Origin of the sequence: Leptospira biflexa serovar Patoc strain 'Patoc 1 (Paris)', assembly GCF_000017685.1 — a bacterium.
GTDB lineage: Bacteria > Spirochaetota > Leptospiria > Leptospirales > Leptospiraceae > Leptospira_A > Leptospira_A biflexa.
Genome location: NC_010602.1, coordinates 1891886 through 2007228 on the forward strand (window position 1 = coordinate 1891886; position 115343 = coordinate 2007228).

The 115343-nt window shown below is 39.5% G+C and carries 105 protein-coding genes and 1 tRNA gene (2 of these 106 running past the window's edge); 56 read left to right on the forward strand and 50 right to left on the reverse strand.

Annotation, left to right across the window (positions count from 1 at the left end):
- On the reverse strand, positions 1-191 hold the 5' end (the start) of the coding sequence (locus tag LEPBI_RS08940) for a hypothetical protein (protein WP_012388793.1). Its footprint begins 385 nt before the window's first position; 191 of the gene's 576 nt are visible here — the first part of the coding sequence; its start codon is at positions 189-191; its stop codon lies off the left edge, out of view.
- A gap of 27 nt (positions 192-218) precedes the next feature.
- Here LEPBI_RS08940 and LEPBI_RS08945 point away from each other — a divergent pair, with 27 nt between their 5' ends.
- Entirely contained in the window at positions 219-710 is a 492-nt protein-coding gene (locus LEPBI_RS08945; protein WP_012476281.1) for an SRPBCC family protein, read from the forward strand.
- Here the strand turns inward: LEPBI_RS08945 and LEPBI_RS08950 are convergent.
- Positions 672-1127 carry a methylglyoxal synthase gene (locus LEPBI_RS08950; protein ID WP_012388795.1) on the reverse strand — a complete coding sequence of 152 codons (456 nt, stop codon included), beginning with the start codon at positions 1125-1127 and terminating at the stop codon, positions 672-674. The two genes, LEPBI_RS08945 and LEPBI_RS08950, sit on opposite strands and share 39 nt — an antisense overlap.
- Before the next feature lie 50 nt (positions 1128-1177).
- On the opposite strand from LEPBI_RS08950, the gene LEPBI_RS08955 reads away from it, so the two are divergent.
- Positions 1178-1978: an FcpA-related putative periplasmic flagellar protein gene (locus tag LEPBI_RS08955; protein ID WP_012388796.1), complete on the forward strand. Its 801-nt coding sequence runs from the start codon at positions 1178-1180 to the stop codon at positions 1976-1978.
- Positions 1979-1980: 2 nt separating this feature from the next.
- Here LEPBI_RS08955 and LEPBI_RS08960 read toward each other — a convergent pair whose 3' ends face one another.
- The 3 genes from LEPBI_RS08960 to miaB all read right to left on the reverse strand — a co-directional run bounded on the left by LEPBI_RS08960 (position 1981) and on the right by miaB (position 5843).
- Positions 1981-2811 carry a hypothetical protein gene (locus tag LEPBI_RS08960; RefSeq protein ID WP_012388797.1) on the reverse strand — a complete coding sequence of 277 codons (831 nt, stop codon included), beginning with the start codon at positions 2809-2811 and terminating at the stop codon, positions 1981-1983.
- A gap of 70 nt (positions 2812-2881) precedes the next feature.
- Positions 2882-4474, reverse strand: a complete 1593-nt coding sequence (locus LEPBI_RS08965) for an LptF/LptG family permease (protein ID WP_012388798.1) — start codon at positions 4472-4474, stop codon at positions 2882-2884.
- The gene (miaB, locus tag LEPBI_RS08970; RefSeq protein ID WP_012388799.1) at positions 4467-5843 is read right to left on the reverse strand and encodes a tRNA (N6-isopentenyl adenosine(37)-C2)-methylthiotransferase MiaB; all 1377 of its coding nucleotides are present in this window, start codon (positions 5841-5843) and stop codon (positions 4467-4469) included. The genes LEPBI_RS08965 and miaB overlap by 8 nt, the downstream gene beginning before the upstream one ends.
- Positions 5844-5905: 62 nt before the next feature.
- Here miaB and LEPBI_RS08975 point away from each other — a divergent pair, with 62 nt between their 5' ends.
- Positions 5906-6499 (forward strand): J domain-containing protein, encoded by a 594-nt coding sequence (locus tag LEPBI_RS08975; protein WP_012388800.1) that lies wholly within the window; start codon positions 5906-5908, stop codon positions 6497-6499.
- Here the strand turns inward: LEPBI_RS08975 and LEPBI_RS08980 are convergent.
- The 3 genes from LEPBI_RS08980 to LEPBI_RS08990 are packed head-to-tail and all read right to left on the reverse strand — an operon-like array spanning position 6496 to position 10259.
- Positions 6496-7626: a DUF1574 domain-containing protein gene (locus tag LEPBI_RS08980; protein ID WP_012388801.1), complete on the reverse strand. Its 1131-nt coding sequence runs from the start codon at positions 7624-7626 to the stop codon at positions 6496-6498. The two genes, LEPBI_RS08975 and LEPBI_RS08980, sit on opposite strands and share 4 nt — an antisense overlap.
- 1 nt (position 7627) lies before the next feature.
- Positions 7628-9052 carry an MBOAT family O-acyltransferase gene (locus LEPBI_RS08985; RefSeq protein ID WP_012388802.1) on the reverse strand — a complete coding sequence of 475 codons (1425 nt, stop codon included), beginning with the start codon at positions 9050-9052 and terminating at the stop codon, positions 7628-7630.
- A 25-nt stretch (positions 9053-9077) separates the two neighbouring features.
- Positions 9078-10259, reverse strand: coding sequence for a class I SAM-dependent rRNA methyltransferase (locus LEPBI_RS08990; protein ID WP_012388803.1), 1182 nt, complete (start codon positions 10257-10259; stop codon positions 9078-9080).
- A gap of 54 nt (positions 10260-10313) precedes the next feature.
- Between LEPBI_RS08990 and LEPBI_RS08995 the strand changes: the two genes are divergently transcribed.
- Entirely contained in the window at positions 10314-12842 is a 2529-nt protein-coding gene (locus LEPBI_RS08995; protein WP_012476282.1) for a SpoIIE family protein phosphatase, read from the forward strand.
- Here the strand turns inward: LEPBI_RS08995 and LEPBI_RS09000 are convergent.
- The 8 genes from LEPBI_RS09000 to LEPBI_RS09035 form a co-directional block, all read right to left on the reverse strand.
- Positions 12817-13656, reverse strand: a complete 840-nt coding sequence (locus LEPBI_RS09000) for an undecaprenyl-diphosphate phosphatase (RefSeq protein WP_012388805.1) — start codon at positions 13654-13656, stop codon at positions 12817-12819. The two genes, LEPBI_RS08995 and LEPBI_RS09000, sit on opposite strands and share 26 nt — an antisense overlap.
- A 6-nt stretch (positions 13657-13662) precedes the next feature.
- Entirely contained in the window at positions 13663-14340 is a 678-nt protein-coding gene (locus tag LEPBI_RS09005) for a lipoprotein LipL31 (protein WP_012388806.1), read from the reverse strand.
- Between the two features lie 100 nt (positions 14341-14440).
- Positions 14441-17863, reverse strand: coding sequence for a transcription-repair coupling factor (gene mfd / locus LEPBI_RS09010; protein ID WP_012388807.1), 3423 nt, complete (start codon positions 17861-17863; stop codon positions 14441-14443).
- A gap of 9 nt (positions 17864-17872) precedes the next feature.
- On the reverse strand, positions 17873-18724 hold the full coding sequence (gene panC, locus LEPBI_RS09015) for a pantoate--beta-alanine ligase (protein ID WP_012388808.1): 852 nt from the start codon (positions 18722-18724) through the stop codon (positions 17873-17875).
- The gene (hisD, locus tag LEPBI_RS09020) at positions 18721-20013 is read right to left on the reverse strand and encodes a histidinol dehydrogenase (RefSeq protein ID WP_012388809.1); all 1293 of its coding nucleotides are present in this window, start codon (positions 20011-20013) and stop codon (positions 18721-18723) included. Before hisD ends, panC begins: the two co-directional genes overlap by 4 nt.
- A 43-nt stretch (positions 20014-20056) precedes the next feature.
- Positions 20057-21238, reverse strand: coding sequence for an LIC11435 family protein (locus LEPBI_RS09025; protein ID WP_012476283.1), 1182 nt, complete (start codon positions 21236-21238; stop codon positions 20057-20059).
- Positions 21228-23351, reverse strand: a complete 2124-nt coding sequence (locus LEPBI_RS09030) for a FecR domain-containing protein (RefSeq protein ID WP_012388811.1) — start codon at positions 23349-23351, stop codon at positions 21228-21230. The genes LEPBI_RS09025 and LEPBI_RS09030 overlap by 11 nt, the downstream gene beginning before the upstream one ends.
- A gap of 7 nt (positions 23352-23358) precedes the next feature.
- On the reverse strand, positions 23359-26184 hold the full coding sequence (locus LEPBI_RS09035) for an adenylate/guanylate cyclase domain-containing protein (RefSeq protein WP_012388812.1): 2826 nt from the start codon (positions 26182-26184) through the stop codon (positions 23359-23361).
- A gap of 50 nt (positions 26185-26234) precedes the next feature.
- Here LEPBI_RS09035 and LEPBI_RS09040 point away from each other — a divergent pair, with 50 nt between their 5' ends.
- Both LEPBI_RS09040 and LEPBI_RS09045 read left to right on the forward strand, forming a co-directional pair.
- Positions 26235-27005, forward strand: coding sequence for an exodeoxyribonuclease III (locus LEPBI_RS09040; protein ID WP_012388813.1), 771 nt, complete (start codon positions 26235-26237; stop codon positions 27003-27005).
- Between the two features lie 33 nt (positions 27006-27038).
- On the forward strand, positions 27039-28010 hold the full coding sequence (locus tag LEPBI_RS09045; protein WP_012388814.1) for an LEA/WHy family protein: 972 nt from the start codon (positions 27039-27041) through the stop codon (positions 28008-28010).
- 54 nt (positions 28011-28064) lie between these two features.
- Here the strand turns inward: LEPBI_RS09045 and LEPBI_RS09050 are convergent, their stop codons facing one another.
- Positions 28065-28700 carry an LA_2219 family laminin/E-cadherin/plasminogen-binding protein gene (locus tag LEPBI_RS09050; RefSeq protein WP_012388815.1) on the reverse strand — a complete coding sequence of 212 codons (636 nt, stop codon included), beginning with the start codon at positions 28698-28700 and terminating at the stop codon, positions 28065-28067.
- Positions 28701-28763: 63 nt separating this feature from the next.
- Positions 28764-30167 carry a magnesium transporter gene (gene mgtE / locus LEPBI_RS09055; RefSeq protein ID WP_012388816.1) on the reverse strand — a complete coding sequence of 468 codons (1404 nt, stop codon included), beginning with the start codon at positions 30165-30167 and terminating at the stop codon, positions 28764-28766.
- Positions 30168-30352: 185 nt separating this feature from the next.
- Here mgtE and LEPBI_RS09060 point away from each other — a divergent pair, with 185 nt between their 5' ends.
- Genes LEPBI_RS09060 through LEPBI_RS09070 form a run of 3 tightly spaced genes read left to right on the forward strand, consistent with a single transcriptional unit; the run spans position 30353 to position 32949 of the window.
- A complete protein-coding gene (locus LEPBI_RS09060) occupies positions 30353-30925 on the forward strand; it encodes a hypothetical protein (protein ID WP_226992739.1) in 573 nt (190 codons plus the stop codon).
- The gene (locus LEPBI_RS09065) at positions 30912-31976 is read left to right on the forward strand and encodes an OmpA family protein (RefSeq protein ID WP_012388818.1); all 1065 of its coding nucleotides are present in this window, start codon (positions 30912-30914) and stop codon (positions 31974-31976) included. Before LEPBI_RS09060 ends, LEPBI_RS09065 begins: the two co-directional genes overlap by 14 nt.
- The gene (locus LEPBI_RS09070) at positions 31969-32949 is read left to right on the forward strand and encodes a cation diffusion facilitator family transporter (RefSeq protein ID WP_012388819.1); all 981 of its coding nucleotides are present in this window, start codon (positions 31969-31971) and stop codon (positions 32947-32949) included. Before LEPBI_RS09065 ends, LEPBI_RS09070 begins: the two co-directional genes overlap by 8 nt.
- Before the next feature lie 8 nt (positions 32950-32957).
- On the opposite strand, the gene LEPBI_RS09075 is transcribed toward LEPBI_RS09070, so the two are convergent.
- Both LEPBI_RS09075 and uvrA read right to left on the reverse strand, forming a co-directional pair.
- Positions 32958-34010, reverse strand: coding sequence for an acyl-CoA dehydrogenase family protein (locus LEPBI_RS09075; RefSeq protein ID WP_012388820.1), 1053 nt, complete (start codon positions 34008-34010; stop codon positions 32958-32960).
- Positions 34011-34015: 5 nt separating this feature from the next.
- Positions 34016-36907 carry an excinuclease ABC subunit UvrA gene (gene uvrA, locus LEPBI_RS09080; protein ID WP_041769828.1) on the reverse strand — a complete coding sequence of 964 codons (2892 nt, stop codon included), beginning with the start codon at positions 36905-36907 and terminating at the stop codon, positions 34016-34018.
- Between the two features lie 41 nt (positions 36908-36948).
- Here uvrA and LEPBI_RS09085 point away from each other — a divergent pair, with 41 nt between their 5' ends.
- Positions 36949-38583, forward strand: a complete 1635-nt coding sequence (locus LEPBI_RS09085) for a S49 family peptidase (RefSeq protein WP_012388822.1) — start codon at positions 36949-36951, stop codon at positions 38581-38583.
- 149 nt (positions 38584-38732) lie between these two features.
- Here the strand turns inward: LEPBI_RS09085 and LEPBI_RS09090 are convergent, their stop codons facing one another.
- Complete coding sequence (locus LEPBI_RS09090) at positions 38733-39749, reverse strand: L-threonylcarbamoyladenylate synthase (protein ID WP_012476284.1); 1017 nt, start codon at positions 39747-39749, stop codon at positions 38733-38735.
- Position 39750: 1 nt separating this feature from the next.
- A complete protein-coding gene (locus LEPBI_RS09095; protein ID WP_012388824.1) occupies positions 39751-41331 on the reverse strand; it encodes a glycosyl hydrolase family 18 protein in 1581 nt (526 codons plus the stop codon).
- 145 nt (positions 41332-41476) lie between these two features.
- Here LEPBI_RS09095 and LEPBI_RS09100 point away from each other — a divergent pair, with 145 nt between their 5' ends.
- Entirely contained in the window at positions 41477-42187 is a 711-nt protein-coding gene (locus LEPBI_RS09100; protein WP_012388825.1) for a queuosine precursor transporter, read from the forward strand.
- A 4-nt stretch (positions 42188-42191) separates the two neighbouring features.
- Positions 42192-42956, forward strand: a complete 765-nt coding sequence (locus tag LEPBI_RS09105; RefSeq protein WP_012388826.1) for a glycerophosphodiester phosphodiesterase — start codon at positions 42192-42194, stop codon at positions 42954-42956.
- Here LEPBI_RS09105 and LEPBI_RS09110 read toward each other — a convergent pair.
- Entirely contained in the window at positions 42941-43309 is a 369-nt protein-coding gene (locus LEPBI_RS09110) for a glyoxalase/bleomycin resistance/dioxygenase family protein (RefSeq protein ID WP_012476285.1), read from the reverse strand. The genes LEPBI_RS09105 and LEPBI_RS09110 overlap by 16 nt on opposite strands.
- Before the next feature lie 6 nt (positions 43310-43315).
- Here LEPBI_RS09110 and LEPBI_RS09115 point away from each other — a divergent pair, with 6 nt between their 5' ends.
- Genes LEPBI_RS09115 through hisC form a run of 3 tightly spaced genes read left to right on the forward strand, consistent with a single transcriptional unit; the run spans position 43316 to position 47340 of the window.
- On the forward strand, positions 43316-44707 hold the full coding sequence (locus tag LEPBI_RS09115) for a hypothetical protein (RefSeq protein ID WP_012388828.1): 1392 nt from the start codon (positions 43316-43318) through the stop codon (positions 44705-44707).
- Between the two features lie 17 nt (positions 44708-44724).
- On the forward strand, positions 44725-46242 hold the full coding sequence (locus tag LEPBI_RS09120; RefSeq protein ID WP_012476286.1) for a 2-isopropylmalate synthase: 1518 nt from the start codon (positions 44725-44727) through the stop codon (positions 46240-46242).
- 3 nt (positions 46243-46245) lie between these two features.
- A complete protein-coding gene (hisC, locus tag LEPBI_RS09125) occupies positions 46246-47340 on the forward strand; it encodes a histidinol-phosphate transaminase (RefSeq protein WP_012388830.1) in 1095 nt (364 codons plus the stop codon).
- Positions 47341-47446: 106 nt separating this feature from the next.
- Here the strand turns inward: hisC and LEPBI_RS09130 are convergent, their stop codons facing one another.
- Both LEPBI_RS09130 and LEPBI_RS09135 read right to left on the reverse strand, forming a co-directional pair.
- The gene (locus tag LEPBI_RS09130; RefSeq protein ID WP_041769831.1) at positions 47447-47848 is read right to left on the reverse strand and encodes an Hsp20/alpha crystallin family protein; all 402 of its coding nucleotides are present in this window, start codon (positions 47846-47848) and stop codon (positions 47447-47449) included.
- An 11-nt stretch (positions 47849-47859) separates the two neighbouring features.
- Entirely contained in the window at positions 47860-48303 is a 444-nt protein-coding gene (locus tag LEPBI_RS09135; protein ID WP_012388832.1) for an Hsp20/alpha crystallin family protein, read from the reverse strand.
- A gap of 153 nt (positions 48304-48456) precedes the next feature.
- Here LEPBI_RS09135 and LEPBI_RS09140 point away from each other — a divergent pair, with 153 nt between their 5' ends.
- Positions 48457-48915 carry a RidA family protein gene (locus tag LEPBI_RS09140; RefSeq protein WP_012476287.1) on the forward strand — a complete coding sequence of 153 codons (459 nt, stop codon included), beginning with the start codon at positions 48457-48459 and terminating at the stop codon, positions 48913-48915.
- Positions 48912-49463: a hypothetical protein gene (locus LEPBI_RS09145; protein ID WP_012388834.1), complete on the forward strand. Its 552-nt coding sequence runs from the start codon at positions 48912-48914 to the stop codon at positions 49461-49463. Before LEPBI_RS09140 ends, LEPBI_RS09145 begins: the two co-directional genes overlap by 4 nt.
- 54 nt (positions 49464-49517) lie before the next feature.
- On the opposite strand, the gene clpA is transcribed toward LEPBI_RS09145, so the two are convergent.
- From clpA to LEPBI_RS09170, 5 genes are read right to left on the reverse strand one after another with little or no spacing between them, the layout of a single operon-like run.
- Positions 49518-51788 (reverse strand): ATP-dependent Clp protease ATP-binding subunit ClpA, encoded by a 2271-nt coding sequence (clpA, locus tag LEPBI_RS09150; protein WP_012388835.1) that lies wholly within the window; start codon positions 51786-51788, stop codon positions 49518-49520.
- Positions 51785-52126, reverse strand: coding sequence for an ATP-dependent Clp protease adapter ClpS (gene clpS / locus LEPBI_RS09155; protein WP_012388836.1), 342 nt, complete (start codon positions 52124-52126; stop codon positions 51785-51787). The genes clpA and clpS overlap by 4 nt, the downstream gene beginning before the upstream one ends.
- Positions 52126-53289: a GNAT family N-acetyltransferase gene (locus LEPBI_RS09160; RefSeq protein WP_012388837.1), complete on the reverse strand. Its 1164-nt coding sequence runs from the start codon at positions 53287-53289 to the stop codon at positions 52126-52128. The genes clpS and LEPBI_RS09160 overlap by 1 nt, the downstream gene beginning before the upstream one ends.
- Positions 53290-53292: 3 nt before the next feature.
- Entirely contained in the window at positions 53293-56454 is a 3162-nt protein-coding gene (locus LEPBI_RS09165; RefSeq protein WP_012388838.1) for a SpoIIE family protein phosphatase, read from the reverse strand.
- Between the two features lie 27 nt (positions 56455-56481).
- Positions 56482-57096: a DedA family protein gene (locus tag LEPBI_RS09170; RefSeq protein ID WP_041770011.1), complete on the reverse strand. Its 615-nt coding sequence runs from the start codon at positions 57094-57096 to the stop codon at positions 56482-56484.
- Between the two features lie 118 nt (positions 57097-57214).
- Between LEPBI_RS09170 and LEPBI_RS09175 the strand changes: the two genes are divergently transcribed.
- The 5 genes from LEPBI_RS09175 to LEPBI_RS09195 are packed head-to-tail and all read left to right on the forward strand — an operon-like array spanning position 57215 to position 61630.
- Positions 57215-57643 carry a hypothetical protein gene (locus LEPBI_RS09175; protein ID WP_041769833.1) on the forward strand — a complete coding sequence of 143 codons (429 nt, stop codon included), beginning with the start codon at positions 57215-57217 and terminating at the stop codon, positions 57641-57643.
- Positions 57644-57645: 2 nt separating this feature from the next.
- Entirely contained in the window at positions 57646-58755 is a 1110-nt protein-coding gene (locus LEPBI_RS09180; RefSeq protein WP_012388841.1) for an AI-2E family transporter, read from the forward strand.
- Complete coding sequence (xseA, locus tag LEPBI_RS09185) at positions 58756-60051, forward strand: exodeoxyribonuclease VII large subunit (RefSeq protein WP_012388842.1); 1296 nt, start codon at positions 58756-58758, stop codon at positions 60049-60051.
- Entirely contained in the window at positions 60041-60316 is a 276-nt protein-coding gene (locus tag LEPBI_RS09190) for an exodeoxyribonuclease VII small subunit (protein WP_012388843.1), read from the forward strand. The genes xseA and LEPBI_RS09190 overlap by 11 nt, the downstream gene beginning before the upstream one ends.
- Positions 60317-60319: 3 nt before the next feature.
- On the forward strand, positions 60320-61630 hold the full coding sequence (locus LEPBI_RS09195) for a high affinity choline transporter 1 (protein ID WP_012388844.1): 1311 nt from the start codon (positions 60320-60322) through the stop codon (positions 61628-61630).
- Here LEPBI_RS09195 and LEPBI_RS09200 read toward each other — a convergent pair.
- The gene (locus LEPBI_RS09200; protein ID WP_012388845.1) at positions 61599-62648 is read right to left on the reverse strand and encodes a D-alanine--D-alanine ligase; all 1050 of its coding nucleotides are present in this window, start codon (positions 62646-62648) and stop codon (positions 61599-61601) included. The genes LEPBI_RS09195 and LEPBI_RS09200 overlap by 32 nt on opposite strands.
- Positions 62649-62695: 47 nt before the next feature.
- Between LEPBI_RS09200 and LEPBI_RS09205 the strand changes: the two genes are divergently transcribed.
- From LEPBI_RS09205 to ptsP, 6 genes are all read left to right on the forward strand, one after another.
- Positions 62696-64105, forward strand: a complete 1410-nt coding sequence (locus LEPBI_RS09205; protein ID WP_012388846.1) for a hypothetical protein — start codon at positions 62696-62698, stop codon at positions 64103-64105.
- Positions 64102-64878: an MlaE family ABC transporter permease gene (locus LEPBI_RS09210; protein WP_012388847.1), complete on the forward strand. Its 777-nt coding sequence runs from the start codon at positions 64102-64104 to the stop codon at positions 64876-64878. The genes LEPBI_RS09205 and LEPBI_RS09210 overlap by 4 nt, the downstream gene beginning before the upstream one ends.
- An 8-nt stretch (positions 64879-64886) precedes the next feature.
- Positions 64887-65675 (forward strand): ABC transporter ATP-binding protein, encoded by a 789-nt coding sequence (locus LEPBI_RS09215; protein ID WP_012388848.1) that lies wholly within the window; start codon positions 64887-64889, stop codon positions 65673-65675.
- 32 nt (positions 65676-65707) lie between these two features.
- Positions 65708-66481, forward strand: coding sequence for a mammalian cell entry protein Mce (gene mce, locus LEPBI_RS09220; RefSeq protein WP_012388849.1), 774 nt, complete (start codon positions 65708-65710; stop codon positions 66479-66481).
- Positions 66482-66659: 178 nt separating this feature from the next.
- Positions 66660-67568: a UDP-3-O-acyl-N-acetylglucosamine deacetylase gene (gene lpxC, locus LEPBI_RS09225; protein ID WP_012388850.1), complete on the forward strand. Its 909-nt coding sequence runs from the start codon at positions 66660-66662 to the stop codon at positions 67566-67568.
- A gap of 62 nt (positions 67569-67630) precedes the next feature.
- The gene (gene ptsP, locus LEPBI_RS09230) at positions 67631-69358 is read left to right on the forward strand and encodes a phosphoenolpyruvate--protein phosphotransferase (RefSeq protein WP_012388851.1); all 1728 of its coding nucleotides are present in this window, start codon (positions 67631-67633) and stop codon (positions 69356-69358) included.
- A gap of 21 nt (positions 69359-69379) precedes the next feature.
- Here ptsP and LEPBI_RS09235 read toward each other — a convergent pair whose 3' ends face one another.
- Together LEPBI_RS09235 and LEPBI_RS09240 are read right to left on the reverse strand one after the other, a co-directional pair.
- Positions 69380-70780 carry a peptide MFS transporter gene (locus LEPBI_RS09235; RefSeq protein ID WP_081431663.1) on the reverse strand — a complete coding sequence of 467 codons (1401 nt, stop codon included), beginning with the start codon at positions 70778-70780 and terminating at the stop codon, positions 69380-69382.
- Positions 70753-71325, reverse strand: a complete 573-nt coding sequence (locus LEPBI_RS09240) for a cob(I)yrinic acid a,c-diamide adenosyltransferase (RefSeq protein WP_012388853.1) — start codon at positions 71323-71325, stop codon at positions 70753-70755. Before LEPBI_RS09240 ends, LEPBI_RS09235 begins: the two co-directional genes overlap by 28 nt.
- Positions 71326-71527: 202 nt before the next feature.
- Between LEPBI_RS09240 and LEPBI_RS09245 the strand changes: the two genes are divergently transcribed.
- Together LEPBI_RS09245 and LEPBI_RS09250 are read left to right on the forward strand one after the other, a co-directional pair.
- Positions 71528-72376: a flagellin N-terminal helical domain-containing protein gene (locus LEPBI_RS09245; RefSeq protein ID WP_012476288.1), complete on the forward strand. Its 849-nt coding sequence runs from the start codon at positions 71528-71530 to the stop codon at positions 72374-72376.
- Positions 72377-72473: 97 nt separating this feature from the next.
- Complete coding sequence (locus tag LEPBI_RS09250; RefSeq protein WP_041770012.1) at positions 72474-73205, forward strand: OmpA family protein; 732 nt, start codon at positions 72474-72476, stop codon at positions 73203-73205.
- 105 nt (positions 73206-73310) lie between these two features.
- On the opposite strand, the gene LEPBI_RS09255 is transcribed toward LEPBI_RS09250, so the two are convergent.
- Positions 73311-73631: a YbaB/EbfC family nucleoid-associated protein gene (locus LEPBI_RS09255; RefSeq protein ID WP_012388856.1), complete on the reverse strand. Its 321-nt coding sequence runs from the start codon at positions 73629-73631 to the stop codon at positions 73311-73313.
- 80 nt (positions 73632-73711) lie between these two features.
- On the opposite strand from LEPBI_RS09255, the gene LEPBI_RS09260 reads away from it, so the two are divergent.
- Positions 73712-75073 (forward strand): cyclic nucleotide-binding domain-containing protein, encoded by a 1362-nt coding sequence (locus LEPBI_RS09260; protein WP_041769836.1) that lies wholly within the window; start codon positions 73712-73714, stop codon positions 75071-75073.
- A 17-nt stretch (positions 75074-75090) separates the two neighbouring features.
- Here the strand turns inward: LEPBI_RS09260 and LEPBI_RS09265 are convergent, their stop codons facing one another.
- A complete protein-coding gene (locus tag LEPBI_RS09265; protein WP_012388858.1) occupies positions 75091-75864 on the reverse strand; it encodes a ParA family protein in 774 nt (257 codons plus the stop codon).
- 95 nt (positions 75865-75959) lie between these two features.
- On the opposite strand from LEPBI_RS09265, the gene LEPBI_RS09270 reads away from it, so the two are divergent.
- From LEPBI_RS09270 to LEPBI_RS09280, 3 genes are read left to right on the forward strand one after another with little or no spacing between them, the layout of a single operon-like run.
- The gene (locus LEPBI_RS09270) at positions 75960-76340 is read left to right on the forward strand and encodes a YopX family protein (RefSeq protein WP_041769838.1); all 381 of its coding nucleotides are present in this window, start codon (positions 75960-75962) and stop codon (positions 76338-76340) included.
- A complete protein-coding gene (locus LEPBI_RS09275) occupies positions 76337-77818 on the forward strand; it encodes a hypothetical protein (RefSeq protein WP_012388860.1) in 1482 nt (493 codons plus the stop codon). The genes LEPBI_RS09270 and LEPBI_RS09275 overlap by 4 nt, the downstream gene beginning before the upstream one ends.
- A 32-nt stretch (positions 77819-77850) precedes the next feature.
- A complete protein-coding gene (locus LEPBI_RS09280; protein WP_012388861.1) occupies positions 77851-79725 on the forward strand; it encodes an AMP-dependent synthetase/ligase in 1875 nt (624 codons plus the stop codon).
- On the opposite strand, the gene pepN is transcribed toward LEPBI_RS09280, so the two are convergent.
- Both pepN and LEPBI_RS09290 read right to left on the reverse strand, forming a co-directional pair.
- On the reverse strand, positions 79722-82301 hold the full coding sequence (gene pepN / locus LEPBI_RS09285) for an aminopeptidase N (RefSeq protein ID WP_012388862.1): 2580 nt from the start codon (positions 82299-82301) through the stop codon (positions 79722-79724). The genes LEPBI_RS09280 and pepN overlap by 4 nt on opposite strands.
- Positions 82302-82342: 41 nt before the next feature.
- Positions 82343-82612: an RNA recognition motif domain-containing protein gene (locus tag LEPBI_RS09290; RefSeq protein WP_012388863.1), complete on the reverse strand. Its 270-nt coding sequence runs from the start codon at positions 82610-82612 to the stop codon at positions 82343-82345.
- Positions 82613-82756: 144 nt separating this feature from the next.
- On the opposite strand from LEPBI_RS09290, the gene LEPBI_RS09295 reads away from it, so the two are divergent.
- Positions 82757-84427 carry an EAL domain-containing response regulator gene (locus tag LEPBI_RS09295; RefSeq protein ID WP_012388864.1) on the forward strand — a complete coding sequence of 557 codons (1671 nt, stop codon included), beginning with the start codon at positions 82757-82759 and terminating at the stop codon, positions 84425-84427.
- Here the strand turns inward: LEPBI_RS09295 and LEPBI_RS09300 are convergent.
- The gene (locus LEPBI_RS09300; protein WP_012388865.1) at positions 84416-86887 is read right to left on the reverse strand and encodes a TonB-dependent receptor family protein; all 2472 of its coding nucleotides are present in this window, start codon (positions 86885-86887) and stop codon (positions 84416-84418) included. The two genes, LEPBI_RS09295 and LEPBI_RS09300, sit on opposite strands and share 12 nt — an antisense overlap.
- A 75-nt stretch (positions 86888-86962) precedes the next feature.
- Here LEPBI_RS09300 and LEPBI_RS09305 point away from each other — a divergent pair, with 75 nt between their 5' ends.
- Positions 86963-88060: a hypothetical protein gene (locus LEPBI_RS09305; protein ID WP_012388866.1), complete on the forward strand. Its 1098-nt coding sequence runs from the start codon at positions 86963-86965 to the stop codon at positions 88058-88060.
- Between the two features lie 64 nt (positions 88061-88124).
- Here LEPBI_RS09305 and LEPBI_RS09310 read toward each other — a convergent pair whose 3' ends face one another.
- Complete coding sequence (locus tag LEPBI_RS09310; RefSeq protein WP_012388867.1) at positions 88125-88379, reverse strand: hypothetical protein; 255 nt, start codon at positions 88377-88379, stop codon at positions 88125-88127.
- A 130-nt stretch (positions 88380-88509) separates the two neighbouring features.
- On the opposite strand from LEPBI_RS09310, the gene LEPBI_RS09315 reads away from it, so the two are divergent.
- Positions 88510-89961 carry an APC family permease gene (locus tag LEPBI_RS09315; RefSeq protein WP_012388868.1) on the forward strand — a complete coding sequence of 484 codons (1452 nt, stop codon included), beginning with the start codon at positions 88510-88512 and terminating at the stop codon, positions 89959-89961.
- A gap of 27 nt (positions 89962-89988) precedes the next feature.
- Here LEPBI_RS09315 and LEPBI_RS09320 read toward each other — a convergent pair whose 3' ends face one another.
- Positions 89989-90612 carry a hypothetical protein gene (locus LEPBI_RS09320; protein ID WP_012388869.1) on the reverse strand — a complete coding sequence of 208 codons (624 nt, stop codon included), beginning with the start codon at positions 90610-90612 and terminating at the stop codon, positions 89989-89991.
- Between the two features lie 11 nt (positions 90613-90623).
- Here LEPBI_RS09320 and LEPBI_RS09325 point away from each other — a divergent pair, with 11 nt between their 5' ends.
- On the forward strand, positions 90624-90863 hold the full coding sequence (locus LEPBI_RS09325) for a hypothetical protein (RefSeq protein WP_012388870.1): 240 nt from the start codon (positions 90624-90626) through the stop codon (positions 90861-90863).
- Between the two features lie 50 nt (positions 90864-90913).
- Positions 90914-91996 (forward strand): NAD(P)-binding protein, encoded by a 1083-nt coding sequence (locus LEPBI_RS09330; protein ID WP_012388871.1) that lies wholly within the window; start codon positions 90914-90916, stop codon positions 91994-91996.
- Here the strand turns inward: LEPBI_RS09330 and LEPBI_RS09335 are convergent.
- Entirely contained in the window at positions 91991-92428 is a 438-nt protein-coding gene (locus LEPBI_RS09335) for a DUF1499 domain-containing protein (RefSeq protein ID WP_012388872.1), read from the reverse strand. The genes LEPBI_RS09330 and LEPBI_RS09335 overlap by 6 nt on opposite strands.
- Before the next feature lie 69 nt (positions 92429-92497).
- Between LEPBI_RS09335 and LEPBI_RS09340 the strand changes: the two genes are divergently transcribed.
- Both LEPBI_RS09340 and LEPBI_RS09345 read left to right on the forward strand, forming a co-directional pair.
- Positions 92498-93382: an alpha/beta hydrolase gene (locus tag LEPBI_RS09340; protein ID WP_012388873.1), complete on the forward strand. Its 885-nt coding sequence runs from the start codon at positions 92498-92500 to the stop codon at positions 93380-93382.
- Positions 93383-93450: 68 nt separating this feature from the next.
- Complete coding sequence (locus tag LEPBI_RS09345) at positions 93451-93882, forward strand: hypothetical protein (RefSeq protein WP_012388874.1); 432 nt, start codon at positions 93451-93453, stop codon at positions 93880-93882.
- A 110-nt stretch (positions 93883-93992) separates the two neighbouring features.
- Here the strand turns inward: LEPBI_RS09345 and LEPBI_RS09350 are convergent, their stop codons facing one another.
- Together LEPBI_RS09350 and LEPBI_RS09355 are read right to left on the reverse strand one after the other, a co-directional pair.
- On the reverse strand, positions 93993-95012 hold the full coding sequence (locus tag LEPBI_RS09350; RefSeq protein ID WP_012388875.1) for a hypothetical protein: 1020 nt from the start codon (positions 95010-95012) through the stop codon (positions 93993-93995).
- A 1789-nt stretch (positions 95013-96801) separates the two neighbouring features.
- A tRNA-Leu gene (locus LEPBI_RS09355) sits at positions 96802-96883 on the reverse strand.
- Between the two features lie 106 nt (positions 96884-96989).
- Here LEPBI_RS09355 and LEPBI_RS09360 point away from each other — a divergent pair.
- Together LEPBI_RS09360 and lysS are read left to right on the forward strand one after the other, a co-directional pair.
- A complete protein-coding gene (locus LEPBI_RS09360) occupies positions 96990-97628 on the forward strand; it encodes a hypothetical protein (protein WP_012388877.1) in 639 nt (212 codons plus the stop codon).
- 10 nt (positions 97629-97638) lie between these two features.
- On the forward strand, positions 97639-99123 hold the full coding sequence (gene lysS, locus LEPBI_RS09365; protein ID WP_187148094.1) for a lysine--tRNA ligase: 1485 nt from the start codon (positions 97639-97641) through the stop codon (positions 99121-99123).
- A gap of 160 nt (positions 99124-99283) precedes the next feature.
- Here lysS and LEPBI_RS09370 read toward each other — a convergent pair whose 3' ends face one another.
- A complete protein-coding gene (locus LEPBI_RS09370; RefSeq protein ID WP_012388879.1) occupies positions 99284-99832 on the reverse strand; it encodes a hypothetical protein in 549 nt (182 codons plus the stop codon).
- 57 nt (positions 99833-99889) lie between these two features.
- On the opposite strand from LEPBI_RS09370, the gene serA reads away from it, so the two are divergent.
- From serA to LEPBI_RS09435, 13 genes are all read left to right on the forward strand, one after another.
- On the forward strand, positions 99890-101113 hold the full coding sequence (gene serA / locus LEPBI_RS09375; protein ID WP_012388880.1) for a phosphoglycerate dehydrogenase: 1224 nt from the start codon (positions 99890-99892) through the stop codon (positions 101111-101113).
- Positions 101114-101137: 24 nt separating this feature from the next.
- A complete protein-coding gene (locus tag LEPBI_RS09380) occupies positions 101138-101914 on the forward strand; it encodes an MBL fold metallo-hydrolase (RefSeq protein WP_012388881.1) in 777 nt (258 codons plus the stop codon).
- A gap of 45 nt (positions 101915-101959) precedes the next feature.
- The gene (locus LEPBI_RS09385; RefSeq protein ID WP_012388882.1) at positions 101960-102352 is read left to right on the forward strand and encodes an MAPEG family protein; all 393 of its coding nucleotides are present in this window, start codon (positions 101960-101962) and stop codon (positions 102350-102352) included.
- A gap of 8 nt (positions 102353-102360) precedes the next feature.
- The gene (locus LEPBI_RS09390) at positions 102361-103134 is read left to right on the forward strand and encodes an endonuclease (protein WP_012388883.1); all 774 of its coding nucleotides are present in this window, start codon (positions 102361-102363) and stop codon (positions 103132-103134) included.
- Between the two features lie 113 nt (positions 103135-103247).
- Positions 103248-104633 carry a dihydrolipoyl dehydrogenase gene (locus LEPBI_RS09395; RefSeq protein ID WP_012388884.1) on the forward strand — a complete coding sequence of 462 codons (1386 nt, stop codon included), beginning with the start codon at positions 103248-103250 and terminating at the stop codon, positions 104631-104633.
- Positions 104630-105661 carry an oxygen-dependent tRNA uridine(34) hydroxylase TrhO gene (gene trhO, locus LEPBI_RS09400; RefSeq protein ID WP_012388885.1) on the forward strand — a complete coding sequence of 344 codons (1032 nt, stop codon included), beginning with the start codon at positions 104630-104632 and terminating at the stop codon, positions 105659-105661. The genes LEPBI_RS09395 and trhO overlap by 4 nt, the downstream gene beginning before the upstream one ends.
- Positions 105662-106579 carry an ABC transporter ATP-binding protein gene (locus tag LEPBI_RS09405; RefSeq protein ID WP_012388886.1) on the forward strand — a complete coding sequence of 306 codons (918 nt, stop codon included), beginning with the start codon at positions 105662-105664 and terminating at the stop codon, positions 106577-106579.
- 2 nt (positions 106580-106581) lie between these two features.
- Positions 106582-107352, forward strand: a complete 771-nt coding sequence (locus tag LEPBI_RS09410; RefSeq protein WP_012388887.1) for an ABC transporter permease — start codon at positions 106582-106584, stop codon at positions 107350-107352.
- Positions 107353-107371: 19 nt separating this feature from the next.
- Positions 107372-107626, forward strand: a complete 255-nt coding sequence (locus LEPBI_RS09415; protein WP_012388888.1) for a BolA family protein — start codon at positions 107372-107374, stop codon at positions 107624-107626.
- Between the two features lie 5 nt (positions 107627-107631).
- The gene (locus LEPBI_RS09420) at positions 107632-108303 is read left to right on the forward strand and encodes a glutathione S-transferase family protein (RefSeq protein ID WP_012388889.1); all 672 of its coding nucleotides are present in this window, start codon (positions 107632-107634) and stop codon (positions 108301-108303) included.
- A 1-nt stretch (position 108304) separates the two neighbouring features.
- The gene (locus LEPBI_RS09425; protein ID WP_012388890.1) at positions 108305-108529 is read left to right on the forward strand and encodes a BolA/IbaG family iron-sulfur metabolism protein; all 225 of its coding nucleotides are present in this window, start codon (positions 108305-108307) and stop codon (positions 108527-108529) included.
- A 2-nt stretch (positions 108530-108531) separates the two neighbouring features.
- Entirely contained in the window at positions 108532-108840 is a 309-nt protein-coding gene (gene grxD, locus LEPBI_RS09430) for a Grx4 family monothiol glutaredoxin (RefSeq protein ID WP_012388891.1), read from the forward strand.
- 4 nt (positions 108841-108844) lie between these two features.
- Positions 108845-109087, forward strand: coding sequence for a glutathione S-transferase N-terminal domain-containing protein (locus LEPBI_RS09435; RefSeq protein ID WP_012388892.1), 243 nt, complete (start codon positions 108845-108847; stop codon positions 109085-109087).
- A gap of 160 nt (positions 109088-109247) precedes the next feature.
- Here the strand turns inward: LEPBI_RS09435 and gshAB are convergent, their stop codons facing one another.
- The 6 genes in view from gshAB to LEPBI_RS09465 are tightly spaced (at most 3 nt apart) and all read right to left on the reverse strand, a layout consistent with a single transcriptional unit that may run on beyond the window.
- Positions 109248-110255 carry a bifunctional glutamate--cysteine ligase GshA/glutathione synthetase GshB gene (gshAB, locus tag LEPBI_RS09440; protein WP_012388893.1) on the reverse strand — a complete coding sequence of 336 codons (1008 nt, stop codon included), beginning with the start codon at positions 110253-110255 and terminating at the stop codon, positions 109248-109250.
- A 1-nt stretch (position 110256) separates the two neighbouring features.
- Positions 110257-111858, reverse strand: coding sequence for a glutamate--cysteine ligase (gshA, locus tag LEPBI_RS09445; RefSeq protein ID WP_012388894.1), 1602 nt, complete (start codon positions 111856-111858; stop codon positions 110257-110259).
- Between the two features lie 3 nt (positions 111859-111861).
- Positions 111862-113634, reverse strand: a complete 1773-nt coding sequence (gene ggt, locus LEPBI_RS09450) for a gamma-glutamyltransferase (protein WP_012388895.1) — start codon at positions 113632-113634, stop codon at positions 111862-111864.
- Positions 113631-113954 (reverse strand): metal-sulfur cluster assembly factor, encoded by a 324-nt coding sequence (locus LEPBI_RS09455; RefSeq protein WP_012388896.1) that lies wholly within the window; start codon positions 113952-113954, stop codon positions 113631-113633. The genes ggt and LEPBI_RS09455 overlap by 4 nt, the downstream gene beginning before the upstream one ends.
- Complete coding sequence (locus LEPBI_RS09460; RefSeq protein WP_012476290.1) at positions 113951-114376, reverse strand: iron-sulfur cluster assembly scaffold protein; 426 nt, start codon at positions 114374-114376, stop codon at positions 113951-113953. Before LEPBI_RS09460 ends, LEPBI_RS09455 begins: the two co-directional genes overlap by 4 nt.
- Positions 114360-115343, reverse strand: the 3' portion of a protein-coding gene (locus LEPBI_RS09465) for a cysteine desulfurase (RefSeq protein WP_012388898.1). The gene runs 261 nt beyond the window's last position; only the last 984 of its 1245 coding nucleotides appear in the window; its start codon lies beyond the right edge, outside the window; it ends in the stop codon at positions 114360-114362. The genes LEPBI_RS09460 and LEPBI_RS09465 overlap by 17 nt, the downstream gene beginning before the upstream one ends.

The window sequence follows — 115343 nt, forward strand, 5'->3', positions numbered from 1 at the left end:
GACTCGGTATCAGATTGATTGCGGTCTAAAAAACTAACCTGAACTTCTCCGATACCATTCTGTTTCTCAACCATTCGAACAAAAAGAATCTGTTCTTTCCCTAGGACTTGAGATTCTTCCTGGATCCTTTGTAAGACTTCTTTTGAAAGACCGGGAGAAAGGTTCTTCTTTTTTTTGAAAAATAATGTCATTTTCTTACTTTCTCCCTTCTAAACATTATGGATACATTCATTTTCCAATCCCAATTTCCAGTCAAACGCGAGGATTTGTTTGCCTTTCATGAAAGACCGATTGGATTTGAAACTTTGATGCAAGCAAATAAAGGCATTCGTGTCTTACAAAAACCGAATTCCCTTGCCGTCGGTGAAACGGCAGTTTTAAAAGTTCCCATCCTACCTTTCCTTTCCACGATTTGGATCGCAAAACACACAAAATACGAAAAAAACAAACTATTCCAAGACAACCAAGAAAAAGGCCCTTTTCTCAAATTTTTACATACACACCGATTTTTGGATGTAGAAGGAAACACAAACCAATCCATTTTATCTGATGAAGTTCAAATCAATTTTTACGTATGGCCCATTTCTAAATACTTTCTTTATCCTATGTTATATTTGATGTTTCGAAAAAGGCATCAACTAACAGCTGATTTTTTATCTGTAAAACACAAATTAATTTTTAGCGGGTATACGAGATCCGTAATCAATTAACTGTCGATTGTATTCCTTATCCATTAGAGGAGAAGAAATCAAAAAATCAGCACTGGATCTATTGCATGCCATTGGAATATTATACAATACTGCGATTCGCAGGAGTGCTTTGACATCTGGGTCATGGGGTTGTGCTGATAGTGGATCCCAAAAGAATACCATAAAATCTATCGAATCTTCAACGATTTTCGAACCAATTTGTTGGTCACCACCTAAGGGACCAGAAATGAAACGAAATACGGGTAAACCAATTTGTTCATGGATCAATTTTCCTGTTGTCCCAGTCGCGGAAAGATGGTGTTTGCTTAAAGTTCCCTTATTGTATTTCACCCAATCCAATAGATCTTCTTTTCTGTTGTCATGTGCAATGAGAACGATCTTTTTAGTCGTCTCCATTTTTCTCTGAATTAATACCATAAATTGATAGTTCTTGCCAATATCCAGGATTCAAGGAAAGTTTCCCTGAAATGGTAAATCCACACCGATTTTTTTGGATCATGTTCGTCCTTTGTTTCCCTACCTTCGTCTTTGCGACTGACTCCATGAAAACGGGAGAACCGAGGGTAGAATCGATTTTACCCTCAAAACCCGAATCAGGTTCTCCTTGGGGGGATACGAGCCTGTCCGTGGATACCATACCAGTCCTTGATCTCGTGGATGAAAAAAATTCACAAAAACGCTGGCAGGATGCGAGTAAAGAATACTCTCTTGCTTTGGAAGGATTTGAGTCTGGGAAAAAAGGAATCGAAAAACGAAGAGAAGATTTCAAAAAAGATATATTTTACGAAGATCGTTATGAGTGGCAGAAAGTAAGTCGCAGGGAAAATAAAGAAAAAGAATTCCAAAAGCAACTTTATGATCTTAGATCGCAAACAACCCTACGATTGGTAAAAGCGATGAACGTTTTGGATAAAATTGAAAATCCAAAGGTAAAAGAAAGTGCATCCTATCTGGACCTAAAGTCTGGGATTTATCGTGAGTACATCAAACACCAGGAATTTTTTAAGAATTATTTACAAGTAATTGATTTTACCCATCGATACATTGAAATTTCGTCCAAAAATGAAATGGAAGCCGAACCCCATCGATTGCTTGCCCTTTCATATGAAAAAATGGAACAAACCGCCCAACGATCCAAAAACCAAGAACTCTATTATGAATTCAAAGAACTAAAGAAAAAACATCTATTACGTTTTGCGGAACTACATTATGGCCGCGAATCAAAAGAATACGCGGCAATTGAGGAAAAAGTGGCTAAGGATTTTTAAGTTTAAAGAAGGCCTAATTTCTTTTTTAATGCCCGATTTTCCTCTACCAATTCCTTAATTTCTTGTTCCGTATATTCAAAGAGTCGATCCTGCGCCCTTAGAATTTTATCCAAATTCATCTCTTCAATTCGGGAATAATTCAAAACTTCTTCCGTAGCTTTTTGTAATTCAAGAGCTTGTTTTAATTCTTTTTCCCTAAGTTCATCCAGCTGTTGGATTGCCTTGACTCTTTCATGAAGTTCAATGAGTTCTTGGTTCTTCATATCGTTTACTTTTTCCAATGCAGAATTGATACCCGCTTGGGAACGTTTTACCAATTCCTCATATTGGAGAATAGAACGTAAGGCTTCGTTTTCTTTTTTGGATTCTTCGTATTCTTGGTGGGCTAAGGAAAATACACCTTCAAAAAACCCCACATTTTCTAAACAGGAATTGCCGATATCCAATGCAGCTGCTTTATAAGACTCAGATTGGATGGTACGATCCAAAATCATTCTGAGTTCTCTCACATGGAGAGGATTTTCCAAAACAAGGTATTTCGGATGGGATTGTACTATCTCCTGGATTTGATTGGTACCATCCTCTGAGGATATGAGGATCAATGGAACAAAGGGACTGACTTCCCATTGGCTTTCAATTTTGGATTGGATTTCCTTCCATTCTTTGAATGTCACCTGGAGGAAAAGGATATGGATATCATTGGGTGTGATGGTGATCTGATCCAATTCTAACAAACCAATTTGATTGACTTGGATCTTGATTTTTGAATGTTTCCAAAGCTCCACGGGAAACGGACGGCCCTGGGAAAGATTCCAAATGTAAGAAGTTTTCAAACCCGATCTCCTAAATGACAACTACTCTCTATGGGACCGTAGACAGGGGAATTTTCTAGCAAATTTTGTATTATTTCTTCTTCGAAAAGCGATTTTTTACAATTTCCCATTTGTTCTCCCACCTGTCTCGTAATCGGAAATAAAATCCTAATTTGTTTCGGATGGATTCTGGTAATTTTGCATCCGTTCTTGAAATCATGATATAGATGGATAGAGTTGCGATGACAATATTGGCCGACCAAGGTCCCACCCAATCAGGAACATTCTCTTTATAAGAAATGCCTGAACCAAAGATAAAAAAAGTATAGTAGATGAGTAAAAATACCACTGCGAGCGTGAAACTCATCCCCTTCCCAGAACGTTTGACAACAAGCCCAAGGGGAAAGGATAAAAAGAAAAATATCTGACAGGAAAGTGGTGTTGCGAACCGTTTGTGGATTTCAACGTTAAAACCAGTTAATGTTTTTTTGGATTCATTTAGGAGTTCGGATAATTGAGTGAACAAAGCAAATTTTTGCGCCATTTCCTCTTGGTTTCCTGAATTGGCACCCATGATGATTTCATATTTAAATTGTTCCACCATTTGTTTTAAACCACCAACACCTTTGATCGACAGACCGTATTCCTTTAAGATCTCAAGGCCAGGTATCTTTTCTAATCCTTCCGATTCTATCGCATTTCGAATCTCGATTAACATAGGTAAGGAGAATGTATCAGGTTTTACATTGATGCTGAGTGTTTTACTTTCTTTTTTTGCTGGAGTGTTATAGTCCATTTCTCCATTCATAAAATTTGTGATTCCAATCGCATTGGTTTCCGGATCCCATTCAATCACGTAACCTTTTTTCAAACGGACAGATTTTTCGTATTCACCTGCGGCATTCTTTTTTTCTACAAGTAGACCTTCTTTGGCATTGATGACTTGTAACATTTTTGATCCACCCATGGGAACTGCTAAATTGTTCACCATAATGAAGTCAGTTCCAGCGGCAGATATGGCCCATTCTCTAATTTGTACGTTACTTAAATTTCCTTCTTCATCCACGCCACCCGAATACATGGTACGACCTTTTTCAGAAAAAAAATCCTGGGTTTTATCTCCAGAAAATTGACCTGGTTGGATGGCAAGGAGCGGGTTATAAGTAGCTATCCAATTATCAAAGTCTTTCATCTTACGAGTGTTTTCTGGTCCTAAATAAAAATTAAGGTATCCAACGATCAGAGTCATCAGAAAACCAAATACCAAAAAGTTGCTATAAATATAAGGAAATGATACACCGGAGGCACGCATGGCTGTGATTTCGGAATCGCCAGACAACCGTCCTGCTGCCATGATCCCAGACATAAGACAAGCCATAGGTATCGTCATCGGCAAGGTATTCCCAAAAACATATCCCATATAGTCCAATAAACGGAAGAAATCGACACCCTTTCCAACAAATAACCCAATCATTTTTTGGATCGCAACTGCCATATAAATCATGGTAAAAAACGATAACGCGACGAGAAAGGGGCTTAAAATCTCTTTTAAAATATAAATCCTAAGGATGGATGGTCTGAACCGTTTCCATTTTCCTAAACGATCAGTATCCACCATAAAACCTGGTGGCAAATCATCTTTGGAATGAACCCTAACGGTTCTTAGGTCAACTGGTTTAGACAATCAATTTCCCTTTGAGTGTAGCACTTGTGGCTTGTTCGATCAAAACATTTACTGTTTTCCCTATCCAATCGGATAAATCCTGGGACATTCCTTCTGGAATTGGAAAAACAACCATTCGACCGCAATGTGATCTACCACATAACTCTTGTTTTGATTTTTTGGAAGTATTTTCTATCAAAATGGAAAAGATCTTACCAATCTTAGAAGTATTTTTTTCTAAAGAGATTTTTGTTTGTAATTCAACAAGTTCGATAAGTCGGCGACTTTTTACTTCTTCTGGAACATCATCAATAAACTTCCGTTTTGCGATCGTTCCTTCTCTTTCTGAATATTTGAACATATAAGACATGTCAAATTTCACTTTTTTCACAACTTCCAAAGTTTCCAAAAATTCTTCTTCTGTTTCCCCTGGAAACCCAACGATGATATCAGATGTGATCCCGATGTCAGGAATCACAGATTGGATTTTCTTTACTAAATCCAAATACTCTTCCTTAGTATAACTACGTTTCATATCTCTAAGGACTTTCGAACTACCTGCTTGCAGTGGCATGTGAATTTGTGAAGAAAAACGATCCTCTTTTGCCATAAGAGAAATTAGATGGTCAGGAAAATCTTTGGGGTGTGGACTTGTGAATCTCACTCTTTCAATGGTGGTTTCTTTGAGAATTGATTCCACCAAGGCACAAAAGTCGTAGGACTCATAAGAGTAACTATTTACGTTTTGTCCAAGAAGGGTGACTTGTTTGACACCCATCTCTTGTAATTGTTTGATTTCGTGGATGATGGATTTTGGTTCTCGACTCCTCTCTCTCCCTCTCGTATAGGGAACCACACAAAACGTACAAAAATTATTACAACCGCGCATAATGGTAACGAAGGCTTGGATTCCATTGACTACCTTCGGTTCTAATTCATCATAGGTTTCTGATCTTGATAACCTTGTGAGTTGTACATCTTTTTCCCCATTTCGGATGTTTTGAATGAGCTCCGGTAGTGTTCGATAATTATCTGGGCCAACGATCAAATCCAAGGGTAACTCTTGGTGGAATAAATCTTCTCCCAAGTTTTGTGCCATACAACCAAGTACACCAATCACAAGGTTTGGATTTTTTTTCTTGAGATAACCTAAGGATTGTAATCTTCCGTAGATTTTTGCATGGGCATTTTCTCTGACAGCACAAGTATTTAAGAAAATAATATCACTTTCTTCGACTACATTTGTGGTTTCATAATGTTCCTTTCGAAAGAGTTCCTTAACAATGCCTGAGTCATATTCGTTCATTTGGCAGCCGTAGGTCTCCACATAGACCTTTCCCAATTGGATGGTGGGGGTAAGTGTTTGGCTTTCTGTCAAGGTAGGGTTCATAATGATATATTTTCCGGCGAAAATTCCTTGTAAAGCAAAGAAGGAAGGGGCGTAAAGGGTATATGCCGAGAACCAAAAGGGAAACCTATTACGAAATTCTAGGAATTTCCAGAAATGCAACCGCAGAAGCCACAACGGATTTGTACGTAAGCCAAATCTCCTTTTGGGAAAAACTCGCCGTGGCAGGAAGTTCAGAGGCCAAGGAAAAAATCCTAGAACTCACAAAGGCTTATTTGACCCTCTCCGACCCCAAAAAACGTGCTAGGTATGATGCCGAATTGGATTTTGATTTTGTATTACTCGATGGCAAAGCAAAAGACCCAGAAATGGAAGAAGCTTACGATCATTACCGTTTGGGTCACAAAAAATCCTACCAGGAGATACTAAGCGAATTCACCAAATTTCGTTTGGAAATGGGAGACACTCTTTGGGTCTTAAAAAAAACCACGGTTTATTTGGTGATCAATTTGTTAGTTTATGCAGGGATTGTTTTAATCCAATCTCTCTACCAAAATCAAAATAATGTTACAGAAAACGATTTCACATTCAATCTTTTCTCTCTATTGTTCTTAGGTATGAGTGTGCTTGGGTATTTGATGTTTCGATTTTATTTCCTACCGAAACAACTACAAAAAAGGAAAAACCAACGCACCTAACGAAGGTATTTTGGAAAAAGAATTGGTAAAAGGTTTGGAAAACAAGCACCACTCAAATGGAGAGAATCCACAAAATCTTTACATTTCCAATTAGGGTCAACATTTGGATCAATGACATAAAACTTAGAATTTGGTACTTTTGAGACCAACGAAACTTGGTTTCTAATTTCCAAATTGAAACGCTCTAATAATCCATCAGTTTGCATCTTACGACGTAAAGGCTCTGAAACAGCAGGAAAATAAATAATCACTGGAATTCCAGTCCCTTCGAGGAGATGTAACATTTTTTTGAAAAAGAAAATTTGCGTCGGTGATAAGGATGATCCGCGTAAGTATTGGTTGTACATCGCTTCGGCATCACGCTCTAAAAACAAATCCATATTCGCAAATTTTATTTCATTCGGTAGTGCCCCAAATTTGGCACGGTTGACCAATTTGATTTTGTCAATGTAACCACGTTTGTGTTCTTTACCAGTAATCCCAGAAGACAATCCTGGAAAAAAGCCAATCTCAATCTCTTTGTTGTTTGCTTTGATCGCAGAAGGATCCAATGGATATTTATAGAGAGCAAATAATTTTTTCAAAAAATAAACTTCAGCTTCATCCACTGAAAACCCAGTTGTTTTTGTAGACCAAGGATCGACAGTTTTGCTACGGAAAAAGTCAATATGATTCAGTATATATAAATTATCATAGGAACCATTTAAAGAATAATCGATGGACGATTTGGAAAACAATAATGGATCAACTTCAATGAGTACGTAACGGATTGGTAATTTAGTTTTTAGGACACGTTCCAACCAATAGGCTTGGAAACTAGGAGGTCCAAATGGAGCTGCAAAATTAAAGGAGTTCGTATTTGGGAAAAATTCTTCCACCATCTCGGAATCAAATTCACCAGAACGAGAACTACCTAATATAAGTCCGATCTGTTTGGAAGGATCTTTTTTGGATACATCCAACATAACTTCGAATAAGTCTTCCTTCAATTCATAGAATTTTCGTTCAATTTTTTTCCAACTATATGTATTTTCTACAATGATAGGTAGGAAAAATATTTTATCAAATAAAAATAAAACCAAAACAAGTAAGAATGGATACAATACGATTGGAAATTTGATTTTCATATTAAAATTGGAAGTAAATAAACTCCGTTCCTCCTGGCGCCAAATAACCTAACAGAACCGTAATGACAAATGAGAATAAAAACAAAAAAACCAAACTAAACTTGGTTGACCATGATTCTCTTGGGAAACTTGGTTTTGTTTGTAGATAATTTAAAACAAATGTGAGTAATAGTGAATATACAATTTTTTCAATTTGATTTGTCCTTTCACCAGTCGCATTGGTGAAAACTCGGTATAACATTGAAACTGCATTTTTGACACTCGGTGCATTAAAAAATGGAATCGTGATGACAAAAAACATAAAAGTATATATAATTCCTGCCATTTTTTTCCAAAGTAAAACTTTTCGCTCTTTGGGTTGATTCATTACAATTTCGATTTTTCGCTCTAAACTCAAAACGAATCCATGTAAAAAACCCCAAATGATAAAAGTAAAGTTTGCCCCATGCCAAAAACCTGCAAGGGTAAACGTTACCACTAAATTAAGATAACCTCTCCATTCCGAAACTCTTGATCCACCTAACGGAAAGTATATGTAATCTTTGATCCATGTGGCTAGAGTCATATGCCACCGAGTCCACAACTCCCGAACAGAAGCCGATAAATACGGCGCATGGAAGTTTTCTGGTAAATTGATACCGAGTAATTTACCAAGACCTCTGGCAAGATCAGTATAACCACTAAAATCACAAAAAACACGAGCAGCATATCCAAACATGGCCATTCCATTTGTGAGCCCATCATATCCATCTGGATTTTGAAACACAGGTTCGATGACAGAGGATAAATTATCAGCAATAACAACTTTTTTAAATAAACCAAGGAATACTAAATAATAACCTTCAAACAGTTGTTCCTTTTTTGCATTCCATACTTCCAGTTGGTAAAAAAATTCACCATGTCGAACTATGGGTCCTGCCACTAGTTGAGGAAAGAAAAAGATAAAAAGTCCAAATTGTAAAAAGTTTGGATTTTCATTTGCATTCCCACGTTTGACATCAATTGTATAGGCCACCATTTGGAATGTATAAAAACTAATTGCAAGAGGTAAGGTTATAGAATCAAATCCGAATTGAGAATTTAAAAAACTTTGGATGGATTCATTCGAAAACCAGACACTTCCTGTGAATTGAAAGAGGATGGACCATAAAAAGTAAAAATATTTAAAAAGAAATAAATTTCCAAAATTGATGCATAAGGAAACAGGATACCAATAACTGGATTTGTTTTTGAGAATCTGCCGATTCATCAAATGGTTGAGCAACACTAAAGCCAAAAAATGAAATGCAAAGGGAACTGACCAAGCGGCATAAAAAACAAAAGATGCTAAAAATAAAAATACCAAGCGGTATTTGCCACGGATCATCCAATGCAATCCATACACGACGAGAAAGAACAAAAGGAAACTGAGCGATGTAAATTTCATTCTAAGATTTCACCAGTATTTTCATTTATATTTGTCCATCAACCTGAATCACAAGTCCTTTTAAGTATTCTCCTTCCGGATGGAAAACAGAATAACTATGGTCAGGACTTTGTGTTAAATGGTGCAGAATTCGAACTTTTTTTTTCGCATCTTTTGCCGCACCAAAAACGATTTTTTTGAATAAATCAAAGGAAATATGTTGGGAACAGGAGAAGGTAAAGATAAGTCCACCATCTTGTATTTTGGAAATGGCTCTCATATTAATGTCTTTATACCCCCTACTTGCTTGTATGACCGTAGCAATATTTTTTGTAAAGGCAGGTGGATCAAGAATGATGCAGTCATAAATTCCAGAATCCATTTTTTTTAAATAATCAAAACAATCCATCACGAGAGATTTATGTTTTACCGCCAAAAGTTCCTGTGAGAAACCATTAAGTTCTAAATTTTTTTCACATAATTCCAATGCTTGTTTGGAAATATCTAAGCTATGAACCATCTTTGCGCCATTTAACAATGCATACACTGAAAATGCACCTGAGTAGGCAAATGTATTTAAAATGATTTTGTTTTTTGCGTATCTACCTAAGAGCGATCGATTTTCCCTTTGGTCCAAAAAAAATCCAGTTTTTTGTCCTTTCGTAGTATCAGATATAAATTGAATTCCATTTTCTTTAAAAACGGTCTCTGCTTTATCTCCTTTATAAAAGCTGATTTCATCTCCATGTTTCGAATCAGTTTTTTCTCTTTTTTCTAAAATGGTAACAAAACCAAATTTTTCCAAGAACGTAACTAAATTTTCTTTTAAGCGAATGGCGCCAGGTGTTTTTAATTGTAGAACGGCAGTATCATCGTAAACATCCACTACAATGCCTGGAACTCCATCCCCTTCCGAATGAAACAAACGGAATCCATTGGTATCGTTCGGTAATAGTGACCTTTTGGTATATAGAATCTTTTCCCATTTCGAGAACCAGAAATCGCGATTGATTCCATCTTGTTTTGGATCAAAAGAGAACAATCTGATTCGAATTTGGCTTCCGGAATCATAATGACCCCAAGCCAAAAATGTACCGTCATGACTGTGCACGGCAACGGTATCACCAGATTTGATTCCATTGTCGACGGATTCTATGGCACCGGAAAAGATCCAAGGATGAAAATTTAATACTGCTTTTTCTTTATTCTTCTTTAAACGAATGACCATTCTTCATCCAATTGCACTTACGAATTGTTTTGGGCAAACATAACCCACTGAAATATGATTAAAAACTTACTGATTTTTCTTGTCTTTTCTTTTTCCCAACTTGAATCCAGTCCTACGCTTGATTTTGCCACACAAATAGAACCCAGTTCCATCCTGACTCTTGATTCTAGTACCTCGGATCCAAAAACATATTGGTATCTTTTAAATAAAGATTTATCGGAAGTTCAGATTCAAACTCTCAATGAGGAGAATTTCCATACATTGGATTGGAGACGAATCAAAATCCCAGGGAATTTATTTCCATCTAAAGACAATGATCCCAAAACTCGGACCGTTATCCTTGCGAAATGGATTGAATTCAACGAAGATCCAAATCTTCAATACAGCTTTCGATTGGGGATCATCAATGATCGGGATAGAACATATCTGAATGGCCAACTCATCGGGAATACAGGTGAATGGGATTCCCAATTGCCACAAAACTATGATAAGGTGCGTATTTATCAAATCCCAAGTTTACTCATACGTAAAAGCGGCAAAAATCTTCTCCTGATTAAAATTCAAATGTATTTCAAAAACTCAGGTGGGATTGAGCAAGACCAAACCCTACTTGGACCAACAAAACAAATTCAATCCTCTTTTTTGAAGGATGAGTTTATCAAATTGATCTTTTTAACTGTTTATGCAACCGTTGGTGGCTATTTCCTTTTTTTATTCATTAGAAGGCGTAAAGATCGAGAGAATCTGTTTTTTTCCTTATTTTCTTATTCTTTCGTACTCTACAATTTTTTAAGAAACCAATTAAAATATGAATTAGGACTTCCATTTTTAGAGATGAAAAGAATGGAATATTTGATTATATTAACGCTTATACCTTTTATGTATCATTTTCTTCGGACTTTGTTCAAAGAACGATATGTGATTATAGGCAAAATGTTGGATCTCATCCAAACATGTATTTTTTGTTTTTTTGTTTTTTCTCCAAATATCGAACACATGAATTTTGTATTGAGTAATATTGTACAACCAACATGGCTCGTTTACGTTGTATTAATTTTTGTCATTTTGATCCAAAATTTGAAGAAAAAAGAAAAACGAGCCATTTATATCACCGTGGGAATTACTATCGTATTAATCGCGGCGATCATTGATACGGCTACCAATCGAAACTATTGGGTATTCCCTCGTATCATGGGATATGCATTTTTATTTTTTAATATCTCCCTTGCCATCATACTTGCAAATTCATTTGTCAAATTAAATGAACAAGTAGAAGACTTAAACAAAAACTTAGAACATAAAGTTGAAGAACGAACCGTTGCTCTAAATGAATCTTTAAATCAGCTACAAATCTTAAAAGAAAAACAAGATGGAGATTATTTTTTAACCTCCCTACTCATCCAACCTTTGGCAAGGATTGAAAATCGAATCCCAGAGATCAAAATTGAAACCTATGTGAACCAAAAGAAAAAATTCCAATTTCGAGGGAAAGATGGAGAAATCGGTGGGGATATTTGTATCGTAGGTTCGATCGAACTAGAATCTAAAGAATACACAGTATTTGCCAATGCAGATGCCATGGGAAAATCCATCCAAGGCGCGGGAGGGGCACTTGTACTCGGTGTTGTCTTCCAAGCAGTTTTATCACGGGCAAAAACAAGTGATACAAAGAAGAAACCTCCGGAAATCTGGCTCAAAGATTTATACGTCGAACTGCAATCTGTATTTGCGAGTTTTGATGGTTCTATGTTGTCAAGTGTGGTACTCGGAATGGTTGCAGAAAATGGATACGTATATTATATCAATGCGGAACACCCTTGGAACATTCTTTATCGAGATGGAGTGGCATCCTTTTTGGAAACAGAACTTTCCATGCGGAAACTTGGATTCCCTAAAAATAATACTCATTTTCAAATCAAAACCTTTGCACTTCTTGATGGAGATGTTTTATTAATAGGATCTGATGGACGAGATGATTTGAGTCTGACGAACGAATCCGGAGATCGTTACATCAATGAAGACGAAACATTGATTATACGTTTTGTCGAAAGAACAGATGGAAGTTTATTTCCACTAGTCAAGGAAATTGAACAAAATGGGGAAGTCACTGATGATATTTCTTTTCTCAGAATCCAATACCAGTCTGACAAACTTAAATATACGTTGCCCGAAGAGATCCGTTCCCAATTTACCAATATCCAAACCGAAGTGAAAAAAGGGAACCACGAGGCTGCTCTTAGGGATCTTTTGTCCTTAATCAAGAAGACATCACATCCAAGTTTCCATTCATTGGCAGGTAAAATCCTATTTCACCAAAAACGTTGGGAGGATGCTATCTTTCATTTAAAATTGGCATTTACCGCAAATCCTTCGAAGGAAAATTTACTCTATTTGGTAGCAAAAGCTGAGTATGAAATAAACAAGTTAGGTGAAGCGGTGATTTGGAGTGAACGATTGTTTCTTAGAAATAAATCCCATAAACAAAACAAAAAACTCTTTTTTAACATATTGAATCGATTAGAAAACTTTGATAAAAAGAGTTTTTATTTAGAATTTCTCAGTAACGAACAAAATAAAGTATAACAAGGAGACCTAAAAGGATTCGATAAACTCCAAAGGAAATAAAACTTCTCCTTCGAATAAACGCCATAAATAGTCGTATGATAAAATAACAGATGATAAATGAAATGATACTACCGAAAAGTAATAAACCAATTGTTTCTGAATTTAAAATTTGTCTATGTTTGTATAATTTATAAATGCCTGCGAGAGTTAACACTGGAATGGCAAGAAAAAAAGAGAACTCTGCACTATCTTTTTTCGAAACTCCCATAGTTCTTGCTGAAATGATGGTTGCCGCAGATCTTGAGACACCGGGGATCAGAGCAAAACATTGTAAAAAACCAACGATGATAGATTCCTTAAAACCGATTGTTTTTCCACTACTCTCATCCAAATGTCTTTTTTCAACAAAGACCATGATAATACCACCGACAAACCAAGACATACCTAAAATCAAAAGTAGATCGGATCGCATCTTGATTTGGTCTAATTGAGACTTCAGTAAAAAACCAAGAATCAGTATTGGTAAAATGCCAACAATTAAATTGAGATAAAATTGAAACCCACTGCGATCTGTTGACTTCCCCAATCCAAAACGAACTGCTTCGACCAAATGACTCCAAAGAGTTTTGTAATAGAGTACAACGACAGAAAGGATCGCGCCTGTTTGAATGAAAATATCAAATAGGTCCTCAAAAGCCTCATGAGGGACAGATAGATTTTGAAAAGGGAAAAAGTAACTGAATAAAAACAGATGGCCAGTGGATGAAACTGGCAAAAATTCCGTGGCAGCTTCGATGATGCCACGTAAAAAAGCGTTTAAAGTATTATCCATCTAAACTTAGTTATTTGGAGTAAGTGCGGGTGCTGGTTCTTCTACTTTTTTCTTTGGTGCAAGGTATGCATCTAAATCAAATTTTTCATTCCTTTTGATGCTAACTTCCTCTTTGATTCTTTCCACTACCAAAGGAAGGTATTCTCTCGTTTGCATTTGTTTTAATTGTGCTTTTGCAAACGTTTTGCATTTGTCAATTGTTAAGTTAAAATTACGATCTAACTTCCTCATTCTCTCACATTCAGCCAATGCTTGTTCTTCCGTAATTTGAATCTTTTTCTCCACTTGTTCCGAAACATACATTTGCGCAATGGTTTGCATTTCCACTTGTTTGATCACTTCGGCTACATCTGGTCTTGAAATGTATCCATTTTTCTCCGCAACAAGGCGAGTCATGATCATCTGGCGATATGTTTGGTAGAAATTTTTCTTTTGAAGTTGGTAATTGAGATCTTGGAAATTTGGTGGAACTTCGTTGATGTCTTTTTCAATGAATTCAAGAAGAGTTTTTTTCTCGATATTTTGTAAACGACTGATGGAATCTAGGGCTGTATCATAAGCAGCTTCGAAATCTTTTACAGTAATTTTATGGTTGTCTAAGGTTTCGATGACCGGTGAAGAGTCAGAACACTGTACTAGGGCAAAAGAAGCCAAAAACACAAACAAAGGAAGGATTTTTTTCATATTATTTTAGTGCCAAAATAGATTTGAGATGATGGTTTCTCCAATTCCCTCAATGTCTATCTTTTTTTGCCAACCAGGACTTGATTCCTTTGCTTAAATTTTAAGCGGCCAAAAACTCCAAAATCGCTAGCAGTTTTTTTATTTTTTTAAGATCATCTTTTTCTAGGTTCGTATAACGAAGGACAGATGGTTCTGAAGGAGATATCAATAGGCCTTTGAATTGAGCCATCGCCTGGATCACACGGTCCGGATTTCCTCGGAAGTATGTACCACACTTAAACAAAATTTCCTCTGGTTTTTCAGTCACAAATTCAAAACCTAAATTGGATGCAAGAGTCCGGATTTTTTCCAATTCTACAAAGGTATTGGCTATCTGTGGCAGTTCACCAAACCGATCTTCCATCTCAAGAGCCAGTTCTTCGATTTCGTCCAAATTAGCGGAACCTTCAAAACGTTTGTAAAATTCAATTTTTTGTTTGGTATCTGGGATGTAGTCATCAGGAAGATAAAAATTGGTTTTTAAATTCACGGCAGTTCGAACCTCGACTCGAACCTCCTCCCCTTTGATTCGAGAAATGGATTCTTCTAACATTTTAACATAAAGATCAAACCCCACTTCCATGATGTCTCCTGACTGCTCTTTACCCAGAAGATTTCCTGCACCCCGAATTTCCAAGTCACGCATCGCCACTTTAAATCCAGAACCTAATTCCTGATATTCGAAGATGGTATTCAAACGTTTTTCGGCAAGTTCGGTCATCAGCTTCTTAGATGGGTAAAACATATAAGCATATGCTTTTCGATCAGACCTTCCCACACGGCCCCGAATTTGGTACAATTGAGACAAACCAAACATATCTGCTTTTTTGACAATGAGGGTATTCACATTTGGCATATCAATCCCCGACTCAATGATGGTCGTAGTCACAAGGATATCGTATTTACGTTCATAAAATTCAACTAACGTTTCTTCAATTTCATCTTCTGTCAATTGCCCGTGGAGGATTCCAACAGAAACTTCCGGAACAAGAGATCGGACATAGGATGCCTCCTCTTCAATCGACTCTACACGGTTGTAAAGATAAAACACTTGGCCACCACGTTCTATTTCTTTACGGATTGCTTCTTGGATGAGTGTATCATCCTCTTCTAAAACATACGTTTCAACACTTTGTCTATTTTTAGGTGCAGTAGAAATAATTGATAACTCACGGATCCCTGTAAGTGCCATGTGTAAAGTTCTTGGGATGGGCGTTGCAGTAAGAGTTAAAACATCCACAAGATTTTTGAATTTTTTGATAGATTCTTTATGTGTAACACCAAACTTTTGTTCTTCGTCTATGATAAGGAGGCCTAAATTTTTTGGTTTTACTTTGGAAGACAAAATCGCATGCGTACCAATGAGCATGTCAATTTTACCTTCTGTAAAATTTTTTAAATCTTCGCGAATTTCTGCAGGTGATCGAAATCGAGATACAAAGGCAATTTTGATCGGATAATTTTCATATCTCTGTTTGAATGTATTAAAATGTTGGAGCGATAGGATGGTAGTTGGTGTGAGTAACATCACTTGTTTACCCGCCATGATTACCTTAAATGCTGCTCTGATGGCAACTTCTGTTTTTCCGTATCCCACATCCCCACAAACAAGACGATCCATTGGTCTGGAAGATTCTAAGTCTAGTTTGACTGCTTCAATGGCAGAGATTTGATCGGGAGTTTCTTCAAATTCAAATGCTGCTTCAAATTCTTCTTGCCAAATCGTATCTGGAGGAAAAGCAAAACCATTTAACTTCAAACGATTCGAATAGAGTAACACAAGTTCTTCGGCAAGTTTATCAACTGATTCTTGGACACGTTCTTTTGCCTTTTTCCAGGAATTTTTACCGAGTGTGTCTAATTTCGGTGAATCAGTTCCGCCGATGTATTTTTGAACAAGTGAAATTTGGTCTAAGGGAACAAATAAACTATCTCCCCCTGCATATTCTAATTTAAGAAAATCCCTTTCTTTTCCATCAGCTTTGGTTCGTTCAATTTTGACAAAACGACCCACACCATGATTGACATGTACAACATAATCTCCTTCTTTTAGATCGATGAAGGATTCGATCATCTGAGAGGATTGTTTTTTATAACGAGTTTTCCGTTTGTATTGACGTCCAAATAAATCATTATCCGTGAATACAAAAATCCCTTCATTTACTAAATGGAACCCACGTTTCAAATCAGAAAGAATCAAATGGATGCCTGGTTGAATGGATTCAAATGGAAAGCGGATTGGATCTTCTGAGTTTTCACCGATTGTATTCACTTCGGTTTCAGAAAACAATCCTTTGAGTCGCATCATCTGAGCCGAAAACGATGAAGTGATGAAGATGGAGTGACCGGGATTTAAGGCTAGTAACTCAAGAAAGTATTCCTTTGCTTCTCGGATTTTCCCGCGAAATCCTTTCACCTCCGTGATGGGATCAAAGGAAAAATTATTTAGGAGACTTGGCAGGAGGGAAAACTGAATGCCAGGTGTCTCCTCCGATGTCAAAGACTTCCATTCCATTCCGAACGATAACAATTCAGTTGGTGGTAAACAAAGTGACTCTTCTTTTTTCTTTTCAAAAAGAGTATTGTATTCCCTTTCCATTCCAAAGGAGCGTTCTTTAGTTTCTTGGAATTTGGGAAAAATAAGAACTGGAGGTTCGGGAAAAAAATCCAAAAAACCTTCTTGTTTACGAACGAGCGGAAGGTGTTCTTCGATGATTTCGATTTCAGAATCAATTGGAAGACGTTTCTCCGAATATTCATTGAGGAGATTATGGTAATGTTCTAATTCTGATTTTGTGACGATGGTTTCGTTTGCAGCGGTGATGAGGACTTCATCTATTTTTTGAATTGATTTTTGAGTGTTGGGATCAAAGGTTCTAATTTCATCAACGGTATCTCCAAAAAAATCAATACGAACAGGGTTTGTAAGATAAGGAGTATAAATATCTAAAATACCACCTTTTAAACTAAAATGACCAAATTGTTCGCAAACTTCTTCTCGGTGGTAGCCAAGTTGAATGAGTTCAACCAATAAAGCTTCTAAAGGAAAATCAACACCTAACTTTAGTGTAATGGATTTTCCTTTTAAACTTTCCTTCTCTGGCAACTTCCTTAAAAAAGCAGCGACAGAAGTCACAACTAAACTACGATTCCCAGCAAGGATTTGATTGATTGTTAGGATTCGATCTCGTTTCCACTCTACCTGCCATTTTGTATATTCATAAGGAATATTTTCTGGGCCTGGAAAAAAATAAATTTCTTCCTTGTTTAAAAAACTAAGAAGTTCACGACAAAAACTTTCTGCTTCTTGGTTCGTTGGGAGTACGACAACAAATGTTTTTTTTGTGAGTTTGTTTCCGTATAAAGTACTTGTCACAAAAGAATGTGCTGACTCTGGAATCCCACTAAGGTTTACGAGTGTTTCTTTAGCTTCTTTAAAAACGTCTTTTGCTTGGAAGGGTCTAATTTGAATGTCTTTTGTCATTGGATGGAATTAGGGAGAGACTAAAACTTCATTGTCAATGAGACGAACCTCACCAACAAATACGGCAGTAGCCAGTAAAAGTTCTCCATTTAAATTTGAGAGAGGTTGTAAAGTGATAGGATCGACAATTTCTAAATAATCAATTTTCACATTGGATCCAGTCAAAAGGAAGTCAGTTAGAATTTCTTTCCAAACAATCAGGTTCTTTTCCCCACCTAATAATGTTTTTTTGGCAAGTTGGAACATTCTTGGAATAAGAGATGCCGTTTCTCTATCTTTTGGTGAAAGCCTAAGATTTCTCGAACTCATCGCCAGTCCATCCGATTCCCTTTTTGTGGGAACTCCGAGAATTTTGATAGGAAAATTCAGTTCTTCTACCATGGCGGAAATGATTCGATACTGTTGGTAGTCTTTGAGTCCAAAAAATCCATAATTAGGTTCTGTTAGATGGAAAAGTTTTGAAACAATTTGTAATACACCTTCAAAGTGACCTGGCCTTGTTCGTCCACAGAGAGTTGTCTGTAAGCTGGGAATACTCATTTGGATGGGAGTTTGTGATTTTGGATAGATCACTTCCACACTTGGTAAAAAAACCAAATCCACTCCATGTTCTTCGCATAACTTTAAATCCGATTCTGTATTTTTGGGATACGCATCAAAGTCTTTTGGATCATTGAATTGTGTTGGATTGATAAAGATGGAGACAATTGTTTTAGTACATTGTCCTTTCGAAGTTTTAACCAAATCCATATGCCCGTCATGAAGGGTACCCATTGTCGGACAAAACCCAATGGTTTCCTGATTTTGTTTCCATTCGGAAATGATCGTTTTTAGATCTGCAATCTCTGATACAACGATCATTGGAATTGCCTCGTTCGGACTTTCACACTAGTTCCATGTTCTTCGTCAAGTCCTTCCAATTCAGACATGAGTTTGACAAATGGATACAAGTTCTCGAGGGATTCTTTTGTGACTTCTTGGAATGTGACACGTTTCAGAAATGTATCAACTCCTAAAGATGAATAAATACGACTGCCTCTTGCTGTTGGCAAAATATGATTGGTTCCTGAGATATAATCTCCCATCGCAACTGGTGAATAAGGACCGAGGAATACACTGCCAGCATGTTCGATTTTTGCAAACACCGATTCATAGTCCTTCGTTTGGATTTCTAAGTGTTCCGGGGCAAGTTCATTGGAAAACCAAATACAATCATCCAAGGTAGGAAAAACAAGGATACTTGAGTTTTCGTAAATTGCAGTCTGCTTCATCTGCAATCGTTTTGGCCTTTCTGAAAATGCAATTTCTAATTCTTCACTGACTCGTTTGGCAAGAGTTAAATCTGTTGTAAGAAGGATTGCTGAGGAATCTTCACCGTGCTCCGCTTGGGATAACATATCACAGGCGATCCATTTTGGGTTAGCATTTTCGTCGGCAATGATACAAACTTCACTGGGGCCAGCGGGGCTCTCGATCCCAATCAGACCTTGCCCACTTAAATACGATTTGGCGGCGGCTACATACGCATTCCCAGGACCTACAATGAACTCTGACTTGGGTACCGATTCGGTTCCGTAAGCAGCAGCGGCGATTCCTTGGGCACCTCCCACTGTGACAATCCGATCAATATCCATAATCTGAGCCAACCATACCAAAATTTCAGGGATGCCATCTTTTTGTGGAGGTGTGATGAGTTGTATGGAAGGAACTCCTGCAATTTTTGCTGGAATGATGCCCATAAGGACACTAGAAGGGTACAATGCTTTTCCACCAGGAGCATATACTGCCAGGGAAGGAATCGGTGTGTATTTGACACCCAATCGATTCCCATCAATGACCTTGGACCAAGACTCTCGTTTTTGTTCCATGTGGAAGGCTTCGATATTGGATTTGGCCCTGAGGAATGCTTCTTTTGTTTTCTCGTCAACATTCGTTTTAATTTTTTTAGGATCTATGGTAAGTTGTGAAAGTTTGATCCCATCAAACATTTCGGTGTAGGAAAAAAGTGCCTGATCCCCTTGGGTGCGAACTGATTCCAAAATGGGTAAAATGCGGTCTGTTGCCGTCGTTAAGTCTTCCCTTGCTCCCTGAAGAAACCGTGAGTACAATTCTTTGGAATTTCGATCACAATGTAAGATGGGAATTGGCATAAATTCAGCTTGGAAGGAAGTGCCTTCCTAAACAAGCTTTTTGTCAAAAACGAGAAGAGATTTCGATTTGGTAACGTGGGCCGAGTTCGAGTCCTGATTTTGTTTGTGAAAAACCAGATTCGGTTCCCATCGTAGCGTAGAACCTTTGGTTTTCATTCCCGATAGGAAACCCTGGTTCGTAGGAAGCAACATTTCGTTTGGCCGAAAAATAAGAATCGACCAAATTGTAAATTAAAAAGGCTCCCAAAATCCCAGCCCCAGCTTGGATCACACCTAACTCTGTTTTTGCGCGATTAAAACTAGCTTCTGCATTTGTCCGATTGAGTAACCATAATACTTGTGTATCGGCTCGCTCCGCAAGAACAACCCCAAGTAAGACCGCCGATTGGTAATCAGACCTCGCACTGATGAATCGATTGTAAGAATTGGCATAAACTGCCGCGGCGGAGAGAGCGATGGCAGGATAAACATAAAGTTTCCAATTTTTTCCATCGATGTATTTTTGCCCCCATCCAGGTATGACAGTAGAACGCCAAAGGGTGGAAAAATAAGGAGTCTCATAATAATCTTCAGGAATTTCTTTCGAAATGATTTTTTCTTGGCGTTTCGCAAAATTGGCGGCTTTTTCTTTGGTATCAGAAAATACAACGCGTTGTTTGACAGTCAACGTTTTGTTCCGCGGATTTTCTAAGACCAAATCATAGATGCCTGTGTCTGTATCTGGATCAACAACAAACGTTGCTTTGGCGACTCCATCTGACTCGATGACAACTTTTTTTGCAGGAATCCTTTTTCCACCTGTGACCATATACACTTTCATAGGATGGATGAAATCTTTCCCTTCTAATAAAAAAACTTTTTCCTTATCTTCCTTTGAAACGGAGTATACGGAATCCTTTGACAAAGTGGGAACTCTGGATACTACTACTTCGAACTTGACCCAATCGGAATAACTACCAACTTTTCCTAGTTTATTGATGACTGCCACTCTGTGTTCATATACACCGGAAGTATAATTCACTAAATCGTAACTTGTACCCTTTACTTTTTCTGAAAGCACTAAGTATCCACTGGAATTTTTAATCTCCAATACATAACCCGTTGCCCCATCCACTTCCATCCAACGTAACTGGTGTTGCGTGCCCTCTTCCCCATCAGGCTCCGAAAAAATCGGAACACTGAATAAAAAAATAAAAAGTATGATTAAAAATAATTTATTCCACATAGATGGTACCGGGTGTGAGGATTTTCGGAACTTTTAACTCAGGGACGGAAATGAAAAAATCCTGTTTGTTTGCAACGGATTCTTTTTCCGATCCATCGGTTGCCTTATATAAGGATGATACTTCCCAACGAAACCGACCCACATTTAATTTTTGGATCTCATTCATCTGATATTTATTTGTTGTGATCCTTTCCGTAAGGATCACCTTTTCACGGATTCCTGAAACATCGATGAGTCTCAGACGATAAGCTGAAACTTTTTCCACAGGTTTCCAGCTGAAACTGATAAAATTTTTTGTGAATAAATCGATCGTTTCATTTCGGTTGGGAGAGAGAAGATTTGGTGGTTCAATATCGGAAACCATTTGAAAATTTCTTGTCACACTGATATTGTTTTCACCTTCTAAGGACCGTACTCGCCAAAAAAACTTTCCATAATCTTTGGACCTAAATTCAAAATAATTTCCAACCACAGACTCTTTTACAAGGGTTGTCTGAAAATCCGATTGGCGAGAAATTTCGATTTCGTAATTGGATTTTCCCGTTAATTTTTTCCATTTGAGAACCACAAGGTTTCTATCATCCACTTCTACTTCAGCACCTTGGTTCGGATAAATCAGCTCCATTTCTTCTTTGGCAATGACAGTAATAGGAAAAGGTTTTGATTCAAAACTTGGTCCCCCATTGGTTAGCCCTTTCACTCGCCAAAAATAGGTCCCAACTTTTAATCCACTACTCAATTTGAAAAAATTATTTTTCAGTTTTTCGGACTGTAAAATAGAACCAAAATTGATATCTGTGCTGAGTTCCCATTGGTAGGAATCAAAATCCTTATCATCCTTCCATGAAAAAAATAATTGTGATTTTGTTTGTTCCTCGGCGATCACCTTCCCCTTGTTTGGTTCCAATAGTTCTGGTGGCGATGTATTTGTTTTTTTCTGAATTTGGAAGGAGATTACAGATGTGGATTTTTCCTGAATCCCTGGCAAATTGGATTTTGCCTTAATTTTTGCAAAATAAGTTCCTTCTTTTAATTGATCAAAGGCAAGAGATTGATTTTGAGTTTGTTTTAAGGTGACAATGTCTGTAAATCCATTATCGCGAGCTATTTGAACTGTGTAGGAAGAATATAAATCCAGTAAATTCCAAACAAAACGAATGACAGGTATCTCGTTCGAATAGGAAATCACATCCCCATTTTTCGGAGACAAAAGTTTCAAAGAAGGATCACTTAAGATTCGAAACTGATTCACTTCTGTGACAGCCTTTGATTTTGACAATGGGTCTGTGTAGGACACTCGCCAATAATAAGAACCAACTTCCAATTTTTTACTGACACTAGCGGATGTTAATTTTTCTCGCATGATGGATTTAGAAAAGTCAGGAAAGAGAGAAACTTCCAAAACAGGATTGAATCGTTTGGCAGAATCTGAATTCCAACCAGAGAGCGAAAAATTGATTCTTTCTTGTCCCGATTCGGAAAAGATATTTTTCCTATCTTCTGGGTTTACCAATCGAAACAATTGTTTGGCAACCTTCACACCAGAATCGGTAACGTTTGCAACCTGGTCCTTTCCGATCGTTTCTTCTTTCCCATTGGAAGTTAGTTTCGCTTCCCCTTGGTCTACTTTGATATTGAGTTCTGATTTGGTTTTATCTAATTTGATATCACCGTTTGCCACTTCGACGGTTTTATCCCCTGCCGTGATATTCATTTTCACATCACCAGAAGCAACTCCTTCCCGTGCCGCTTCAAAGGAACCGTAAGCAAAATTAATATTGATATTTTTATCTGAAATATCCAATAGGATCATTGAATTTTCTGATATATTGATTTTTGTCCCGTCATTTAAGGTTAAGATGGCATCGGACAATCCTTCTGTGCGGATCGTATCTCGATTTTTCACTTCAGTTTTGGATTCGATTAAATCCCAAACAACAGCATCATTGTACTTTCGAAGCACAGTTTTGTTCTTGAAAGTGATGACACCTATGGTTGGTTCTGTGGAATCATTGGCTCTAAAATTTAAATTACGATACAATAAAAATGAAAACAACAGGATGAGGAGGAGAAGTCCTGTTACTACAAATTTTGCATCATTTAACAAACGCATGATGAAGCTATTTATGAGTCCTCGTAAAAACTCCGTCCCAATCACTGCCAGGTGAATTGAGGTTATATTCTTCGCAACGTTCGATTAACATCCGACTGGATTTATCTTTCGAACCTTTACTTGTTTCTGATTCTTTGAAGAGTTGAATGGCTTTCATCCAATTTTGATTTAAATATTCCTTAAATCCTTCTTCATACAACCGGGCAGCATTGAGTGCATTGTCAGTGACGATTGACCGATACCCAATCAATTCATGAATTCGGACAGGTTCGTTTTTCCCTTTCACTCGTACTAAATCAACATAACGCGTGACCATCTCACCTTGGATTTTTTCTTGGATGGGATCGGTGATGAGAATATTCACTCCATAATCCTTCCCAGCTGCTTCAAGCCTTGCTGCAAGGTTTACAGTATCTCCCATCATAGTGTAGGAAGCGAGTGCATCCGTTCCCATAAATCCCACTTTTGCAGGACCTGAATTCAGACCAATACGTGCATCCATCACCTGGGCTTCCTTCGAATACAGATTGTTAGTTGTCCAATAATCCCTAAGTTCCTGCAGTTTCATCACCATATCGACGCTTGCCCTGGCAGCTTTTAGTTCATGGTCTAATACGGGCACAGGTGCGTTAAAAATTCCGACAATGGCATCCCCAATGTATTTATCCAATACTCCCTCGTGTTTTTTGAGAAGGAGGGTCATAGCCGAAAGATACTCATTCAAAAGGGCAGCAAGATCCGCACTTTTTAATTGTTCCGAAATGGTAGAAAAACTAGCTACATCAGAAAAGAAAGCGGTGATATGAGTTTCCGATCCTCGTTTTAAAGCGGCAAGGTCAACCATTGCTTCTTGTACCACAACAGGATCAATCATACTGCCGAGAATGTTTTTTACCTTTTCACGTTCTTCCAAACCCTGTCCCATATCGATGAAGTATTTAGTTAAAAGTCCGACTTCATCTTGTGTGGTCGGTTTGATCCCTATTTTAAAATTTCCTTTCGCAATTTCTAAAGTTGCAGTTAACAATTGCAATACGGGCTTAGTAATGGTTTTGGAAAAGAAAAATACAAAGATTAATGCAGAACATAAACCAATTCCAGCAATGTATAAATTCGTTCTTTGGCTTTTATAAACATCCCCGAAGGCTTTTTCTTCTGATACGATGGTGATCACACCTGCATCAGCAAATCCAATCTTTTGGAATGAGCCTAAATAAGAACTGCCCAGTTCTTCATCCAAATAACTCATTTGCCCTGTACTGGGTGCACTGGTAAGCATGGCCTTTACGATCGGCATATTGGTCAAATCTGTTGCGGCAAGTACCAAATCCTCTTTTGGATGGGCAAGCACGGTTCCTTGGCCATTCACCATAAACGTAGTTTCAATTCCTTTTTTTGAAAAGGCGCCAATGATCTTTTCTAATTTGACGATGATGACGAGTGCATTGTCCAACTCACCGTTTTCCGCTGTCGGAATGGCAATGGCAAACGAAGGTTCCACAAAACCTGGACTTGAATTGAGTAAAACAGTTTGTCCATTGAAAGCTTCCGCGAGTGCATCTCGGTTTCGATTCACAACTGCATGGAAATCATCCTCGGTCACAGCACTTTTTTTAAGTTCTTCTTCATTGAACACTTCTCGTTTCATCACAAGAGTGTTCTCCCTTCTTTCAAAAATTCCTAAGTAAATAAATTCTTTATCATTTTGAAAGAATGTTTTTAAGAGTAATTTTCTGTCTTCTTCAGGAAGACCTTGTGTTGTGAGAGTGATGGCAATTTGGCGGCCTTTTTCTACAACTCCTAAGATATCGGACCTTACTTTCGATCCGATGATTTCTGCAATACGAATGTTGTTATCACGTAACTGAAGTTCAATGGAACGTTTAAAGTAAAAGGAAGCAAAAATAATAATGGATGCAACTGACAAAACGAAGAGTAAACTGATCACTCCCATCATTTTTAATTGTAAAGAAAACTTAGTATTGACAGAAGGTTCAAGTGTTGGATCCGTTGCAACTTCGATAGGCAAAGATTCTTTTGTTTCTGAATCGTTTGGTTCTGGAACCTTCCCTATTGTATCAGCTGAAATGATTGCGGTTGTATGATTGGTTTTGCCATTTGTATCTTCCTCATCATTTGCTGCAAATGAAGATTCAATGAAATCATAGGGATGATTTGGATCTAAATCAGTTTCGATTCCTTCTCCATGGGCATCCGTAAGAACGGTTTCATTTGATGAGTTTGGATCCGGTGAGTGCGATTCGTTTGGAATATTTCTTTCTGAAATTCCAACAGCGGAAAATTCCAGTTGGCGCAGTTTGAGTTTCCCAGAAGATCCTACTAGTTCTAAGGGTGGAAAGGATAAACTTTTTGTTTCGATTTCTTTCGATTTTCCATTCGTCATTTCCGGCATCGAACTTGTTTTGCCTGTGAGTCCAAACTTATGGGTGATCCGATCTGGCGAAATTCGATCATCAAATAAATACTCTAGTCTTGCAAAAACGGAACGAACTTCCACCTCTAAAGGTTTGGGGAAGATGACATTCAGATTTTTTCCTTCACTGGCCGAAGCAAGTGCCTTCGCCAAATATTTATTAGATGAGATATTGTGTATGGATACATATGGGTATTCAAATCGATCGTTTGAAAAGGGAATCCCCCATGGAGGAGATCCAAAACGAAATTCTAATTCCTTTGCCCTTCGTGTTTGGAAGAAGATTGTGATTCCCTCTTCACCACTCCAAGTTTCTAAACTATCTGGAGTTTCATCCCAGACAAGAAACGTGAGTTTGGACGTTCGGAGGAACGGAATTTCGGCGGAAATTTCTAACATACTGTTTTTAGTATCGACTTAAATTGGCTTTGAATCGATCTCATTTCTAGATGAAAATCATCACGTTAAATTGCAACGGAATTCGTTCCAGTTTGAGTAAAGGTTTACTCGATTTTATACGTCACGAAAATCCTGACATTCTCTGTTTCCAAGAAACAAAGGCACCTGGGAAAGAAATTGACAGAGAGGAATTTCGTCACCTCGGATATGAAGTTTATTTTTCATTGGCCGAAAAACCTGGTTACAGTGGGACCGCTGTTCTCACGAAACAAAAACCAAAACAGGTCACAATTGGATTTGGGGATGGGATCTTTCGTTCGGAAGGAAGGTCTGTTTTTCTCGAATTCCAAGATTTTTACCTTTGGAACCTCTACTTTCCTTCGGGAACAAGCGGTGAAGAGCGCCAAAAGGTCAAATACCAGTTTTTAGATGAGTTTACAGAACTCACAAAACCTTTTTTGAAAAAGAAAAAACCACTCCTGATTTGCGGAGATGTGAATATCGCCCATACAGAAATGGACATCCACAATCCCAAGGGGAATCAAAATAATTCCGGATTTTTACCAGCAGAACGGAAGTGGTTCACGGACTTTTTAGAACTCGGATTTTTTGACTGCTTTCGAACCATCCATCCCGATGTTCTGGATGAATATTCCTGGTGGACCTACCGTTTCCAAGCAAGGAAAAACAATAAGGGTTGGAGGATTGATTATTTTTTTGTGACCAAATCCAAATCGGTTCGGCTCCAAACGGCAAAGATCGCAAAAGAACCAGTGATGTCAGACCATGCTCCTGTTGTTCTGGAAATCCAATTCTCTTGACAGAATGCTTTTTTTCGGATCAATTCTTTTCTCATGAAACGATTCCTTCCTTTGCTCTCTTTTGTTCTCACCATCCAATGTTCTGTCCTCGGTGTCCTCCAAGATAAAATTCCCGCTCCTGAATTTACATTTGAATCCCTCCACATCAAACAAATCACCTTTACCGACATCACTCTCGGTGTGGAAACATCTGTTTCCAATCCCTATCCAGTGTCTCTCCCGAGTTCTCTTTTGGATATGGATCTCAAAATTGAGGGAATGAAGTTATCCCATGTCAAAACGGATTTAGGTGCCATCGAAGCAAAAAAAACAAAATCTTTACCTTTGGAAGTTAAATTCACCTACAAAGATCTTTACGAACTCTATAAAAAATTCCCAAACAAACCCATGTTAGAAGTAAGTGCAGAAGGGAAAATGAAAGTACCCATTCCGAAACAATGGCAATTAATGGGAAAAGATTCCTTAGAATTTCCATTTGTACAAAAAAAAGAGATCCCTGCGGTTTTACCAGATGTGGAAATTCGAAATTTCAAAATCCTGATGCCCACTGAATCGGAAATACTAAGTGCATCCAATACAGATGCTCTTGCGAATACGGCCACCAGTTTTTTAAAGGGACTACTTGGTGGATCAAAATCTCCAACTACTTCTGCCGCCAAAGCAGGGTTATCTGGTCTAAACCTAAATTTAAAAACGGAATTTGATTTTGTATTTTCTAACAAAGCTGCATCTAGCTTCAACCTTACAGACCTTAAATACAACTTACAACTAGCAGGTGAAAATTTTTTGAATGGCACTCCAAAAGAAATTATCAGCTCTGGAAAAGAATCGACTGTAAAAGTATCCAATGAATTTCCGATCACTTCCATTGGAACTTCCCTCTACAAAACCATCCAATCCAAGGAAGCTTTGTACCAATTAAAAGGGGATTCAGGTTTCATTGTTCCGAATTTACGTGAAAACATCCCTTTTTCTTATGAAAAAAAGGGAAAGTTTCAATGGTAGGAATTGTCCATAAGGCTCTCAAGCGAGAGCCTATTCATGAGTTAGGGCTTAGGATTATTTTTTCTTCTGTAACATCTGTTTGATTTCATCCCGAGTTTTACCGGGATACAAACGGATTTGGTAGGTCACAAGAAACCTTGTGATGATGGGCGATCCATCCTTTGAGGAATGTTCGTAATTAAAACGAGACGCGTCGTTTTGGATGATTTTAGCAATGTCATTGATCCTTGGAACCCGGCGATCAAAGGCAATGGATTCCAATTTCCCTGTCACTGAGTTCAAACCAATCGAGATGATCCCATCATCCACAAAACTGAGTAGGTCAAACTTTTTCATTTCCTCTTTCGAAAGTTCGTCCCCACCAGGGTCTGGTTTCCTTCGGATTTTGTCTGAGTGGCGGATCTGTCTCACCATATAAGAATCAGAGGCAATGTAAACGCGGAAGGTTTCCTGTGGGAGGTCACTTTTCTTTTGGAAAAAAGGAATTTCGCCCGTATGGTTTTGGACCTCTTCTCCTTTTTCATTGAAGATGATTTCGCCTTCCCCACCAGGTGGAGGCAAAAGGTCTTTTATCACTCCCGTTTCTGTTTTTGTTTCTTCGGAAGTGGATGGCAAAGAATCTTTTGTGGTTTGGCAGGAAACAAAACTGAGAAGGAGGAAAAGAAGGACGGAGTGAAACGAAAATTTCATTTGGTCATCAGTATTTGGTGCTTTCCTCCACTGGCAAGAATTTTAAAGAAAATATGGGAATCCCTAAACCAAATATTTTGCAAAGACTGTGGCAAGTCCAAGGAAAAAGAAAAACCCACATACATCAGTTGTCGCTGTCACAAAGATAGAAGAGGCAATGGCAGGATCAATTTTCATTCCTTTTAGGACAATGGGGACAAGGGAACCCACAAGGGATGCCACAATCATATTCACAAACATAGCCGTGCCTACAACGAGACCTAAAGTTAAGTTTCCTTTCACAAGGTAAATCATGCTAAGAGTCACAGTCCCTAAAGCCAAACCATTCAAAACACCGATCGTAAACTCTTTTCGGACGGCTTCCCACCAATTGGAAAAAGACAAATCCCCTGTTGCAATGTTTCGGATGACAACTGTTACAGATTGTGTACCTGCATTGCCACCAAGCCCTGCCACAATTGGCATAAGCGTCGCAAGTACCACAATTTGGGAGATGGTATCTTCAAAAAAAGCGACGACGGAAGAACTCACAAAAGCAGTGAGTAAATTGACATTCAGCCAAATGATCCGCCGTTTGACCGATTGTAAAATGGGTGTGGACAAACGTTCATCTTCCGAAACCCCTGCCATGAGGAGGATATCTTCTGATGCTTCCTCTTCCACAATTTCTAAAACATCATCCACTGTGATGCGCCCAATGATCCGACCTAAATCATCTGTGACTGCCGCACTCACTAAATCATATTTTTTGAATGTATTGGCAACTTCCTCTTGGTCCACATCGTAATGAAAGGCAAAAACGGAAAAATTTGTGATCTTTGCGACCTTTGTATTGATGGGTGTGAGGAATAAGTCTTTTAAAGGGATAAATCCTTCTAAAACACCATCTTCGTCTGTTACATAAATTTGATAAATGTCTTCGATTTCTTTTGCTTTTTTCCGGACATTGATGATCCCCTTTCTCACGTTATCCGTGATGGTAACGGTGGCAAAGTCTTTCGACATGAGTCGTCCTGCCGAGTATTCGCGGAATCCAAGTTGAGATCGGATTTCAAAACTATCCGCCTTACTTAAGTTAGATAGAACTAATTCTCTTTTGGCACTAGGTAGATAGGAGAGTAAATAAGTAGTTTCATCGGTTTCAATATGACTTAGGGTTTTGGAAATTTCATCCACAGAGAGTTCTTCTAAAAAGGACTCGAGTGTTTCCTCTTCCATTTTGATGAGGGAGTATGCTTGGTCTTCGTTTGTGAGTAATCGAAAGAGGTAAAGTTCCTCTTCCCGTTCCAAGTCCTTAAAGAGTGTGACGACGTCCGCAGGGTGGGCTCCGTCGAGCATGGACTTAAGGCTTGCGTGGTCTTTTGCCTCAATGGAAAATTTGATTTGGTCGACAAACTCTTCATAAGAATCGCTGTCTCGGTCGATTTTGATTCGGAATTCTGACTCTTTCTTTCTTTCTTCTTCCATAAATCAGCGGATTTCCTGAATTTTCCAATTGACGGTTATGTCACGTGAACCATAGGCTATATCCTATGTCGGCACGAGTTCCATTTTTGAAAACGAATCTTTTTCTTCTCTTATTTTTTTCACAGTGTGTCCTGTTTGAACCCAAAATCAGTAAGGTGCCCGATGCCTATGTGCGGGAAGAGGTCATGAATTCGGAGCAAAAAAATGCAACGAAGATTCTCACAGATAAAATCATCAAATTAAATAACGAAGTCACAAACCAGCGAAAGGCAAATGCTCTCACATCCCAAGCCATCAAAATTTCTCAATCGAAAGTAACTAAACATGCCGCAGAAAGAGATTTAAAACGTGCCAAAGAATCTTACTTCACTCTCAAAGAAGATCAGGTTTCTGCCAAACGATACTTAGAAGAAAGCCAAGCAGTTGAATTAGAAAGAGCAAAAGAAGAAACCAGATACAAAACTTGGGTGCAAAAAGAAAAAGAAGACAAAGCATACTTAGAAATGAAGGAAGCGGCTCTCGGGGAACTCATCGCAGAACTCGAGTTAGTTCGGTCTGAAATTGCGGTGAAATTCCAAGAATCCCAAGGGAAAACACCCGCTGACCCAGAATACATCAAAAAAGAAATTTATGAAACCCAATATGCGGAAAAAAAATCAGATGCCCGCAGGCGGCTGTCCGATTGGGAACGAATCAAAACAGAAGCTCCCAGTCTCCCGAAAGTGAATTTAGAGGATAGTTTTGATGACTCCAAATAAAAAACTAAGTTTTGTTTTCCTTTCCATTGGTTTCCTATTCCTTGGAATTTTCAATCCTTCAGAACTGCAAGCGGATTGGGTTTACTTTCCCTATGAATACAACCAAATTTACAAAGAGAAATATGCTTTGGAATTGGAACTGGCTGATATCCGCAAACAACACCAAAATGAACTGAATCGTTTAGAAGAAGAAAAAAAAGACCTACAATCACAGATCCGCAATCTCACTGAAGACTTAGAACTGGAAAAACGAAATCGTGCCAAAGAACAGGATGAATATTCCGACAAACTAAGAGATTACGATATGCGCCTTCGTAGCATCGAAAAAAAAGGTACGGATAAAGAACGGACTCTAGCTGAAGAAAACAGAAAACGAGAAGAAAAAGACCGCGCCGAAATTGATTCCTTAAAACGTAAGTTAGAAGAAAAAGAAAGAGAGTGTTTGCAAAAAGAACAAAAACTCCGCGAATCTTATGAATCTAAAATGGATGAATTAAAAGAGAGGATTCGGAACCTTGAAGAGGAACTGGCGAGTTTACGAAAACTCACCAAAGAACAAAAACGAGAATTGGAACGACTCTCCGAACAAACAAAAGAATTTGAAGAAAAACTCGCAAAAGAAATCACATCAGGACAAATCCGACTCAAACGTTTCCATAACAAACTCATCATTAACATTGATGATAAAATTTCCTTCGACAGCGGGTCTTCTGAATTAAAACCAGCCATCCTTCCTGCGATCGAAAAAATACGTGATATTTTGGCCTCCTATCCTGAAAACTACATCGTTGTCGAAGGGCACACAGATAATGTTCCCATCAAAACAAAATTTCGTAACAATTGGCATTTGTCCAGTGAACGGGCGTTATCTGTTTTGGAATTCATTTTACAAAACAAAAACCTAAACCCTAAAAATTTCTCCAGTGCAGGATACGGAGAACACCAACCTATTGTTCCCAATAGCACCAAAGAAAATAAGGCATTGAACCGAAGGGTGGACATTGTAGTCATTCCACGTGGTGCAAGCTCACTCAACGGAAACCATGAGTAACAAACGACCCAAACGAAAAAAACTCATCTTCTACTTAAGTCTTTCAGGACTACTTTCGATTTTGATCTTTTGTATCGAATGGGTTGGATCCAAAGAAAGCGGAAGCCTTGCACTCTTTGCTGATGCAGGGCATATTTTTGCCGATATCTTTGCTCATCTCATCTCCCTTTTTGCCTTACTCATTGCTTCAAAAAAACCCAGCTCCAAATACCCGTTTGGTTTCCATCGTTTCGAAGTGATTGCCGCTTTTTTAAATGGTCTTTTACTCATTGGTATCTCCCTATTCATTTTGTATGAAAGTTACGAACGATATTATGGAAATGCAACTGTTGAAGCAGATACCATGCTTGTGTATTCCCTCATAGGTTTTGGAATCAATCTGATTTCAGCAGGTTTACTTGTTGGTGTGAGTAAAACAAGCCTCAACCTCAAGTCAGCCTACCTCCATGTTCTCAGTGATTTACTCGGAACTTTAGCTGTGATTTTTGGAGCCCTACTCATTCGATTCACAGGTGTGAAACAAGTGGATAGTATCTTAAGCATCCTACTTGGATTGTTCATCTTAAAAACTTCGTATGGCATTGTGAAAGAGTCGGTCCAAATTCTCATTGAGGCCGATACCAGTGAATTCGACAAAGTCCATTTATTAGAACACATCAATGCACTATCAGGAATCCATTCAGTTCCCAAAATCACTGTACGCAAACTGACTTCCGGTGTGTTTTCTGTGGAAATACAAGTGGCTACAAAGGATAACGCCAACCGTGACCAAATCACATTACAAATCCATCAAGTCTTGAAGGAAGAATTTGGGGTACCGTTTGTATCTGTCGAAGTCCTGACTTATCCAATGCTGCAAAAATTGGAATCCCTTACAGTTCGGGAATCAGAGCGAGAGTTTGGACACCATGGGCATGAACATGGTCATTCCCACGATCACAAACCAAACGAGAAACACAAACATTCACACTAAGCCATTCATTAAGTGGGTTTGTGTTTTTTCTTTTGGATTAAGTATTTGGTAAAGGAATCTTCCCAAACAAAAAGTTGGTAGTCAGGGTCAATGGACTTTAGTTCTTCCGGTGCTTTCAGGTTCCAATGTTCGGTGAGTGCCAAAACCAAAGTTTGGATCGGAAACGGAAATCCTTCGAGTAACGCGTCTTTTGTGGGGTTTCCCTTGAGATGACTCAAGTAAGTTTTCCACCATTCGATGAGTTTATTTCGTTCGAACGCGATTTTTGGATTTTCCAGGCTTACCTTTTTTGTTTTTCCAATGAGAAGGGAAACAAGGGAGAGTAGTTCTTTTAATCGTAGTTCCATACCCAATTGACCATAATCTTCCAATATCAAATCCTCTGGAGAAATGGGATACTCACCAAGCACCAAACGCAAATGGCTCACATGAGGGGTAAAGGGTGTGAAGAAAATTTCTTTTTGCAGGGAGACGGAAGAGTCTGCATCCAATTGGATTTTTCCATTTTGTAATGTTTCTGGTTTCAATCGCACGAGATAAACGGGATTTTTATCTTCTGACTTTGTGACCCAAAATACAAAATCAGCTTCTCCACCATTTGTGATAAATGATTTTACTCCTGTGAGTCGGCCGTTTTCTAGTTTGGAAGTTAGTTTTCTTAGTTTTCCATCAAAGCCAGGTTCACTCACACCCACTGACACAATAGGGAATGGCTCGATACCAGAAAAACTATCCCACAAAAAATGAGACTCAGGTTTGGAATAAGGAGATGCCAATAAAATTCCCCCTGCCACATTCACTTCTACCATACAAGAAAGGGCCAGTGATACACCTAACGGCTCTTCTGCGAGAATCGATAGTTTTTTCTGGAAACCCCAATAGGATTCTTTGCCGAGGATATAATCATAAAATCCGGCACGAAACAAGTATGGTTTCCAACTGCGATAAAACGACCTTTTCTCTTCCTCCCCCTGCTCCTGATCCAGTTTCGGGTAAACGAAATCTGTTCCTCCCCAGTTCGAAAACAGATGAAAAGGGGAAAAAAACTTTTCTTCAGTCACAAGTTCTATTTCCCTTTCTTTTTGGCCAATTTGGCATCCCACTCTTTTTCTTCTTGTAGGACTTTTTTTAAGTATTGGCCTGTAAAAGAAGCCTTCACCACGGCTACTTCTTCTGGGGTCCCCGTGGCGATCACTTGTCCTCCGCCATCTCCCCCTTCCGGTCCAATATCGATAAGATAATCCCCCGCTTTGATCACATCTAAATTGTGTTCGATGATGACCATGGAGTTACCCTTATCAACTAATACTTGCAATACGGAAAGTAACTTTTCAATATCTTCAAAGTGGAGACCTGTTGTCGGTTCATCTAAAATATACAAAGTTTTTCCTGTTGGTCGTTTGGAAAGTTCTGTGGAAAGTTTGATCCTTTGTGCTTCTCCACCAGAAAAAGTAGTAGCAGCCTGACCCAGTTGGATGTAACCAAGGCCCACATCCATCAGTGTGTCCAATTTTCGTTTGAGGTTCGGAATGTTTTCAAAAAACACAACCGCTTCTTCTACTGTCATTGCAAGCACATCGGAAATATTTTTTCCCTTATACTTTACTTCTAAGGTTTCACGATTGTATCTTTTTCCCTTACACACTTCACATTCCACATAAATATCGGGAAGGAAGTGCATCTCTATTTTTAAAATTCCATCGCCTTCACATTTTTCGCACCGACCACCAGCGACGTTGAAACTAAACCGTCCGGGCCCATAACCTCGCACTTTGGCTTCTTCCAGTCCGCTATAAAGTTCGCGAATGAAGGTAAAAAGCCCAGTATAAGTAGCAGGATTCGAACGAGGAGTGCGTCCGATGGCAGATTGGTCGATGTTAATGACCTTATCAATTTGTTCCTTTCCAAGGATTTTTTTATGTTTCCCGGGAACGAGTTTCATACCCATCACGGAACTTGCGAGTTCCTTATATAAGATTTCGTTGATTAAGGTAGATTTTCCAGAACCTGATACCCCAGTCACAACTGTCAAGGTTCCAAGTGGGATGGATACATCCACATTCTTTAGGTTGTTATGCGAAGCTCCAACGATTTTTAAAAACTTACCATTCCCTGGCCTTCTTGTCTCTGGTCGCGAGATTCTTTTTTCCCCAGACAAATACTTACCTGTTACGGAATGTTTGTCTTTTTTGATTTGTTCGGGGGTACCGAAGGCAACAATTTCCCCACCATGGACTCCGGCACCAGGGCCCATATCCACTATGAAATCGGCCTCTTCCATGGTTTCTTTGTCATGTTCCACAACGAGTACAGTATTACCTAAATTGCGTAGGCCTTTTAAGGTTTGGACCAGTTTCGTATTGTCCCTTTGGTGGAGGCCAATGGAAGGTTCATCCAAGATGTATAAAACACCCATGAGCCGAGATCCAATTTGGGTTGCCAGTCGGATCCTTTGCATCTCACCACCAGAAAGAGTCCCTGCCGACCGACTGAGATTGAGATACCCGACTCCCACATCATTTAAAAAATGTAACCGTTGTAAGATTTCCTTTAGGATGGGTTTGGAGATGGTGTCCTCAGCTCCCTGATAGGCAGATTGTTTTGTAAACTCCAATGCCTTTTCGATTGAAAATCCAGTGTAGGCATCAATTCCGATGCCCTGTACTTTGACTGCCAGGGCTTCTTTGCGAAGTCGTTTTCCATGACATTCATCACAATCATGATTTGTCATAAAAGATTCAAACCATTGCCTCATCGAATCTGACTTCGTTTCTTTATAACGGCGTTTTAAATTGGGAATGACACCTTCATAATTTTTGGAAAATTCGTAATGCGAATTGGCTCCGCGAAAATCATAATCGATATGGATGGAAGCATCACCATGTAAGATGGTATTCCGTATTTTTTCGGGTAAATCTTTCCAAGATGTATTCAAATTGAATTTTAATTTTTTGGATAAGGCTTGAATGGTGGCCATGTACCAATAGGAGTTGGACTTCGAACCACCCCAAGCTTCGATACAACCTTCCGCAAGAGAAGCTTCTCTATCAGTGACAAGAAGTGCTTCATCAAATTCAAGAAGGGCACCCAGTCCATCACAGTTGGAACAAGCACCAAAAGGGGAATTAAAGGAAAATAACCGTGGTGTGAGTTCAGGGATACTCACATCATCACATTTGGGACAAGATAGTTTTTGCGAAAAGAGATGGTCTTTTTCCCCATCTTCCACAACGACAATCCCATCTGCTGTTTTTAATGCTGTTTCCACAGAATCAGACAATCGAGATTGGATCCCAGGTTTCATCACAATCCGATCCACAACGATATCAATATCCGCTTTAAAATTCTTTTTGAGTGGGATTTCATCTTCCAAGGAATACACCTGCCCATTCACACGCACCCGATTGAAACCTTCCTTTTTGAACCTCTCCAATACTTCCTTATGTTCTCCTTTTTTCCCTTGGATGACGGGGGCTAGGATTTGGAGTTTTGTTCCTTCTTGGAAAATGTTGATTCGGTCCGTGATCTGGTCAACGGACAGACTGGAAATGGCAGTTCCACATTTGGGGCAATGGGGTTTACCCACTCGGGCATATAACAAACGTAAGTAGTCATAAATTTCTGTGACCGTTCCTACAGTGGAACGAGGGTTACGGTGTGTGGTTTTTTGTTCAATCGAGATGGCAGGACTAAGTCCCTCAATTTGGTCTACCTCGGGTTTTTCCATCTGGCCGAGGAACTGCCTGGCATAACTGGAAAGGGATTCCACATACCGCCTTTGCCCTTCTGCATAGATCGTATCAAAGGCAAGAGAGGATTTTCCAGATCCGGAAAGACCTGTGATCACGACAAGTTTGTCTCTTGGAATGTCGAGGTTTAAGTTCTTAAGGTTATGTTCACGAGCGCCACGAATGCGTATAAAGGAATCCACATCGGATAGCTTGTTTTCCTCTTTCATTCTGGAAAGAATTTTAAGGAATGGAAGGAAGAGGACTTATCGTGTTTCGAATTCTTTTTTTACTTCTTTTTTTGCCATTCCGAGTTTTGTACCTATTTTACCTACGTCTAAGCCTTCTTTTCCAACGGAACCGAGAGGTCTATGAATTGGAAATGCCCCCCCAGTTTGAGGACTCCTATAAATCATTTTTTGTGAAAAAATTCCAAGGAAAGGAAGAAACCATCACTCGATTGGAACTCCTTGTACTACTGCGAACCTTACAAAAAAATCCGAAAATCAAAACCCTCGATATCAGTTTACCTCCATTGGAATGGACTCTTTCGGAATTTTATGAAATCAGAAACGAACTCAAAGCCATCCGAGACAGTGGAAAAACCATCCGTATGTTTGCCAAAGAAGGTGGCATGGGGACATTACTCCTCCTAACAATCGCAAATGAAGCTTACCTGGCACCAGAATCCGAGTTTACAGTTTTATTACCAAGCGCCGAACCAATGTTCTTTGGTAAGTTTTTAAAAACCTGGGGGATCGAAGTCCAAGCTTTTGCTTCCGGTCCCTACAAGTCCTTTGCCGAAAGTTTCACTCGGGGAGAGTTCTCAAAAGAAGCACGAAAAAACTTAGAATCACTCATCTTAAACCTTCGCACTCTCCTATTAGAATCACTCACCAATGGAAAAAAATCGCTAGAACCATTCTTTTACAAACCGATGTTATCTGCGGATGACTTACTTACGGAAGGAGTGATCCATGGCATCAAAACCGAATCAGAGTTTTTTTCGGAAGATCGAAAGATTTTTTCGAGAGTGTATCCGATTGTCTACCAAACAGTAAAAGAATTTTCCTTATTTCCCAAAGCAAACAAGGAAGTGGTCATTCTTCCTTTAGAAGGAGGGATCACCGGTGGAGATTATTTACATAAAAATAGAGAAAATGGAAAAATAGAAGCATTTTCCTTAATCCCCACCTTAAAAGCATTAGGTGAAGATAAAAAAATCAAAGCTGTGATCTTAGAAATTTCCTCTCCCGGTGGGTCTGCTTTTTATTCGGAACAAATCCACCAAGAAATTTTGGAATTAAAGAAAACCAAACCGGTCACAGCCTATTTTAAAGACACAGTGGCAAGCGGTGGGTATTACATTGCAACTGCAGCCGATTACATCACAGCCTCTCCTGTTTGTATCACAGGGTCCATTGGAGCGGTGAGTATCCGTGCCAATTTACAGAAATTGTATAAAAAATTTCATTTGAATAAAGAAGCAGTTGGATTTTACCCTTTCCGGGACATCCATTCTGAGTTCCAACCTCTCTCCAAACAAAGTGTATTGTACTTAGAATCACAAATCAAAAAAATAGAAGGTTTGTTTTACAAACGTGTTTCCGAAGGAAGGGACATCCCCCTAAAAGAACTTCCGAACATTGGAATGGGAAGAGTTTATTTACCAACAACCGAAAACAAAATTGTTGATTCACTTGGTGGTTTACTCGATGCCATTGAATTCGTGAAGGAGAAGTTAGGTGGTAAAGGGATATACCTCACAGAAGAATTGCCTTCCTATAACTTAAAAAATAAAATCCCTCTCCTTGGAGGTCTACTCAGTGAATTGAAAATTCTGGAGTCACTTGGCGAAGTATCCTTACTTTCCCCGATCAAACTCCACTGGAAAAATCGTATCTGAGTGGAAACAGATTCGAATTGAGGTGATTCTAAACGTATCCAAACGGAAACTGGCAGACAAAAGTGATTGGTTTTGAAGGGATGGAAGTTAGATCGGACAGGGAAAATCAAATGGTTAGGGAGTTTGGTAATTTTATCCTATCCAATCTTTTACTCGAAACTCGTAGCAGCAGCCTTTTCCAATCGATTGAGAAGGCCTTCCCTTCCTTCTTCCTCTCGTGGCATTTCACAATAAATTCGATTGTAGCCTTCTAAATCACAGGATTCAAAAAACGCATAGAGTTTTGCCATATAGTCAATGTTATTTGCAACACACAAAACTCGATTTCCTCCTAACACTTCCGGCAAAGTTTTTGAACCAAAGGAAAACCCAATCCAAGCGAATTTAGGATCCATCCCTTGTTTTGAAAATGTTGATAAAAAAATCTCTGTCTCAAGTAAAACCACTTTTGCGTTGGGGGCATAGTGTTTGTATTTCATTCCTGGACTCAAAGGGACAAAGGATTGATTTGTTTTGGAATCCTCGGATTTGGAATCTTTGGATTTGATTTCGTTTGGAATCACTAAATTTGGCAAAAACCGTCTTAAGGCCTGTGATTCGATGGAACCTGGCCGAAGGAGAACGGGAACTTCGGTCGTGAGTCCAAGCACTGTGGATTCAATTCCTAAGTTTGGTTCTTCAGCGATCAAAATTCCATCCACAATTCCATCAAAGTAACGCACAACATCTGTCATGCGAGTAAGGGAAGGCCTTCCTGAAAGGTTGGCGGAAGGTGCGGAGATGGGTGACCCGCATGCTTCAATCCACTCGCGGATGACTGGGTTTTTCGGAATCCGAACGGCTAAGGTAGGTAACTGCTTTGGAAAGATCTTTGGATCAGTTTTTGGTAAAACCAAGGTAAATGGACCAGGGGAAAATTCGCATAATAACTGATTGGCGACCTCATTCACATAACAGACTTTTTTGATTGCATCGATGGAGGAAAAATGGGCGATAAGAGGATTATCACTTGGCCTTCCTTTGATTTGGTAAATCCGTAAACAGGCATCTTCGTTGTCACTTGCCGCACCAATTCCAAATACGGTTTCTGTGGGAAATACAACCACTCCTCCCTTTCGGATGAGGTCCGCAAGCAAACGAACATCCGAAGAGATAAGAGTTTTCATTTTAAAACTGTTTGGTTTTTGATTTGGATTTTGGTTTGGATTCGGAAACCTTTACCGTTTCTTTGGATTCGGTATTTTGGATTGTTGTTTCTTCTTTTGGTTCTTCTTCTTCCTTCGCTTTTTCGACTGGTGGCAATTGTCCTTGTACGAGTTTACTCAAATAAACATTGATCTCAGGGTCATTGTCAGTGACGAGTTGCCAAAAAGAAAATCCACCGAGGTCATACTTACGTAAAAGAGTCATCTTCTCTTCGAAGGCACGACGGTTCATATAAAACGCCACTCGATCACAACCGCCACTTGTATACCACAAGGAAGGGTCTTCATAGGCACGGTTTTTGTGGATGTCAGAAAACTTGGATAAGTTTCTCCAACTTGCTACTTTGTTTTCTTCATTTAAGATACGATTGATGTCCGTGGGTTGGCGGTTTTTATGTGTGCCTGCTTTGATCCTTTGTGCATCCGAATGGTAAATCGCCTTGGCAGAAGACTTACAATTGAGTGCCCAGTCATATCCATAAGTAGGGATTGCCATATAAAGTTTGTGAGTGGGTACCCTTTTTTTGGCATAGGTGATGATGTCTTTTAACCACACATTGGGAGCTTGTGGACCTGGACCTGGGTTATGATACTTCCTTGGGTGGAGTTCATAGGCCATGATCTTCACACGATCCGCATGTTTGGCAAGGAAGGCATAGTCATGAGTGGTAGGACCTCTCCAATTTTCGCGAAAATCCAATTGGATGGGTTTTGAAAGTCCACGGCATTGGAGTTCTTTCTTTTTGGATTTTTCTGCCGGCGTCTTTGGGTGGACGGCAACCGAAATCAATTTCCCTTTTTTATGAACTTCCTTGGCAAGAAGGGCAAAAAATTCTTCGAACTTTTCTTTTTTGTCGCAGGACATCCCTTCATAGTCGATGTCAATTCCATCATATCCATAGGTCATGATCTCGTTCACAATCACTTGGATGTGGTGGTCACGGATATCATTTCGTCCGCCCATTCCAATATTTTCTTGGATTTTTTCTTTTGGATTTTCCCAACGAAAGATGGTAGGGATGATTTTTACGTTTGGATTTAAGGCACGAAGTTCCTGGACTCGTTCTTTTCTGGAGCTGGTTGACCAAGTAGAGATAAGCTCCCCAGTATTGGAAAGCCCTCCTTTCATCGTATAAATGAAGGGATGGATTTCGTTATAAAGATGGACCGTTTTTTTCATCGCCGTCCAGTCCGTAGACCATGCAGAAGAACGAAAACTCACATTTTCATCTGGGAGAAAATTAGGAGTTTCCATCACCTCTTCTTCCACGGAGGTAGTTGGTTTGGAATCTGTCGGATTGGTTGTTTCCATTTCCGATGGTGTGCCGAGAGACGGTGTGGAAGCTTCCACAACACTTGGGTTCGTGTTTCCTGTTTTGGGTAGGTCCTTTAGGACCAAACTCGAACCAGAATTTTGCATGAGATTCATTCCCAAATAAAACGATATCGCGGATAAAAAGAACCAGGAGGCAAATAGTAAGGAATATTTCGCCACATTCGAAAGTGGGCGTTTAGGGGCATTTGGGGATTGTGATTCTGACATATACGTTTCTTCTAGATTGATTATCGAACTTGTGAGAAAAAAAGAGTAGAGAATAATCAAAACTCGCTCTATCTATCTGTAACCCATGATTTTTTAGGAAGGATTCTCTCCTAGTGAAAATTAGAATGGGGAGGAAAAGAAATCCATGCATGCCTTAAAACAAAAACCTGTGATCCTTTATACTGTCCTTCTCAGTTTTTTTCTGACCTTTTTACTGCTTGCAGAGCTCACTGGTAGTAAATTATTTTTTGCCTTCGGGTTCACCATGACCATGGGTGTGATTCCCTTTCCCGTCACCTTTATCATCACGGACTTACTCAACGAATACTTTGGAAGGAAAGTGGTGCGTGCCACAACCTTTCTCGGAATGGTGATGATTGGGTTTGCTTATCTTCTCATTGTCATCGACATCCAAATCCCCGCAAGCCCCGATTCACCAATTGATGATGCCTCCTTCGAACGCGTCTTTGCCAATTCAGGCCTTGTCATCCTTGGATCCATCATTGCGTATGTGATTGGTCAGATGATTGACTTACATACCTTCCATTTCCTTCGAAAAAAAACAAAGGGCAAACACATTTGGCTTCGGGCAACAGGTTCCACTGTCATCTCACAACTCATCGATTCTTTTGTTGTGATTTTCATAGCACTTGGGAAATACCACCCAGTCCCAAAACTTGTTTCCATTGCGAGTACCAATTTTTTGTACAAAATGGGAGTGGCCATTCTCATCACACCCATCCTCTATGCAATCCATATCTACATTGATCGTTACTTAGGGGAAAATTTAAAACAACAGATGTTCAAAGAAGCGATGGAAGAAGAAGGATACGAATCCACCATCCAACCAGGGTAAAACCATGTGGAAACCACGCACCGAAAGGTTACAAACAATTCTTGGGAAAGAACCTGCAAACATAGGCCATCGGGGTGCTCGGGGCCTTGCACCTGAAAATACCCTTGTCTCTTTCCTTGTAGGGTCAGAATTCACACATCTCTTCGAATTGGATACGATGTTATGCGGCTCGGGAGAACTTGTGGTGATCCATGATTTTACCGTAGACCGAACCACCGATGGTACAGGAAAAGTTTCGGAATTCAGCTATCGTAAGTTAGCGGAACTGGATGCCGGTGGATTCTTTGATGAAAGTTTTGAAGGAGAACAAATTCCGACTCTTTCCCAAGTGGTCCAAACCCTACCCGAAACGAGTGTATTTGATATTGAACTCAAAAGTGAAGGCAAAACAGAAGAGAGAGTGGCACTAGCCAAAGCCGTTGTCAAACTGATTCGGAAATATCAATTAATTGATCGTGTTTGGGTGAGTAGTTTTGATTGGGAACTTGTGGAGCTTGTTAGGCAAGAAGAAACTGAAGTGCTCCGAGGACTCCTAATCGAAAAAGGAGATTCGCTAAACTCTCGTTACATGGAATATGAACCTGACTTAATTTTACCCCATGTTTCTCACTGTACCAAGGAATTTGTAACCCAATGTCAATCAGAGTCCCTACTTGTCATCCCTTACACTCCGAATGAAGAAGGAGAGTGGAAAACCTTACTTGAGGTAGGAGTATCAGGGCTCATCACAGATTTTCCCGATTTACTCGCTGACTATTTAAAGAAGTAAACCCAAACCCAATTTCCCCATGGGTCTTCCCATAAATGGTAACCCTTTGTTTCTAAGGTTGTGACTGGTTTGAATCTTTGGAAGATCGGATCGTTTTCCTTTCCTTTTTCCCATTCCAAGGTGATGGTGCCTGGCCTCACAGGGCAATGTTCTGTTGGTTTGGAAAACACCAGTTTTAGGTTTCCTGAAAGGACAAGTTCCGCATGGCCAAAACTTTCTTTCACGACTTCCCCTCCTAAAATGGATTGGTAGAAGTGAAGTGGAAGAGAACAATTCTCTCCCCCCGCTAAATTGACAGAAAAAAAGGAAAGTGATTTGTCCCGAGGGGGACTTGGTTCCAACATAGGTTTCATTTCAAAATGTTTCAGAAATTTTTCCAATCAAAAATCCAAGTACAATTTCCTGGATGGGACAAATACCCCCACCTTCCCTTTGCCCTTTTTTTCACCATCTCCTTGATCATTAACTATTTGTTATGCGAAACTATCTATTTCCAATCCCTATATTCTGCCGACCAACTTTATAGTCCTTTGGTTCTTCTGGATTTGTTTTCAGGAAAAGGGATTTCTCATTGGTACCTCCCTCCTTCACCATATTTTTTTCCAGATTTAGTGCTCATGGCGGGTATGTATCTTGTTTTTCCATTTTTGTATCTGCCGACAATTTATGGAGTTTTCCAGATGGCACTCGTTTGGTTTGGTTTGTATTTCGGAATGTTAGGGGTCCGTTCCAAAAAAGAAACACTACTCTTCTTAGTGGCCTTTCAATCCTTTGTCACCATCTACTCCTTGTTTGGTTGGGTCACAAAAGACAACCCACTTCCATTTGTGTATTTTTTTTCCAATGCCCACCATAGTACGGGATTCTTTTTTAGTTTGTTACTTGTTTGTACATTCTATCAGTCAGTGCGAAAACAAGAGCATAGGAGGGAACAAACCAAACCCATTTTCAGTTTTGAGATCCTCCTCTATTGGATTGGATTTAGTTTTCTTTACCTTTCGGACCGGTATTCCTTTTCCATTGGTTGTATTGGTTTCGTCACGATTTATCTCTATGAAACCAAACATCAACAACCGATTGGATTTCTGAAAACACAGGGAATTCGTCTCATCTGGACGATTGTTTTTTTCCTTTTTTCAAATGAATTGTTTTTTTGGGGGATGAAACATCTTCTCCAAATTCCGAATAGTTTTGGAATTTTATGGGAATCACTATCTCAAAAACCAATCAAAACCATCTTCCATTTAGCCACAACCTACCTCTATGATTTCGGAAAACAAATCTACTACCAAAATCATTCCTTACTTGGATTACTCGGATTCACTGGTCTTATGTTCTTTCGGTTTCCCATGCGCATTCGGATTTTATTTCTAGTCCTATTGCCGGTGTTACTCATATTACTCATCCTTGTGGGTCGGTTTACCTACCTCCACCCGTATCCAATTCGTTACCTCTTCCCTCTTTGGTTCTTTAGTTTTTTCGGAATCTCATGGGCCATGGTTTCCATCCTAAAACGTTTGCCATATTCCTTTGTTTTGGCCACACTCATTGTCTGGGTTTGCCTCCTCTCATATTTTCCAAAACCAAGAGAAGACGTCGCCGGATTCCATCGAAACCAACCGAATCCAGAAGTTTCCTATGACTTGGAAAAACCGATTCGGTTTTGGTCGGAAGGCAAAATAGAACCCATTCCCATAGACAAATCAGGGGAACCATACCGCTGGATCACAGGTGCCTTCCATACTCCTTGACAGAGTTCGGGGAAACTATGATCTGGAAGGAGATGGAAGATTACGTACGGATATTTGATACAACTTTACGGGATGGAGAGCAGTGCCCTGGTGCTGCCATGAGTGAGGATGAAAAAGTAGAAATTGCCCAGCACCTCGCTCGGATGAAAGTAGACATCATTGAAGCTGGATTCCCCGTATCCTCTCCCGTTCAGTTCAAAGCGGTGGAAAGGATTGCCCGAGAGATTGAAGGTCCGACCATCTGTGGATTGGCTCGCGCCTTACGCCCAGATCTCGAAGCCGCTCGTGATGCCCTGAAACCCGCCAAATCCAAACGCATTCATACCTTTATCGCCTCCTCTCCCATCCATATGAAACACAAATTGGGTAAGTCCCCTACGGAAGTCCTCGAGATGGCACGGATAGCCGTGCGGATGGCAAAGGACTTTGTTTCCGATGTTGAGTTTTCACCGGAAGATGCCACACGTTCCGAATGGGAATTCTTACGCGAGTTAGTCGAGGCTGTGATCGAAGAAGGGGCAACCACCATCAATATCCCTGATACCGTTGGTTACACAACCCCACAAGAGTATATGGATCTCTTTCGTTTTTTAAAAGAAAAAGTAAAGGGTGCAGACAAAGTCATATTTTCTGCCCACTGCCATAATGACCTAGGACTTGCCGTTGCCAATTCCCTTGCCACAGTGCTTGCTGGTGGAAGACAAATTGAATGTACGATCAATGGAATCGGAGAACGTGCAGGCAATACAGCGATGGAAGAAGTGGTCATGGCACTAAAAACAAGAAAGGATACCTTTGGAGTCGAAACTAGAATTGATTCTACCCTCATCACACGTGGTTCCCATTTGGTAAAGACCATCACGGGAATGGTGGTCCAACCGAATAAGGCCATCGTCGGTGCCAATGCCTTCGCCCATGAGTCTGGGATCCACCAAGATGGGGTACTCAAAAATCGACAAACCTATGAAATCATGACCCCGGAATCTGTGGGATTAAAATCCAATCGAATGGTCCTTGGCCGCCATTCCGGAAGGGCTGGGTTCAAAGATCGGATTGTCCGAATGGGATTTGATCCAAAACCAGAAGAAATTGACAATGCCTACAATCGGTTTCTGGAAATTGCAGATCTTAAAAAAGAAGTTTTTGATGAGGACATCGCGGCTCTCTTCCAAGCAGAAATCAGTCGATCCCAAGTCGATGAAACCCACCGATTGCTCTCCTTTGAACAAAATACTGGTTCGGACAAGACTCCCTTTGCAAAAGTCACCTTACAAACGAATGGTGAAACCAAAGTGGGTGAAGCAAAAGGGGATGGTCCTGTCGACAGTATCTTTAAGGCGATCAATTCCGTAACGGGTCTATCTCCCCTTTTGTCTCGGCTTGTGATCTCTCCTGTCACGGAAGGCACAGATGCAATGGCAGAAGCTTCCGTCACTTTGGAGTCAGGCGAAAGGCGAGTCGTAGGAAAAGGAGATTCCACCGATATCATTGAAGCTTGTGCCAAAGCCTATATCAATGCATTGAACCGGTTGTAAATCATGGATTCTTCGAAACAAAACTTCAATCCAGAATCGTTCATTCGAAAAGAACTCATTTCGTTTTCTCCATATACACCAGGAGAACAACCAGCTCTTTCCACATCCACAATCAAACTCAATACAAACGAAAACCCCTATCCACCTTCACCTAAGATCCAGAAGGCGGTAGAAGAAGTCATTCAAAAGGGACTCCTACGCAAATACCCAAATTACCATTCCCGAACATTACAAGAACTCATTGCCAAAGATTATGATTTGGACCCAAACCAAATCCTTGTCACAAATGGTTCTGATGAAGCCTTACGCCTGTTATTCCAAACCTTCGTGGGACCAGGGGATGTTGTTGTGGCACCTGATCCCACCTATTCCTATTATCCCGTCCTCACCGAACAAATGATGGTGGGTGCAAAATACCAGCCCATCCCCCTTTTGGAAAATCTACACTTTGATTTTGAATCTCTGAAAAAGAGTAAAGGAAAACTGCTTTGTTTTGCACACCCAAATGCTCCGACGGGAATTGAAGAACCAAAAGAAACCTTACTCGAACTCGTACAAACCTTTCCAGGACTTGTGCTCTCTGATGAAGCTTACATTGATTTTACAAACGAAACCGCAAGTCTCATCCCCGATACGAAAGACCATCCCAATTTACTCGTTTCCCGAACGTTTTCGAAATCGTTTGCACTCGCAGGACTACGTGTAGGGTATCTCGTAGGGTCACTCCAAACAATTTCCTGGATACGCAAACTGAAAGACTCCTATAATGTGGGAATTCTCGACCAAGTGATTGCGGAAACTTCTTATGCAGATAAAGAATACTTCAAGGAAAAACGAAATTTGGTTCTCACGGAGCGTTCCCGTCTGAAATCCAATTTAGAATCTCTTGGGTTTTGGATCCCAGAATCTTCGACCAATTTTTTATTTTGTAAACCAAAACCTGGGGTCTCTCCCGAAGAGTTATATCTTTCCTTAAAAGAAAAAAATATCCTCATTCGGTATTTCTCGTATGGTGTTTCCAAAGATTACATCCGGATCACCATTGGGACAAAAGAAGAAAATGACACCCTTTTCCAAACAATTCAGACTCTATTATAAAAGAAACCCAACAAAACAACTGTTCTGTTGGGTGATTAATATTTCGTTCACTGATGTTTCCATTCAAAATTTCCGATTGTCACTTCAAAATCTTTAAAATCGAAGCTTAGGAATTTTGAATTTCAATTTTTGTTTTTTTCGGCTCAATTTTGGGTAGGGTCAATTCCAAGATTCCATTCTTCATTTTCGCAACCGCTTTTTCTGTATCCACCGCTTTGCCAATTGTGAATTTTCTGGAATAATTCCCTTCCTTGTATTCAGCCAATCGAACCTGACCTCGATCTATGCCTGGAATATGGAATTTTCCTTCTAAATGAAGTTGGTCTTTTTCAATTGAGATCTCCACCGATGTTTCATCCACACCTGGCATCTCCACTCGGAAGAATAGGGAAGTTTCGGATTCATAAACATCCACATTCGGTGAGTACACTCTCACTTGTGTTTTGGATTCTTTTACATCCGTTTTTTCATCTAATATTTGTTTGTTTTCTTTTGTTAATGTATTCATCACCTAACTCCTTATCCAACGCTGATAGAAACTTTTTTCGGTTTGTCTTCTTCTCTTCTTGGTAAGTGGATATTCAAAACTCCATTCACATATTTTGCAGAAACCTGGTCTTGGCTCACACGGAAGGGAAGCTCTAAGGTTCTGTGAAACTCACCTTGGAAAATTTCCCTACGGTGTACTTCTGTTCCTTCTGCGAGTTCCTCTGCTTTTTTCTTTCCATGAATGGACAACATATTGTCTTTTACGTTGATTTCAATTTGGTCAGTTTCCATCCCTGGCAAAAGACAGGTCACAAGGGCTTCGTCTTCTTTGGTATAAACATTGACGGGAGGAAAATGCGAAGAACTTCCGAATTGGTCATCCAATATGGAACGAGTCAACTCATCGTTCAAACGATCAAAGTCTCTCCAAAACTGGTTTGCTTTCGTTTGTGGGTCTAGAATTCGAAATAACATGCAAAATCTCCTTTTGGCACTCTTATCCGTAGCCTGCTATTTTCATTAGCACTCTTGATCTTTGACTGCCAATTGTCAAGAAAAAATCGGAATTTTTGCAATGGTGAAAAAAAATTTTGTCTCCTAGGGGTGGAAACCATAGTTTGGATGGCAATGGCAATCATAGACCAACTGAACACACTTGGGATCCAAATCCCTCCGGTTCCTCCCGCGCTCGCGGCCTACATTCCTTCTAAACGAACCGGGAATCTGATTTTTACCTCTGGCCAACTCCCTCTCGTCGGAGGAAAACTTCGTAAAACAGGAAAACTGGGAGCTCAAATCACGCTTGCGGAAGCAAAAGAAGAGGCAAAACAATGCCTACTCAATGCACTCTCCACTCTTCTCTTACACATAGATTCTCTCGACCAAATCAAATCTGTTGTAAAATTAGGAGTTTACGTAGCAGGTGCAGAGACATTCACGGAACAACACTTAGTTGCCAATGGTGCCTCAGAACTAGTTGCTGAAATTTTTGGGGAAAAAGGAAAACATGCTAGGTTTGCCATTGGAGTTTCTTCTTTACCTTTGGATGCATGTGTTGAATTGGAGATGACTGTCGAAGTAGAATGACAAATACAATCATTTCCCTTTTTACTGAAACCATATCCTTTTTGATTGAATCAATCAAACTAATACCAGAACTCATCAAAGTTTGGTGGTTTTTAGCAAAAAAAATTGTTCTCTCTTTGTATGCTTATTGGAAAACAAAACTTTTTTTTGATAAAATCTTTTTTATATGTTTATTCCTCCAATTATTGTTTTCCGTCTTACCATGGTTTCATTATGAAATTGTTTTTTTTGAAGGTAAGGAATCCGTTTCACTCAGCCCCAAACTCAATTCGATCTTCATTCTCATCAGTTTACTCAATTTTTTCTTTTTAGGTTTTTGGAAATCAACATGGACTCGGATTTGGTTTTTTGCCACAGAAATGATCTCTGTGATCATCATCCTCTGGGGTTATTTGGAACCGAAACGAACTTATTATGATTTCGTAAATCCAAACGAGGTGAGTACACAAATCCCATTTTATCTTTTTTTGGTTTCGTTATTCTTTGCCTTTGTGTTTGGATACTTGAGCTTTAAAAAAGAAGACGAAGTGTTTTCAAAATCCTTTTGAATTCCGCCACTAACTTGTGGATTGTTCCAAAATTTCCAAAACACTTTCTTATTTTTACATCACCGGAATGATGTCTAATTTGGATTTGCCCTGCTCTACCACTACGTCCACTAAGTATGAGGTCACTTTGTCCTTATGGAATAATATCTTTTTGGACAAAGGTTTTCCTATTTCGGTATTTAAGATCCTTTGGATGGGCCTTGCCCCCATCGCTTTATCATAGCCATTTTCTGCGAGGTAACGGACGCACCTTTCGGAAATCTCCAACTGAATTCCTTTGTCTTTGGCCTTGGACTGTAATGTTTTAAACATTCGTTTTACGACTAGTTCTACAATGGGAATCGAAAGTGGATTAAATTCAATGACAGCCGTTAGACGGTTACGAAATTCAGGTGTGAAAGTTCGTTCAATCGCTTTCATTGATCTGTCATCATATCGATCCGTATCAAAACCAAGCATTGGTTTTGCACTTTCCTGGGCACCTGTGTTTGTGGTGAGAATTAGAATGACATTTCGAAAATCCGCTTTTTTTCCAGTGCTATCGGTCAGAGTGGCATGATCCATCACTTGTAAAAGGATGTTATAAATATCCTCATGGGCCTTTTCAATTTCGTCAAAAAGTAATACACAGTGAGGGGTTTTGGCAATCGCATCTGTGAGTTGGCCACCTTGGTCATACCCCACATAACCTGGAGGGCTACCAATGAGCCGGGATACAGAATGTTTTTCCATATACTCACTCATGTCAAATCGTAGGAACTCAACTCCCATTTTCTCGGCTAACGTTTTGGCCACTTCCGTTTTCCCAACTCCAGTAGGTCCTACAAATAAAAAACTACCAATCGGTTTCCCTTCGTCCCCAAGGCCCGACCGAGAGTAATGGATGGCATCGACGATTTGTTCGATGGCATGGTCCTGGCCGAAGACAACGGTTTTGATTTCTAAATCAAGAGATTCTAATTTCTTTTTATCATCTGCCTTAACTGTTTTCTCTGGAATCTTCGCAATCTTTGCCACTAGACTTTCGATTTCAAAAATCCCCACCGTCTTTTTGGCTTTTTCTTTGTTTTCATCCCGGAGTTTGACAAAGGCACCCGCTTCATCTAGTAAGTCGATGGCTTTGTCTGGTAAAAAACGATCCCTTAGATGCAAAGTGGATAAATCAACGCATGCTTCGATTGCTTTAATGCTATAATGGACACCATGAAATGATTCGTATTTGGGCTTTAATCCATTTAATATCTGTATGGCGTCTTCCCTGGATGGTTCCGAAACTTCAATTTTTTGAAACCTTCTGGAAAGTGCATGGTCTTTTTCAAAGATTGATTTGTATTCTTTGTAAGTTGTGGTTCCAATGCATTTGAGTTCTCCATTGGCAAGTGCTGGTTTCATTAGGTTAGAGGCGTCTAAACTCCCTCCAGAAACGGCACCTGCACCTACGATGGTATGAATTTCATCAATAAAAATCACTTTTTCGGGTTTGCCAACTAATTCTTGCAAGATGGCCTTGAGTCTTTCCTCAAATTCTCCTCTAAATTTGGTTCCTGCCATCACTAGTCCCATATCGAGTGAGTAAATTTCTAGTCCAAGTAAACTTTTGGGAACTTTTCCATTGACTACCCGCAAGGCGATCCCCTCTACAATAGAGGTTTTGCCAACACCAGCTTCTCCTACAAATATTGGATTGTTTTTTCTACGCCTGGAAAGGATGTGAATTGTCCTTTGGATTTCCGTATCCCTTCCGATACATGGATCTAGTTTCCCAAGTTTTGCCCTTTCGGTAAGATTCACACAAAACTTTTCCAATGCAGATTGTTTTGATTTCCCTTCCGCTTCTTCCTCTAACTCTTCTTCCGATGGAGAAAAATTAGGGTCTATCGGGCTCGATTCTTTTTTCACTCCATGTGAAATAAATTTGATCACATCAAGCCGTTTGATATCTTGTTTGGCGAGTAAATAACAGGCCTGGCTATCCTCTTCTCGAAATAATGCGACAAGTACATTATTTCCATCCACCTCTTCTTTGCCTGAGTTTTGAACATGAAAGGCTGCAAACTGAATTACAAATTGTACACCTACAGTGTACTTCGGTTGGATTTTTAAATTGGGAACCGCGATGGAGGATAAGTCATCTTCAAAGTATTCTAATAATTCTTTGCGAAGTAAATCCAAATCACATCCAACGTTAACCAGCACTTCCTTTGTTTTTTCGTTAAACGTTAACCCATATAACAAATGTTCTAATGTGATAAACTCATGATGGTATTTGCTGGCCTCAATATGTGCCAATTCCAATGTTTTTTCTAAATCGGTCGAAAAGTTCATTCCTCTTCCTCCTTTGCCAACTGGCATTGTAAAGGGTGTCCCGCATCATCTGCTAATTTATGCACTTCAGCTACTTTTGTGCGTGCAATATCGAGTGAATACACTCCACATACAGCAGATCCTTCCGTATGTGCTCTCCACATGATTTGACGAGACTCATCCATTGATTTCCGAAATACAACTGCTAAAACATAGACAACAAATTCTTGTGGTGTATAGTCATCGTTAATTAAAATCACCTTATAACGATCTGGTTTTTTTAATTTTTTCTTTTGTTTTTCTTTTTCTAAAAGCTCAACATTAAAATCTGTATATGATTTTCGATTGGATTCAGACATCACGTTTCCCTCAGTGATTTAATGGGCGAATGTGCGTTGTAAGAAGCAATGTTTTCTCTCTCCATTTGAATCTCTTTTTCCAAATAGGCTTCTATGGCACTCCTACCATTTTCATTATAAATATGATGGCTACTGAACATGGGAACTGTTTCATACCCTCGAAGGAATTTGTGTTCTCCTTGGGCCCCAGCTTCTACCCTTTCCATTTTATGTTCTATCGCATAATCAATCAATCGGTAATAACAACATTCAAAATGTAAATTTGGGATATATTCGAATGCTCCCCAATACCTTCCAAATAAAAACCCTTCTCGGTATAAGTTCCAACTCCCTCCTACTGGATCTCCATTTGGTTTCGATGCCAGTACGAGAAGCAACCGATGCCGAAAACTTTCTACCATTTGCAAAAAAAACTTTCGATTGAGATAGGGTTGGCCCCATTTTTTACTATGAGTGTCTTTGTAAAATTCATAAAAGGTATCGGCATGTTCCTCCGTGATCAAGTTTCCTGTGAGAGTTTCAATTTTGAGTCCCAATTCCTGATTTTTTTTGCGTTCACTGCGGATGGATTTTCGTCTCTCCTTCACCAAAGTTCCTAAAAATTCTTCAAAATTACTAAAACCTTTATTGAACCAGTGGTATTGGTGGGAAAGTCTTGGTGCAAACCCATACTGTTCACCTAACTTTTGTTCCTCTTCCTTACAAAACAATATATGTATGGAAGAAACGTTTTCTTCTTTTCCAAATTGTTTTAAGGCAAGTAGGAGTCCTTCACCTATCTTTTGTTTCTCGACTAAGGTCAAATTGGGATCCAACAGGATCCGAGATCCAGTGACGGGAGTGAAAGGAACAGCCACCGTGAGTTTTGGATAATAGGGAATCCCAGCACGGTGGAAAGCATTCGCCCATTGGAAATCAAAGATATATTCCCCATAAGAATCCTTTCGTAAATACGATGGCAATACTCCGACAAGAACACCTTCATTACGGGCAGTAACAATGACGGGAAACCAATCAGATTTCCCGATACAAGCGGTTCCCTCTAAGCCAGATAAAAACTCTAATTCTTGGAACAAAGAATCAGAAGGAACCAAGCGATTCCATTCTTCCTTCGTAAACTCAAAAAAACTATGAAAAATCTCAAATCTTACTGAATCATCCACGTGTCAGTTTAGACTCTGTCTGGTTTCCTCTTGTTTCAATTGTTTCTTGTGAATGTGTTCGATGAGCCGGATCAAACTAGGATTTTCGGGATCCAGAGCCAAAGCGGAACCGAGGATATTCTCCGCGCGTGCATAATTTTTATCCGCTAAATAGGTTTGTCCCAAATTGATCAGGTTTTTGACATGGTTTGGATCGCGTAGGCGTACCCTTTCTCCAAAATCAATGGCAGTTTTGATATCGGCAACCTTCCTTGCGCAAAATGCGGTGATGTACATGATTTCTGTATCCATCGGGCGAAGTAGGCTATAATCCTTTGCCATCTTTTTTGCCTTCCCATAATCCTTAAGTTTCAGATACAACTGGATGAATTTCTTTTTGATCTCAGGGATGTTCTCTTCCAAAGAATGCGCTTTTTCCAAATAGGTCACCGCTTCTTGTAAATCAGAGGAATCACTCGCTTCCTTTGCCTTGGCTAAAAGAGATTGGATTTCTTTTAATTTTTCTTTTTCGATTTTATAACGTTCTTTTTCTTCAATGAACGAAACTCGAAGTAAGGAAAGATCATCTGTAAGGGCACCAAACTTTGCCATCTCATCATAAATTAAATCAAGTTCCCCTTTTCCTGCTTCCACCATTTTGAGGAACAATCTTTCATCTTCATTGATGATTCTTTTCCCATCGGCCGTATGGGAAATGAGGAGGTCATCACGACCGTCTGAACCTGCAATTAATATATCTCCTGCTTCCAATTGAAAGGTTTTGATGTATAAATTTCCTTGTACACCTGAGGTGCCTAATTTACGAAACATCAATTCATTTTCGATAAAACTTGCGATCCCATCTCTGTACAAAACGATCCAAGGGTGTTCCGCATTGATGAAATAAAGTAATCCTGTTTCGTTGTCAACAACACCTAACACAAGAGAGACAAGCATTGATCCGTCAAAACCTTCAAAAATTTTATGAAGCTCGAGAAATGTATTTTTGATCCATCGTTCCGGATAGGTATTCCTTGCTTCACTCAAAAGTTGGGTTCTTGTGATGATCGATTCAAACACAGAACCTAAGACAAGTGCCCCCCCTGCCCCTTGCATCGATTTCCCCATGGCATCGGCATTTAAAAATACAGTATATGACCGATTATTTAAAATGATTTGGTTTGCGATGTTCAAGTCACCACCAATTTCTTTCTCGTATTGTTTGAAGGTGAATTTCTTTTTTTGTTCTAATAAAAAATCCACCCGCACATTTTCATGCATCGCATGATTGACGTTAAATGGTTGTAATAAAAGAGAAGTGAGGAAATAATCTCCATCTTGTTGGTGTTTCAAAGATTGAACTTCTTTAAGAGTATTCTCCAACTCTTTTGTCCTTTCCTGCACTTTTACTTCCAATTGTTCTGCGTATTGTTGTAATTTTTTTCGAGCAGCTTGGATGGAACGAACCATTCGATTGAATGACCTTGCCATAAATCCAATATCATCTTCTACATGCACAGTCAGCCTGTATTCTAAATTACCAGAATTCACTTCTGTTAACCCTTCTATGATCTGTTCAATGGGTCGGATCAGGGCGATGAGAAAAAATAACCTGTATCCAAAAATCACAAGGATGGCAAGAGCAATTAAACCAATGATCCAAGGCAAAGTAACTTCATGTTGGAAACTACGATAATCGTTATATGGATAACCCACTTCGTGGACAATTGCATTTTTTTTATCGACGATGAGATAACTGACGTAAAATGAAAAATTTGGTTCCTTGGATTCAAACTTGACTTGGCCCCGGTAATTTCTTTCACCGTGGTTTGGCATCGGAGAAAACATCAGGTCGAGGGATTTATATTTTTTTTCCTCCGAAAGCGAAGAAAATAAAACCGATCTTGCTTCTGCATAAAATCCAGAAAGTGCACCCTCTTCTTTTTTTACTAAGTCATTGGCCTTTTCTGTAAAGCCTGCGATGGGTATCTCTTTCAATTTGTTGCGTGTGTAAAGGATCTTTCGCTTTTCTGATTCGATTTCGCCAATCAAATCTTTTGGACTTTTGATGGAATCATCTGAAAGCAAACGTGTGATTTCTTTCGAATACCCTCTGTTCATTTCCGGTAAATCCAAAATGAGTTCCTTTGTTTTTTCTTTCCAATCAGAGGATGATTCAAAGGAAAGGATCATCTCCAAAACCCAAACATTCCAAAACTCTGTCACATACTCCTTTGGTTCTAATTTGGTTTCTTCTAAACCTTTATGAGTGATAAATGTTTTGTTTTTAATATCATATGAATAGTGAAAACTCGGAACTTGGTCTGTTTCCAAACCAAAAATATAATTTTTAGCCCTAGCCGTATGCACCAAATCATAATTAGATTCCGTTTGTTGGATCACAGAATAAGCAACTAATTGTAAAATCAACAAAAAGGATGCGAGAGAGATTCCAATGATTCGGGAAATGATGGTGGTTTTATCTTTTGTATTGTTGATATACACCACATTTGCTACAAATAATCCAACAACCAAAACAAGATCAGTGATGGTTTGGTACAATCCACGCCCGATTGCCCCGTCTCTTGACAAAACATTCAAAAAACCAGGGATCATAGTGACCAAAACGAAGGAGATTAAAATACTAATCAAAGTAAATCGATTCTCTTTCGGCATCTTGAATAATTGGATCAAAGCAAGGACTGTAAAGGTGACAAAGAATACGAGGACAATGAGAGCGTAGGCTTTATAAAAAAGAGGAAGTGGAAAATCCCAATAATGACCACTGAAAAAAAACAGTCGACCTGCTTTGAAACTGACAAAGACAAAATAAGCTGTTACTAAAATAACAACTCCACTCAAGATTCGAAAGATCGATTTTTTGAGTCGTGGGTAATAAATTTCAGGATAACTTAAGAAAAACCCAGTTAAGTAGACAGAGCCCGCCATTGCTCCTGTGATCACAAACCATCTCATATAGGCAGAGGCAGGTCCCATAAAGGAAAAATTAATGAGATAACCAAAATGGAAAATTCCTAACCAAAGGGTTCCCATTCCTAAATTAAACGTTGCTTCCGATTTTTCCTTTACCGTTAAAAATAATTGTGCATTGTAAAAAGTAAAAATGACTCCAACAAGCGAACCAAACGTATAAAAATCAAAAGAAATCTTGCCCCATGAATCCATGGTTGGAAACCCTAACAGAATTTTAAATCATGTCAACTTCGTATTTCTTTTCTTCAACATTTGGTAAAGGAAGTATAAAATCAGAAAAAGTAGAATGAGACCAATCGTTTGATTGTAGTAAGATAGTATAACAATGATTTGGTTCCAGTTGGTCCCAAGGAAGGAACCGCCAAATAGAAGCATTCCACACCACATAGAAATGGCAATGGAATAAAGAACTACAAATTTAATGATGTTCATTTTGGACATCCCGGCCACAATCGAAACAAAAAATCGAATCCCAGCAGAAAACCGAGAGACCAAAACCACGACAATCTCATACTTTCGAAACCATACCAAGGTCTTCCGTAAGTTTTCTTCGTGGTAAAGAGACGAAAGAAAAGGAATTTTGGTTCGTTTCAAAAACAACAAAAACCGCTCCCCAAAATAATACATCACCAAGGCACCGAGAAGATTTCCAAAAAAAGTAGCGAGTACAACAGAAGAAAAAGAGATCGGTGCGTTTTGTGTGGAAGAGATAAAACCAGAAAAAACAGTGATGGTGTCCCCTGGCCAAGGTGGGAAAATATTCTCCAAAAAATTCGAAAAACAGAAAAAAACCCAAAGTACCAATGGTGGTAACCCGAGAATTTCATTGATCATGGCATCCAATGGGAAGGAATCCAACACAACGAGATGCTAAAAACCATTCTCCGGTTAGGCAACAAAGATTTTAAAAAATGAATGGAAGGAATCAATACTAGGACATTTGCTTTCCCTAATGCTTCGATTTTTGATCCTTTCCATTCTCGTCCTTTGGCAATGTAGCCCGAACAGGCAAACAGAAACCTATCGTTTCGACCAAATCATCGTCACAAAATTTCCGACAAACCCTCCTCCTGCCTTCCCCCAATCCTTTTTTCCAGAAAAAGCAAATTTTTTGCAGTCTAGTGAATTCAAAACAAGCCACATACATACGAAGGAAGCATTTTTACTCTTAGAAACTTCTGAAACTTGGGAAGAAATCCAGAAACGAATCGACTTTCGTGTCAACCAAGGGGACTGGAAACTAGTAGAAAAAAATACAAACGATTCTGAAGTCTCTTATCTACTAGAAGGGTTTATCAAAAAATCATTATCGATTTACCTTTCTCGCAGTGGAGAAACAAACCAAATACGGTTTTACTTTAAAAAACATTCTACGTATTAAACATGAACTGGATCACAAATAAAAACGAAACCATCGTCTATATATTGTTAGCAGGAATTTTTCTTGCGACATGTTTTACTTTATTTTTTGTTTTTAAACCATTTTTGTGGGCTAGTTTTTTAGCATTATTATTCTATTTAACTACAAGAAAAATACACAAACGATTAAAAAATGTTTTAGGAGTGAAATTCCACGGGCTTTCTCCCTATATCATGGTCATCCTGATGCTTGCTTGTGTGTTCATACCTTCTTATTTAATCGTTTCTACCTTAATCCGAGAATCTTTGAACTTAGTCAGTTATGTGAGAAACCAACTGACAGAAGAATCGATTGTTGCCTTACTATTAAATAGCCCAATCTTAACTGATTTTTTTACCGAGAATGAATTTTTTTGGATCAAACTTCCCATCATGTACCGGGAATACGTGGGCCAACACATGGACATCCTAAACTTAGATTCGATTTATAGTTTATTAAAAAACTCTTCTGGATTTTTACTCGGTTCCTTTGAAGTGCCTGGTGCCATCATCTTCAATGGATTTTTTACATTCATCCTTCTGTTTTTTCTTTATAAAGAAGGAAGTCGCATGGAACACGGCTTATTTTTATTATTACCTTTCCCTACTGAAATTGAGGAACGATTGGGTCGACGAATTGAGGAAGCGATACGCACAGTGATGATGGGAAATATGTTTATCTCCCTTTTACAAGGAGCGTTGGTCTATTTTTTACTACTGTTTACTTCTGTTTCGAACAAGTTTTTACTTTCTAGCATTGCGACAATTTTTTCACTCATCCCTGTTGTTGGCACTTCTGTGGTTTGGTTTCCTATCGGTTTGTATATGGGACTAGTCCAAGAAAACTGGACAGGTAGTGTTTTGTTTATGATCGCTGGAGCCGCAAGTTACCTTATCTTAGAAAATTTCGTGAAGCCAAAAATTTTAGATAAAAAGTTAAAAACACATCCTTTCCTTATCTTTTTATCCTTAATTGGCGGTTTACAAGAGTTTGGTGTTGCAGGGATTATCATTGGACCGATGGCATTAACACTTGTCATCATATTATGGGATTTTTGGAAAATTTTCCGAGAGACCCGATTCCAAACTACCTAAATGGAAATCGTGGATTCGTCTCTATCCGTAAGCGAAGTCAATCGTCGTATTAAGGCGAAACTCCAAGATGCACCTGAATTTAAAAACTTTTGGGTGCGCGGAGAAATCTCAAACTACAGCCAAACCAATAGTTCTGGGCATATGTATTTTTCGTTAAAAGATACAACAAGTGTCATTAAATGTGCTTTTTTTTCTTACCAAGCCAAAAACTACAAAGGAACTCCTCTCCGCAATGGAATGGAAATCCTTGTATATGGATCTGTTTCTGTTTATGAACCAGGTGGGTATTATAGTATCACCGTCCAAAAGATTGAAGAATTGGGGGAAGGAGATATCCTCCTCCGCATTGAAAAACTAAAAAAAACACTCGCCGAAAAAGGAATCTTTGACGCCTCCCACAAACGGCCGTTACCTAAATTTCCGAAACGATTGGGAATTGTCACCTCTCCCAAAGGTGCAGCCGTGGAAGACATCATTCGTATTGCCACAGACCTCAATCCTTCCATCCAAATTTTAGTCTCCCCTTGCCTTGTCCAAGGCGATGGAGCTGAAAACTCAATCATCGAAGCCATAAAAGAAATCAATGACCCAAAATGGGAAGTGGATGTGATCATCGCAGGTCGTGGTGGTGGTTCCTTCGAAGACCTCATGGCGTTTAACCAAGAGTCGGTGGTAATGGCCTATTACCAATCAAGACTCCCCATCATATCGGCTGTGGGTCATGAAATTGATCGAGTCCTTACCGATCTTGCGGCAGATGCAACAACCCCCACACCCACAGCGGCAGCCAAACTTGCCATCCCGAATGTATCGGACACCCTCATCCGTTTGGATGAAATGGAAGATCGATTACGATCTGCACTCACTGGTGTGATTCGAATTGGAAAAGAAAAATGGTTTGGTGTGACAAACCGAGCGGTCTTACAAAATCCAAAATCAATTTTGGAACCAAGACAAAATCATTTTGATGAAATCATCACCAAAATTTCCTTACTTGGAAAAAACTATTTGGTCAAAAAACAGAGTGAGTTCCAGAAGTTTGAGGTTTTCCATCAAAACTGGAAATCGTATTTGGAACGAGTACATAATAAATTCCGACTCGCAGAACAACGATTAGATCACTTTTCTCCGCTCGGTACCTTAAAACGAGGATACTCAGTCTTGCGGAATACAAACAAACAAGTTATCTCGTCTGTGAAGCAGATTCAAAAAAATGAAACATTAGAAGTATTTTTATTTGATGGCAAACTGCAAGTGGAAGTGAAAGAAACATTAGGATCAGAGAATGGTAGATAAAAAAACAATTAGTTTTGAAGAAGCAATCCGTGAATTAGAAGACATTGCCGAAAAGTTAGAACGTGGGACATTGTCCTTGGAAGATTCTATCAAAGCATACGAACGTGGAATGGAACTCAAAAAAATTTGTTCCGAACGATTGGTGGATGCGGAAGCAAAAATTGAATTCTTAACAAAAGCACCTAACGGTGAAGTGGTGAAATCCACTGTGAAAAAAAAGAAGGATGAATCACCTTCAAAACAAGCGGAAGAAGATTTATTTTAAAGAATGAATTTGCAAGCCATCTTCATTCTTGCCTACCTCGCCATTACCATAGGCATTGGCGTGTATGCGGCCCAAAAAGTCAAAAATTCAAAAGACTTCATCCTTGCTGGTAGAAGTTTACCACTCCCCATTTCCACTGCTGCCTTATTTGCCACTTGGTTCGGGAGCGAAACCATCCTTGGCTCGTCTGTCGAATTTGCAAAGGGTGGATTTTTAGCTGTCATCCAAGACCCGTTTGGTGGTGCACTTTGTTTGTTTTTACTAGGATTAGTCTTTGCCAAATACCTCTACCGAATGCAAATCTTAACGTTCGGAGATTTTTATAAAAATCGGTATGGCAAAAAGATGGAATTCATTGCTGGGATCTGTCTTATTTTTTCCTATTTTGGATGGGTGGCGGCACAATTTGTGGCCCTTGGGATCATGGTGCAAATTTTATTTGGCATCAACCAATTCACAGCCATCGTCATCGGGCTTGTCGTTGTCATCATCCAACTGAACGATGTTAAACCAATCTGGTCTTCCATTAGCGAAAAACCGGATGGATTCTTTTCCTTCTTTCCAAAATCAAATTACCACGATTGGACCTTGTACCTCTCGGCTTGGATGGTTGTGGGATTTGGATCATTACCCCAACAAGATATCTTTCAGAGAGTGATGTCAGCCAAATCAGAAAAAGTAGCCATACGTGCCTCATATTATTCATCCGTCTTATACTTGTTATTTGCCTTAATCCCACTTTTTCTTGGACTTCATGCCAAAAGTTTACTTCCGGATTTTGATTTATATGCTGAATCGGGTCAACTCCTCATACCAACAATGGTTTCTAAATTTGTAAGCCCTTGGGTTCAGGTTTTATTTTTTTCGGCACTCATCTCAGCCATTTTATCAACAGCATCCGGAGCCATCCTTGCTCCTTCTTCCATTTTATCTGAGAATATTCTAAAATACGCATTTAAAGAAATGAATGATAAAAAATTACTCCTATTATCAAGGATTTCAGTTCTTATCATAGCAGGGATTTCTTTTTTACTCGCGGTGGGTAAACCTTCCATCTATGCACTCGTAGAAGATTCCGGTGGAATCTCCCTTGTCACACTCTTTATCCCCATGGTATTTGGACTTTTGAGTCAGCGAGCCGACGAAAGGTCTACACTATTCTCTCTTTTTGTAGGAATTGGTACTTGGCTCTTACTTGAGATTTATGGCGATGATATGACCAGTCATTTTTACGGAACCATCGCAAGCCTTGTGGCCATTCTCATTGGAATGTATCTCTTCCCTAAGAAAGAGAAATCTCAAGTAACCACGTAAATACATCTTTCATATTGATCCCCAAGGCTTTCGCTTGTTGAGGGATGAGACTTGTTCCCGTCATTCCAGGTAAGGTATTGGTTTCTAGTACATAGGGAACTCCATCGGAGATGATAAAGTCTGTCCGGGAATAACCTTTACAACCTAAAATTTCATGGCACCTTAATGTATACTCCTGTAAGGTTTTTGTCACCTCATCCCCCACAGGGGCAGGTGTGATCTCTTCACTGGCACCTTTGGTGTATTTTGCTTCAAAATCAAAAAATTCTGATTTGGGTCTGATTTCTGTAGGAACCAAAGGGAATGGATTTCGTTTTTTCCCTTCCGGTTTTTCTAAAACACCTATGGATACTTCTGTTCCGGAAACAAGTTTTTGAACAAGAACTCGGTCATCGGTGACAAAAATTTTATCCACAAGAGTCATGGCTTCTTCTGCAGTTTTTGCCATTCCTGTATTGACACTTGAGCCGCCTAATGTTGGTTTAATGAATACTGGATACGAAAAGGAAAGGTTGAGGAGAGTTTTTCTTGGATCCGTTTTCCCCTTTTCTAATTCTAAAAAAGGTGCAACAGGGATCCCCATGGCTTCAAATAAAATATTGGCCCGGTATTTATCCATGGCGAGGCTTGAGGCAAGGACACCCGAACCAGTGTGCGGAATTCCCAGTGTATCCAAAAACCCTTGGATCCTTCCATCTTCACCGGCTCCCCCGTGTAATCCAAGGAAGGCGGACAAAAATCCCATCTGACTGATATCGGCAGGTTCACTCGGAGAAACAATTGCATTGGCTTTGTTAAATTCTTGTAAAAATTCAATTTCCGTTTTGCCCGACGGATCTGGGTAGATGGGTTCGGACACTGTCGGGATCCAAAACTTTCCATTGGGATTGATATAGACGGGACAAACGTCATATTTTTCCCTATCAATGGTCGCAAAAATAAAGGCAGAAGAACGAACAGAAATGATATGCTCTCCAGAGATGCCTCCGAAAAGTAGAGCTATTTTGATTTTTGACATGAAATCACTTGATTCCTTTTCATGAAAGTGAACGATAATGAAATTACGTGAACTGGCGCTTTAAAATTCAATTCGGAATTGTTTTTTCACTTTTCTTTCTCAGTTCCACATTACGAGCTAAAATTCCCAATTCGTTTACAGAGGATACCAAATCGGAGTATTCTCAATTTTGGTTTTTGTACGAAAAGGAATCTCGCGGTCGCCAAAACTTTTTTGCCGTTCGACCGTTTTATATGAGCTTTTCTGACAAGACCTATGCCTTTCGTTTCAGAAGTTACCTCTCTCCGATTTATTACAAAGAAGAAACCAATTATTGGTACACTTGGTCTTCCCTTTTTTTCTTCAGTGGAACAGGATTCAAACATGAGGAAGGTGACGAAGATGAAGACATCCTTCTCACCCCACTCTTTTTATGGGGCAAAGGGGAATCCCAAAGAGAGAACTATTATAGTGTCTTTCCCTTTTATGGAAAAATTCGAAACAAACTATCCTACCAAGAATTGAATTATGTGATGTTTCCTATTTATTCCGAATGGAAATACAAAACCTATCATGCCAAATCCATCGTTTGGCCTCTTGTGATGTGGGGGAGTTCCGAAACTAGAAATGACATCCGTATCTTTCCTTTTTATTCCAAGAAGGAACATGAAGGGAAATACAGACGGTCTTCAATTCTTTGGCCTTTTTTCCAATGGGGAGAAGAACGTTTGGATAAAAAAGAACCCACCTCCTATCGTATCTTTTTCCCATTTTACAATCAAAAGGATTCCGCCGATGGGAATATGAAAAGCCGCGCCTTCCTTTGGTTTCCTCTCATCAACTCACTATTTTCCTATGGATATGATAAAAAAACAGGCCAAACCAATTATACTGCCATTTTCATTTTATTCCAATACACAACCTCTACCAAAAAAGATACGGAAAAACTTGTATTTTTTCCCTTTTATGGATATTCTTATTTTGCAAACAAAGAAGCTGAGTTCATCACACCATTTTACATCCGTTTGTCGCAAAATACCTCTCATCTAAAGTCAACATCACATTTTTTATTACCATTTTATTCTCATATGAAAAATGAATATGTACAAACGGGAAGAGAAGATTATTATTGGAAACTTTGGCCACTGTTTCGGTATCATAAAGATGTGGAAGGGAATTTTGGATGGAATACAATTGCCATCATCCCTGTGCGATTTGAGGTGATGGAGGATGTTTGGGAACCAATTTTTTCGATCATTGAATACAAACGTTCGTCTAATGGAGAAAAACGATTGCATCTCATCACAAGACTTTACACTCACCGTTGGACTGAAAACGAAACCCATATCCACATCCCCATCCTTATGGAATATTCAAAATCACAAACAGGATTCCGATACGAGTTCGCCTATGGTCTTTTTGGCATTGACACAAGAGAAGAAACAAACAAATACAAATTCTTTTGGTGGGAAGTATGATCCGTCTCTATAGAAAAACCATTGAACCACTATTGTATGCCATTGGGTATACGGTATTACTGCTCTTTCGAGCGATTGGCCAGTCCCACCAATTGTATTTCAAACGCCGTGAGATCTTGGAACAGATGTTCATCGCAGGTGTAGGATCTCTTTTTGTTGTGTCCATTGTTTCTGTGTTCACGGGAATGATCCTTGGACTGAACACGGGACTTGGGCTTAGAGATTTTGGTGCCGAAGGTCAAATTGGACTTTTACTCACCATCACCCTCACTCGTGAAATGTCTCCATTTATGACTTCTCTCATCCTAGCCGCCTCTGTTGGGTCTGCGATGGCTGCTGAGATTGGAACCATGAAAGTTTCCGAAGAGATTGATGCCTTGGAAGTGATGTCAATCAGTCCAATCAGGTATCTTGTGATGCCGCGTATCGTTGGGTTTTCCCTTATGGTGCCTGTGCTATGTGTTTATTCAGCTGCTCTTGGAATTTTAGGTGGTGGCATCGTGGGACACTTCCAATTGGGAATTGATATCATTAGTTACTTCCAAGATGTGTATTACCGCATTTCCTCTGTCCCAGGTCTAAAGGATTTGTATGTCGGACTTCTGAAAGGGTATGTGTTTGGATTGTCCATTGCCACCATCTCCTGTAGCCAAGGTCTTAGAACCGAGGGCGGAGCCATTGGAGTGGGCCAAACCACAAGGAAGGCTGTAGTCACTTCCTTTTTAATGGTCATCTTTTCGGGTTATGTGCTCACAGCCTTATTCTATAAGTAAAGGAAACTATGGAACCATTTGCCATTGAAATGAAAAATGTCCACAAAGCCTTCGGCAAACGTAAGATCTTACGTGGGATGAACATACAGGTAAAACAAGGGGAAACCATGGTCATCCTTGGTCCCTCTGGTACAGGAAAATCAGTGAGTTTAAAACACATCACAGGCCTACTGGATCCCGATGAAGGGGACTGTTTTATTTTTGGAGAATCCATTGTCCATGCGAATCAAAAAAAGAGAGAAGAGTTACGATCCAAACTCGGGGTTCTTTTCCAATCGGGTGCACTCATCAATTGGCTCACCGTGTATGAAAATGTAGCCCTACCATTACGGGAGCATAAAATTGCAGATGGAGCAGAGCTCGATCGCATTGTGATGGAAAAATTACAATGGTTAGACCTAGTACCTGCCAAAGATACTTTACCGAGTAATATCTCGGGAGGGATGAAAAAACGTGTGGGCCTTGCCCGAGCTCTCACCTCACAGCCAAAAATTGTGATGTATGACGAACCCACATCGGGACTTGACCCAGTCATGTCCAATGTCATCAACGACCTTGTCATCAGATTACAAAAAGAACTTGGTCTAACTTCCATTGTGGTCACACATGATATGAATTCAGCGTACCGCATCGCCGATCGGATCAGTTTTTTGTATGAAGGGAAGGTTCAGTTTTGTGGAACTCCAGAGGAAATCCAATCATCCAAAGACCCTGTGATCCAACAATTCATCCACGGGAATACAGTGGGTCCCATGATCCTGGACCATTCGGAATTAAAAAAAGGAAAATCAAATTGACTTTGTTCACACACCAAGGAGAATTTTAGGGAATGCCTACCATAGGTCGCGCTCTCATCGTTGGACTTTTATTCGTATTTTCTCTCGTAGCTGTTGGATACTTTACGATTGTGACAGAAGGTGGTCCCTTTCAAAAGTCGGGATACCAACTCCCCGTATACTTTCCAGATGCGGAAGGGATCAAAATTGGAAACAAAGTCACGATCCATGGAGTTCCATTTGGTTATGTGTCTAAGATCCGTTTGGTGCAAATTGATGAAATGGGGAATTTATTGCCTGAAGGGGAAACAGGGATTGGAACAAAGGTAGAACTCACCTTACTCCTGAAAGGTAAGGTCCAACTCTTCGCCAATTATGAAATCACCATCAAAAACGAAAGTTTACTCTCAGGAAGAGTCGTATCTCTCGACCCAGGTTCGAAATTCCCTGTCGATCCCAAAACCAAAGAGTACCTGATGACGGAAACTCCGTTGAATAAAATTGAAATCACCCCCAAGGATGGCAAACTCCTTCCCATCCAAGGAAAGGTCACACAAGACCCTCTTGTTTCTTTATCCGAACTCATCGCAGAAAACCGCTCTGATATCCGAAAAACCGTCCAAAACATAGCCGGTATCACAGGCAAAATCAATGAGGGCCAGGGCACACTGGGAAAACTCATCAATGAAAATGATGTCCACAAATCGGTGAATACTACCCTAGGGGATGCCCAAGTGGTTTTGAAGGAGCTCCGTGAAGGTTTAGAAGACACAAGGGAACAAGCACCTGTGACAAGCTTCATTCGTTCCGCGCTCAGTGCTTTTTAAGGACTAACACGCAGAATACGGCTTTCTTTGTAGCAAAAATCAGGAGAAAATTGGCATTTTCTGCCGCGTCACAAATCCACCACACTGTTGTAAAAAAGAGACATTTTTTTGACTTGGGGGGACGGTTTTGGAATTGTCCGAGGGCGAATTCCTACAAATTTGTAAGTAGGAATTGAATATGCAAACAGTGATCCATCGAAAAACGATCCAAAACTCTGTCACATTGAAGGGAATTGGCGTACATTCAGGGAAAGTGGTGACTCTCCGCCTCCATCCTGCGGAAGCAAACACTGGTCTCATTTTTTATCTCTACAAAGGCATCCAAAAAATCCGAATTCCTGTTTCTCTCGACCACGTCGTCGACACAAGTAACGCCACAACCATTGGGGATGGAAGCTCCAACCGAGTCCAAACCATAGAACACCTTCTTGCCGCAGTCCATACATTGGGAATAACCGATTGTATTTTTGAAATTGATTCCGTGGAAGTTCCGATTATGGATGGATCTTCCTTACCGTTTTGGGAAGGAATCCGATCGGCTGGGATCCGAGTCTTAGAAGAAACGATCGAACCAATCACCATTACAAACCCAATTTGGGTGGTAGACGGGGACAAATACCTTGTCATGCTCCCTTCTGATGAGCTCAAAGTCACCTATAGCATTGATTTCAACCACCCTCTCTTAAGGGGTCAGTCCTACACCACCACACTCGATGAATCCATCCTCGGAACCGACATTTTGCCTGCGAGAACCTTTGGGTTTTTGAAGGATGTGGAAGCGCTCCAAGCACGGGGTCTTGCCATGGGGGGATCCCTCGACAATGCTGTGGTCCTAACGGATGATGGGTATCTAAACGACCACTTACGTTATGACAATGAATGCGTCCGACATAAAATCCTCGACCTTGTTGGAGACCTTGCCGTGATGGGACGTCCATTCCGTGGGCACCTCATTGCTTCGAAAGCGGGCCATGCCTTGGACATTTCTCTTGCCAAATGCATCATGAGCCAAGTCACTGGGAACGAACTCACCCAGTACAAAAGCAAACGGATCCCACTTTTTTCCAAAAAAGAAGCCGCAAAGTAATCAAAACCGTTTTTTACTTTCCAAACCAGGCCAAAACAAAAGTATTTTTGGCATAGGTTCGGATGGAAGAAAAAACCACATTTAAAGGCATCTCTGCCTACCCAGGAACAGTCTACGGGAAAGTATTTCGTTGGAAACAAACCAAACGGAAACGGGAGGATCGTACAGACCTATCTCCTGAGGAAATCAAAGAGGAAGTGGAACTCTTAAAAAAAGGCCTTCAAAAAACCGAAGATGACCTGGCAGACCTTGTCCAAAAATCCAAACAAAACCAAGAACTTTCGGAAATCTTAGAATCCCAAATTGTTTTTTTGAACGACCCCCTCTTTCGAGCTCGTGTCTTTGAAAGGATCGCACAAAACAATGAATCGGCGGGACTTGCCTTGGAAACAGCAGTGAGTTCCCTCTATGACGAATTCCAATCCATCCCCGATGAATTCTTTCGAGAACGCGCCGACCACCTTCTCGATATCGGCAAACGCATTGAATCCAATTTGTATCCCGAAAAAGGATCAGAGCCTACAAAGATTCCAGACGATGTCATCCTCATTGCCAAAGAGATCACCCCTTCCGAGATGATCCAATTGGGGAAAAGTAAGTTACGAGGGATTGCTACAGACTTCGGTGGGAAAACAGGTCACACTGCCATCATTGCTAGAAATTATGGAATCCCAACCATCGTTGGATTGAAAAACATCACCTCACACGTGGAAGATGATGATTATATCTTACTGGATGCCACAAAAGGAGTTCTCAATCGTTCCCCAGGAATCGAAGAAATCAAACTGGCTGGGATACGAAGTGATATCAAAAAAATAATCCCTGTTCGGGAGATCAGTGACGGTCCAAAAGAACTCAAAACAAAAGATGGCAAAACCTTTACCTTACGAGCCAATATCGATTCGGAAGAAGAAGTGGACGGAGCCTTCCTGCAAGGGGCCGATGGAATTGGACTCGTTCGTACTGAAATTTTATTCATTCGGTATGTGGAATTCAAACCTACCGAAGAAGAACAGTTTGCAGTTTACAAACGAATTTTACTCAAAATGGTCGGCCGACCTGTTACCTTTCGGGTTTGGGACATTGGTGCCGATAAAATGGAAAATGGATACGAAGAAGAAAATCCATTTCTTGGAAACCGTGGGATCCGTTACCTCCTCCGCCACCCACATTTTTTTAAAGAACAATTGAGAGCCCTATTACGTGCGAGTGAATATGGAACCATGCGCATCATGTTACCGATGATCACAACTCGTTCCGAAATTTTACAAACAAAGGTTTTATTAAATGAATGTTTGGATGAGTTAAAACAAACAGGACTTTTCATTACTAAAAAAATCCCCTTAGGGATCATGGTGGAAACACCTGCCTGTGCTCTCAATCTTCCCTTTTTAGGAAACCATGTAGACTTTTATAGCGTTGGTACAAACGATTTATTACAATACCTACTTGCCGTGGAACGTAACAACCATTTGGTGGGAGACCTTTACAACCCTTGGCAAGTTGTGTTTTTATTATTACTGAAAAACATTGTGGAAGTGGCAAACTCCCAAAAAAAACCAATCAGCATTTGTGGTGAAATTGGAAGTGATCCTATGTTCACTGCAGTTCTCATTGGTCTTGGGTTTCGTGACCTAAGTTCTGCCTTACCACTCATGAAGGATGTAGCTGAAAAAGTCTCGGAAATCTCCACCTGGAAGGCAAAGTTATTAGCAGAACAAGTGATTTCCCTCGCAGGCGAAGAAAAGTTCGATGAGATTGAAAAACTTGTTTTAGAAACCAAAGGTTAGTTGACCACCGAAGGAGTTGGGTTACGATTCCACCGATGCTCGTATGGGGGAACCATCGTCGTCCTTCGTTTGGTTCGTATCATTGATTAACCATAAGATGGAAGTTCGTTTCCAAAAATAGATCCCACATAATACAATCGCGGCAGACCAAGATACCAAAACAAAAAAAGCATAAAACTGCGCCATACTCCCCCATTCCCTTTGGTAACCAGAAAGGATTCCCGCGGCATAATGACCAAAAGCCGTACTCAAAAACCAAATCCCCATCAGAAGTGACGCAAACCGAACGGGCGCCATTTGACTCACAAAGGACAGTCCAACCGGTGAGAGACAGAGCTCACTGAGAGTGTTCCAAAAGTAAACAGACACTAAAAAGAGAATGGAGACAACCATCCCTTTCTCTGCTTGTTCCGCTGCAAACACCATGACTAAAAATCCGATCCCTAATAAAAACAAACTGATCACAAATTTGAGAATGGGATTGGGATTTTTGTTTGTTTTGGAAAGAGTGAACCAAAGGAAAGAAAGAAGAGGACCAAAGACAAGGATCATCAGAGGGTTTAACGACTGTAAGAGGGAGGCTGGGATTTCCCAACCAAAGAAAAAACGATCGGTATTGCGTAAGGCAAATAAATTGAGAGAGGTTCCCATCTGTTCAAATGCCATCCAAAAGAAAATACTAAAAAAACTAAGAAGCCCAATGAGTGTTATTTTTGAAATGGTATCGGTCTCCCCATTGGTTTCCTTGGAATGGGATGCCAAGTTTTGCGGATTGGATCCCATGGAAACTTGTGTATGGTGGTTTCTATTTTCTGTTTTGGCCCAAATGGATTCTGGCAAGGAACGACTTCCAAAATAAAAAACGAGGATACCAATACCCATACCAACACCTGCCGAAAAAAAACCTAAATGCCAATCGACCTTCTCCCCTAAACTTCCGGCAATGATCGGACCAAGTAGGCCCCCCAAATTAATCCCCATATAAAAAATCGTAAATCCACTATCCCGCAGGTTTGGTGTATTCGTATACAAACGACCAAAGATCGTGGAAATATTGGGTTTAAAAAAACCATTTCCGAGTGCTAACAAACATAACCCAAAATAAAAATAATGAATATTTGGCATCGCAAGGGAAAGGTGACCGAGTAACATAAGCACACTTCCCAGATAAATTGCAAATTTGTAACTGAGATACCGATCGGTAATGTATCCTCCAATCACAGGTGTTAGGTAAACAAAACTTGTATAATAGGCATAAACAGTACCGGCATCCCTATCAGAAAAACCAAGTGACTTAACAAGATACAATACAAGCAGAGCACGCATCCCATAATAACTGAGCCTTTCCCACATCTCAGTGAGAAATAAACTCGTGATCCCTCTCGGATGAACTTCTAATTTGATTTGGTCCGGCTTTTCCAGATGGTTTCCTCATGCCCTAGGGATAAATTCACAAACCTTGCTGCGACAAATAAATAATCCGACAATCGGTTGATGTAAATCCTTAAATCGTTATGGATCTCACCACCCGATTCTATGTACACGAGTAAATCTCTTTCCAAACGGCGGCAGATGGTACGAGCGATATGTAAGGTACTCGCCATCTCAGTACCACCTGGTAAGATAAAGAATTTAATTTCAGGAAGTGACGAAACCAAACGGTCAATCTCTTTCTCGAGCCCCTCCACGTCCAAAGCCTGTACCACAGTTCCATCTATGGACTCTTTTGGCACATAACCCGCAAGTTCCGATCCGATCTCAAAGAGAAAACTTTGGATCATTTGCAAATGGTCTAAAAATGCTTTTTCGAGAGATGCCTTTTGACTCAAGGCTAAGGCAAGTCCTATGGTACTATTCAATTCATCACAAGTTCCATACAGATCCACTCTCCTGTCGGTCTTGGATACCTTTTTCCCAGATGCTAAATACGTTTGTCCGCCATCGCCAAATTTGGTGTAGATTTTCAAAATCTGAAGTCCTTTGCCCTAAATTTTCTTTACAGTCATCAGTTTTTTGGTATAGAATCATCTGGAAAGGAAAAATTCACGGGAGAACCAAGGGCAGGCAACCCCTTCTCTCCTCGAAGGAATGGATTTCTGGAAACGGATTTTTTCCTTTCTCCGCCTGTAGGGAAACAAGCGGGTCATGGACACACAGGAGGGTGTGACAATGATTATCAATCACAACATCAGTGCTCTCGTTGCAAAACGAGCGCTCTCAAACACCAGTCGAGACATGGACAAGTCCATGGAACACCTAGCTACGGGTATGCGAATCAACAGACCTGGGGATGATTCCCTGGGGTTTTCCGTATCCGAAAAACTTAGATCCCAAATCCGAGCACTTGGCCAAGCGGAGCGAAATACCCAGGATGGTATGTCGTTTTTACAAGTCACGGAAGGATCTTTGGACCAAGTAAACTCCATATTACAGAGGTTACGTGAACTTTCCGTACAATCAGCAAACGGAATCTATTCGGATGAAGACAGAAAACTTGTCCAATTAGAAGTATCCCAACTGGTTGAAGAAGTGGAACGGATCGGAACATCTGCGGAGTTTAATAAAGTTAAACCATTGGATGGTAGGTTTTCAAGGGCGAACAAAAATCCAATGACCTTACAAGTGGGTGCAAACGGAACAGAAAAAATTGAAGTCTACATCAATACGATGACAAGTTCTTCATTGAAACTGAAACAAGCTGGAAACAAGTTGACACTTTCAACTCCAAACAAAGCTTCCGATTCACTCCAGGTTTTGGATGATGCCATATCGAAAGTCAATCGACTTAGATCAGACTTAGGCGCCTATTATAACCGTTTGGATTTAACCTTAAAATCACTCAGTAACAACTATGTGAATATGGTTTCTTCTGAATCACAAATAAGAGACGCGGATATGGCAACGGAAATGGTGGAATACTCGAAAAACCAAATCCTAACCAAATCAGGTGTGGCCATGCTGGCACAAGCAAATCTCAGACCAGAATCAGTAGTAAAACTCCTCACGGACAGATACTAAGGTTTTTTAAGAGATGGAAATCCTCCTTGCAAACAAGGAGGATTTCTTTAAACTTTGTCCGAAACCTTCAAATCGAAGGGAAAAGAGGACAATCACTTTGAAACAAATCATCTCAGGAATTTTATCCCTATCATTACTATCCACAATTTCTTGTGGTCTATCAGACAACACGAAACGACTGATCCTAAGTACATCCATTGGATGTGGTGTTGGACTTGCGTTAGGTGCTGTTTATGACGAATCACAAAGAAAAAAAGACACTAAAAACAAAAAGAATGATTTCCAAAGACAAGTGAAAGAATCCTTGACGATGGAAAAAAAGAAACCACAAAACAAAGGTAAGATCATTGGTTTGGGCGCGGGTTGCCTTGCTGGTCTTGGAACTGGTTTTTATCTGAATACTATGTATGATAACATGGCAGAAGAGATGAAAAAACAAGGTATCACTCTGACTAAAAGTGAACGTGGTGGAGAAACAGTGGCACTCACGGCAACGATGGACGGTGGAATTGCCTTTGAAGATGGAAAAGCAGACCTCAAAGGGAAAGGAAAAGAAAACGTTGATAAGTTAGCGGAAGCTCTTGCGGCCTACCCTGAAACCAAAATCAATATCACTGGACATGCCAATCGAACTGGCGCAGAAGACCTAAACCTCAGACTTTCGCAAGACAGAGCTGTGACTGCAAAAGATGCCATCATTGAAAATGGAGTGGAAGGAAAACGAATTGGAACTGTCCAAGGACTTGGTTCCTCTACACCAATGAAAAACGTGGATCCTAAAGATGGATCGAACCGACGTGTGGAAGTAGAAATCGTTCCCGCTAGTTAATCACAAAAAATAAAAGATTCGAGAAGATCTCTCGATAAAAAAAGCCTACAAAGAAACTTTGTAGGCTTTTTCTTTTTGGATCTGAATCTAAAGTTCTTTTTTTAGTTACATTCCAAGTCCAGGGAATCCACCCATGGCTTGCATTTGTTTTGCGGCTCCCGCTTGGGCATCTTGTAAAGCTTTTGTATAGGCTTCTTGGATGGATCGTTCCAAAAGGTTTTTATCCTTTTTTTCCAAAAGTTCATCTTCGATTTGGATTGATTTCATCTGGAATTTTCCATCTAAAGTGATGGAGAGAAGTTTATTCTTAGAAATTCCTACAAAATTTAAGACCGCAAGTTCCTTTTCCATGGTTTTTACCTGCGAGCGCATCTTTTTCATCTGCTTGAGCATATCAAACTTGTTTCCACCAGCACCACCGAACATAATCACCTCTTCTACATTTCAGGATTTTTTTTCTAAGAAAGAACGCAAATATAAAACTTCGGATGTCGATACTAAAGAATATGATCCATCCAAATTCTCCCTACAAACGAATCTGGGATCTATTTGTTTTTTTATGCATTACGTATTTTGCCATCGAAGTGCCGATTCGGCTTGTTTTCCCTCATAAATTGACCGTAGGTGTCACCCACTTTGAAAGGTTCATTCAAATCATTTTTGGAATTGATTTGGTTTTAAACTTTTTCACTTCCATTCTCAAAGACAGACTCGTCATTCAAAACAAAAAAATCGTCGCGAAAACATATCTAAAGTCATGGTTTCTCATCGATTTTTTATCTGCCTTTCCATTTGACCTCTTTGGAGGTTTTTTCTTTGAATATTTTGGAGTTACGGATAGTTTAAAAATATTGCGTCTACTAAGATCTGTTAGGGTGTTCGAACTTTTTAAATCCCTTCGGATGCTTGCACTAGGTGCTGATTCGGAAGATCGATTTAAATTGATCGAAGTGATCAATCCCATGACCTTTCGATTGATCTTTTTTGTGTATTGGACAAGTCTCTTTGCCCATTGGGTGGCTTGCGGTTGGATTTACTTAACGCCTGAATTTTTAGCAGATAAGGATATATACACTCGTTATATCAGGTCTTTATACTGGTCTGTCACCACACTGACAACCATCGGATATGGAGACATCACACCTACCACCAATCCGCAAACCATTTATACAATGGGGGTGATGATCCTAGGTGTTGGAATTTATGGGTATGTGATCGGTAATATTTCGACACTTCTCTCCAATTTAGATATTTCGCGTGTCACCTTCCAAGAAAAATTAAACACAATCAACTCGTTCATTAAATATAAAAAATTACCGCCGCAACTTGCCAATCGGATTCGATCCTATTACATTAACCTTTGGGAAAACAAACATGGAATTGATGAAACTGAAATTTGGAACCAACTTCCTTCGGGGATTAAAATCGATGTTTCGATGTTTTTACACAACCATCTCATTTCAGTGGTTCCTTTTTTTAAAAATGCACCAGAAGAATTGAAACGTGAGGTTGTTTTAGAATTAAAACCTGCTTATTATATGAAGGGAGATGTGATCTTTCGGGAAGGAGATGTCCCCCATAATATGTATTTTTTATCCAAAGGTCAAGTGGAAGTGATCAAAGAAAAAACGGGAGAATTACTCGCAACACTCAATTCCGGGTCTTTTTTTGGAGAGATGAGTCTCATTGACGACTCCCTTCGCACAGCCACAATCAGAGCCGGTTCCTATTGTGATGTATATACTTTAAGTAAAGATGCTTTTAGCGAAATACTTAGACACCATCCCAGTTTTGCAAAACACATCAACGTGATTGCATTGGAACGAAAACAACACCAATCCAGTTTCAAAGAATCGGACGAATCGTAAAGAACAACAAAGTAAATTTACAAACGAAAATTCAAAATAGAATGTTCCGGGTCAACTAAGGCAATCGTCTCATCAGCCAATCGATCAAAGGCATACCAAGCATTGGTATCTTTTTTTAAGGATTCTTGTTTTTCTGTTTTGGTCTTGATGGATTCCGATTTTGGAATTTCACCAAGAGTTGGGATTTCTTCAATCGCTTTCAATTTTTCCAATAACTCCCTATGTTTTTTAGAGGGACCAAACCAAGAAGGAACAAAGGCAATTTTTTTCTTTTGACTAAACACAGTCTCAGTTTGCGCAATCTCATCGAGTAATAGATTTACAGCACGAATTGTCCATTTACTCGGCGTGACAGGGATAAGGATCAGTTCTGAATTATAAATGGCAGTGGTGAGTTCATGTTTGGCCGAACCTGGGGTATCGATGATCACAAATTGGTATTCCTTTCGTACTTCCTCTAGTGCCCTTTTGAACTGAAGGCAAAGACTAGTGGAATCTGGATTGTATTTGGTGAGTTTTGCCAAACTCAAAGTGGAAGGTAAAACATCAAACTGTTTGGTCTTACGGATGCAGTCAGAAATTTTTTTCATTCCGAGAAGCACACTCATCACATTCGATTCTTCTAAAGCAACCAAATCCAAATCAGGCAGACAAAAATCCGTCAAGTCACCTTGCATATCCATATCAACAACAAGCGTTTTCCCTCTTCTCGCCAAAGCACAAGCCAAATGGGCCGCAGTTGTGGATTTACCACTTCCCCCTTTGATATTGGAAACTGAAATCACCTTCATGGGGTAAATAATTGTCCCAATTCATCCATTGACCACTGATTTTTTTTTGAATTTTCCTTGGAAAGGACTTCGACTTACTTAAATTGGTTCCTGATATGGCATTCACAATTCGATTCCGAGTTTGGGACAAACAAGAGAAAGAATTTTCTCAGAAAGGTTTTAGTTTAACCTTAGATGGAAAGTTATTAAAATTTGGACAACCTATATCTAATGAAGATAATTATATAGTCAATAGTTTCACTGGTCTCAGAGACAAATATGATAAAGAATTATTTGAAGAAGATATCATTGAACATACAGTTGCCAAAGGTGGGAATTTAACCCAACATACCGGCATTATACGATATAACAACGAACATGGTGCATTTTATATAGAAAATGGTCCTCCTCTTTTACAGTTGTTTTCGATCCGAAAAGTGGGAAACCCTTATGAAAATCCGATCCTTTATGATTTGTATTTAAAAAGTAAGTCTTGATCTTTTTTCGTTCCCTTTCCTTTTTCATTTTATTTCTCTCCATCCCTCTAGAAGCAAGTTCCCTTTTAGAGGATTATTGGGAAACCATTCAAAAAACGAAGGCAAAATTTGAATTAGAAGATGATAGCCCCAAACGATTTCGATTTGGTTTTTCCAATCATTCACCATCCGTCTTACACAAAGAATCTTTAAATCATGAAGTGTTTTGGTTCTGTCAAAATTACATTCAAAAATACCACTCAAATTTTCCATACCCACGATTCAAAGAAGAGATCAGGTCCCATTTAAACGATTTGTATGGAGACATCTCACAAAATTTTTTAAGTGGGAAAACAAGTTTTACCTGTTACTCCGGATGGAAAAATGGAAGTTCACTTCTAAAAATTCATTTCTTTTTAAATGAAGAAACATTTTTCCCCTTTCGATATGACCACTACAACCAAAACGGACAACTTTACCTGACAGAGGAAGATGAAACCAAAAATGGGAAAAAGGATAGTTTTACTTACTATAGTAGCGCTGGTTGTCCAAAAGAAATCACTAAGGATAAAAATGATTTTGGTGCCATTGACGAATGGTGGTACTTTCAAAATTGTAAATTGATACGTATTGAATACGATGCAAACGAAAACGGATTTAAAGAAAGGATATGTTATTACGAAAATAACAAAGAAACGTATTGTGAAGGTGTAGGTGAAAAAGAAGAACGAGAAGCCATTCTTCTCGAATCCCAAGAAAAATACAAAGAGGCATTAAAAGTGTATCGCAAGTCACTTGCAGAATACAAAAAAGAAGTTCCAATTGGTACACTACGCACTTGTTCCTTACTTAAAAAAATTGCCAATATCGAATACAATGAAAAAGAATTTAGTTCATTTACTAAAACTTTAGATGAATTTTTTTCATACCGAGTCTGCGAATCCGACTCCTTAGATGTTCTGCTATATAAATCGTATTATTACCTGTATGTATTGAATGACTACGTTTCCGCAAAGGAAAGTTATCGTAAAACTGCGGAAATTTACAGAAAGGTACATGGCGAAATTAGTCCCGAAATTTCGCTCAATTTGGCCTACGCTTATTTAATGGTAAAAGAACCTAAAGCTTGTTTGACGAGTTTGGAAAAATTAAACCCTCGAAGGCTTATGCCTTATCCAAGATTTTTTTTATACTATTATAGAGGTTCTTGTGAACTGAGTTTGGGGTTATTTGAAGAATCCTATGTGAATCTAAAACGTGCTCAGATTTTGGGTGGTGAAAAGGTATTTTTGCCCATTGTCTATTATAAATTGGCAAGAGCATCCTATGCAACAAAAAGGGAAAGTGAAGGTAAACTTTGGGCCGAACAAGCTCTTTTCCTTGATTTAGAGCTCTTCCAAAAAATTGAATCGGATCCGATCTTTGTCAATTTTTTAGAATCCACAAGTGGCAAATCCTACAAAAGAAAATATTACTTGAATAAAGTGCAGAAACCATGAGAGTTTAGCTCCTACGGAGACAGATTTGATTCATGAAAAATTTTACGACGCTGAATGATGTATTTTATTATGCGAAAAAAAACTACGGTTCCAAAGAGATGTTCTTTGCAAAAGACACTGCCAAAAATTTCAAAGGACGCACCTTCTCTGACATCTTTCACGAAGCTGAAAATTTAGCCTTATCCCTTTTACAAATGGGATTACAACCAGGAGATCGAATTGGACTCATGGCCGATAATCGAACCGAATGGGCGATTGCCGACATTGCAACCTTGTTAAACGGTGCGGTGAATGTTCCAAGGGGATCAGATTCGACAGCCCAAGAAATTGAATACATCCTGAGTCATTCAGAGAGTAAATATTGTTTTGTGGAACATGAAAAACTTTATGATTCCTTAAAACCAATTTTATCCACTACAAAAGTAGAAAAGGTGATCATTTTAGATCCCACATATGTACCAAAAGATTCCACAGTTGTCAATCTTCAGACCCTCGTGAGAGATGGGGAAGCACTTCGAAAAAATCTCCCCTCCTTAGAACTTAGGTCCAAACAAGTCAAACCAGACGATCTTTTTACCATCATTTATACTTCGGGGACAACAGGGATGCCAAAAGGTGTTATGTTAACACACCAAAACATGGTTTATAATGTGGTAAAAGTTCCACCAAGGGTTGGACTCAAATCAACCGATCGAACTTTGTCCATCCTTCCTGTTTGGCATATCTTTGAACGAGCGATTGATTATGCAATCATTACAGAAGGTGCATCCATCGCCTACACGAACATCCGTGACCTTCGAGATGATTTTCAGAAAATCAAACCGAGTTTTATGGCATCTGCCCCAAGACTATGGGAAAATTTATATTTAGGCATCAAACAAAAGTTAGAGAAAGCACCGGAAAACAAAAAGAAACTTTTTGATTTTGCTTATGACATTTGTAAAAAGTTCAAAGATGGTCAAGATTATCTTGCGGGGAATCGGCTTCTCACAAAGGAAGAATCTCCATTTGAGAGAATGAAAAATACAACTGTATCGATTGGTTATGTACTGAATTTATTTTTACTGGCAAAATTACTCGATGGGCTTGTTTTTTCAAAAATCAGAGATGTGTTAGGTGGTCATTTGACAGGAACTATCTCTGGAGGTGGTGCCCTACCGTCACACGTGGATGAATTTTTTAATGTCATTGGAATCCCCGTTTACGAAGGTTATGGGATGACAGAATGTGCTCCCATTATCTCCGTTCGTTCCGTCGGACATGTAGTCCAAGGTTCTGTAGGAAAATGGCCGGAAGGTACTGCTGTTCGGATTGTCAACGAACAAGGAGAATCGGTTCCAAAAGGGAAAATGGGTGTCATTCACATCAAAGGCCCTCAAGTCATGAAAGGGTATTATAAAAATGAGGAAGCAACCAAAAAGGCAATAGTGGATGGTTGGATGAATACAGGAGATCTTGGATTTATTTCCTTTAACGACACCCTATCGGTAAGAGGTCGTGTGAAAGATACAATTGTTCTTTTAGGTGGCGAAAATGTGGAACCAGTTCCCATTGAAAATTTACTTTTGGAAAATGCACTCATCAACCAAGTCATTGTTGTGGGCCAAGACCAAAAGTCGTTAACTGCACTCGTTTGGCCCGATAAGGAAAGAATGAAAGAAGTTGGCTTACAATGGAAAGAAGGAGAGGATCTAAATCAAAATAAAGATGTGAGACTTTACTATCAAAATATCGTCAAAAAACAAATCTCATCTGAAAATGGATTCAAATCATTTGAAAAACTATCTGACTTTCGTTTTTTACCGAAAGCCATGGAGGTTGGAGATGAACTCACCAACCTTTTCAAAATGAAACGAAACATCATCCATGATAAATACAAAGATTTAATCAAGTCCATGTACAACTAAAAAGAATTGATGATTTTTCCGACTACCTCCCCTAGGTCTTTTGATAGATTGGGGAGGTTTTGTATATCTTCTAATTCTCGTTTTGCGATTCTTGGCAGGTCTCCATTTTGTTTGGAAGCCGAAGAAAACAATTTCGCCAAACCTGCAGCAATTTGAGGATTGATAACATTCAATTGTTTGATTCGTTCGGCAATGATTTGGTAACCTTTTCCAGACTTGGAATGAAACGATAAGGGATTTCTTGCAAAACTAAAGTACAAAGACCTTACCTTATTCGGATTCTTGATGAAAAACTTTGGATGGGTTTCCAGGATTTCCAATTCTTCGAAGCGGTTTTCCCCAGTGCCTACTTGTGCGGCAAACCAAACATCAAGAACTAATGCGTCTTCCTTCCAACGATCATAAAATAGGGATATTCCATTTTCCTTTTCCTTAGATCCAATTTCAATTAAGTAACGAAGTGCCGAGATTTCCTCACTCATGTGTTTTGCTTCTCTTTGTTGTGCCACAGCCAATCCTTCAAAACGATGACTTGGGTCGTGTAAAAGATAATAGAGTGCTGTATTTTTTAACCTTCTTTTTCCAATCTCTTCCTTAGTTTGGATCGGTATGGTTTTACGATTTTCTTCATACAATATCTGAAATTCTTTGGTAAACTTTGTCGCAATGTTTCTAATTGCTTCCTTTCGAAGAGTTTCCATTTTTAAAAAATCAAAACATTGGAGTTGTTCTGAAATTTGGTTCAAAGAAGGAAATGTCAGATAAAAACTAAAATATGTTTTATCCCAATCCTTTTTGAATCCCGAACCCAAGGTCTCCAAAAGACGAGTAAGATCTTCACTCTTACCACTTCGTATCGATTCTTCCATCCACAAAAAGATTAGATTTTGGAAGTTAAAAAAACGGGAGACACCATCTGGTTCATTTTCGGCGAGAACTCGTATCTCCTCTTTTGCCAATTTTGTTTCCAGTAATATGGGACTCGATAATCCACGGAAGAAAGAAACAATGGGTTTGTTTCCAGATGGGTCAATTGCCCTCATCCGAATCTGATCCTCATGTCCCTCTTGGATTCGTTTTCCTTCCGCCAAAAGGGTTCCATTTGAATCAAAACAAGCATACGAATTCACAAAAATAAGAGGTAAGTCTTTTTGCGAACTGTCTTTGATAGAAAATTCCCATTCATTGGACTTTGGATCATATGTTTCTTTGACTTGGAGTTTGGGAGTTCCACTCCGATGGTACCAATTACGTATATTGGGAATGGGTTTACCGAAAGCAGCTTCCATCGAAGATATGAATTCTTCAAAGGTTACACCTTGTCCATCATAACGCGTCAGATAATCCATTAACCCTTTTTTAAATGTCTCCCTTCCCAATATCTCCGAAACCAACCGAATGACTTCTGCGCCTTTTTCATATACTGTGACTGTGTAAAAATTATTCATTTCCGTATAGGATTTAGGTACAATGGGATGTGACATGGGACCTTGGTCTTCAGGAAATTGGTGTTCTTTCAAAAATAAAATATCTTTGATACGTTTGACCGCTGGGTCTGTCATATCTTCCGTGAACCATTGGTCACGAAACACAGTGAGACCTTCTTTTAGAGTTAAATTGAACCAGTTACGTAAGGTGACTCGATTCCCAGTCCAGTTGTGAAAGTATTCATGACCAATGACTGCTAAGATCGATTCAAAGGTTTCATCTGTGGCCGATTTTTTGTCAGCTAAGACAAGTTTTGCGTTAAAAAGATTTAATCCTTTGTTCTCCATGGCCCCCATGTTAAAATCTTCGACAGCCACAATCATAAATAGATCTAAATCATACTCCAAACCAAAAGTATCTTCATCCCATTTCATTGCTTTTTTCAATGATTCAAAAGCAAAACTCACCTTCTTTTCATTTCCCTTTTCGACAAATATCTTAAGTGTTACATTTCTGCCTGATTTTGTTTGAAACGAATCGATGGTTTCTACCAATTCACCTGCAACTAACGCAAATAAATAGCTAGGTTTTGGGAATGGGTCTTCCCATTTTACTTCTTTTTTCCCATCAGAAAGAATTTTTTCATAAACCAGATTTCCATTCGATAACATAACAGGAAATAAACTTGGGTCCCCTGAAATTGTGACAACAAATTGCATCATATTATCAGGTCGATCAATGGCATAAACGATCTTTCGAAACCCTTCTGGCTCATTCTGTGTACATAACATAGAGCCGGACTGGTACAAACCTTCCAACGAAGAATTTTTGGAAGGGCAAATTCGATTCTCGATGGTGAGTTGGAACTTTGAACTGGGAGGATGGTAGATCAAAATTCCTAATTCTTGGATCTCAAATTCAGAGGGATCCACAATGGCCCCATTCAGTCGTAAGGATAAAAATTCCAAATTTTCGCCATGTAAAAACAAAGGACCAGGCGAATTGCCGTTTAATTGTACATCGTAGTCGGCTCTGACAACTGTGAGGTGAGGGTCTAAATCAAAACGCAAATCCACCTTTGGCGTGAGCCAAAGGTTTGGGGAGTATTCTTCTATTTTATGAACAGGAGAGGGAGAGGATGAAGTCATCCTCCTTCTTTATTTGGTGGTCTTGGTAAGAAAAGTGAATTTTAGTTCTGTTTTTCTTTTCTTTTGTCTTCAGCGAAGGTGACTTTGAGGTTGCGACCATCTATGGGTTGGCCATTCATTTGTGCCACTGCCTCCTCTGCTTCACTTGGACTTGCGTAGGTGATAAAGGCAAACCCTCTAAAATTACCAGTTTCTCGGTCATGAATCATTTTCAAATCTTGGATTGCTCCATACACTGAAAAAATTTGCCTGATATTCTCTTCCTTTAGGGAAAATTTTAAATTCCCAACATAAATCTTATTTGAAACCATTCCTGTCCTCTTAAAAAGAAATGCATGCCCCAAGATCCTTGGAACGGCTTGATTAGATAGAATTGGTAGAAATTGTCAACTGGAAATAATTCTTGCATAATCTGGAGATTCAGATTCATTTGAGACGCTTCTCCAGGTATCCCATTGAACGAAAAACCTTACATCTTATGCATCGATGATGAATTCTTTATTCTTTGGAATCTCAAGGAACAATTGAAAAAAGTTTTTGGCACAAGTTTTACGATCGAAACCGCTGAAAGTGCGGAAGCGGCGAAGGAAATCATCAAAGAAATTGATACGGCAAATGCCGATTTATGTGTGGTGATCTGTGATCATGTGATGCCCGGTCAAAAAGGGGACGAATTTCTCATTGAAATGCAAAAAACCCATCCCCGCACAAAAAAAATCATGTTAACGGGACAAGCCCCCGCCCAGGCCATAGGGAATGCACTGAACCATGGTTGTTTGTATCGTTACCTTTCGAAACCATGGGATGCTCATGACTTAGAGCTCACCATCAAACAAGCAATTGATGCCTATTTCCAAGAAAAATCCTTAGAAGAAAAAAACAAAGAATTAGCAGACACTCTCTATTACCATCGGGATACCAAATACCCTAATTTTGAATCCTTAGTGAAAGAACTAAAGGGAAATAACCTATCCAATACCAACCAATCGATATTACTCCTGAAAATCGTCACTTTCCCAACCATCATCAAGACCTTTGGAATCGAAGTGTACAGAAAAATCTTTCGAAAGGTATTACAACTCCTTTCCGTCCATTTACAAAATGAACACAAGGTCTTTCATTTATATTCTGATGAAATCGCAATTTTATCAAATCTATCAGAGCAAGCGTTAGTCGATGCAGTCCGAAGTTTTCGAATGATCTTAAAATCTGATGAATTTTTCTTAGATGGTGTTGGATTCCATTTGGACTGCCGTTATGCTTCCGCATCTGGCCAAGAGGATTGTTATTATAAAGCCAAACTGGCACTCTTCCAAGCAGAATTCCAAAACACAATGGACTTCGTCTCGTACACAGAAGATTTGTCTACCGACCACCATTTACAAAATTTCCAAGTCAGCCAAAAGATCCACACCGCCATTAGCCAAAAAAATATAATCCCTTACTTCCAAGGAATTTTGGACAACCAAACCAAAGAAATACGAAAGTTTGAATGTTTGGCGCGGATTCGAGACCGAGATACCATCTTAACTCCCGATGTATTTCTAAAACTTGCAAAAGTCACCGGAAGCATTCGAATGATCGGATTACAAATGATAGATGAATCGATGCAGTATTTCTCCAATCATCCATACGATTTTTCTATCAACTTGACCGAATCGGAATTGGAATACAAAAGTTTTAGCAAATGGGTGGAATCAAGACTCTCGCAATACAAAATTGATCCGACTCGGGTCACGTTTGAGATCTTAGAAGACATTAGTTTTTCAGAACACAAACATAGTTTGTCTACAATTAAGGACTTAAAAACCATTGGTTGCCAAATTGCGATCGATGATTTTGGAGTTCAGTATTCCAATTTATCTCGTTTATTGGAATTCAATCCTGATTTTCTAAAAATCGATGGAAAGTTTATCAAAAACCTCCCTGAAAACAAAACGGCTTATCTTCTTGTCCAGGGGATTGTTGAACTTGCTCGTGGGATTGGAGCCAAAGTAGTAGCTGAGTTTGTGGATCGCCCCGCCATACAAGACTTAGTGGAATCCTTGGGAATTGAATATTCCCAAGGTTATCTGTTTATGAAACCTTCTGCTGCGATTCCAGAAGCATCTAGTTTAAAGTTGTAAGGTCACACCAAAGTTCACTTGCCGGAAGGGACCAGGTTGGATCCCTTCTGGGAGTCTTGAAGAAATGTATTTTCTATCCTGTAAGTTTTTGCCCGAAACAAAAACTGACCAATTGTCTTTTTTATACCCAATATTTGCGTTCACAAGTTCATAGGCAGGGATTTCTCCATCTAGTCCCGATGCATCCGATTTGATACCCGCATAACTGAGTAAAAGTCGATTATCGGTCGATGTTCCGACAGAATCATACCAATACACTGATTTTGAATTTTCTAAGTCATGGAATTGTTTGGAAAAGTACTGCCATTCTACTCTCGCATAAAATCCAGTACTTCGGCTGGAAATTCCAATGGATAAAGTTAAGATATCCCGTGATACATAAGGAAGTCTATTTCCGTTTGTATCAATATGAACCAATGGATTTGTATTCCCTCTCGTCCATTCCGTTAGGTTATATGTGTATTGGTTCGACTTGGCTTCTGTGCGAGTATAAATAATATCAAGAGGAACGTTGTAATTCCATTTCCAAAATTGCCCAAAATCGAAGGTCATATTGGTCTCAACACCTCTGCGGATGGACCTACCTGCATTGACTGGTCTTGAACCTAAATTTCCACCAGCGGCAGAACTATTGATGATTTGGTCTTCAAAATTGAGTAAGTATCCAACAAGTTGGCCACTCAAATACTCTGTGATATCCCCCCTAACACCCGTTTCGTAGTTCCAAGACCTTTCTGGTTTTAAGACCAAATCTTCTGCGGTTGGGGAAATCGCGGATTCATACCGAGGAGGAGAAAATCCGCGGTGGACTCCCGTAAACCAAGTTAAGTTCCGTGCAAAATCAAGTGTGGTTCCAAATCCAGGAAGGACAATTTGGTTTCTTGTGGATGCCGTTTTGTCCAATTGTACTGTTGGGTTTGTTCCACTCGCATAATCAAATGTAACGGGATTAAAATCCCTTCTCCCTCGATTGATGGAACGGGTCTGTGAAAATGACTCGTAACGAACACCAGGGATGATTGAAAATTTGTCAGTGAGACGAATGCGGTCTTGGAAATAAACAGATACTGCTTTTGCAGACCTACGTTCATCATCTCTCAGTTCCCCACTTGTTGCCAGGCTTGTTTGGGACTGCAGAACCACAGCAGAAGTTCCGGGTCCATTGGGATACAAAACAAAATCAGGAGTCACAGGCCCATTTAAGAGTTGCACCTTTGCCATATCGATATGGTAACGAACTCCCAAATCAATTTCATGTTTAATCGAACCTGTTTCTAGTTCTGTTTGTAATTTTGATTCGATACCGGCAAATTTATAGGTTCGATCTCGGTGTGCATTGGTTCCGCGCATCCAAATGGTATCGCTGTTACGACTGGTATACGGTTCACCATCGTATGTTGCCAGTGCGTCCGAAGGGATTGAACTACCTCTCGAATTTCTTGCATAGTTTTGTCTTGCCCAGTTCCTTTCTGTATATGCGGAATAAACCCTTGTGATGAGTTTCGTTTTTTCTGAGAAGGTATACTCATGCCCAATCGAAAAACTATATCGTTCAATTGAACGTTTATCATTTTGTGCTGGGTTGTCTTTGGGATTGTTATTAAACATTCCAGTGGTCAAACCAACATAGGTCGCTTGGGATTCTTGTTGGTGAAATCCAATTTTAGTTGTGATGTTATTTTTATCATTTAACTGGTGTATGGTTTTAACATTTGCCTCGTTGACAAAATATCCTTGGTGGGCACGAAACCCGTCACCTTGTTTGCGGAGTACATTCACATCAAAACCAGTATTCCCAAAGGTTCCACCATAATTGACCATTTGGCTAAAGTATGCGTTTTCTCCGCCAATCGTTTGTAAGGTTAATTTTGGGTCTTTGGGAGGTTTTCTAGTGATGAAATTGACCACCCCTCCAATGGTAGAAGGTCCAAACAAAATGGATCCGGAGCCCTTTACAATTTCAATCCTTTCCATTCGCTCGATGGAAGGTGTGTAGTACATTTCCGGTTCCCCATAAGGATTGAGAGAGGTAAAGAGTCCATCTTCCAAAACCAAAACCTTCCGAGAGACTTCTCCACTCACACCACGAAATCCTAAATTCATGGTGAGCCCCGCTGGGTCTTGGTACCGAATGTTGGCACCAGGGACCCTTCTCAAGATTTCCATATTGTCTGTCGGACGAGATTCTTCTAATTCCTTTTTCGTGATGATGGTTGCAGAACCTGGGATTCGTTTTAGGTCTTTTTTATCTCCGATCACTCGAATTTCTGCTTTCTTCCATTTCGGATCTTCTGGATTCTCTTCAGGAATTGTTTCCTCTGAGGCAGGGTTTGGATTTGGGTTCTCTGTCGCTTGCGGAGGATTTTGTGTATTTGGTTCCTGCGCCAATACAGTGTGGAATGTTAGGACGAAGACCAGAATCAGGTAGTATTTTGAATTGAGAAGTAGTTTCATTTTCATATAGATTTTGATTTTGAGACAACGGTTCATTTAGCACGCTCAGAAACAAGTAAAAAAAAAACGGAAGGTTCGGGAATGGAAAAAAAATTACACTGGATGGATCATAAATCTACCAACATGCGTCTGGTCCGGTACATCCTGATGGGTACGGAACTAGTGACCATAGCAGCCCTAGGTTTTGCATTCTGGATGTCCGAATTCCAAGAAGAAGACCTATTGACCTTGGGCATTGTGGCGGCTTTTTTCCTTTTTTTCTTCGGTCTCCCCCATGTAATTTTGGCCTACACCACACGGCCGATGGAAACCGTTTTTGATTTGGAAACGAAAACCATCCATTGGTATGATCGAAAGAAAGAAATTCGTTCTCTCTCCTTTCGAAATATCGAATCCATTTCTTATTCAGAATATTCTTATACGGTGAATACAAAAAATGGAACAAGAACTATTACTGTTTATACTGTTCTTGGTAAATCAGGAGCGGAAAAAATCCAACTCATCGAATCAACTCAATTTTCAAAATTACGATTTGATGGTGAGTTGATTTGTAAACAATTACAGATCCCCTTAATCAATGCCGATGGTACGGAAATTCCTTTTTCAGATTTAGATTTACCCATTCACAAACGAAAACGTCCAAATTCTATTTTAGAAAATGAAGTGGTTTTTTCACCTAACTCTCAATTGTCTACCATCAAATCGAACCAAGGGATCACTCTGAAGTCAGATTACAAGCCGAGAATCATTATGATTGTGGTTTTTTTTGTAAGCCTTGCTTTTTCATTGATCCTCCATTTTGCGATCGGAGATCTTTTGGAACTTTCGGCCGCACATTGGGAAGGTTTTCCCCCTACACTTCCTCAAATCTTATTTGGAATCATTAGTTTAGGGATTGGATTTTTTCCATACCTTTATGTTCTCTACAAACAAAGCCAATTGAAAGAAATCACCATAACCAAAACATCGATTCGATGGTATGGCAAAGAATACTTATATTCTGACTGGGAAGATTTGATCCAAATGGAGAACCGTTTGTGTTTAGTCAACGATTCAAGTTTAAAACCATTTTCTTTATTTTACTTTTGTGACTTCAGTGATAGCACAAATGTTAGGCACTGGATTTTAAAACAAATTTTTGAAGTGACTGGAGGAAACCTAAACGACGCTAGGTTTTAAATGTTAGGTAGTAACATCCAAAGGGAGTTACTCCCATTGGATGTTATCATAAAATCGGAACTAACTATTGGCCTGGGAGAGCAGTGGGATCCTTTTTCTTTTTGTCTTTTGACATCATCCCTTTTATCTTTTCTTGCGTTTCAGGGTCTTGGAGTTTTTCTTTACCCATTTGGATGGCTTTTTGGCCTTCTTCCGAATTGGCTTTTTCTATCAATTTATCCATAAAACCTGGTTCATTTGAACTCGCGTCTTTGGATTCCGAACTTGCACATGAAATTGCGAAGAGAAGTGTTAAGAGAAGGATTGTACTTTTTTTCATCTGGCTTTACCGTAGTGAAAAAAGGATTCCTTAAATGATTCTTTCGTCAATGGAAAAACAAAATCGTTTGTAGAAAAGAGACCCAATTATAAAACCAAACCAATCACAAAATGAAGGAATCGGTATTGGAATGAGCCAAACTTCCCTAGACCACGATGCAGAACAATTAAAAGCACTCGGCTTAAAATCAGAATTTGATCGGAGTATGAGTTTCTGGGAAAATTTTTCCTTAGGATTTACGTATCTTTCTCCCGTCGTCGGAGTGTATTCCGTATTTGCACTTGCCATCCAAGCAGGTGGACCTCCGATGATTTGGAATTATATCCTGGTCGGTTTCGGACAATTTTTAGTCTGTTTGGTATTTGGTGAAGTGGTCTCTCAATACCCGATCTCTGGTGGAATTTATCCTTGGTCACTGCGTCTTGTGGGAGACCGATTTGCATGGATGTCTGCCTGGGTGTATGCTTGGGCTTTGTTCACATCTGTTGCCGCCGTAGCCGTAGGTGGGGCACCTTTTTTAAATAACTTACTCGGAATCGAACTTGGGAATACAGGTTTTATTTGGATTGCAATCGGAATGATTATTATATCCACATTACTAAATTTAAGTGGAACGAAATTACTGGCACAAGTTGCTTTTTTTGGTTTTATCTGTGAACTCGTAGGTGCCATCATTGTAGGTGCGTCTCTTTTATTCTTTGCAAAAGTAAATTCTATCTCCATCCTATGGAATACCTTTTCCTTTGGCGATGGCATGAGTTATTTTCCAGCATTTCTTGCATCATCCGTTGCCGCTATGTTTTGTTATTATGGATTTGAAGCCTGCGGTGATGTGGCAGAAGAAACACCAAATGCAAGTTCAGCGATTCCAAAGTCAATGAGAATGACGATATACATTGGAGGCGGTGCGGCCATTTTCATATGTTTGGCACTTCTATTATCCCTTCCGAATGTTGAAAAAGCCATTTCCGGAGAAGATGCAGATCCTGTCACAACAACATTGACTCATGCCATGGGTGTGACAGGTTACAGAATGGTAATTGTCATCGTGATGATTTCGTTTTTGTCTTGTTTACTCAGCTTACAAGCGGCTGCAAGCCGGCTTCTTTTTTCTTTTGCTCGGGATGGAATGATTTTTGGCAGTCAGTATTTAAACCATCTTTCCAAAAAAGGAAAGGTTCCAACGAAAGCACTCCTTGTCACAGGAATCATTCCCATCATCATCACAAGCATTGGCCATTGGTTACAAGATGCTGTCATCACGATCATTAGTTTTGCTTCCTGTGGTATTTATGTTGCGTTCCAAATGGTTGTGTTTGGTGCATTGTATGCAAGGATCCGAGGTTGGAAACCAAAAGGTTCATTTACCTTAGGCAAATATGGATTTGTGATCAATGTATTAGCTTTGGTTTACGGGACACTTGCAGTTTCAAATATGGTCTGGCCTAGATCACCTGACGAACCTTGGTTTATCAATTATGGAATGATTTTTACTTCATTAATTGTCTTAATTACTGGCATTTTTTACTTACTCGTTGCCAAACCTCATTTGCGAAAAAAATATGCAAAAAACATTTCATAGTTAAAAGCGGCTTGGGAAAGTATGGAATCAGATCCTTTCCCATACCATCCACTCCCCCAATGGAAGTTCTTTTTTGACTAAAACACGGAAACCTGGCAAAACACTTCCACCAAAGCCATGATAGGTGATTAATTTTGTTCCCATTTTACATTGGTAGAGTTGATTTTTGAATTGTTGTACATTGCGGAGAAATAACATAGCGGATTTATCTTTTTTGGAATCAATGGAATGGTTTCCCTTCATGGTTTCATAGAGTGGATTAAAAGCGTAATAATGCGATGCTCCCCGAGGAAAATTTTCTAAAAAATTTGTATTCCGAAATATGACCCCGTGAGCATTCCACTTTGGTTTTAGATCCTCCGAAATTTGAAAGAGTTCCGATCTATCTTCCAATCCTATGATCGAAAATTGATCTTGAGAAAGGTAACTTAAGTGGATACAGAACTTACCGACCCCAGATCCTAAATCAACTACCGATGTGACAGTTTCGTTTTGCAAAAAATCCCAAGTGGTTTCCACAACAGAAATCGGAGTCCATTGGTAGGGAGATAAGGATTGAAAGCTATGGGGAAGGAAGGAATCCCAAACTTCATCTGTCACTAGATCCCCTACATTCATTCTACCCATCCATTTCAAAAATTGGTTTCTCATTTGACGAACCTGTGTTACAACTTCTCCCTATGGACCAAAAAATACAGTATTTAAACCAAATGATTGAAATCATCGACACGAAAGTATCGGTCTTTAAAAAAAATAAGTCCAAACTCCCACAGGCTGCCTACCAAGCAGAAAAACAAGTCCTCACTCGAACCATCCAAGATACCATCCAACTGGCAGAAGAAATCAAACCAGTCCCCTTTTCTCTCATCAATGATTTGAAAACTCTCATCAAACAACTCTAAACAAAGTTCATTTCGTCTAAACCTTTGTGAACGAGGATATTTTCCAACAGTTGCACTCTCCTCTTGTGATCGGCTCAGGTCTCACGGGAGCAGCCATTGCCATGATGAAACCTGATGTCCAATTGTATGACAAGGCAAGGAAATCGGGAGGAAGAGTATCTACGAAAGATATCGAAGAAGGCCAAGTTCGGTTCGATATTGGGGCGACCATGTTCCGAGACAAAATGGAGGTGCATTGGTTAGGCAAAGTTTCCAATTACAATCTGTTTGAAATCTGGAAAACCAATGGTGTCGAAATCGAAACAAAACCCATCTACGATCAACACCATTTTTATCCGATTTTAGGAATGGAATCGATCGCCAATGCGATGTTAAAAGGCCTTCCCATCCACCAAAGTATGACCTTAAAATCAATCAGGGAAAATCCAAACAAAGAATGGATCTGTGAATTTTATAACAATTTGGAAAAAAAGTCAGAATCAATTACCAATTCGCAAGTCATCCTCACCCTTCCCCTCCCACAAATATTTGAAATATTTTCCAATTCAGAAGAAAATCCCAAATTCAATCGATGGTTTCAATTCCTAAAACCATATAACGATTATCGTAAAACACTCATTAGCTTATTTTCTTGGAATGATTGGACTCCCAATTTAAAATCCCTTGGAATTAAGGAAGAAAAAGGAATCCCAATCAACACCTCATTACAAAAAGGTGAAAACTGGGAATACGAAAGTTGGGAACATATCAAATACCCAAATCCAAATCGTAAAGGTTCCCATCTACTCGTTCAATTTTCTGCCTTGTTTTCGGAAACTCATTTTGAGCACTGGATGGATTCCGAAAAAAAACCGACACCTGAATATAAAGAAATGTTCATTGCAGGCGTGAAGGAAAGATGGAATGCCCCAGCTCCAGATGCAATTTGGAATCACAGATGGAAATACGCACAAGCACAAATGCCACTCCTGAGACGGGAAGGGGCCCTCACACTTGATTCAGAAGAATTTTTAGAATGGAAACAACTCTGTAAAGAAACTGGCATCATGGTGTTAGGCGACTGGTTATTTGGTTCCAAAATGGAACGAATCATTGGAGGTGTTCACTTTTTAATCCATAATGAAATTTTATGAATCTTCTTTTGTTAAAATTTCTCGAAATGCATTCACTCGCCTTCGGTTCGCAAAGATATCCCAAAGACCTATGATAGACTGGGATCGCACTTGCGCTTCATTTTTGTCAGTTGGGAAATAAATTTCCACACGATCAGGAAAACGAAAGACCTTTGTAAAGAAAATAATTCGAATGTATTCCCCTTCTTTTTCTTCGCTAATATAAATATTTTCCGAATGGTGGAAGTAGTCTGAAATTCGTTTAAAAGCAATTTCTCTTGAGGTAGAATAGGAAATGGGATCCACTTTATGTATGAAATTGTATTTCATACTTTGGCTAGAAACACAGTTAGGTGAAGGAGGACAACCTCGTAATTCACCATCATCCACTCCAGAAAAGGGACTTAAGACACTCATACAACAAATAAAAAACACGCCTAATGCAGCTTCCATATCTCCATGAAAGAAATTACCTCTTTTTTTACTTGCAGATTTTCATTTTCTTTGTAATTTCCTTATCTCATGAAACGGATCCTCAAACTCACTTCTACCATTTTGCTTTTTAGTATCATCCTACTCATTGGAATTGCTTATTATTTTTCAGGTTTGGTTTTGTATCCAAAGGTACGTTGCAATCCAGACCACCATGTGTATTGCCAAGGACCAAAAGAACTTGGTTTGGATTTCCAAGAAGTCACCATCATCACTGAGGACAAATTGAACCTCGTTAGTTACTGGATTCCCACCAAACAACCCCAAGGTACTATCATTATGGTTCATGGACATGGAGGACAACGCAACGAGGGATTACGATTTGCACCTAGTTTAAACAAGGCTGGTTTTAATTTATTACTCTTAAGTCTTCGAAGAAATCATGGCGGATATGCGACCATGGGTGGGCTTGAACAAAAAGATGTAGATGCAGCACTTACCTATCTTAAGTCCAAAGGCGAAGCAAAAATTGGTATTTTTGGTTTTTCAATGGGATCCGCCACAAGTATCATCGCCATGGCAAACCATAAAGAAATCAAAGCCGGTCTCTTTAGCAGCGGTTATGGAAGCGCTATGGATGTACTCATTGAATCCGCAAAACGAGATTTCGGAATTCCATACTACCCACTCATACCATTCGTTAAATGGATGTTAGACTACAGGAGTGGAATCAATATGGATACAGTTCGACCTATTGATCATATCGCAGAGATCCATCCAAGACCCTTAGCCATTTTTCATTGTAAGATGGATGACTATGTAGACTACCACCATGCAGAAGATTTGTATGCAAAAGCAAAAGAACCAAAAAGTGTCTGGGCACCAGAATGCAATCGACATGAACGAATTTGGAATTTTAATCCAAAAGAGGCAGAAGCAAGGGCAGTAAAATTTTTTAAAGAAAATTTGAAGTAAAGGGGGAACCAACTCATTCAAAGTTAAACAATAATTTGAAAGATTGAGAGGCATTCACTCAAGGCAGATTGAAAGAGTTTGGAAGAATCACAGGTCAAGACACACTCGATGAAATTAAGTATTCAAAACTTTCCTCCTCCCTAGATGCCACTACTACAAATGGTTCCCGTAAAACAAACATGGGAGCCTTGGCTCTTGGAGGTGTAGGAATTGCAATTGGTTCAATGGTAGATTCTCCAGCTATTGGAGGGGCAATCGGTGGAGCCGTGGGAGGTGCCTTATGTTATTCACTAGATAAGTATGGAAGAAAACTTGGAAAGTATTTCCTATTAGAATCAGGGAACCCTATTCCCTATGTGAACAAATTCAAAGGAACAAAATTCTTTAATCCATTATCTGAGGCACTGAAAAAAGGAAACAAATCACTAGCAGTGACTCATTACCTTCTTTCAAAAACAAATCCTGAATTCCGACAAATGGACAATGATGATGAAGATTAAAATCCTTCTCCTCTTACTTTTGTTTGGATGTAGTTCTGGAGAGGAGTAGAAACCCAAACGGGAACCTAGAATAGTTCCTGATATGGGTTATAAGAATTAGAGGAAAGAAATCATTCCTCGGATTCCTTTCCACAAATGAGAGCCTTGAAATAATACCAACGATTCTTATAAACAAAGTTTTTTGGTGTTTTTCTTTTTAGTAGAACTTCTAGATACATTCTACTTTCTTTTAGAATTTCGTTATTAGATTTCCCTTCATTAAGAATTTTATAGTCATGATGATTCTTCAACTTAGAAGCAATTACATGATTTGTAAAATTATTCCTTTCTAATAATTCAAAATCACCTTTTCTATTAACTTTGATAAATGTTTCATGATATGGAAGAGAATTGATTTTTTCATTCAGCATTTCTTTTAATAACTCCTTGAGTTTCCCTGAATCCAAACATTCAATTATATACAAAGTATCATTAATTTTATAAAAAACCCTTCCTAAGAACATAATGTTCTTATCATAAAAGACAATTTTACCTAAATCAATTAAATAAGAAACAAAATCTCCTTTCTCTAACACTTCATTACTTTCAAACACTTGTAGATGAAATATATTATCACGATTTTTAACTAGATTTAAAGTAGTTTGGATTATATCACACGTTTGCTTTACTATTTGATTATTCAAATCTTTTTGATTATATAATTGATTTTTAAGATTCTCTATTTTATTCAAATGAATTTCTAGTTTTTCTTTCTCTTTGCGGTTTTCAATGTAAGTATTTGTTTTTTCTTTAAAATAAGTATAAACAATATCACTACCATTCTGAATTAGTATAGGGAAAGCTAACATCATTCCAAATGGGACACCTAACCTAGTTTTCCATTCACTATATAAAAAAGAATTAAAGATTAAAACTGCATCGGGGTCACGGATGTTTACAAACAAATCTATCAGAATATCATAATTAGTTATGACAAAGGTGAAGATAAATGAACCGATGAATGGATGTCCAATTCTATCCAATATAATCTGTGTAAATCCTCTGGTTGCTTGATCCTCTGCTGACATCGAAACTCCTCTAGATATAAAAAAAAACGAGGAGTAAAATCCTCGCTCTCTATCAGCTAACATGTGGAATTTCCTGTCTAGTGAATTTATGGGTTATTATAATATACAGACAAAGGCTTTGAAATTGAGGTATCAGGAACCACTTTCTTTTCCAGCTTATGGACACGGCTCGATAGTTTTTCCAAAATGAATGAGCTAGAATTGGTATGGATTCAATATAATTTTCATTAGAACTAACTGTGGAAACCTCTCCTAGGTAAATCAATTCATTTCCCTTCCTCATCTTTACAACCAATGTGTGTTTGAATTTGCTGGAAACAAGGGTAGAAAGGTCATTCGTTAACTTGTTAAATTCTCAAAGTCTGCCATTCATAGGACTGATAAAGGATATAAATTCCTCTGAGGGTATAAGAATCATAAGTAAATAATTCATTCCGATAGAAGTAATGATCCAAGATATAATTTATTTAAGGAAGGTGGGTGGCTTAAGATGGAGTCTCTAGCAATGGTGCGGAAGCAAGGAATAATATTCTGAAGCAATCGTTCCGATCTTATGGCTATATCTCACCTAAGTGGAGCCAACTGGCATTAAGTGAGTTAAGTTTTCTAGGGAACGTAAGATTTGTCCCTGAGTTGAGGGAATTATTGACTTTGGGGGAATCTAAAACTGTTGGCTTTGGTGATTTCCACTGCTCGAAGGGGACGTATCACCAATCCCCCCAATCCTTCATATAGAAACTCCAAATACTTCTATTCACCCTTCCTACCTAAGTTCACTAGAACTACTTATACAAAACCTACTAAGAACCTCTCTCCCATAGACAATGAACAAATCAAAAGAGAATACACTCTTAGAACTCTCTCAATACTAAACACCATCTATCCCAAAAGATGCAACTGCCCTAAGTCCCTAGAGAACCCTTCCCTCAATTTCTTAAGACTAAAAGGGAAAGAATCCATAGCCAGATGTTCTCACTGCCACAAACAAATCAGCATCACTGCAAACACACCCTTCCAAAACATAAAACTACCCTTCGCCTATATCTCTTACACCATCCAAGACCAGATCTTACAATACCCAAAGACCATGACCTCCAAAGAGATCGCAAGAAAACTAGGTCTTCCATACAAAACAGCTTATTATCTTAAGAAACGTATCCAGGTATTCTTCTCACATCTCAATGAGTCACTCAGGGAACAGTTATACAAAGAACTAGAAGAGAACTCTAAAAACTTCAGACTACCAAAGGAAGGTGACCTCAAGGAAACCCTTAAAAATCAGCCTGTTGCAGTAGCCGACTCAGTGGTGTTATATTCCTCATCCTTAAGAGCAAACAAACATAGATCGAGAAGGTTCAAGGGAGGAACTGCATCCATCTATGCTTCTAATTCCATAGGAGGACACCAAATCGGAACCCTTGTTCATACGATTGGCATTAACGGCGGTATGACTTTCTACAAATCGATTCCTTTGAATAACCAACACTACTTAGAAAAAGACTTAGAAGAAACCATCCCTAAGAATGTAACCCTTTTTACAGATGAAGGATATGGATTCCTATGGGACAGACCTAACCATAAGTCAGTGAATCACTCGAAGAAATCAAATGATCCAAGATACAATATGAGCCGAGAGAGATGGGTCACTAAAGAGGGTGTGTCTTCCAATGGAGCGGAAGCGAGGAATAATATTTTGAAGCAGTCATTCAGGTCGTATGGCTACATCTCTCCAAAGTGGAGTCAACTGGCATTGAATGAGTTAAGTTTTCTAGGGAACGTAAGATTTGTCCCTGAGTTGAGGGAATTATTGACTTTGGGGGAATCTAAAACTGTTGGCTTTGGTGATTTCCACTGCTCGAAGGGGGACTCGAACCCCCACACCTTGCGGCACTACCACCTCAAAGTAGCGTGTCTACCAATTCCACCATCCGAGCAGGTGTATATGTAGGACAGGTTAGGAAAACGGGTTCTTTCGTCAAGGAGATGAATTTTCTCTTGTCACTTGCCCTTGGTATTCAGTAGGTTGTAGGGGTCATCCGTATGCAAGTTTCCGATTTAACCTTTCGTTTTAAATTACTCTTCCTTGGGTTCCTTTCCCCGGTATTCCTGACTCTTGGGTTGTTTTTTTCAAGTCCCTATTGGTTGGGAACAAATGATCCATACTTAAAATCGGATGTAGCAGTCTTAGAAATGACAGAAGACCTCCCTACCAAAAAACATTTAAAAAATGTAGCTACACTCTATACCAAAGGTGACTTCAAGAAACTAATTCTTGTTAGTAGGGAAGATAAATCTCAAAATAAATTCTTCAGTCCTGTTGAAATTGATCAAAAAACGAAGGAAATCCTCATTTCGAACGGGATACCTGGTACGCAAATGCAGACTGTTATCATCAGTACATCCAAAATGGGTGACACAGACGAGGCATCCAAAAACCTATTAAAAATAGCTGTTTCCGACAACTTAGGTTCCATTTTACTTCTCACACGTGAGTTTGAAAAACGCCGTGTTTTGAAAATATACAAAAAAACCTTAACCAGTTTGCCAGTGAAAGTGACAGCCTACGGTTTTCCATCTGAAGTTTCTGCCTCTAATTGGTTTTTATCAGAATCAGGCGTGAAAGAAATTTCTGTTGAATTAGTACGTTATATTTATTCTTACACTAGAGGTATCCTTTAAAATGGATGAAATTAAAGATTCAAACGAACTCATCGAACAACGAATTCAAAAAATTCAAGACTTAAAAACAAAAGGAATCAACCCCTACCCACTTCGTTTTTTTCCCAATTCCAATTCAAAATTTTTGTTGGAAAATTTTGATCCAAACAACACTGAAAAAAAATCTTTCAAACTCGGCGGACGTTTGCATGCAAAACGTGTGATGGGAAAGGCAAGTTTTGCCCACCTCAAAGATGCGGAAGGCCTCATCCAATTGTATGCCACACGTGATGACTTGGGTGAAGAAAATTATTCTCTATTCAAATCCCTTGACCTTGGGGATTGGATTGGAATCGAGGGATGGTTATTCCAAACACAAAAAGGTGAAACCACTCTTCATTTAACGAATGTTCAACTACTTGCAAAATGCATTCGACCGCTACCAGTCGTGAAGGAAAAAGACGGTGTGATTTATGATGCCTTCTCTGATGTAGAACAAAGGTATCGAATGCGGTATGTGGACCTTGTGGTCAATGAAAACGTCCGCGAAACGTTTAAAATGCGTTCTCGTATCATTTCAGAAATTCGAAAGTTTCTTACAAATGAAGGGTTTTTGGAAGTGGAAACTCCTATGATGCAACCCATTGCAGGTGGTGCAGCGGCAAGACCTTTTGTTACCCACCACAATACTTTGGATATGGAACTCTTTTTACGGATTGCACCCGAACTCTATTTAAAACGACTCATTGTGGGTGGAATGGACCGAGTGTTTGAATTGAACCGTAACTTTCGGAATGAAGGGATCTCCACCAAACACAATCCTGAATTTACAATGATGGAAGCCTATATGGCCTTTGGCGATATGGAAGCCATGCTTTCTCTCACAGAAAGGATGATCGTTTCTGTTGCCACTGCCATTGGAAAAGGTTTAAAATTTCCTTATGGAAAGGACCAAATTGACCTGACGCCACCTTGGAAACGAGTGAAGTACATCGACATCATCAAAGACTACTCGGGAATTGATTTTAGCCAAATTACCGATGTCAAAGAAGCCATAGAAAAAGCCAAAGCGAAAGGAGTGGATTCTTCTGATTCCGTTTCGATATGGAAGGTATGTGACGATGTGTTTAGTTCGCTTGTGGAACCACACCTCATCCAACCCATCTTTATCACAGACTTTCCGAAAGAACTCTCTCCCCTTGCCAAATCAAGAGAAGATGATCCAAAGTATGTAGAACGTTTTGAACCCTATGTGGCAGGAAGAGAGATTGGGAACGCCTTCACTGAGTTAAACGATCCTTTTGACCAAAGGGAACGTTTTGAAGAACAGGTGAAACAAAGGGAAGCGGGCGACGATGAAGCCTTCATGATGGATGATGACTACATCCGAGCTTTGGAATATGGACTTCCGCCAACGGGTGGCCTAGGGATTGGAATTGATCGACTTGTGATGTTACTCACAGACTCCCATTCCATTCGGGATACCATCCTATTCCCACTCATGCGTCCAGAATAGAACCGAACATTTTCGTATAAAAAAACCTCTCCGAACCAATGGGTGCCGGAGAGGTGATTGTTTCGGGAAACGTTTGATTTCCCGAACGATTCCAAAACGAAATCAATTCTCTTCCACTCTGTGCGCTTTTCTTACAAAACGCACACAAATGGAAAATCAATTAACGTTTGTTGATATTCAATTTTGGTTCTGATTCAATCACACGGATCAGTTTGGATAAATTGGATTGGAAACTAGCGGTTTGGCTTCCATTCAATTGGTAATTGATGGTTTCCTTTCGGTTGGTATAACTAATCGTGATATTTTGATTTTCCCCAATTTTAGGAAGCACTTCTTGAGTCAGTGCCGAAGTGACAACGATGGTATCCGAATAATCGGTGTTTGTCTTTTTTAAGTTGTACCATGTATCCCCTAATTTCAAAGAAACTCCGATTGGAATGTCCACATCAAACGTTCCGATTTCATAGAGTAAAAAATAAGTCACAGCTCCAGTGCCATTATCACGTTCTGCTTTGAAATACACACAAGGTCGTTTTCCTGAGAAAACCCATAGGTATTTTTGCATACAGATGTCTTTAGAAATAGCCGTTTGTTGCTCTAAAGTTGGTTCCGGGGTCACCACAAAGGCCTTACTCCCTGAACAGGAAATGAGGACCAAAAAAAGGAGGGAAATGGAGGAAATTCGGGTCAATGAGAAGATTCTTTCCATGATAAGCCCAACCTTTTTCGAGATGCAAGGTTTGGCAAAGGAAAAAATCCTGTTCCTATGGTATCTTATCCCAAAGGAAAAATAAAAGTCCTACTCCTGGAAAACATCCACAAGGATGCATATGAACTTTTCCACCGAGATGGTTTTGATGTGACTCTCGTCAAAGATGCGATGGAAGAAGCGGAACTCATCGAAAAAATCGCAGATGTTCATGTCCTCGGCATCCGCAGCAAAACAAATGTCACAAAGAAAGCGTTAGACAATGCAAAAAAATTAATGACGATCGGCTGTTTTTGTATTGGAACGAACCAAGTCGAATTGGAAGAAGCAGAAAAAAAAGCAGTTCCCGTTTTTAATGCTCCCTATAGCAACACTCGGTCAGTCGCAGAACTTGTGATAGCTGAGATCATCATGCTCGCAAGGAAAGCATCTGACCAATCAAAAGATGTCCACCTTGGTAAATGGAATAAAATAGCCAAGGGATGTTTTGAAGTACGAGGAAAAACGCTTGGGATCATTGGGTATGGGCATATTGGAACACAAGTATCCGTACTTGCCGAATCCATGGGGATGCGTGTTGTGTTTTATGATATCATTTCCAAACTCCCACTTGGGAATGCAACCGCTGCGCATAATTATGAAGAAGTTCTAAGACAAGCTGATTTTATCTCCTTTCATGTACCGGAAACAGAAGAGACCAAAAATTTATTCCGAAAAGAACATTTACCACTTCTAAAAGATGGCTCCTATGTTTTGAATTTGTCTCGCGGAAAGGTTTTGGAAATTGATGCCCTTGTCGAAGGAATCAAATCTGGAAAAATTGCGGGAGCAGGTGTGGATGTTTTCCCAGAAGAACCTAAGTCCAATGATGATCCCTTTGTGAGCGCACTCCAAGGTTTACCAAATGTAATCCTCACACCTCATATTGGAGGATCCACTGAGGAAGCGCAAAAAAATATTGGAACAGAAGTTGCGGAAAAATTATTAAAATTCATCAACAACGGCTCTACCACTTTTTCTGTGAATTTTCCCAATATTGAACTTGGAAGTTTGAAATCCGGTTATCATCGTATTTTAAACATCCACCAAAACCAACCAGGGTTTTTACGGGACATCAACTCGATCATCTCGGATATGGGCGGAAATATCCTAACTCAAAACCTCAGCACATCAACAAACATAGGTTATTTGAGTATGGAAATCGACAAAAACCTGGGTGATGAATTGAAAGATAAAATCAAAGCCCACAAACATTCGATTCGCACTCGAATTCTCTACTAACCAACCGGGAAGGATCAGATCATCATGATGGAAGTCCTTCCCATTTTTACGAACTCACCCTTACGCAATTACACCTATCTCATTTACTCAAATCGAACAGGCGAAGTGTATTGTGTGGATCCTTATAACGCTCCACTCCTTCTCGATTTGATGAAAAAAATGGGTTTAAAACTCAAAGGGATTTTGAACACACATGAACATGGGGACCACACAGAAGGGAATTTAGAACTGAAAGAGGCAACAAATTGTCTTGTGTATGGACATACAAAGGCAAAAAATACCATCCCTGGCCTTGATACAACTCTGAAAGAAGGTGACATCTGTTTTTCGACCGAAGGCGAAAGTATTGAGGTTTGGGACACTCCTGGCCATACATTTTCCCATTTGAGTTTTGTTCATAAAAATCCAAACACCATCCTTGGGATTTTTTCAGGGGATACCTTATTCAATGTCGGTGTGGGAAATTGTTTTCGAGGTGGTGATCCGAATACCCTTTACGAAACCATAAAGAATCGATATGCCACTCTTCCCGATTCCTGTCTTTTGTATCCAGGGCATGACTACTGGGAAAATAATTTGGCATTTTCAAATCACGTGGAACCAAACCATGATTTTCGCGACCGGTTCCAAAAAACAAGGACCGAACACTTCCAATCCACTTTAGGATTGGAAAGGCAATTGAGTCCTTTTTTTCGACTTGGGTCTGGAGGAATAAAAGAGCGTCTAACAGAATTAGGTGAATCTTTCACTGATGATAGGTCCATTTTTTTACGCTTACGAAAACTAAGGGATCGTTGGTAAAATTTTCATTTTACATTTTTAAAATCTCCTTTTAGGATTTGTTATATGACAATTCTCATCATTTGCCTTTTGGTTTCAATCGCCCAAATCTACATTGCAAAAGCCTTTGTGGCAATTGCAATGGCACGCGAAGGAAAGGGGTATGACAACCACCACCCTCGTATGCAACAATCCAAACTCACTGGATGGGGGGCGCGTGCCTATGCTGCTCATCAAAATGGTTTTGAAGCCTTCGCTATGTTTGCTTGTGGTGTCTTACTCAATTTACTTTTAGAAGTTGATTTGTATTTTGCGGAAATTCTAACATTAAGTTTTGTAACCCTTCGATTTTTATACATTTACCTCTACATAGCTGACTTTTCCTATGCTCGTTCTACCATTTGGGTCATTGCCTTCCTTTGTAATTTGGGATTGTACATTTTGCCATTCATGTATTAAGGTTCCCTTTGCAAAAGTTTTTGTATTCTGTTTTACTGCTGTTATTCCTTTGTTTGGCGTATACCCTGCTTTCAGAAAAAAAAGGAGACGGAATCGAAAACAAACATTCCATCACTGATTTCCAAAAAGCCAAACGCGTGTTAAAACGATTTTACGCAAAAGTTGGAAAGGACTTCTATTGTGGTTGTGATTTTGAAAAAGATGAAGAAGAGTTAGGCCGATTCAAAATCAATCACGATTCCTGTGGTCTAAAAGCAAGAAAGGATTCCAAACGCCAAACATGGATTGAATGGGAACACGTTGTCCCCGCACATAGTTTTGGAAAAGAACGAGAGTGTTGGACAAAACCGAATTGTGAATCTGGTGGTAAACTTTTGAAAGGAAGGAAGTGTTGCACGGCCACAGATCCAGAGTTCAATTTGATCGAAGCGGATTTGCATAATATTGTGCCTGTTCCAGGGGAGATCAATGCGGACCGAGGTATCTTTCCTTTTGGAGAAATTGATGGGGAACCAAGGGCCTACGGAGATTGTGATTTTGAAATTCATTTCAAAAACGCAGTCGCAGAACCAAAACAGGATATCCGCGGGGACATAGCTCGCATCTATTTGTATATGGAGTGGCGGTATGGAATTCCCATCCCAGAGGGCAAACGGGATCTTTACAAGTCCTGGTCGGCCTTAGACCCTCCCGATACCTTTGAAATCCGAAAAAATGAAATTGTGGAAAGGGTCCAAAAACAAACAAATCCATTTGTGGACGGCACCCTCAAGGAACCATAGGCAAAATCGCTTCCTCAGATTTGTCACATTACGATGATTTCTGAAATCTAATTTTACCAAAACAAAGATAGCTTCATTTACAGAATCGGGCAAGTTTGGAGTCTGGAATTGGAATGAAAGAATATGACATCTTAGTGATCGGAGCGGGCGCTGGCACAAAACTTGTCACTCCCCCTTCCCAGATAGGCAAACGAGTGGCAGTCTTTGAACGAGAAACCCCGGGTGGCACATGCCTGAACCGAGGTTGCATTCCCTCCAAAATGGTGATTTTTCCCTCTGAGCTCCTTCGGCTAAAAGAGGAATCAGAACGATTTGGAATCCAATACCCAAGTCCCCCAATCTATGATGTAAACTCTATCTTCCAGCGAGTGAATGAAAGAGTAAAAGCTGATTCGGATTCCATTCCCATCGCTTATGAAAAAAATCCAAATATTGATTATATACCTAAAAACGTTTGGTTCAAAGCATCCAAAATCATCACCGATGGAGAAAACGATTACACCGCCAAACATATCTTGGTTGTCACAGGCACAAGGCCTAATCTCCCAGAAATCCCTGGATTAAAGGACACACCTTTTTGGACCTCCCGAGAAGCCTTGTCCCCCGATGAATTCCCAAAATCACTCCTTATCATTGGAGCAGGTTTTATCTCACTTGAATTAGGCGCCGCCTACCAGGCATATGGTGCACAGGTGACAGGGATCACGAGAGGAGAAGTCTTACGGCAAGTTGATTTTGAAATCAAAGAGGAACTCAAGAAACACCTTCCCTTTCCCATCCACACTGGTTTTCATATGGAACAGGTGGAATTTCGAAATGGAGAGTTCCGCGTATCGGGAACAAACAAAGAAGGGCAAACACAAACATTTGTCGCAGAAAAATTATTGGTTGCGACAGGGATCAAACCGAACACGGAAGATTTAAAACTAGAGAATACCAAAATCCAATGTAACCCAGATGGTTACATCCTTGTGGATGAAACTTTACAAACAAACGAAGAAGGAGTTTATGCTTTTGGTGATGTGATCGGTCGGTATTTTTTCAGACACAGTGCCAATTTTGAAGGAGAATACTTATTCCACCATCTCTATGAGGGAGGTGAAAAAAAACCAATTGTTTACCCACCCATGCCGGAAGCAATCTTCACTCACCCTCAAATCGCAAGTGTTGGAAAAACAGAAGATGAACTCATACAAGAAAAAATTCCTTATTACAAAGGTCTGAACCCGTATCGTTCCAGTGCCACAGGTATGGCTCGTTTGTCTGAAGTTGGATTTGTGAAAGTCCTTGTTTCGAAAGAAACAGAAGAAGTGCTTGGTGCCCATGTGATCGGCGAAGAAGCCGCAAACCTCCTCCACCAAATTGTAATGGGTATGTATTTAAAAGCGAAACTCGATGATTATTTAGGAATGATTTACATCCACCCTGCCATTTCGGAAATCACAAGGAATGCCTTTCGTAAGGTTCGGGAACAAAAACTAAAGGAAATCAAATCATGAAAAAGTTTTTATTCAATCGTTACGATAAAGAAACTCTCAAAAAGAAAGTATTAGAAGACAAACGGGAAAGGAGAGTGATTTCCTTTTATCGTTATGTGAAAATTACAGATCCAATTGCGTTTCGAGATGTTTTATATGATTCATTGGAAGATTTGGGAGTTCTTGGAAGGATCTATTTGGCAAACGAAGGGATCAACGCACAATTCTCCATTCCTATCGGAAACTATGACGCCTTACGAAAGTTTGTGGATTTCATTCCTGAGTTAAAGAATATTTATTTTAATGATGCAGTGGAAGATAAAAAGGAAAGTTTCATCAAACTTGCGATCAAAGTAAGAAAAAAAATTGTCGCTGATGGCCTAGACGATAGCCAATTTGATCCTTCCAATGTAGGCACTCATCTCTCTCCACTGGAATTCCACCAAGCACTAGAAGAAGACGGTGTCATCGTAGTTGACTTACGAAATAATTACGAATCAGAAGTGGGTCATTTTGAAAACGCGATTTTACCTGATGTCGGAACCTTCCGCGAAGAACTACCACTCGTCGAACAAATCTTAGAAAAAGACAAAGATAAAAAAATCCTACTCTATTGTACGGGTGGGATTCGCTGCGAAAAAGCTAGTGCCTATTTAAAGTACAAAGGATTTGAAAAGGTACACCAACTCCAAGGTGGTATCATTAATTATGCAAAAGCCGTCACTGACCATGGTTTGAAATCCAAATTCAAAGGGAAAAATTTTGTATTTGATGATCGGCTTGGGGAACGGATCACCGATGATGTTTTGACAGTCTGTTACACTTGTGGGAATCCATCTGATAGACACACCAACTGCGCCAACTTAGGATGCCATGTTCTCATCGTTCAGTGTGAGTCTTGTTCGGAAAAACTTCTTGGAACATGTTCAGAAGAATGTAAGGAAATTGTTTCTTTACCGGAAGAAACACAAAAGAAACTCAGACAAGAACAAAGAAAACAACAGAAATACCCCACTCACCACCTAACAAGAAAGCTCGTAGGAAAATAAATGAAACCATATGCCATTGAACTAGAAGGATTAGAAAAAACATACAAAAACGGGGTAAAAGCCCTCCGTTCGATCAATTTAAAAGTGGAAGCAGGAGATTTTTTCGCCTTACTTGGACCTAACGGTGCCGGTAAGTCCACAACCATTGGGATCCTCAGTTCGCTTGTCAATAAAACAGGTGGGAAGGTCAAAATCTTTGGCGTTGACATCGATCAAAATTTAAATCTCGCCAAAACATTTCTTGGCATTGTCCCCCAAGAATTCAATTTCGGAATCTTTGAAGCGGTGGAACAAATCCTCATCAACCAAGCTGGATTTTATGGAATGCCACTAAAAGAGGCAACCGAAAGGGTCAAGTATTACTTAGACAAATTATCGTTGTATGACAAACGTAAGTCGGCCGCAGGAACACTCAGTGGTGGTATGAAACGACGTCTCATGATTGCAAGGGCTCTCATCCATGATCCGAAATTACTCATTTTGGATGAACCAACTGCCGGTGTTGACATCGAGATCCGAAGGTCAATGTGGGAATTTTTAAAAGAACTCAACCAAAATGGAAAAACCATCATCCTCACAACCCACTACTTGGAAGAGGCAGAATCCCTTTGCAAAAATATTGCAATCATTGACCAAGGGGAAATTGTAGAAAACACATCAATGAAAAAATTACTACAACGTTTGGATAAAGAAACCTTCGTCATTGATTTAAAAAAATCCTACAAATCCAAACCAAATTCAAAGAAATTCCAATGGATATGGATCGACGATCATTGTCTGGAAGTCCAATTAGATAAAAAAGCTTCGGTCAATGAACTTTTTATAGAACTAACCAAACACAAAATGGAAGTTTTGAGTTTAAGGAATAAATCCAATCGTTTGGAAGAATTATTTTTGTCACTAACCGGGAAACACTAATTATGTGGAAACAAAATTTTACAGCACTTCAGACCATCGTTCGACGAGAATGGATTCGGATCATTCGTATTTGGGTCCAAACTTTAATTCCACCAGTGATTACAATGGCATTGTATTTTCTTATTTTTGGTGAGCTTGTCGGCCGCCAGATTGGCAAAATTGGAGACTTTACCTATATTGAGTTTATTGTACCAGGTCTCATCATGATGAGTGTGATTACAAATTCGTATAACAATGTGGTTTCTTCTTTTTTTTCCAGTAAATTCCAAAAGAACATTGAAGAACTTTTGGTTTCCCCCACTTCACCTTATACAATTGTTCTTGGATATACATTTGGTGGAGTGGTTCGTGGTTTATTTGTAGGAATCCTTGTCACTCTCACATCTTTGTTTTTTACAAATCTACAATTCCAACATCCGTTTATCATCCTCCTCACAGTCATGTTAACCTCCATACTATTTTCGTTAGGTGGTTTTTTTAATGCCTTGTTTGCGAAAAAATTTGATGATGTGACAATCATTCCCACTTTCATCCTCACACCTCTCACCTACCTTGGTGGAGTATTTTATTCGGTAAAAAATCTACCAGAGTTTTGGCAGACCATCTCCTATTTGAATCCAATTCTTTATATGGTAAACTTATTCCGTTATGGTTTTATTGGGATTACTGATGTGAATTTATATTTTTCCCTAGGATTTATCCTCTTTCTTTCTATTGTCATCTTTTTACTCAATGTTAGGTTAATGAAAATTGGTTATGGAATTAGAAACTAAACAAACTCGAAAAAATAGAATGGAAGAAGTTTTACGGGAAACCTTCCAACCATTGGAACTGATAGTTCTGGATGTTTCCTTGGAGCATGCCGGTCACCCTGGAATCACAAAGGATTCAAAGGAAACCCACTTTCGAATCAAATTGATTTCCGATCAATTTCGGGACCAAACAACGGTGGAACAACACAGAAAAGTTTACTCAGTCCTTGGCCCTGAATTCAAAAAGGGATTACATGCCTTAGAAATGGACCTTTCCGCACCAAAAGGAGTCTAAATGATATGACAAAACCAACTCTTGTGAGCTTTAAACTTTGCCCTTACGTGCAACGTTCCGTGATCAACCTTTTAGAAAAAAAAGTAGAGTATGAAATCAAATACATTGACCTAGCAAACAAACCAGATTGGTTTTTGAAAATTTCTCCTTTTGGAAGAGTACCAGTACTCGTGGTAGGTGAGGAAGTACTGTTTGAATCGGCTGTCATCAACGAGTATTTAGATGAAACGAATCTACCTTCTCTCCACCCTAAAGACCCATTACTAAAAGCGAAACATAGAGCCTGGGCAGAATTTGCCAGTGCTTTGTTAGTAGACCAATACGGTTGGACCATGTCGAAGGAAGAAAGTGACTCCAATAAAAAAAAGGAAGAGATCCTTTCTAAATTCAAAATCCTCGAATCCATTTTACCAGAGCCAAAAAATGGCACCTTATTCTTTGCTGGTGAAACCAAACATCTCGTCGACACAGCCTATGCCCCGTTTTTTATGAGAATGGAGTTTTTAAAAAACAAGGGAGTAGAATTTGATTTGGTGAGTGGTTTTCCAAAAGTACAAACTTGGAGTGATACCTTACTTTCTTTGCCTTCTGTAAAGAATTCTGTTTTACCAGAAGTGCCAAAAGAATACATTGAATTTATCAAAGCCCACAACTCATGGATGGGAGGAAAATTATAGGATGACCATTCCAGAAATCCAAAAAAAAATCGAAGAAGGATTACCAGGTTGTACTGTAGAAATTTTAGATCCCTACCGTGATGGTGTCCATATCAAAGCAGTGGTAACCTACCAAGGTTTTGCCGGTAAGGGTCTCATTGAACAACACCGAATGGTGTATGCAACTTTAAAAGAAGAATTAAAAGAAGAAATCCATGCTTTGGCATTGGAAACAAGGAGTGAATGATCATGGAACAAGAGTTAAAAGATAAAATTGAATCGTTAATCAAATCAGAGAAGGTATTTCTTTTTATGAAAGGAACACCGGAAATGCCTCAGTGCGGATTTTCTGCTGGAGTGGTTTCCACTCTCAAACAACAAGGAATTTCATTTGGTTCCTTCAATGTATTGTCCGATATGAACATACGCGAAGGCATCAAAGAGTATACGAACTGGCCTACCATCCCACAACTTTATATCAACGGAGAATTTGTGGGGGGTCATGACATCACCGTGCAAATGGCACAATCTGGTGAACTTAAGAAAAAAATAGGATAATCCAATGATTCGTCTCTACCAATATGATTCTTGTCCTTATTGTTACCGTGTTCGGCAATCCATTTCGGCACTTGGTCTTGTGGAAGGAAAGGATTATGAATTGGTAGAGGCAAGGAATGGCACCGCTGGCCGAGAGGAAGTGATCCGTCTCGGAGGCATTTCCCAAGTTCCCTTTCTTGTGGATGGTGGTGTGAAGATGTATGAATCTCTAGACATCATCGATTATCTAGAAAAAAAGTTTTCGTAACCTGTTTACGTAAGTTCCAAGCAGAAATGTTTGGATTCACTAGAAAATAGGACTGGATACGCAATCCATCTAACTGTTAGTAGTTCTTGGTTTTACTCAAATCTCCGAAATCCGCATTCTCAATCTTCGGTTTGAAGGAAAAAACGGTCCACTCACTCTTCTAATGAAACCCTAGTAAATTTAAAATCGTATCTCCTACGGCCCTTGGTGTTCCCGAATATGGAAATTCATGGATGTACAACACTGGATTGAAATTAATTTCTAAGATCGCGTAGGTTTCAGGATTTGGTGTTTCTGTGATGGCACTTGATATGATATCAATCCCACAAATCACAGCTCCCGCAGCTCTTGCTGCTTTCAATGCAATGGTTTTGAATTCGGGATGAACAAGATCTGTGACGTCCACAGAATCTCCACCCGTAGAAATATTGGAATTTTTCCGTAAAAAAACTTGTTCCCCTTTTTTCGGAATGGATAAAAATTCAAATCCTTGGTCCAAAAGAACCAGTCGTTCCACATCTGACATTTGTATTTTTTCCAACGCCGTGATATGTCCCTCCCCCCTTCTAGGGTCCCTATTTTTTTCTTCGATCAATTCTGATATGGTTTTGATTCCATCTCCGACGACATTAGCCGGGACTCGGTTGCATACAGCCACTACCTCATCACCTAATACTAAAAATCGATACTCCGGTCCCTCAATGAACTCTTCAATGATGATGGAACTCGAAAAGGAAAAAGATTGTTTTACAAAATATGTGAATTTTTCTAGGGAATCATTAGGTTCTGATATTCCGATTCCAATTCCAAAATTGGTTGTCACAGGTTTTACAACTTTTTTTTTGTTTTGAAAAATGGTATAATCGTTTAGGGCATCTTCAAGTCTAGAATAATGTTTTCCGATCGGAACACGAACCCCATCCTCTGCTAACACTAGTTTGGAGGCGATTTTATTTTCCATCACGAGATAGGTCATGAGACTATCGAGTCTTGTTTTACTGGCTTCCTTTACAAATTCGGTATGGCTGCCTTGTTTCAATCTTAGGAAATTTTCTTTCCGATCGATCACCTGCACCTCAATCCCTCGTGAAATCGCATCTCGAATGATGATCTGGGTCGAAATCTCCAAGTCTTCCCAACCAGGAAGTAGTGGTTTCGGTTCTGTCATTTTAAACCTCACTACAAAGTTTGAGAGGTTTGATTTGGATGGGCTTTTGATTTTTTTTCAAATGGCTACCTTCTAATGTTTCCATTTTTTTTTGTTCATAGATGGATTGTTCACTCAAATCTTCATAGTATTTGATTCGATTGGGAGATAAGACCTTTTGCAAAAGTTCTTCTTTATGGGAACGGGCAAGGGCCAATCCAAATTCTCGATAACTCGATTTGTTGATTTTTAGATCCAATTCAGACATTGTGGCACCAAGTAAACTTGGATCGTCCCATTTTTCCCATTGAGATTCCAATGCACGGCTAAAAGGTCCATTTGCATCATTCTCATCTAATAAATCCGCAATGGGTTGCAAATCGACAAACAACTGGTAAACCATATCTCGTAGTAAAATTTCTTTCTCAAATAAATACACTTTGGTTTCAGGTTTTCGACCAAACCAAGTTGTTTGTTCTTGGTTCTTTCTCCAATTGGCCATTTCCACCAAATCTGCTTTAGGTGACTCATTTAACATACAATACAAGAGAACCATATGGATAAAGTATAGGCGAGATTCTTCCACACCAATTGCCGAAAACGGATCTAAATCGAGAAGTCTAATTTCTAAATATTCAACACCTCGCTCCACAAGAGCATCCACGACCCGTTCTTCCCCTTTGGGAACCTGTTTTGGTCTCACGAGGGAATAGTATTCATTTTCCAATTGTAAGATATAATCATTCAATTGATTCGTTGGTTTTGTATTAAATTGTTTATACGGTGGGTAGGTTTTAGATACTACATGGCACATCCCTGCAGCATACTCATGTAAAGAATTGACAGAAATTGGATATTTTCCTTGTACCTTACTTGTATAACCGATACTTGATAAACGTAAGGTAGTTGCAAACGGTGCATTTAATGTTTTTGCATCTAATTTTTGTAAATTTTTATTCGATTTTTCTGAATCAACAAATGTGACATCCGTTAGACTTGATGTTCCAAAAAGATACAAGAGTGCTGGTGAGATTCGGTAAAAATTACGGATGGTATCAAAATAGATTTGAGATTTTGTATCTTTGGAAAGAGGTTTTTGAAATCTTCTTTCTGAAACTACTGACAACATACAAGAATCAAAGGACACATTATAATGAACCCCTGAAATCGTTTGCATTTTTTTTCCATATCGATGGCCAAGTCCATTGCGATAGATTGTTTTTTTCCTTCCTTCTGCAGAAGTACCGTATTGTCCAACTTCAATTTTATTTTCTGTTGGTAAAGCTGGTGGCATACTGAATGGCCACAAGTATTCATCTTCTAAACTTCTGGCAGTGAAAGCATGTAGTTCAGTCAGCTCGGCAAGTGCATCAGGGATCGTCTTATGGATGTTTGTTGCATATTCAATTTGAGCTTCAGCAAAATCTGTTTTGATGAGTGGGTGTGTCAAACTAGATCCAAGAAATTTTGGATGTGGTTCTTGCGATAAAAATACCTTCTCATTCACACGTACACTTTCTCTCTCCAATCCATGTTTGGCGCTGAGGAGACAGTCTTTATATTCATTTGCAAATAAGGCGACTGTTGAATTTTTTTGTTTCGGTTTTAATAATTTTCCTTTCATCGACTAAAAACCTAAAGGAACTCCTTCCCCTTTCGGATCCGACACTCCTATCAGTTTGTCTCCTTCTTTTGACACTACGAATACTTTTGCTCGGTGCCTACCATATTGGACTTGGTAAAATGGTAATTCCGATTCAGGAAAATATCCTTTTAGTTCTGGATCTAAAAATAATGTATCAGGGTTGTATTGGTGGTGGATCCTAGGAAAGGAAACACTTTCATATAGACTTCGTTTTTGGATCAAATAATGATACAAGGTATTGAAAATACTAGTAGGGATTTGGGATCCACCTGGAGCTCCTATGACAAGTTTGGTGTTCCCATTCGGATCCAAAAGAATGGAAGGACTCATGCTGGAAAGAGGGGTTTTTCCTGGTGCAATGGCATTGGCCTTGGAACCGACAAGTCCGTATAAATTGGGAATCCCGGGTGCGATGGAAAAATCGTCCATGGTATTATTCAAAACAAGTCCAGTGCCAGGAACCATTTGCCCTGCTCCAAAAATCCCGTTGATGGATTGTGTGGAAGAAACTGCGTTTCCTTCCTTGTCTAAAACAGAAATATGAGTCGTGTTATAGGAATCTTTTGGTTCAACAGGTTTTTGGATTTCTTGCCAACTGCCAGAGACCACTTTTTTTTCGATTTGGTTTACTTCTTCTTGGATGTATGCCTGTGAGTTCAGTTTGGTAACTGGGATCTCTGTAAATTTGGGATCTCCTCCAAGGACTGCTCGGTCTCGAAAAGCCACCCGCATCGCTTCTGTGATTTGAATGGATTCTCCTACGATCCCTTTGGGAAACGATTTCCGTTTCATCATTTCTGCATACAAATGCATCATGGTCACCAAATGGACTCCAGAACTCGGCGGAGGCATTGTGAGAATTTGATGACCCCATACCGAACTTACCAACGGGTCCAATTGTTTTACTTGGTATTCTTTCCAATCCGCTTCACTGATAAAACCATCATATCCTTCGTAATATTGGGAAACAAGTTTGACTGTCTCCCCATCAATCCATTCCTTCTCTTCCTGGTCTAAAATTCGAGTGAAGGTTTGGAATAAATCCTCTTGGACAAGAAGTTCCCCTTCACGGATGGGACGGTTATCGATCCCAAACACTTTTTGCATCTCTGGATTCATATTAGGCCAAACTTTGGTTACGGCATTCGCTAAATCTGCGTAAACGGAAAACCCATTTTTCGCATAACGCATTGCAGGCGCTAATACCTCTTCCAATGGAAGTTTTCCATGTTGTTTTTGAATTTTTAGAATCCCTTGGACATTCCCTGGAACCGCTACGCTATATGGTCCTTTCAGAATTTTTTCAGAGTTTGCACTTCCATCCGGTTTTAAATAAAAGGAGGCAGTCCCTTTTTTTGGGGATCGCTCGCGAAAATCATAAGCCCACTTTCCTTTTTTAGGAAAATAAAGAACCGCAAATCCACCTCCAAATAAACCTGTGGAATGAGGTCGTAAGACAGAGATGGCAAAACTGGCAGCGGAAAACACATCCACTACGTTCCCACCCTTCTTCCAAACTTCCACTCCCGCTTGGGAAGCCAAAGGGTGATCGGTGGCGATCATAAATTCTCGGCCTACGAGTTCGTATCGATCTCGTTTTTCAACTGATCCTTGGACTTGAGGGAAAATTGGTTCTGAAACAAAGGATCTCTCTTTTGGATCGAAAAGTGTGTGAATCGTTTCACAACTACCAACGAGTAAAGGCAGAAGAAAGAAAAAACAAAAAAGAAAAGCCCTTCTTTTTGTCCCGATCAATCGAAAATCCCCATTTGCATTTTTGCTTCTTCGCTTGCCATCTGACGCGGATCCCATTTGGGGTTCCAAACCACATGGACAATGATTTCCGAAATTCCATCCACTCGTAAGGCATGGTTTTCTATGTCTTGTTTCATTTGGGGACCTGCGGGACAGGCCAGCGAGGTATATGTCATTGTTACTTCTGCTGTTTCACCAACAACTTTCACGTCATATATCAAACCAAGTTCCACTAGGGAGATTCCAATCTCTGGATCTTCGACGGAACGGATGCTATGGAAGACTTCCCACTCTTTTTCTGTTTCTGGGTCTCTGATCATTTTTTCACCTCGATGATTTTTTCTAAAGTTTGCCAAGGCAAAAGGGCACAACGATGACGACTGGAATGTGTTTTCACTATCCTTAAAAAAGATATCTCCTCTAAATCACCAAACAAGGAAGATTCATTCCCTTCTAAAAATTTTTTACGTTCGATTCCATAAGATCCAATGAATTCATATGAAATTAGACTTTGATTTTTAAACAAAAATCCAACGGATGCCGCACATATGGAACAAGAGTCTCCCGAAACGGCCTTGATTTGAATCGTTTTCTTCTCAGTTATTTGGTAATACAACTTAACTTCATCCCCACATAAAGGATTTAAACTTTTTACTTCCAGTAGTGGTTCACTCGGGATGATCCAATTGGCGTAGGATTTCCATTTCAGAAAATCCTCATAAGATTTATTTTCTGACGACACGACCAAATATCGATTTCACTTTTTCGATTGAATGGACTAATACATCGATGTCTTCTTTTGTATTGTACAAATAGAAGGAAGCGCGACAGGTTCCAGGGATTTGTAATTGTTTCATCAAAGGTTGGCAACAATGATGTCCCACACGGATGGCAACACCTTCTTCGTCGAGTATGGATCCTACATCATGCGGATGGATCCCTTCCATAGTAAAGGAAACCACTCCTCCACGTTTTTCTAAATCCTCTGTACCAAAAATCGTAAGTCCACCTATTTTTTGCATTCGTTCCAATGCATATTCGGTTAACATTCGTTCATGCTCTTTGATGTTTTTCATTCCCACTTTTTGTAGATAATCAAGTGCATGTGAAAAACCAATGACACCCGCAATATTAGGAGTTCCGGCTTCTAATTTCGCAGGTAAGGCTGCATATGTGGAACTTTCTAATTCGACAGACTCAATCATATCTCCACCACCTAACCAAGGCGGCATGGCTTCTAATATTTCTTCTTTACCGAAAAGGACACCTACTCCCGTTGGCCCAAGCATTTTGTGAGCGGAAAAGGCATAAAAATCAACATCCATATCCACTAGATGGATTGGCATATGGCAAGCAGCCTGCGCTCCATCTACAAGTACTTTGGCACCCACTTGGCGCGCCCGATCAATGATTTTGGTTAGGTCATGGATAGTTCCTGTGACGTTCGACATTTGGCTAATCGCAACAATTTTTGTGCGTTTGGTGATGATTTCATTTAACTTCGATAAATCGTATGTTGTGTCATCAAGGATAGGAATGAATTTTAAAAATGCTTTTTTTTCACGGGCCAACATTTGCCAAGGAACCAAATTGGAATGATGTTCCTGGACAGATAAAACAATTTCATCACCTTCAGAAACATTGGTGCGTCCATAAGTTTGTGCCACTAAGTTGATGGCATCCGTTGTTCCACGTGTAAATATAATGGC

Excerpts from the sequence above, each read along its gene's own strand:
- LEPBI_RS09140 (WP_012476287.1), top strand. The coding sequence starts at position 48,457 with ATGGCAATCATAGACCAACTGAACACACTTGGGATCCAAATCCCTCCG.
- LEPBI_RS09110 (WP_012476285.1), bottom strand. The coding sequence starts at position 43,309 with ATGAAACCTATGTTGGAACCAAGTCCCCCTCGGGACAAATCACTTTCC.
- LEPBI_RS09175 (WP_041769833.1), top strand. The coding sequence starts at position 57,215 with ATGCTTCGATTTTTGATCCTTTCCATTCTCGTCCTTTGGCAATGTAGC.
- LEPBI_RS09025 (WP_012476283.1), bottom strand. The coding sequence starts at position 21,238 with ATGTGGAATAAATTATTTTTAATCATACTTTTTATTTTTTTATTCAGT.
- LEPBI_RS09000 (WP_012388805.1), bottom strand. The coding sequence starts at position 13,656 with ATGGATAATACTTTAAACGCTTTTTTACGTGGCATCATCGAAGCTGCC.
- gshAB (WP_012388893.1), bottom strand. The coding sequence starts at position 110,255 with ATGACAGAACCGAAACCACTACTTCCTGGTTGGGAAGACTTGGAGATT.
- LEPBI_RS09065 (WP_012388818.1), top strand. The coding sequence starts at position 30,912 with ATGACTCCAAATAAAAAACTAAGTTTTGTTTTCCTTTCCATTGGTTTC.
- LEPBI_RS09320 (WP_012388869.1), bottom strand. The coding sequence starts at position 90,612 with ATGAGAAACCAATTTTTGAAATGGATGGGTAGAATGAATGTAGGGGAT.
- miaB (WP_012388799.1), bottom strand. The coding sequence starts at position 5,843 with ATGAACCCTACCTTGACAGAAAGCCAAACACTTACCCCCACCATCCAA.
- LEPBI_RS09265 (WP_012388858.1), bottom strand. The coding sequence starts at position 75,864 with ATGAAGGTGATTTCAGTTTCCAATATCAAAGGGGGAAGTGGTAAATCC.
- LEPBI_RS09060 (WP_226992739.1), top strand. The coding sequence starts at position 30,353 with ATGAATTCGGAGCAAAAAAATGCAACGAAGATTCTCACAGATAAAATC.
- LEPBI_RS09095 (WP_012388824.1), bottom strand. The coding sequence starts at position 41,331 with ATGTCAGAATCACAATCCCCAAATGCCCCTAAACGCCCACTTTCGAAT.
- panC (WP_012388808.1), bottom strand. The coding sequence starts at position 18,724 with ATGATCGTTGTATCAGAGATTGCAGATCTAAAAACGATCATTTCCGAA.
- hisD (WP_012388809.1), bottom strand. The coding sequence starts at position 20,013 with ATGCCAATTCCCATCTTACATTGTGATCGAAATTCCAAAGAATTGTAC.
- LEPBI_RS09210 (WP_012388847.1), top strand. The coding sequence starts at position 64,102 with ATGATCCGTCTCTATAGAAAAACCATTGAACCACTATTGTATGCCATT.
- gshA (WP_012388894.1), bottom strand. The coding sequence starts at position 111,858 with ATGAAAGGAAAATTATTAAAACCGAAACAAAAAAATTCAACAGTCGCC.
- LEPBI_RS09435 (WP_012388892.1), top strand. The coding sequence starts at position 108,845 with ATGATTCGTCTCTACCAATATGATTCTTGTCCTTATTGTTACCGTGTT.
- LEPBI_RS09310 (WP_012388867.1), bottom strand. The coding sequence starts at position 88,379 with ATGAAAAAAAGTACAATCCTTCTCTTAACACTTCTCTTCGCAATTTCA.
- LEPBI_RS09170 (WP_041770011.1), bottom strand. The coding sequence starts at position 57,096 with ATGATCAATGAAATTCTCGGGTTACCACCATTGGTACTTTGGGTTTTT.
- LEPBI_RS09245 (WP_012476288.1), top strand. The coding sequence starts at position 71,528 with ATGATTATCAATCACAACATCAGTGCTCTCGTTGCAAAACGAGCGCTC.
- pepN (WP_012388862.1), bottom strand. The coding sequence starts at position 82,301 with ATGACTTCATCCTCTCCCTCTCCTGTTCATAAAATAGAAGAATACTCC.
- clpS (WP_012388836.1), bottom strand. The coding sequence starts at position 52,126 with ATGTCTGAATCCAATCGAAAATCATATACAGATTTTAATGTTGAGCTT.
- LEPBI_RS09090 (WP_012476284.1), bottom strand. The coding sequence starts at position 39,749 with ATGAAAACTCTTATCTCTTCGGATGTTCGTTTGCTTGCGGACCTCATC.
- LEPBI_RS09070 (WP_012388819.1), top strand. The coding sequence starts at position 31,969 with ATGAGTAACAAACGACCCAAACGAAAAAAACTCATCTTCTACTTAAGT.
- LEPBI_RS09180 (WP_012388841.1), top strand. The coding sequence starts at position 57,646 with ATGAACTGGATCACAAATAAAAACGAAACCATCGTCTATATATTGTTA.
- LEPBI_RS09200 (WP_012388845.1), bottom strand. The coding sequence starts at position 62,648 with ATGTCAAAAATCAAAATAGCTCTACTTTTCGGAGGCATCTCTGGAGAG.
- mgtE (WP_012388816.1), bottom strand. The coding sequence starts at position 30,167 with ATGGAAGAAGAAAGAAAGAAAGAGTCAGAATTCCGAATCAAAATCGAC.
- LEPBI_RS09335 (WP_012388872.1), bottom strand. The coding sequence starts at position 92,428 with ATGGAAGCTGCATTAGGCGTGTTTTTTATTTGTTGTATGAGTGTCTTA.
- clpA (WP_012388835.1), bottom strand. The coding sequence starts at position 51,788 with ATGAACTTTTCGACCGATTTAGAAAAAACATTGGAATTGGCACATATT.
- LEPBI_RS09190 (WP_012388843.1), top strand. The coding sequence starts at position 60,041 with ATGGTAGATAAAAAAACAATTAGTTTTGAAGAAGCAATCCGTGAATTA.
- LEPBI_RS09005 (WP_012388806.1), bottom strand. The coding sequence starts at position 14,340 with ATGAAAAAAATCCTTCCTTTGTTTGTGTTTTTGGCTTCTTTTGCCCTA.
- LEPBI_RS08980 (WP_012388801.1), bottom strand. The coding sequence starts at position 7,626 with ATGAAAATCAAATTTCCAATCGTATTGTATCCATTCTTACTTGTTTTG.
- hisC (WP_012388830.1), top strand. The coding sequence starts at position 46,246 with ATGGATTCTTCGAAACAAAACTTCAATCCAGAATCGTTCATTCGAAAA.
- LEPBI_RS09270 (WP_041769838.1), top strand. The coding sequence starts at position 75,960 with ATGGCATTCACAATTCGATTCCGAGTTTGGGACAAACAAGAGAAAGAA.
- LEPBI_RS09035 (WP_012388812.1), bottom strand. The coding sequence starts at position 26,184 with ATGTTAGAAATTTCCGCCGAAATTCCGTTCCTCCGAACGTCCAAACTC.
- lpxC (WP_012388850.1), top strand. The coding sequence starts at position 66,660 with ATGCAAACAGTGATCCATCGAAAAACGATCCAAAACTCTGTCACATTG.
- LEPBI_RS08945 (WP_012476281.1), top strand. The coding sequence starts at position 219 with ATGGATACATTCATTTTCCAATCCCAATTTCCAGTCAAACGCGAGGAT.
- LEPBI_RS09425 (WP_012388890.1), top strand. The coding sequence starts at position 108,305 with ATGACCATTCCAGAAATCCAAAAAAAAATCGAAGAAGGATTACCAGGT.
- LEPBI_RS08975 (WP_012388800.1), top strand. The coding sequence starts at position 5,906 with ATGCCGAGAACCAAAAGGGAAACCTATTACGAAATTCTAGGAATTTCC.
- LEPBI_RS09385 (WP_012388882.1), top strand. The coding sequence starts at position 101,960 with ATGACAATTCTCATCATTTGCCTTTTGGTTTCAATCGCCCAAATCTAC.
- serA (WP_012388880.1), top strand. The coding sequence starts at position 99,890 with ATGGTATCTTATCCCAAAGGAAAAATAAAAGTCCTACTCCTGGAAAAC.
- LEPBI_RS08950 (WP_012388795.1), bottom strand. The coding sequence starts at position 1,127 with ATGGTATTAATTCAGAGAAAAATGGAGACGACTAAAAAGATCGTTCTC.
- LEPBI_RS09255 (WP_012388856.1), bottom strand. The coding sequence starts at position 73,631 with ATGTTCGGTGGTGCTGGTGGAAACAAGTTTGATATGCTCAAGCAGATG.
- LEPBI_RS09410 (WP_012388887.1), top strand. The coding sequence starts at position 106,582 with ATGTGGAAACAAAATTTTACAGCACTTCAGACCATCGTTCGACGAGAA.
- LEPBI_RS09195 (WP_012388844.1), top strand. The coding sequence starts at position 60,320 with ATGAATTTGCAAGCCATCTTCATTCTTGCCTACCTCGCCATTACCATA.
- LEPBI_RS09260 (WP_041769836.1), top strand. The coding sequence starts at position 73,712 with ATGATCCATCCAAATTCTCCCTACAAACGAATCTGGGATCTATTTGTT.
- LEPBI_RS09120 (WP_012476286.1), top strand. The coding sequence starts at position 44,725 with ATGATCTGGAAGGAGATGGAAGATTACGTACGGATATTTGATACAACT.
- xseA (WP_012388842.1), top strand. The coding sequence starts at position 58,756 with ATGGAAATCGTGGATTCGTCTCTATCCGTAAGCGAAGTCAATCGTCGT.
- grxD (WP_012388891.1), top strand. The coding sequence starts at position 108,532 with ATGGAACAAGAGTTAAAAGATAAAATTGAATCGTTAATCAAATCAGAG.
- LEPBI_RS09030 (WP_012388811.1), bottom strand. The coding sequence starts at position 23,351 with ATGCGTTTGTTAAATGATGCAAAATTTGTAGTAACAGGACTTCTCCTC.
- ptsP (WP_012388851.1), top strand. The coding sequence starts at position 67,631 with ATGGAAGAAAAAACCACATTTAAAGGCATCTCTGCCTACCCAGGAACA.
- trhO (WP_012388885.1), top strand. The coding sequence starts at position 104,630 with ATGAAAAAGTTTTTATTCAATCGTTACGATAAAGAAACTCTCAAAAAG.
- LEPBI_RS09045 (WP_012388814.1), top strand. The coding sequence starts at position 27,039 with ATGAAACGATTCCTTCCTTTGCTCTCTTTTGTTCTCACCATCCAATGT.
- mfd (WP_012388807.1), bottom strand. The coding sequence starts at position 17,863 with ATGACAAAAGACATTCAAATTAGACCCTTCCAAGCAAAAGACGTTTTT.
- LEPBI_RS09405 (WP_012388886.1), top strand. The coding sequence starts at position 105,662 with ATGAAACCATATGCCATTGAACTAGAAGGATTAGAAAAAACATACAAA.
- LEPBI_RS08955 (WP_012388796.1), top strand. The coding sequence starts at position 1,178 with ATGGTAAATCCACACCGATTTTTTTGGATCATGTTCGTCCTTTGTTTC.
- LEPBI_RS09040 (WP_012388813.1), top strand. The coding sequence starts at position 26,235 with ATGAAAATCATCACGTTAAATTGCAACGGAATTCGTTCCAGTTTGAGT.
- LEPBI_RS09050 (WP_012388815.1), bottom strand. The coding sequence starts at position 28,700 with ATGAAATTTTCGTTTCACTCCGTCCTTCTTTTCCTCCTTCTCAGTTTT.
- LEPBI_RS09360 (WP_012388877.1), top strand. The coding sequence starts at position 96,990 with ATGCAAGTTTCCGATTTAACCTTTCGTTTTAAATTACTCTTCCTTGGG.
- LEPBI_RS09135 (WP_012388832.1), bottom strand. The coding sequence starts at position 48,303 with ATGTTATTTCGAATTCTAGACCCACAAACGAAAGCAAACCAGTTTTGG.
- LEPBI_RS09395 (WP_012388884.1), top strand. The coding sequence starts at position 103,248 with ATGAAAGAATATGACATCTTAGTGATCGGAGCGGGCGCTGGCACAAAA.
- LEPBI_RS09100 (WP_012388825.1), top strand. The coding sequence starts at position 41,477 with ATGCATGCCTTAAAACAAAAACCTGTGATCCTTTATACTGTCCTTCTC.
- LEPBI_RS09340 (WP_012388873.1), top strand. The coding sequence starts at position 92,498 with ATGAAACGGATCCTCAAACTCACTTCTACCATTTTGCTTTTTAGTATC.
- mce (WP_012388849.1), top strand. The coding sequence starts at position 65,708 with ATGCCTACCATAGGTCGCGCTCTCATCGTTGGACTTTTATTCGTATTT.
- LEPBI_RS09165 (WP_012388838.1), bottom strand. The coding sequence starts at position 56,454 with ATGGATTCATGGGGCAAGATTTCTTTTGATTTTTATACGTTTGGTTCG.
- LEPBI_RS09380 (WP_012388881.1), top strand. The coding sequence starts at position 101,138 with ATGATGGAAGTCCTTCCCATTTTTACGAACTCACCCTTACGCAATTAC.
- LEPBI_RS09455 (WP_012388896.1), bottom strand. The coding sequence starts at position 113,954 with ATGATCAGAGACCCAGAAACAGAAAAAGAGTGGGAAGTCTTCCATAGC.
- LEPBI_RS09280 (WP_012388861.1), top strand. The coding sequence starts at position 77,851 with ATGAAAAATTTTACGACGCTGAATGATGTATTTTATTATGCGAAAAAA.
- uvrA (WP_041769828.1), bottom strand. The coding sequence starts at position 36,907 with ATGAAAGAGGAAAACAAGCTATCCGATGTGGATTCCTTTATACGCATT.
- LEPBI_RS09315 (WP_012388868.1), top strand. The coding sequence starts at position 88,510 with ATGAGCCAAACTTCCCTAGACCACGATGCAGAACAATTAAAAGCACTC.
- LEPBI_RS09300 (WP_012388865.1), bottom strand. The coding sequence starts at position 86,887 with ATGAAAATGAAACTACTTCTCAATTCAAAATACTACCTGATTCTGGTC.
- LEPBI_RS09370 (WP_012388879.1), bottom strand. The coding sequence starts at position 99,832 with ATGGAAAGAATCTTCTCATTGACCCGAATTTCCTCCATTTCCCTCCTT.
- LEPBI_RS09290 (WP_012388863.1), bottom strand. The coding sequence starts at position 82,612 with ATGGTTTCAAATAAGATTTATGTTGGGAATTTAAAATTTTCCCTAAAG.
- LEPBI_RS09130 (WP_041769831.1), bottom strand. The coding sequence starts at position 47,848 with ATGAATACATTAACAAAAGAAAACAAACAAATATTAGATGAAAAAACG.
- LEPBI_RS09145 (WP_012388834.1), top strand. The coding sequence starts at position 48,912 with ATGACAAATACAATCATTTCCCTTTTTACTGAAACCATATCCTTTTTG.
- LEPBI_RS08995 (WP_012476282.1), top strand. The coding sequence starts at position 10,314 with ATGATTAAAAACTTACTGATTTTTCTTGTCTTTTCTTTTTCCCAACTT.
- LEPBI_RS09415 (WP_012388888.1), top strand. The coding sequence starts at position 107,372 with ATGGAAGAAGTTTTACGGGAAACCTTCCAACCATTGGAACTGATAGTT.
- LEPBI_RS08990 (WP_012388803.1), bottom strand. The coding sequence starts at position 10,259 with ATGGTCATTCGTTTAAAGAAGAATAAAGAAAAAGCAGTATTAAATTTT.
- LEPBI_RS09105 (WP_012388826.1), top strand. The coding sequence starts at position 42,192 with ATGTGGAAACCACGCACCGAAAGGTTACAAACAATTCTTGGGAAAGAA.
- LEPBI_RS09350 (WP_012388875.1), bottom strand. The coding sequence starts at position 95,012 with ATGTTAGCTGATAGAGAGCGAGGATTTTACTCCTCGTTTTTTTTTATA.
- LEPBI_RS09420 (WP_012388889.1), top strand. The coding sequence starts at position 107,632 with ATGACAAAACCAACTCTTGTGAGCTTTAAACTTTGCCCTTACGTGCAA.
- LEPBI_RS08985 (WP_012388802.1), bottom strand. The coding sequence starts at position 9,052 with ATGAAATTTACATCGCTCAGTTTCCTTTTGTTCTTTCTCGTCGTGTAT.
- LEPBI_RS09115 (WP_012388828.1), top strand. The coding sequence starts at position 43,316 with ATGTTTCAGAAATTTTTCCAATCAAAAATCCAAGTACAATTTCCTGGA.
- LEPBI_RS09305 (WP_012388866.1), top strand. The coding sequence starts at position 86,963 with ATGGAAAAAAAATTACACTGGATGGATCATAAATCTACCAACATGCGT.
- LEPBI_RS09215 (WP_012388848.1), top strand. The coding sequence starts at position 64,887 with ATGGAACCATTTGCCATTGAAATGAAAAATGTCCACAAAGCCTTCGGC.